This is a genomic window from Streptomyces sp. NPDC054786 (assembly GCF_053611685.1).
This window is the reverse complement of record NZ_JBSHAW010000043.1, coordinates 1-83,130: the sequence shown is the minus strand read 5'-3', so window position 1 is coordinate 83,130 and position 83,130 is coordinate 1. Positions and strand designations below refer to the sequence as shown.

The following is an 83,130-nucleotide window of genomic DNA, read 5'->3' as shown; positions in this document are numbered from 1 at the left end:
AGTTCCCCTCCGCCGGCCGGCCCCGGTCGTTTGTGTGGGTGTGTGCCGGTGCCGGCCCGGCGGCTCGGAACGGCCGCCGGCCGGGCGGGGTGCCCTGGCGCGGCGTGGGCGTCGGCCGCTTGCGCGACGGCCTCGGGGAGCTGCCGTGCCCGGTCCCCGTCGGACTCCCGGTCCGTCTCAAGGGCGGGAGCCGGCCGCGGTGTTGCGCTGGGGGGCCGGTGCGGCGGCTGCGGTGGTTTCGGGCATCTCGGGTTCGTGCAGGGTACGCAGCAGCAGCCATCCCAGGGCGGGCAGCGCGATGAGCGGGGTGAGTGCGGTCTGCAGGGACGTGGCGTCGGCGGCGGCGCCGATGAGAGGGCTCGCGAGGCCGCCGACGCTGACGGTCAGGCCCAGGGTGACGCCGCTGGCGGTGCCGACGCGCCGGGGGAGGTAGTCCTGGCCGAGGGTGACGTGCAGGGAGAAGGGCACGTACAGGCCGGCCGAGGTCAGGGCGGTGAACAGGTACAGGAGTGGGCCGGGGGTCAGGACGATGCCGGCGACGGCGGGGACTGTCAGGGCGTAGGACCAGCGGACCACCTTGATGCGGCCGTAGCGGGTGGCGAGCCGGCCGCCGGCGACGGTGCCGATCGCGCCGCCGAGGTAGAGCACGAACAGGGCCGCGGTGCCCGCGAATTCTCCGCCTCCGGTGCGCTGGCGTGCGTACAGGGAGATGAAGGCGCTCAGGCCGACGAAGACGATCGAGCGGCATACGATGGCGCCGGACATCTTGAGGAAGGCCGGCCAGTCGTCCTTGCCCGCCGGGCGGGCCGCAGCGGATGCGGTGCCGGCGGCCGTGGCGGGAGGAGTGAGGGTCCGCAGTGCGGCCACGCACAGGGCGGCGCCTGCCAGGGCCGGGACGACCAGCAAGGGGGAGGCGTGCAGTCCGCCGGTGGCCATGACGGCGGAGACCATGAGTGGAGCGGCCGCGAAGCCGACGTTGCCGCCGAGGGAGAACAGGCCCATCGCGGTGTGGCTGCCGCGGCTCGCGATACGGGCGATACGGGCGGATTCGGGGTGGTAGGCCGCCACCCCGATCCCGGCGACGGCGACGACGGCGAGGGTCACTGCGTAGGAACCGCTGATGCCGCTGAGCGCGACGCCGACGCCCCCTGTCAGGGTGCTCACCGGCAGCAGCCAGGGCAACGCCCATTTGTCGGTCAGCGCGCCGAACAGCGGCTGTGCCACCGAGGAGAGCAGGGAGGCGGCCAGGACGATGCCGGAGGCCGCGGCGTAGGAATAGGCCCGCTCGGAGAGGAAGAACGGTACGAGTGCGGCCACGGCGCCCTGGTAGATGTCCACGCAGGCGTGCCCCAGGGACAGCAGTCCGATGGATTTTTTGGCGGACCGGGCCGGTGATGGGTTGGTTGACACCCCTCGATCGTCACCGTCGCCCAGGTGTCACGCTTCCGATAAAATGCCAAGGTATGTCGAATATCCGCCACACGCCTGCCGCGCCGACCCACACGCTGGCGCTGGCAGCCGGCGAACGCATCGACGCCCACCGTCATGACAACCACCAGATCGTCTACGCGGGCTCCGGCGTCCTGGCCGTCACCACCGACGCCGGCACGTGGTTCGCCCCCGGTACCCGCGCCATCTGGGTCCCGGCCGGAACCGTCCACGCCCATCGCGCCTACGGCCATCTCGACCTGCACACCCTCGGCCTGCCGGTCGGCGACAACCCCCTGCGGCTGGACGCGCCCACCGTCCTGGCCGTCAGCCCCCTCCTGCGCGAGCTGATCCTCGCCTACACCCGCGACCCCACCGACACCGGGCCCGAACGCGACCGCCTGCGCGCCGTCCTCCTCGATCAGCTCCGCGCCTCCCCCCAGCAGCCCGTACAGCTCCCCTCGCCCGCCGATCCGCGGCTGGCCGCCGCCTGCGCCCTCCTGCACCACGACCCCGCCGACCCCCGCACCCTCGCGGAGCTCGGTGCCCACACGCATACCGGGGAGCGCACCCTCAGCCGCCTCTTCCGCTCCGAACTCGGGATGACCTTTCCCCAGTGGCGGACCCAACTGCGCCTCTACCACGCCCTGAAGATGCTGGCCGACGACACCCCCGTGACCGCCGTGGCCCACCGCTGCGGATGGTCCTCCACCAGCGCCTTCATCGACGTCTTCCGCCGCGCCTACGGATACACCCCGGGCACCCATAACCGCCGCGGGTAGGGGGGCGGTTGTCCCGGCCGCCCCTGCACGACGCAAAGCCGCCCCCGTCCTCGTCGCACACCCCGACGCCGTTCCGACAGGGCGCGTCAGCCCCCGGGAGGCACCGTCACTCAACTCCCGGTTAAGCCGGGCGGTCGCTACTGTCCGTAAGTGGACTGGTGCGCCGTGTTCTCCCCGTGGCAGGATGAGGGCGGCGATGACGGTGCCTTAACTGTTCGTTGGGGTCGATCGATGGGGGACGGTGGGCATGAGCGTGGGGGGCGACGGCCGGTCCGACGAGGCGGGCAGCACGCTCGCGGAGCGGCTGAATCACCTCTTCGCGAATATGCATCCGCCGGGGGCGCCGTACACCAACGCCTATGTGGCTGACGAAATCAGCGGTGGGGACGAGGAGTACGGCGAGGTCAAGGTCACCGAGCAGTATCTGTCGATGCTGCGCAACGGCAGGCGTGCGAATCCGAGCCCGGAGCTGCTGCGCGCGCTGGCCAAGTTCTTTGCCGTACCGGTCGGTTATCTGCTGGGGGACCTCTCGCAGCCGCAGGCCGCGCGGGTGGAGGAAGAGGTCCGCTTCCTCGCCGCCATGCGGGACCAGCGGGTGCGCGCCATCGCGCTGCGCTCCGTGGGGCTGCCGCCGGAGGTGCAGGACAGTCTGACGACGATCATCTCCCAGTTCCGGCAGCAGATGAATCTGCCGGCCGATCCGCCGGAGCGGGGCGGTGACCGGCGCGGTGAGTGAGCTGACGCGGACCGCTGAGCGCGGCCAGATTTTCGCTTCCTGGCAGCGGGCCGGACACGAGGACGGGACGAGCATGCGAGTGGGGCAGATACGCAGGCGGTGCAAGCGGCTCATCAAGGAGCTGGCACTGCCCGCCACGACCGATCTGCGCGGGATGTGCGACATCGTCGCCGCGCGTGTGGCGCGGCCCGTCCATCTGGTGCCGATGAGCCTGGGCGGGGTGGTCTCGGGGATGACGGCCGTCACCGACGACGACTACTGGGTCTTCTACGAGCTCAAGACCTCACCCTGGCACCAGGCCCACATCGTGCTGCACGAACTGAGCCATCTCCTTCTGGGGCACGGCCAGGATCCGGCGGTCACCGAGGATGCGCTGAAGCTGTGGACGCCCTCGGTCGATGTGGCGACGGCCATGCGGCGCATGGGCCTGACCATGGGCTTCGCCCGGCACCACGGCTATGACAACCTCGCCGAGCGGGAGACCGAAGTGCTCGGCACGCTGCTCATGGAACGGGTGGCGCCGTCCGCGGGCGAGCGTGAACTCCCCCTGGAGGGACAGGCGGCCGAGCTGGCGGCGGCGCTCGGGCCCGCGCTCCAGCACCTCCGGCGACGCCAGGAGACGCCGTCCGGCGGCGAGGGTTCCGACGGCGTCGGTGCGGGCGCGGCGGGGGACGGGGGCCCGCGTGTTTGACGTCATCTATCTGTCGTTCGGCGTGGCCGCCTGGGCGATCGTCGGGTACAAGTCCCTTGCCTGGTTCCGCGACCGCAGCAATGCGGACCTGGGGCTGGCCTGTGTGATGACCGGTGGTGTGGCCACGGTCTTCCTCTTCTCCGCGCCGAGCGTCTACCGCGCCTTCGACCGGCTGACGGGCGTGGCCAACCTCGCCATGGTCTTCCTCTACTCCTCCGTCGTGGTGTTCGCCGCGGGCGCGTTGGTGCTGCTGCTGCGCTGGACGGCGGGCGAGGGCGCGGCCGCGCGGGCCCGTGCGCGGGTCAGGGCGCGGGGCGCCGTCGGGAGTGTGGCCGCGCTGTGGGCGGTGGCGATCACCGGGTTCGTGCTCGGCAGGCCGGACGCGGTCGAGCACCCCCGCGACTTCAGCACCGCGTACACGGACTCGCCCGGAGTCATGCTCTTCCTGGTGCTGTATCTGGCCATCTTCGGAATGAGCTCCGCGGCCCTGGGGACGCTGTGCCCGCGGCTCGCCGCCCGGCTCGGCAGGACGTATCTGGCGCGCGGTCTGCGGCTGCTGGCCGCGGGCTGCTGGCTCGGCCTGGGCTACTGCGGCTGCAAGGTCATCGGCTTCGTCCTGTCCTGGGCGGGCCACCCGGCGCCCTGGCTCTCCAACGGTGTGGCGCCGCTGAGCGCCTCGGTCGCGGCGCTCATGGTCCTCGCCGGATTCGCGCTGCCGGCGGCCGGTCCCCGGGTCGCCGCCTGGCGCCGGCTGCGCCGTCTCTCCCCGCTCTGGCGGACCGTCACCGCCCACTCCCCGGAGGTCACGATGGAGGCCTCGGCGTGGTCCGTACGGTGGCCGTTCGCGGATCTGGAGTGGCGGGCCAACCGGCAGATGGCCGAGATCCGTGACATACAGCGCGGCATCCGCCGCCATGTCGAGTCCGACGCCGTCGACATCGCCCGTGAGCGGGCCCGCGCGGTCGCCCTGGACGACCGGCAGTTGGCGGCCGTCGCGGAGGCCGCCGCACTCCGCCGTGGTCTGGAGAACCGTGCGGTGGGCCATGTCCCCGCCCACGGGGCCGACAGCGTGGTGGTCTCCAGCGGCACGGCGGCCGAACTCGGCGCGGAGTACGAGCACTTGGCGCTGGTCGCGGATGTCTACCACTCGCCGTTGATCGCGACCGTGCTCACCGAGCTGCGCCAGCGAAGCTCGGTGGTGCGCGGCTGAGGAACAACCACAGAGACGGGGTGGCCCGGCACGGGGGTCCGGGCCGCCCGACCCCACAGGCGGCACCGGTCCGACGGACCGGTGCCGCCGTCGTCAGATGGCGTGCGAGGGCCGGGAGTCGGGCGGGCGGGCCCCGGCCGGCCCTAAGGTCGGGATCATGCAGAACACCGCCGATACCGGCTCCGACGCCCCCATCGACGTGACGCCCCTCCTCGACGATCCGTACACCGCCTACGCCGCGCTGCGCGAAGCCGGCCCGGTGCACCGGATCACCGGCGCCGACGGCCACCCCGCCTGGCTCGTCACCCGCTACGACGACGTCCGTCGCGCCCTCGCCGACCCCCGGCTCTCGCTGGACAAGCGCCATGCCGCGCCCGGCGGCTACCGCGGGTTCTCGCTGCCGCCCGCGCTGGACGCCAATCTGCTGAACATGGATCCACCGGACCACACACGGATCCGCCGCCTGGTGGCCAAGGCCTTCACCCCGGGCCGGGTCGAGGCGCTGCGGGCGCCCGTACGGCAGGTCGCCGACGAGCTGCTGGACGCGATGGCGGAGCGCGGCCGTGCGGATCTGATGGCCGACTACGCGGGTCCGCTGCCGATCACCGTGATCTACGATCTGCTCGGCATCCCGCACAGCGACCGCCGCGACTTCCTGGCCTGGTCGAACGCGCTCATCACACCGGATCCGAGCCGGCCGGAGCTGATGAAGGAGGCGATCGGGGCGATGCTGGAGTTCTTCACCGGCCTGATCGCGGCCAAGCGTGCGGAGCCGGGCGATGATCTGTTCTCGGACCTGATCGCGGTACGCGACGACCAGGCCGGTGGCGAGGGCGACGGGGAGGGCGGCGGGCGGCTCACCGAGGACGAACTGACCTCGCTCGCCTTCCTCCTCCTCTTCGCCGGGTACGAGAACAGCGTCCACCTCATCGGCAATGCCGTGCTCGCCCTGCTCGACCATCCTGACCAGCTCCGCCAGTTGCAGCGGAATCCGGCCGAACTGCCCACCGCTGTGGAGGAGTTCCTCCGCTACGACGGCCCCTCCCCGGTGGCTATCCGTCGCTTCCCCAAGCAGGACCTGGAGATCGGTGGCGTACGGATCGCGGCCGGGGAGAGCGTGCTGCTGTCGATAGCGTCCGCGAACCGCGACCCGGCGCGCTTTGCCGATCCGGACACTTTCGACCGCGGCCGGGACCTCTCGGGGCACCTCGCACTGGGGCACGGCATCCACTACTGCCTCGGTGCCCCGCTGGCCCGTATGGAGGCCGTCATCGCGCTGGATGCGCTCCTCAGCCGCTTCCCGGGGCTGCGGCTGGACGTCCCGCGTGGTGAATTGCGGCACCGTCGGGCGCTGCGGGCACGTGGCCTGATTTCGCTCCCCGTCGCCTGGTAGACGGCAAACGAACAAGTTTTTGAGGCATAACTGTTCGCTCATGCGGTAGAAAGGTCTCTGAGACCCGCCCGGTGTGCATCCCCCGTCGCACCGGGCGGGTCCTTCTTTGCACCGGTTGCAGTTGCGACACGCCGGGTGCGCGGCAACCCTCATGGTCCGTCTGGCTCAACTGCGCTGCGGGTAGCGGCACCGCTTCTTAGCGTGACGGCATGGCAATTGACGCGCGTGTGTCCAAGAAGGCAGCGGCGATGACGCTGATCGCCGTCGCCGGTGTGTCGCTGACGTCCATACCGGCCGCGGCCGGCGGCTCGACGGCCCGTCAGCCCGCCGCAGCCCGTGCCGGTGTGCAGGTCCCCGCCGCCCCCGGCATACCGAGGCTGCCCGGCGGTCTGTCCGCCCTGTCCTGGATAGTGGCCGACGCGGACACCGGCAGCGTGCTGGCCGCGAAGAACCCGCACCGCAGGCTCGCCCCGGCCAGCACCCTCAAAACGCTGTTCGCGGTCACCGTCCTGCCGAAGTTCTCGGCGGGCACCGTGCGCCGGGTCAGCTCGACGGATCTCGCGGGCGTCGGGGCCGGCAGCAGCGTCGTCGGGGTCCGGCAGGGCGGCCGTTACACCGTCGCCGACCTGTGGCGCGGGGTCTTCCTCCGTTCCGGCAACGATGCCGTGCATGTGCTGGCCGCGATGAACGGCGGCTGGCGGAACACCGCGCAGGAGATGCAGGAGACCGCCCGCAAACTCGGAGCGCGCAACACCACCGTCAAGTCCCCGGACGGTTATGACGCGCCCGGCCAGGTGTCCTCCGCGTACGACCTGACCGTCTTCGCCCGTGCCGGACTCGCCAACGACGACTTCGCCCGCTACTGCGCCACCGCCCGCGCCGCGTTCCCCGGCACCGGCGGCACCACCCAGATCGAGAACACCAACCGCCTGCTGGTGGGCTCGCACGGGCTGTCCCGCTACCCCGGCATCATCGGCGTCAAGAACGGCTACACGACCAAGGCGGGCAACACCCTGATCGCCGCCGCCCGGCGGAACGGCCGCACCCTGATCGTCACCGTGCTGAACCCGCAGTCGAACGAGAACAACGCCGTCTACAAGGAAGCCGGTTCGCTGCTGGACTGGGGCTTCGACACCGACGGCAGTGCCCAGCCGGTGGGCACGCTGCACGCCGTCCGCACCTCCTATCACGGCGGTACCGCGTTCCGCCCGGTGGCCGCCCACGTCACCGAGGCCGAAGCACGCGGCGGTTCCCCCTGGCGCTCCACCCTCGTCCTGGGGGCGGGCGGCGCCGGCGTCGCGGCGATCGGGCTGGGCGCCCTGCTCGCCCGGTGGCGGCAGGCACGCGGGCGCGGCGGGCACGGGGGAGGCACGGCGTAGCCCCGGGGGCCGGTGGCTGAGGGCCCGGTTGGCCCGTGGCCTACGGCAGAGAGGCGGCGGCTCCGCTCGTCCCGGCGGAGCCCGGCGTCATCCGCCGGCCCTGGGGCGGTCGCCGGTCCCGTCCCCGATGGGCCGGTCGCCGGTCCCGTCCCCGGTGGCCCGCAGCCGGGGCGCGGTCTCCGCCGCCGGTACGGCCCCGGTGCCGGTGAGACGCCCGGTCAGCTCCCCGGCCCAGGACATCAGTCCCGCGATATCGATCCCGTGGGGGGCGCCATCCGCATACGGCGCGATGGCCGCCGTACCCCGTTCGAGCAGCGCCGTACCGCCCACGGTATTGCCGCGCGCCGCATGGGTGAGTCCCACCGCGAGCTGGGCGAGCCCGCGCCACAGCTCCCGCTCCGCCTCCGGCGCGGCCTTCCAGGCGTCCTCCAGCACCTCATGGGCGTGGAACGGCATCCCGTCGTCGAGCAGCCGCTGCGCCTCGGCCAGCGACTGTGCAGGCGTACGGGGCACCCCCTCCGGCTGCCGTGCCACCCCCGGGGAGCCGTACGGCAGCGGACGGCCGAGACCGTCGCGCGGACGGGCGTTGCGGGCCCGGCCCTCCTCGTCGCGGTCCCGGCGTGCGGCCCGCCGGCCGTCGGCCGATGCTGGTGCCCCGCTCGGCTCCTCCCCCGCGGTCGTCTCCTCCGGCCCGGCGCCGCAGTGCTCGCAGACCGCGCCGCGGGGCCGCTCCCGGATCCGGCCGCAGGCCGCACACACCTGGTCCAGCCAGCAGGCCGGGTCGCCGCCCTCGTCGCGCGCGGGAGGCACGCCGGGCTCGCGGGAGGTGCCGGGCTCGTCCTGGGGTCGCTCCGCGTCGTTCACCCTTCGATTGTGCGCTGTGCGGGTGCCTCGCGTCGGAGGAGGGGGTGCACGCCCCTACGGCGGGGCAACGTGCCCAGCCCGTGACTCCGCGGCCCGCTGTTCCCGGGGCCTGGGCGGCCGTCGCTCCCCGGTCAGTCAGTCCGGGTCGACCTCGTAGAAGCAGAAGTGGTCCTTGATCTGCGCCACCTCGGGATGCGGCTCGGGGTAGGCCCACGTGATGTCCTCCGGCCCGCCGGGAAGCGACCAGTAGGAGGCGGTGCCCTTGAAGGGGCAGACGGTGTGTGTCTCGGACGGCGTCAGCAGCTCGGTGCGGACGTCCTCGGGCGGGAGGTAGTAGCGCACGGGGTAGCCGGTCTCGTGGAGGAGGAGCGGGCGGTGGGTGTCGGCCAGCAGCCGCCCGTCGATCGTGACGCGGACGTGGTCGGTGCCCTGCTTGACCTCGATGTGATGGCCCTTGGTGGCGGTCATGGTCGCTTCCCCTCGGTGAGTGGTGAAGATCCTCGCTCCTTCCAGGATGGCACCGGGACCACGCGGACGGCCCGGCCGATGGGCGGCATGGCCGACGGGAGGCACGGCCGGGTCCGGAGCGACGCCCCGGCCGCGCCTGCGGTCCTCACCGGTGCGGCTGCACCTCCCGGATCCCGTTGCCCGCCCACGGGGGTGCCGGGGCAAGGAGCCCCGCGAAGTACTCCCGGCTCGCTTCGGGCAGTGGTGCCGCGCGCCCGGAGGCCTGGTCGACGTGCAGGGTGAACAGCTCCTCGGTGGCCACCGGGGAGCCGGACGGTGTGCCGGCGAACATCTCGTGGAGGACGCGCAGTTTCTTGCGGTCGACGCCCAACACGGTCGTACGGACGGTGAGTTCGCTGTCGCGGGCGACCTCGTGGAGATAGCGGACGTGGGCCTCGACCGTGTACAGGGAGCACCCGGTGCCCTCGCGGTAGGCCGCGTCGAGTCCGGCCGCGTCCATCAGGGCGTCGGTGGCGAAGCCGAAGATCAGGACGTAGTAGGCCTCGCTGAGGTGGCCGTTGTAGTCGATCCAGTCGTCCTGGACGGTCTGGTGGAAGAGGGGGAGCCCGCTCGGCGGGTGGCCGGTCATCGCGTGTTCCCCAGCCGGCCCGTGGCGCGGAGGACGTCGATGACGCCCTGGTCGCGTTCGGCGACCAGGTCCGCGTACGTACGGTCGCCCGCCGCGTCAGCGCAGCCGTCGACCATGGCATCGCGCAGCTCGCGGTCGAGTTCGGGCGCCGCCAGCCGGGTCCACGGCGACTTCAGGGACGGGCCGAAATGGTCGAGCATATGGGCCATACCGCCCTCGCCGCCGGCCAGCGCGAAGGTCAGGCAGGGGCCCATGAACGCCCAGCGCAGCCCCGGGCCTTCGGTGATCGAGGCGTCGATGTCCTCGACCGAGGCCTCGCCGTTGGCGACCATGTGCAGTGCCTCGCGCCAGAGGGCCTCCTGGAGGCGGTTGGCGATGAAGCCGGGCAGCTCGCGGTCCATGGTGATCACGGACTTGCCCGCCACGTCGTAGAAGCGCGCGGCCCAGGTGACGGCCTCGCGGTCGGTCTTCTCGCCGCCGACGACCTCGACCAGCGGGATGAGGTACGGCGGGTTGAAGGGGTGGCCGACGACCAGGCGGCCGGCGTCCTCGGCCGCCGTCTGCATATCGGTCATCGGGTAGCCGGAGGTGGAGGAGGCGATGACCACGCCCGGACGGGTCGCGGCGGCGAGCTCGGCGAGCAGGGCGCGCTTCAACTCCAGCTTCTCGGGGGCGCTTTCCTGGACGAAGTCGGCGTCGGCGACCGCCTCGGCGAGGGTGGGGGCGATCGTCAGCCGGTCCTGCGAGGCGCCGTCGGCCAGGCCTATCTGTTCCAGCGCGGGCCAGGCGGCACCTACCAGGCGGCGGAGCTTCTCCTCGGCGTCGGCGGCCGGGTCCCAGGCGGTGACGTCGTAGCCGCGGGCGAGGAAGTGGGCGACCCAGCCGCCGCCGATCACTCCGGCGCCGATACAGGCGATACGGCGTACGTCCTCAGGGGCACAGGGGGCAGGGGTGGTTTCAGGCATGGGGGAGCGGCTCCTGGTGGAGAGGAGGGAAGGAGAGCGAGGAGGTGGTCAGGCGCGCGGCTTCAGGCCCAGCCGGGCACGTGCCTGGTCGGGGGTGGCGACCGTGGCGCCGAGCAACTCGGTGATCCGGACGGCGCGTTCGACGAGCTGGCCGTTGGTGGCCTTGACGCCCTTGCCGAGGTAGAGGTTGTCCTCCAGGCCGACCCGTACATTGCCGCCGAGGAGGATCGACTGGGCGACCCACGGCATCTGCATGCGGCCGAGCGCGAAGCTCGCCCACTCGGCGCCCTCGGGCAGCATGTTCACCATCGACTGCAGGACGCCCGGGTCGGCCGGCGCGCCCCACGGGATGCCCATGCACAGCTGGAAGATCGTCGGGTCGTCCAGCAGCCCCTCGGCCAGCAGCTGCTTGGCGAACCACAGCTGACCGGTGTCGAAGATCTCCAGCTCGGGCCGTACCCCGAGCTCCTGGATGCGCCGGGCGCCCACCCGCAGCATGTCGGGGGTGGAGACATAGAGGTTGGAGCCGTCACCGAAGTTGAGGGAGCCGCAGTCCAGGGTGCAGATGTCGGGCAGCAGTTCCTCGACGTGCGGCAGCCGCTCCAGGCCGCTCACCAGGTCCGTACCGGGCAGCTGCCGGAGCGGCTGCTCGGGGTCGATCACCAGGTCGCCGCCCATGCCCGCGGTGAGGTTGATGACGACGTCGGTGCCGGTCTCCTTGATCCGCTCGACGACCTCGGCGTACAGCCGCGGGTCGCGCGACGGGTCGCCGGTCTCCGGGTCGCGTACGTGGATGTGCACCACCGCGGCGCCCGCGGACGCCGCCTCGACGGCCGACGTGGCGATCTGCTCGGGCGTCACGGGGACGTGCGGCGAGCGTCGGACGGTGTCGCCGGCGCCGGTGAGCGCGCAGGTGATGATGACCTCGTTGTTCACGGGGGATCCCTTCGGTGGGTGTCGTGCCTCGGGGCGGGGGAGCGGTGGGGGAGCGGCGGCCTCAGCCGGCGGAGGCGGTGAGTTCGCTGTCCACGAAGGCCAGCAGCGCGGAGTGCATCGTGTCGGGGCCGGTGCTGTCCGGGGCGGTGGCCAGCACCTGTGTGGCCAGGCCGTCGATCAGGGCGGTCAGCCGCAGAGCGGCGAACTCCGGATCGACGGCGCGGAAGACGCCCTGGTCGACGCCGCGGCGTACGACCTCGGCGACGGTGGTGCGCCACTGCCGGTAGTAGTGCTCGTGCAGCCGCCCCACGGCGGTGGAGCGGGCGGCCTGGGCCCATAGATCGAGCCAGACCAGCCACTGCCGGCGCTGCTGCTCGGTGCGCGGCGTCTGCAGCGCGATCAGATGCAGCAGCTCGCCGCGGGCGTCGGGGGCCGCGGCCAGGCCGGCGGCGCGGCGTTCGGTGTCCTCGTCCATGCACCAGCGCACGGCCGCTTCCAGCAGCTCGTCGCGGCCGGGGAAGTGGTAGTGCACGGCGGCCGGGCTGGTGCCGCAGGCGGCCGCGATATCGGCGACGCGTACGCCGTGGAAGCCGTGCTCGGCGATCAGCCGGACGGTTTCCCGCACGATCTGCAGTGGCCGGCCGCCCTCGGGCACGGCCACCGGCTCGCGGCCGGGCGGCGCCGCTGGCCGCTCGGGGGCGCCGAGCAGCCAGCCCGTGTCGACCTCGCCGATATCGGCGACACGGACGATCTCGGCCAGGGTGAAACGCCGGGTGCCCCCCAGTGACCTGGACAGTTTCGAGGGGTCCATCACGATCCGGCGGGCGAATTCGCGGTGGCTGCAGCCGAGCCGGTCGATCACCTGACGGACACGTTCCGTGACATCTCCGGCGTCTTCGGCGATCCGGGCTTCGGGGGCGTCCTTCATGGTCCGGGACCGTAACAGCGTGTTGAGAACATCGCAACGGTCGGGCGGTGGTGAAGTCGCCTATATGCCTGTTCTGATGGGTTTTGTGGGAGGGCGTTGCGGGGTGACTGATGCATGAGTCAGTGTTATGGCCGGTGATGTCGAGGAGAAGGCGGGGGAGGGGGCTGGACACGCCGCAATCCGGGTGAATGTGGCAAAGTGACGACATGGCTGACCGGGGAGCGAAGCGGCCCACCGTGTCGGTGCCGGACGACTGGCCCGCCCACCCGGACCTGACCCTGGCCCTCAACCGCATGGGCGGCTTCGACTGGGACCTCGACAGCGGGCTGATGCACATGGACCCGCCCGCCCTCGAGGTGTTCGACATGCTTCCGGCGGAGTACGACGACCGTCCGGCCACGCTCGGCTGTCGCGTCCCGGCCCATGAGGCGGCCCGGCTGGACGCGCTGGTCGCGCGGGCACTCAAGGACGGCAGCGATTCCTACGGCGCCTACTTCCGGGTGCGGCTGCGCGACGGCGAGCTGCGCTGGACCCACAGCCAGGGCAGCATCCGCCGGGACGGCACCGGCAGGCCCCGCCGCATCATCGGGGTGGTCCGCGACGCCAGCCACGAATACACCCACGCGGCGGAGCGGCTCGCGGTCGATGAGGAGCGCCGCCGGCACACCAGCGTCGTCGAGCGCACCACCGCAGCCCTGGCACACGCCCGCACGGTCGGCGAAGTGATCGCGGTGCTCGCCGATGAGCAGGGGCTGAGCCGGCTGGGTGCGGAGAACGTGATCCTGGGGCTGGTCGAGGCGGGACGTATCCGGCTGATCTCCGAGGGCAAGGCGGGCAGCTATGTACCCGACCTGGAGTACACACGGGTGGGCGACGAATTCCCGATGAGCGAAGTGGTCCGCACCCTCACTCCCCGTTACGTGCGCAGCCGCGCGGAATTCAAGCGCGATTACCCCCGGCTGTGGCCGGCCATCGAACCGCTGAACGTCCACTCCGCCGCCTATCTGCCGCTGATCGCGCAGGGCCGCCCGATCGCCGTGATCGGCCTCTTCTTCGAGCGGGAGAGCGAGTTCCGCGACCAGGAGCGCAACGTCCTGGTGGCGCTCGGCAGCAGCATCGCGCAGAGCCTGGCCCGCGCCATGCTCTACGACCAGGAACACGATCTCGCCGCGGGCCTCCAGCAGGCCATGCTGCCGCGCCGGATCCCCGGCGTCGCCGGTGCGCAGATCGCCGTCCGCTACCGCTCCGCCCGGATGGGCCGGGACATCGGCGGCGACTGGTACGACGTGATTCCGCTGCCCGACGGCCGGGTCGCCGCCGTCATCGGCGACGTCCAGGGCCATGACACCCAGGCCGCGGCGCTCATGGGCCAGCTGCGGATCGTGCTGCGCGCCTACGCCGCGGAAGGGCACGCCCCGGCCACCGTCATGGCCCGCGCCTCCGCCTTCCTCAACGAGCTCGACACCGACCGCTTCGCGACCTGCATCTACGTCGACGCCGATCTGAGCACCGGCGCGGCCCGGATCGTCCGGGCCGGCCATATCGACCCGCTGCTGCGGCACGTCGAGGGCATCTGCCGCAGGCTGCCGGTGGCCGGCGGGCTGCCGCTCGGTATCTCCTCCGAATTCCGGCGGCTCGACTACCCGGTCACCACCGTCCTGCTCGCCCCCGGCGACACCCTGCTGCTGTGCACCGACGGCATCGTCGAACAGCCCGGCACCGACCTCGACGACGGGATGCGCCAGTTGGCCCGGGAGGTACGCCAGGGCCCCCAGGACGTCCAGCAACTCGCCGACCGCCTCTGCGAGTCGGCGGACGAGCGGACCGGCGAGGACGATATGGCGCTGCTCCTGATGCGCCGCCTCGGCGCGCCCGAGCACGACACCGTCGGACGGTTCCGCCAGCACATCGCGCCCGCCGACCCCGAGGGCCTGTCCGCCGCCCGGCACATGATCCGGGCCGCGGTACGCGCCTGGGGCGCCGCGGAGCGTGCCGAGGAGATCGAGCTGGTCGCCGACGAGCTGATCACCAATGCGCTGCTGCACACCGACGGCGAGGCCGTGGTCAACATCCGGATGCCGCACAGCGTCGGGCGGCTGCTGCGACTGGAGGTCGAGGACCACTCCAGCAGTCTGCCGCGGCGCCGCGAGCCGGGTGAGGCCGGTGTCTCCGGCCGCGGTCTGCTGCTCGTGGACCGCCTGGCCGACGTGTGGGGTGTGGAACCGCGGGGCAGCGGAAAGTGCGTATGGTGCGAGTTCAATTGCTCCTGACCGGGGAGGCATCGAGCCGCACCGGCACGGGCAGACAGCGGGAACGGGCGCCGAGGCATCGGCACGGTCAGTGAGGACGGTTGTATGGGATCGCGGGCTGCGGAACAGCGCCAGGAAGCCCGCCAGTTGGCGGCACGCCTGTCGGCGGAAGGCGTCCGGAATGTGGCGCTGACCTGGGTGGACAATGCGGGTGTCACCCGCGCCAAGACCGTTCCGGCCGAACGGCTCGCGGCCGCGGCGGAACGCGGCATCGGGATGTCGCCCGTCTTCGACGTGTTCACCTCCGACGACGCCATCACCGCATCCGAGCACCTCGGCGGGCCCGACGGGGACCTGCGGCTCTTTCCCGACCTCGACCGGGTCACCACGCTCGCCGCACAGCCCGGCTGGGCCTGGGCGCCGGCGGACCGCTACGACCAGCTCGGCCTGCCGCACCCCGCCTGTCAGCGGCAGTTCGCCCGGCGGATGACGGAACGGGCGGCCGCGGCCGGCCTGGAACTGCGGATGGGCTTCGAAACCGAGTGGGTGGTCACCCGCGCCCCGGCGGGGCACCCGGCCGTCACCGACGCGGACGAGCCGCTCGACTACCCCTGCGCAGGCCCCGCGTACGGCATGACCCGGGTCGTCGAACTCTCCGACTACCTCCGCGATGTCACCGAGGCGCTGAGCGTCCAGGGCCTGGACGTCCTCCAGCTCCACCCCGAGTACGCCCCGGGCCAGTTCGAGGTCACCACCGCCCCGGGCGATCCGGTCCGCGCCGCCGACGATGTGGTGCTGGTGCGCGAGACCATCCGCGCCCTCTCCGCCCGGCACGGGCTGCGCGCCTCCTTCGCCCCGTCGGTCGTCGCCGGAGAGGTCGGCAACGGCTGCCACCTGCACCTCAGCCTGTCCCGCGACGGCACGAGCCTGCACCGCACTCCCGACGCCCCATGGGGCCTGGCGCCGGACGCGGCGGCCTTCCTCGGCGGCATCCTCGGCGCCCTGCCCGCGCTGCTCGCCATCGGCTGCCCCTCACCGGCCAGTTATCTGCGGCTGCAGCCCTCCCACTGGGCCGGCGTCTATCAGTGCTGGGGCGTGGAGAACCGGGAGGCGGCGCTCCGTCTGATCACCGGCGCACCCGACGACCCGGACGGCGGCCACGCCGAGGTCAAGACCTTCGACGCCGCCGCCAATCCCTACCTCGCGGTCGGCGCGGTCCTCGCCGCCGGACTGCACGGCATCGAGTCCGCGACCCAGCTGCCGGAACCGCAGACCGGCGACCCGGGCGTGCTCGGCGTCCGCGAGCGCGCCCGGCGCGGCATCGTCCGGCTGCCCGCCACCCTCACCGAGGCGGCCGACCGGCTGGAGAAGTCGGCACCGCTGTACGAGGCGATGGGCGAGGTGCTGCACGGCGCGGTGCTTGCCGTCCGCCGTGCGGAGGAGGCCCACTTCGCCGAGAGCGAGGACGACGCGATCGCCGCCGCCACCCGCTGGCGCTGGTGATGCCCGCGGACGTCCCGGGAAGCGTCCCCGGCGCCGGCGACGGCCTGCCGCCGCTGGTGGACCACCACTGCCACGGAGTGCTCCGGCGCCTACCGGACCCCGGGACGTTCGCCGGGTATCTCACCGAATCGGACCGGCCGCCCGCGGCGGGCACCACCTTCTTCGACACCCAGGCCGGCTTCGCGGTACGCCGCTGGTGCCCGCCGCTGCTCGACCTGCCGGCGCACTGCCCGCCCGACCGCTATCTGGCCCGCCGCGGCGAACTGGGCCCGGACGAGACCCGGCGCCGTCTGCTGCGTGCCACCGGCATCGGCGCCTACCTCCTGGACACCGGGCTGCCCGGCGACCTGACGGGCCCGGCCGAGACCGCCCAGGACGGTGGCGGCGCCGGGTTCGAGGTCGTACGCCTGGAGCGGCTGGCCGAGCTGACCGCGGCGGCCGTGGGCGACGCCGAGGAGTTCACCGACGCCGTCGCCCGCGCGGTCCGGGACGCCGCGCGCACCGCCGTCGCCTTCAAATCGGTCGCCGCCTATCGCCACGGCCTCGCCCTGGATCCCGCGCCGCCCGCCCCCGGCGCGGTGCACACCGCCGCCCGCTCCTGGCTGGCCGCGGGCGCGCCCCGGCTCACCGACCCGGTCCTGCTGCGCCATCTCATCGAGCTGGCCGTGGCCACCGGACGCCCCCTCCAGCTCCACACCGGCTTCGGCGACCCCGACCTCCGGCTCGACCACGCCGACCCGGCGCTGCTGACCGACCTGGTCCGGGCCACCGCCGACACCGGCACGGACCTCGTGCTGCTGCACTGCTACCCGTACCACCGCCAGGCCGCCTACCTGGCGAGCGCCTTCCCGCACGTCTACGCCGACATCGGGCTGACGCTCACCCACACCGGCCCGCGCGCCGCGGCGGTGCTCGCCGAATTCCTGGAGCTGGCGCCGTTCGGCAAACTGCTCTTCTCCACCGATGCCTACGGCCTTCCGGAGCTGTATGTCGTCGGCAGCGCACTCTTCCGGACCGCGTTGGCGACCGTCCTCGGCGACTGGACGGCCTCCGGGGCATGGTCGGCCGAGGACGCCCGGCGGGTCGGCGCGATGATCGCCGCGGACAATGCCCGCAGGGTCTACGGCCTTCCGGACAGCTGACCGGTCCCGCGGGGAGCGGACGCGCCCACTACGGCCGTACGTACCGAACGCCCGCACGTAAGGGGCGATCGGCCCGAGCACCGCTTCCCGCCCTGCCGTCCGGCGCGCCCCCGCAGCGTGCTTTACTGCGGCGCGTGGCCCCTACAACGACCCCCGAGAAGAGCGAAATACCGCCGCGTTCCCGGATATTCGCCGATCTGACCCCGCTGCGCCTCTCCCCGGACTACCGCCGCCTGTGGTGCGGCAACACCATCTCCTGGATGGGCCAGCAGATGACCGCGCTCGCGGTCTCCCTGCAGGTCTACACCCTCACCCACTCCACCTTCGCGGTCGGCCTGGTGGGCCTGTGCTCGCTGGTCCCCCTGGTCGTCTTCGGGCTGTACGGCGGCGCCATCGCCGATACCGTCGACCGCCGCAAACTGGGCCTCTACAGCGCCGCGGGTGCCACCGCGATGTCCCTCACGCTGGCCACCGCCGCGGTGGCCGGATACCACCGGGTCTGGCTGCTCTACACCGTCGTCGCCTTCCAGGCCGTGTGCTTTGCGATGAACTCACCGGCCCGCTCGTCGATGATCCCGCGGCTGCTGCCCACCGAACAGTTGCCGGCGGCCAACGCCCTCAACTCTCTGACCGGCAATCTCGGTCTGATGGGCGGGCCGATGCTGGGCGGTGTCATCGTCGGTCTGTGGGGCTACCAGGCCGCGTATCTGATCGATGTGGCGGCCTTCAGCGGCTCGTTGTACGCAATGTGGCGGCTGCCGTCCATGCGCCCCGACCAGGGGGAGGGGCCGCGGCGCCGGGCCTCCGTACTGGACGGCCTGCGTTTCCTCGCCACCCGGCCGAATCTGCGGATGACGTTCTTCTCGGACCTGGCGGCGATGGTGCTCGCCCAGCCGCGCGCACTGTTCCCCGCGGTCGCGGTGCTCTGGTTCGGCGGTGACGCCAAGACCGTGGGCCTGCTGGTCGCCGCGCCCGCGGTGGGCGCCGTCCTGGGCGGGCTGTTCTCCGGCTGGCTCGGCGGGATCCGCCGGCACGGCCTTGCCATCCTGATCGCGGTGGCCGCCTGGGGCGCGGCCATCGCCTGCTTCGGACTCTCCCGGCAGCTGTGGCTCGGCCTCTTCTTCCTGGCCGTGGCCGGCTGTGCGGACACCGTCTCGATGGTGTTCCGCAGCACCATGCTGCAGGCCGCGACGCCGGACGCGATGCGCGGCCGGCTCCAGGGCGTCTTCATCGTCGTGGTCGCCGGCGGCCCGCGGCTGGGCGACTTCCTCGCCGGCTCGGCGGCCGACCTGACCTCCCCGGCGACCGCGGTGATCGGCGGCGGCCTGGCCTGCGTTCTGGTGGTGACCGGACTGGGCCTCGGCCGCCGCGCCTTCGCCCGCTACGACGCGCGGGATCCGCAGCCCTAGGAGGAGACACCCCTGGGGCGCGTATCGGGTCGTGATCAATGAGCGGGTTCTCCCCTCGTGCTGATCTTCGGCCCGGTGGATCGTCTTGCGTGACGCGTGCGCAGCTGACCGATGTGGAGTGGGAGTTCATCGAGCGGTACCTGCCGACCGGCGAGTACGGCTCGTACCCCGAGCGGTTGCGCCAGCAGTTCGAGGGCGTGGACAGCCGCCGTGTCATACGTCGATCTGCTCGAAGATGTGCGGGTACGACACGATGTCGTCGGGGAACTCGGCCGCCATGCGCTGGAACTCCGGGCTGCCGAACGCCGTGGCAAGCGCCTCGGTCGACTCCCAGACCGCGACGTTCATCAGAAGCTGACTGTCCGCCGTTCCCTTGTGCATCTGCAGGGAGACGAATCCCGGCTGAGCCTTCATGAACTCGGCCTGCCTGCGAAAGAGGGCCAGGAACGATTCAGTCCTCTCCTTCGGGACGAAGAAGGTGTTGGCCAGGACGATGGGCCCGGTCTTCTCCTTGAACTGCGCGAACATCGGCGTGTGCGGGTCGAGACTCTGCAGCTTGGCCATTTTCGGTACTTCCTCTCGCTATCGGTCAGTGGGTGTCGCTGGAGCCGCGTCCTGCGGATACCAGCGGAGTTCGAGGGTGTTGGTGTCCGGTCCTGGACGTAGACGGAGGTGGCGGTGCCGCGGGCACCGAAGCGCTGGACAGGGCCCTCCAGGACGGTGAAGGTGCCCGACTTGATGACCTCGTCCCAGTCGACCGGGTGCACGGCTGGAGCCTGCGGCGGTGGAGGCTTTCCTGACGCCTGCCGAGGAACTGCACTTCGGGCGCACGGCCGAGCGGTTGCGGCTGACGACCGGCGGGTGAGCCCGCGGGTTCAGGTGAGGGCGGCGACCAGCAGGGCGAAGGCGGCGATGATGACGGCGACGCGGACGTAGTGGAAGCGGTCCCAGCGGTTCATCTGCTGCTTCCAGTCGGCGGGCCGGTTGTCAGGGGTCCAGGTCTTGCCCCGGTTGTTGATCGGGACGAGCAGCAGAATCGACATGATCACGCTGAAGATCAGCAGCGCGCCGGCGGTGACGACGAGCCCGGTGCCGTGGTGGTGCCATCCGGCGATCGCCCAGACCGCGACGAGAACGAGAGAGCCGATGTACCAGACCGGCATCACGGCGCCGAGCATCCGGCCCCCGTGGGCGCGGCCGAGTTGGCCACTGTCGTCGGGGAGTGCGTTGAGGATCGGGTTGATGACGAAGGCGACGGAGAACTCCACCCCCACCATCACGCCGACGACCACCGTGGTGACGACCTCGAGTGCGTTGAGCATGATGACCCTCTCCGGAATCTAGTGTTGCTAGCCGATGAGGCAACGCTAGTACTTCTGCCGCTCGGTTGTCTAGCGGTGCTAGGATCGAATCATGTCGGTACAGGAACGCAAGGAGCGTGAACGGGCGGGCCGCGAACGTCTCATCGTGGCGACGGCCCGCGAACTCGCCGAGCAGCAGGGCTGGGACGCGGTCACCACCCGTCGGCTCGCCGAGCGCATCGAATACAGCCAGCCCGTCCTCTACAGCCACTTCCGCGGGAAGCGGGAGATCATCGGCGCCGTCGCCCTCGAGGGCGCCGCCGAGATGGCCGTGGCGGTGCGTGCCTCGGCCTCCAGCGCGAACAGCCCGCGCGAGCGGGTCGCCGCCCTCGCCCGCGCCTACCTCGACTTCGCCGAACGCAACCCGGCGGTCTACGACGCCATGTTCCAGCTCGACGGCGGCCTGGCGTTCGCGGACGAGGACACCCCGGAACCTCTCAAGGACGCCTTCGCCGCGCTGCTGGAGAGCCTGGGCGAGGTCGCCGGGGACGGCGTCCATCCGGGGCTGTTCACCGAGGTGTTCTGGGCGTCCCTGCACGGGCTGGCGACCCTGACCCGGGCGGGACGGCTGCCGCCGGAGGACACCGAGCCGAGGGTGGAGCTGCTGGTGGACCGGCTCGCCATGGTCTGACTGCATGCCCCGTCAGGGCGCTCCTTGCGAATGATCGGTGTAGCTCCTCCTGGAGCCCGCGCGGACAGGCGGCGTGGAAAGCCTCAGCGTCACGTGGCTCGGCGAACCGCACACGGATGACGAAGGGCCAACAAGGTGAACCTGGTCAACCGGAAGGCAGGAAAAGCACCGGACAACGCAGAGGGGAGGTCTGATGGTGCGCGATCCCATCTGACGGTCGGTTCGGAACAGATCTGCCCTGATGCTGCCGAAAGGCCGTCCCGCCTCCGCACCGGCACAACATCCGAGGAGCAGGAACGACGATGGCACCCGATCCGACAATCGCCCAGGTGACCATGACCCTGGCTGCTTTTGCAGCCACCGGGGCCACCCCGCGTCCGTCCGGGGAAACCCTGGAGCAACAGACCGCACGAATCATCACCGGCATCGACGCGCAACTGAACGATCCCAGCCTGGCGACGCAGGGCGCGTGGAAGCTGGTGTGGCTCGCCCTGAGCGAGGCCAACGCCAATATGGCCTACATCGCACAGAGCACCGACGGCTCGAACGAGTTCGCCGTGGTCGCTCGCGGAACGGACGCCGATCTGACCGACGTCCTCGAGGACCTCGACGTCGGCACAGTCGTCCCGTTCCCCGAAAGCGGATCGCCGAAGCCCGTCGCCGTTTCCAAGGGGGCGATGGATGCGTTCAACCGGGTTGTCAACGCCCGTTCGATCGCCTCACCCTCCCCGAATGTCACGCTCGTTCAGGCGCTCGCTGCCGCGATCAAGTCGGCGCCCTCCTCGCCGCAGCCGACCGTCTATCTGACCGGTCACAGCCTGGGCGGTTGCATCGCCACCATGCTCGCGCCGTACCTGCAGGCACAGACCTGGCCGAAGCAGCCGAAGTTCGCGGTGATCACCTATGCCGCTCCCACCGCCGGCGTGCAGAGCTTCGTCGACTACTTCGACTCCGTGCCGTGGGTCATCGACGAGCGCCAGAACAACGCCTACGACCTGGTACCGCACGCGTGGGCCGATCTCGACACCACCGCCGGCTGGTACCCGAGCCCGGGGCCGCAGGCGACCGAAGAAGTGAAGGTGCTCATCGGGGCGATCTCCAAGCGCACCAAGGGCAACGTCTATGTCCAGCCCGGCACGCTCTGCCTGATGAACACCGGATACACGAGCCTTGCCAAGAACCTGGTCAACAAGACCACCCAGGACTTTCTCGGCCAGGTCGCCTTCCAGCACGCCAACTCCACCTACCTGGACCTGGTGGGGGCGCCTGCCGTCCCTCCCGGGCCGGTGGTGACCGACGTGACCCCCACGTTCGGCGCATCAGGCGCCACGGTGACCATCAACGGCACCGGTTTCAGTCAGGACAGCATGGTCGACTTCGGCCAGTTCGCCTGCACCGAGCGCAAAGTCGACCCCTCCGGCATGAGGATCACCGCTCAGGTCCCCAACGGAACCGGCGTCGTCCACGTCCGGGTCACCAACACCCTCGGCACCTCCCCGGCCGTCGCGATGGGGCAGTTCGCCTATGGCGGACCGGCACCTGTGGTGGTCGGTGCGGTCAGCCCGACCAGCGGAAACGTCGGCACCCCGGTCACCATCAGCGGCTCGGGCTTCGCCAATGGCGCCACCGTGCACTTCAAGGACAAGGCGTCCGATTCGGTCAAGTTCGTCTCCACCGGCCAGATCATCGCCACCGCGCCCGGTCAGCTCGACGACCACCAGACGGTGAACATCACCGTGACGGTCGGCAAGGCCACCTCTCCCACCAGCCCGGCCGACGAGTTCACCTACACCGGACGGTAGCGTCCGCACGCCCCGTTCCCGGGGTGGCCCTTCGAGGGGCCCGGACCCTTGCCGCCGACCGGTCGAACCGTGCCCGGGCGGCCAGCGTTCGGCGGGACGTTGCGGCCCACTCGTCAGAGCAACGCCGGGGTCAGGTCCGGCTCCTCGAACCCCTCGTCGTCGAAGGGGTAGAGGGGGCGTTGCACCTTGTGGTGCCCGAGCCGGAGCAGATCCTGGTCCACCCCACCCGGGGTGAGCGCGAGCAGCCAGTCCGCCGCCATTGCGTGGAGTTCGGGCTCAAGATAGCCGATCTTGACGACCACCAGGTCGTAGGCCAGCGGGTCCAGCGCCCCGAAGTCCGCACGGGTGTGGAACGGCCGGCGGCGCTCGGTCAGCACCACCGTCACCCCGCCGCGGGTGACGGCCGCGGACCGGCTGCCCCCGTCGTAGGCCGGATTCCCCCGTGGCCCGCCGGATCCGGGGGCGGACCCGTCCTCCAGGGCGGTGACCGTGCCGGTCAGCTCGTAGGGCTCCGCATGGGGACCGGTACCCGCGCTGAACCGGCCGCCCACAGCGAGCGTGACCTCGCCGCCCACCCCGACACCGAAGCAGACGGCGACGGCCTCCGGGTCGGTGATGCCCGGGTGCAGTGCGGTGACCCGGCCACTCGCCAACTCCTCGTCGGCCAGCAGCCGGCCGAGCATGTACGCGAGGTCGCCGGCTCCGCCCGCGGTGGGGTTGTCGCCGGAGTCGCTGATCAGGAACGGGCGGGCCGAGGAGGCGACGGCGCGGGCGATACAGCTGTCCGCGTCGCCCGTCGGGCCGACGAAGACGAAGTCCCGGCGCACGTTCCAGTACGCGCGGGCCAGTGCCCCGGCCTGCGCCACGGCGAGTTCCGGATCGTCCGCGGTGACCACCACCGCGGCCCGGCAGCGCTCCTCGTCGGCCCAGGCATACCCCACCCAGATGGCCGCGTCCACGACCCTGTCGAGGGCCTCGACCGAGGCCAGCCGGCCGTAGAGCGACCTGGCCGGCTCCAGCCGGGTGCTGGTCTTCTCGCCGGGGAGGAGGACCGGAATCTGCACCCAGGCCCGGTGCGGGCGGCCCGTCCCGTGGACCAGTCGTTCCACGAGCTTGCGGGCGGCCCGCTCCCGGGTCTCCCAGGCGTCCTCGTGCGGGGCCATACGGTGCGCGGTGAGCAGATCGAGCTGCGCGGCGAAGCGCCGCGAGACATTGCCGTGCAGATCCATGGCGGCCGAAATCAGGGTGCCGGGGCCGGTCGCGGCCCGTACCGCGTCCGTCAGATCGGCCTCCGCGTCGTCCAGTCCGACCACGCTCATGGCGCCGTGGATGTCGTACACCAGCCCGTCCAGTGGCCCCGACTCCCGGATTCTTTCGGTCAGTTCACCCTTGATGCGCTCGTAGGTGGCGTGCTCGACCGGCCCGCCGGGCACCGCGACGGCATGCACCAGCGGCACCCACTCGACCAGCTCGCCCAGTGCGTCGTCCGGCCGGGTCCAGGTGTAGCGGTCCAGCAGGGCGCGCCCCCGGGTGACGCGGAAGTCGTCGTAGGCCGAGCGATGCGGGCAGAACTGGCTGGACTCGATGGCCATGCCGCCGATGCCGATGCGGAAACGGCGGCTGATGGGTGAGGGCATGGGGCGCACCTTCCGTGGGGCGATCCTGAGGCGGGGTGTGCGAGCGGCGGTCAGCCGCGCCCGGCGGCCGGCGAGGGTGCTCCGTCCGCAGCGGCGGGCGAGGGCGGTCCGTTCGCAGCGGCCGGCCGGCGCAGCACGGCATGACCGGCGCCCAGCAGCCCCGCGTCCGGGCCGCAGACGGCGGCGGTGATGGTGAGTTCGCTGGTGGCCATCGGCAGACAGCGCTCGTAGAGCGTGCCGCGTACGGCCGCCACCAGTGGCTGGGCGCCGGAGAGCGCGCCGCCGAGGATCACCGCCTCGGGGTTGAAGAAGTTCACGACGACGGCGAGCACCGCGCCGATGTCCCGGCCGGCCTGGCGCACCAGTGTGGTGGCCTGCGGTTCGCCGTTCTCGACCAGCCGGAGAATGTCGGTCGCCGAGTCGACGGCGAGGCCCTTGCCGCGCAGCGCGGCGGCGATCGCGGCGCCGCTCGCCACGGTCTCCAGACACCCGATGTTGCCGCAGGAACAGGGGAGTTGGGTGCTCCCGTCCACCCGGACATGGCTGATGTCACCGGCCGAGCCACGCGCCCCGCGGTGCAGCCGGCCGTCGCTGATGACACCCGAACCGATCCCGCGGCCCGCCTTGACGACGACCAGATGGCGCCGGGTGGGGTGGGCGGCGCGATGTTCGCCCAGCGCCATCATGTTGGCGTCGTTGTCGAGCAGCACCGGCAGGCCGAGGCGGTCCGCCAGCCGGTCGCGCAGCGGGAACAGATGCCAGCCGGGCATCCGGGACGGGGCGATGATCCGAGCGCCGTCCGCATCGACCGGGCCGGGGAAGCCGACCCCGACCCCACGCACCGTACGGCCGGCCGCACGCTGCCGCTCGGCCAGCGCCGCCAGCTGCCCGGCCAGCGCGTCCAGGGCGGGTTCGGGCCCGGCGGTCAGATCGACGGCATGCTCGTCGAGATCGCGTGCGTCGCCGGTCAGCCCCACCGCGCCGGTGCGGATGTGATGGCTGCCCAGGTCGGCGGCGAGCGCGACGGCTCCCTGGTCCGCGACCCGGAGCAGTCGTGGGCGCCGGCCGCCGCGCGAGGCGCCCTCGCCGGATTCGGCCAGCAGCCCGGCCTCGACGAGTTCCTGGACGCGGAGGGAGACGGTGGACGCGGCGAGCCCGAGTTCGCGTACCAGGTCCGCGCGGGAGGCGGCGGAGCCGTTCGCGACGAGTTCGAGGACATGCGCGGCGGAGCCGGGCTGCTCCTCGGAGGCGGTCATGGGGGCACCTTTCCCGGTGCGGGCGACGGGCGGGACGGGGAGATGGGCGGCGGCGCGGGTGGGACGCGCCGGGGTGAGGGAGGCGGTCCCTCGGGACAACTTGGTTCGCTGATCGAAGGAAGTCGGGTGGTCAACTCGCCGACAGTAGACCGCAGTCGGTGTTGTTTCGCCAAGGTCTTGACTTCTTTTCCCGGCCCTCCGTACTTTGCTCGCACTCTTCGACCGGCGATATCCCGGAGGCGGCATGGGTCTGCGCAGTACACGCATCCGCGGGCCCCTGGGGCGGGCGGTCGCTGCCGTCCTGCTCGGTGTCTTCGCGCTCGTCGGCTGTGACCCGACTGGCAACGTTGTCACCGACCTTGGCGCCACCGGCGGTACGCCCGTCGACGGCGGCACCGCCACCATGGCCCTGCCGCCCGCGGCCACCCCCAACTGGATCTTTCCCATCGGCGCCCCCGGCTATCTGGCCACGTACAACAGCGCCATCCAGAACCTGCTGTTCCTGCCGCTGTTCGCACCCGAGCGGAAGGGCGATGCGCTGACCATGGACTCGCCCCGCGGCCTCGCGGAACCGCCCCGCTACAGCGACCGGAACACCACCGTCACCATCACGCTGAAGAAGGGCTACGAGTGGTCCGACGGACAGCCCGTCACCACCCGCGATGTGAAGTTCTGGTTCGATCTGATCCGGCACAACAAGCAGGACTGGGCGGGGTATTCGCCGAAGCTGATGCCGGACGACGTCAAGGCCTTCGAGACCGTCGACGACCGCACCTTCCGCCTCCGGCTGGACCGCGCCTACAACCCGGCGTGGTTCACCGCCAACGAACTCCAGGACTTCGTCGCCCTCCCCGTGCACGCCTGGAACCCGGGTCACCAGAGCCCCGAGCGGGCCTTCGCCCGGCTGATGCGGCATGCCAGGCAGTTCTCGCAGTTCGCCACGGATCCGCTCTGGAAGACCGTCAACGGGCCCTGGCGCATCGCGCAATGGACCACGGCGGGACAGGTCTCCCTGGTCCCCAACCGGTCGTACCGCGGGCCCGACCGGCCCCGTCTCGACCGCGTGGTCCTCAAGCCCTTCACAACCGCCGACTCCGAATTCAATGTGCTGCGCGCCGGCGGCATCGACTACGGCTACATCCCGCCCGCCGTCATGGCGCAGTCCGCGAAATTCAGGGAGCGGGGCTATCGCATCGACCCGTGGGAAGGCTGGGCGGTCACCTATATCGTCCTCAACTTCCAGCACCCCACGGCCGGACCACTGCTGCGCCAGACGTATCTGCGCCAGGCGCTCCAGCACCTGATCGACCAGAAGTCGATCTCCCGGGTGATCTGGCACGGCAGCGCCGCCCCCACCCTCGGCCCGGTCCCCGCAGGCCTCCTCGACCGCGACCCGTACCCGTACGACCCGCTGCGGGCGAAGGCGCTGCTTGCCGGGCACGGCTGGGCCGACCGGGACGGCACGCTGCGCTGCACCCGGCCGGGACACGGCCCGGGGGAGTGCGGGGCGGGCATCGAGGGCGGCCGGGAACTGCGGCTCACGCTGCTCTCCCAGTCCGGCTCGACCGAGACCTCCAACACCATGCAGGCCGTCAAGTCCGAATTCGGCAAGGCCGGCATCGCCCTCGACGTCCGGCAGCAGCCGCTGAACACCGTCCTGGGCACCACCGTCCCCTGCCGGAAGACCGAGCCGCTCTGCGCACAGTGGCAGCTCGGCTTCTTCGGTACCCAGGGCAGCTGGTACTTCCCGCCGGACCCCAGCGGCGAAAAGCTCTTCGCCACCGGCGCCCCCTCCAACATGGGCAACTGGTCCGATCCGCGCACCGACCGGCTCATCCGGGCCACCGAGTACTCCGATGCCCCGGCCGCGATGCGCACCTACGGACGTGAGGTGGCCCGGCAGCTCCCGGTCCTGTGGACCCCCAACCCCGCCTACCAGGTCTCCGTCATCCGCAACGATCTGCGGGGCGTCGACCAGAACCCGACCCTCTCCCTCGCACCGCAGAACTGGTACTTCGTGAAGAAGGGCGGGGCCGGCCGATGATCCGCTTCCTGGCCAAGCGCCTTGCGCAGGCCCTCGTCGTGCTGCTGCTGGTCTCCGTCATCGTCTTCGTCCTCCTGCACCTGCTCCCCGGCGGACCGGGCCGCGCCATCCTCGGCATCCAGGCCACGCCGGAGTCCCTCGCCCACTTCAACCATCAGCAGGGGTACGACCGTTCCCTGCCCGAGCAGTACGTCCGGTACCTGGGGCGGCTGCTCACCGGCGACCTCGGCGAGTCCTACAAACTCAACCGGAGCGTCGCCGCCCTGCTCGCCGAGCGACTGCCCAAGACCGCCCTGCTGGCCGGCCTCGCCGTCGGGCTCGCCGCGCTGCTGGCCGTCCCGCTCGGCATCCTGCAGGCCGTGCACCGGGGAAAGGCGGCCGACCACGTCCTGACCGGTGCGGCCTTCCTCGCCTACGCCACCCCGGTGTTCTTCCTCGGCCTGGTGCTCCTCCTCGTCTTCAGCCAGCAGCTGCCCCTGCTGCCCGCCGAGGCGCCGCAGGCCGACACGGTCGGCGGCGTCCTCGCCGACCCGCCGGCGCTCGTCCTTCCCGTCGTGACCGCCGCACTCGGCATCATCGCCGCCTTCAGCCGCTATATGCGCTCCGCCGTCCTCGACAACCTCGGCGAGGACTACGTACGCACCGCACGCGCCAAGGGCCAGTCGGACGCCCGCATCATGGCCCGGCACGTCCTGCGCAACGCTCTCATCCCGCTGGCCACCCTCCTCGGCCTCTACCTCCCCACCCTCTTCAGCGGCACCCTCGTCATCGAGTCGATGTTCAACTACCCGGGGATGGGGCTGCTGTTCTGGAACGCCGCCCAGAGCTCGGACTTCCCCGTCCTGCTCGGCGTCACCCTCGTCGTCGGCGTCGCCACCGTCCTCGGCTCCCTGATCACCGACCTCGCCTATGCCGTCCTCGACCCGCGCATCAGGAGCGTGACGTGACGACCACCGCCCTCGACGCCACGCAGCCCGACGCGGCCCTGGCCACCCCCGGCCTGGCCCGCCGCACGCTCGCCGTCTTCGCCCGCAACAAGCTCGCCCTCGCCGGCGCCCTGGTGCTGCTGGCCCTGTTCGCCTTCTGCTTCCTCGGGCCGCTGGTCCACCCCACCGACCAGATCCACACCGATCTCTCCCAGGCCAACCGCGCCCCCGGTCCAGGCCACCTGCTGGGCACCACCGACCTCGGCTACGACCTGTTCGGCCGGCTGATGTACGGCGGCCGGACCTCCCTCGAAGTCGGGCTGGCCGCCGGGCTGTTGGCAACCCTCTTCGGGACGGTCTACGGCTCGGTCGCCGGCTACTTCGGCGGATGGGCGGACGCCGTGATGATGCGGATCACCGACGCCGCGCTCGCCATCCCCGCGCTCTTCCTGCTCGTCGTGGTCGCCACCATCGTCACCCCCAGCAAGCCCGTGCTCATCCTGGTCATCGCCTCCGTCGCCTGGCTCTCCCCGGCCAGGCTCATCCGGGGCGAGGCACTGGCGCTGCGCAGCCGCGACTACATCCATGCGATGCGGCTGATGGGCGGCGGCGGAGGGCGGGCCGTCTTCCGGCACATCGTCCCCAACGCCGTCGGCACCGTCATCGTCAACGCCACCTTCCAGGTGGCCGACGCCATCCTGTACGTCGCCTATCTGTCCTTCCTGGGCCTGTCCATCCCGCCGCCCGCCGCCGACTGGGGCTCCCTGCTCTCCGCCGGCATCACCTACACCCAGGTCGGCTACTGGTGGCTGATCTTCCCGCCGGGCCTGGCGATCGTGCTGGTCGTCGCCGCCCTCCACTGCATCGGGGACGGTCTGCGGGACGCCTTCGACGTACGGCTGCAGAAGAACTGACGCGGTTTCGGAAGAAGCGAGGACCCACACCATGACCGACTCGCTCCTGCGGATCGAGGATCTGCATGTCGAGATCGCCGGCCGCGGCCGCACCGTCCATGCCCTTGACGGCATCGACCTCGCCGTCGCCCCTGGTGAAGCGCTCGGCATCGTCGGCGAATCAGGCTGCGGCAAGACCATGACCGCGCTGTCCGTCCTCGGCCTGCTGCCGCCCGGCGGGAAGATCACCGGCGGCCGGATCCTGTTCGAGGGCACCGACCTCGCCGCCGCCCGGGAACCCGTACTGCGGGATGTCCGCGGGAACACCGTCGGAATGGTCTTCCAGGACCCGCTGAGCTCCCTCAACCCCACCCTCACCATCGGCGCTCAGGTCGCCGAACCCCTGCTGCTGCACCGGCGGATGACCAGGGCCGAGGCCTGGGCCAAGGCCGAGGAGACCCTGCGGCTGGTCGGCATGCCGCGCCCCGCCGAGCGGCTGAAGAGCTACCCCCACCAGCTCAGCGGCGGGATGCGGCAGCGCGTGGCGATCGCCATGGCGCTGGTCTGCGAGCCCCGGCTGCTGATCGCCGACGAACCGACCACCGCCCTCGACGTCACCACCCAGCACCAGATCCTCGAACTCATCGACGAGCTGCGCGCCCGCCTCGGCATGGCGATGATCCTGGTCACCCACGACCTCGGCGTGATCGCCCGCCGGGTCGACCGGGTCGCGGTGATGTACGGCGGCCGGATCGCCGAACGGGCCGCGGTCCGCCCGCTGTTCGCCGCCCCACGGCATCGCTACACCCAGGCGCTGTTCGCGGCTCTCCCCGAACTCCCCCGGCGGCCGGCCGACGGGGGGACCGGCGACGGCCGGGGGAGTGCCCCCCTCGCCGGCGACGCCCGGCAGCCGCTGGCCACCCTCCCCGGCCTGCCGCCGTCCCTCGTCACCCGCCCCGTCGGTTGCCGCTTCGCCCCACGCTGCGGCTTCGCCACCGACATCTGCCGGGCCGCCGAGCCGGATCTCACCGACGGCCTCGACGGCACCACGCCCGCCACCACGGCCCATGCCTTCGCCTGCTTCCACCCCGCCGGCCCGGCCCCCGGTGCCGACCCGGCCGCCGAGCTGCGCCCGCCGGTGCCCACCGCGCCCCCGGTACGGACGGCGGAACCGCTGCTGAGGCTCGCCGACGTCAGCAAGACCTACCCGCTGCACGGCGGGCTCTTCGGCCACCGCACACCGGGCCGCAAGGGCGCCGCCGAGGTCAGCGCGGTGGCCGGCATCTCGCTCACCGTCCGGCGCGGCGAGACCTTCGGCATCGTGGGGGAGTCCGGCTGCGGCAAGTCCACGCTCGGCCGGCTGGCCGTCGGCCTGGAGACGCCGACCGCCGGCACCGTCCACTTCGCCGGCCGCGACATCAGCACGCTGAACAAGCGCGAGCTGCGTGCCCACCGGCGCCACGTCCAGCTGATGTTCCAGGACTCCTACGCGTCCATGGACCCGCGGATGCGGGTGGGCGCCGTACTGCGCGAACCGCTGGTCATCCAGGGCATCGGCGACGGGGCCGAGCAGCGGCGGCGGATCGCCGGTCTGCTGGACGACGTCGGGCTGCCGCGCGGCGCGGTGGACCGTTATCCGCACGAATTCTCCGGCGGCCAGCGCCAGCGCCTCGGTCTGGCCCGCGCCCTGGCCCTGGCCCCGTCCCTGGTCGTCGCCGATGAGCCGGTCTCCGCGCTCGATGTCTCCGTCCAGGCGCAGATCCTCAACCTCATGCGCGCGCTGCAGCGCGACAAGGGGATCGGCTATCTCTTCATCTCGCACGACCTGGCGGTGGTGCGGCATCTCGCGGACTCGGTCGGTGTGATGTACCTCGGCAAGCTCGTGGAGACCGGCCCCGCCGACCAGGTCCTCGCCCGCCCCCTGCACCCCTATACCCGGGGGCTGCTGGACACCGTCAACGCCCCCGACCCGGACGCCGCCCCGGCCGGCACCCCGCTCGGCGGCGAGACCCCGTCGGCCGCCGCTCCGCCCTCCGGCTGCCGCTTCCGCACCCGCTGCCCCGTCGCGACCGGTCTCTGCGCGACCACGGAGCCGCCGCCGGCCGAGCCGGAGACCGCGGGACACCGGGTGGCCTGCCACTTCCCGCTCACCGGGGAAGCCGTCAGTAACGGGTGAGGGCGGTCGGGCCGTACGCCGTGCCGATGGCGATATGCGGATGCGCGGACGGCCGGACCCAGGACAGGATCCGGGCCATCGCCGCGGCCGGTACGGAGACACAGCCGGCCGTGGCGCCCTTCCCGTTGATGTGGAGGAAGATCCCGGCGCCGCGGCCGTGCACCGGACGGTGGGTGTTGAAGCCGATGACCAGGGCCCGGGCGTACTGCGTGGGATGGTCCGCCAGCCGTTCGGACTCGCCGGCCGCGCAGTCCGGCGGCAGTGGCGCCACCCAGCGGTTGTAGGAGGCGGAGGCGTTGTCCTCGCACCACCAGGAGTCCGCGCCGACCCGGCGGTAGGGGACGGTGGTGCCGGGTGGTGGCGGGGCGGTCCCGAAGGCGAACGGCAGGTCGTAGAGCCCGGTCGGGGTGGTCGAGGTGCCCTGCACCCGGGTGCTGCCCTCGGTCAGCCCGCCGGCTCCGAAGCGGGCCGGCGCCCAACCGGCCTGCCGCCAGCGGCCGTTGTGCCGCTGCCACCACCTCACGGTCCCGGTGGTGGCGCCCGTCGTGGCCGCACGGGCGGTGAGGAGCTGATCGCCGCCGCCGGTGTCGGCCATGAGGACGGGAAGGGGGACGCGGTCGACGGGAGGGACGGCGGGCGCCGCGGTCGCGGGGGCGGGCCCGGCGAGCACGAGCGGCGCCACGGCGACCGCCGACAGCAGCGCCGCGCCCCGGACCCGGAGCCGGGCAGCGACCCGGACCCGGGCCGGGACCCGGAGCCGGGCCGCCCGGACCGTGCTCCCGGCCGCGGCCGTGGTCCCGGCAGTGGCCGGGCGCGTCGCCCCTGTACGCATCATCGGCATGACCGCAATGTAGAGCGCGACCGGCTCACCCGGCGTCGTCCGATCAGGTCACATACGACGCTCCCGGCCCGTGCGCAACCCGTCCGCGGCAATCCACCGTGCGCCGGGGCCATGGACGGGCGAAACTCGGGTACGGGGGCTCATGTGCCACTAGCCGTCTCATTCTGGAGGCCCGCAGTGCAGCGGCAACCGCATACGCGCAGTGAGCGCACGCTCGACCGCGATCCGCAGCCCACACCTCCGGATCCGGGAGGCCCTCCGCCCGCCCCGGACCCGCTTCCCGGCCCGCCGAGCCCGCCTGGGCAACCGGATCCCATACCGCCGGAACCGTCGCCGATACCCCGTCCGCCCGGACCCGATCCCGACCCGGTCCCGGAGCCGTCCCCGGCTCCCTCGCCGCTCTCCTAGGAGCCGCCCGGACCTTTCGCCCCGCATGCCAGGGGCACCCCCGCTCCCGCACGACCAAGGAGGTGACGATCATGGCGATCGCCACGGTCAACCCGGCCACCGGCGAGACCCTGAAGACCTTCGACGCCCTCAACCCGGGCGAGATCGAAGATCACCTGGTCCGGGCGGACCAGGCCTTCCAGGAGCACCGCACCACCAGCTTCGGCTACCGCAAGGAGCGGATGCTCGCGGCCGCCGACCTGCTCGATGCGGACCAGGACGGCATCGCCCGCACCATGACCACCGAGATGGGCAAACCGCTGGCCCAGGCGCGCGCGGAGGCGGCGAAGTGCGCCAAGACCATGCGGTGGTACGCGCACCACGCCGAGGCACTGCTCGCCGACGAGCACCCGGACCCGGCCGATGTCAGCGACTCCGGCGCGATCCGTGCCGTGGTGCGCTACCGCCCCCTCGGCACCGTCCTCGCGGTGATGCCCTGGAACTTCCCGCTCTGGCAGGTCGTACGGTTCGCCGCGCCCGCGCTGATGGCGGGGAACACCGGGCTGCTCAAGCACGCCTCGAACGTGCCGCAGACCGCGCTCTACCTGGAGGAGCTCTTCCGCCGCGCCGGTTTCCCCGAAGGCTGTTTCCAGACCCTGCTGGTGGGGTCCCGTGCGGTCGAGGACATCCTGCGTGACCCGAGGGTGGTCGCCGCCACGCTCACCGGCAGCGAGCCGGCCGGCCGCGCGGTGGCGTCGACGGCCGGTGACGAGGTCAAGAAGACCGTCCTCGAACTCGGCGGCAGCGACCCCTTCATCGTCCTGCCCTCCGCCGACCTGGACAAGGCGGTCCGTGTCGGGGTCACCGCACGCGTCCAGAACAACGGACAGTCGTGTATCGCGGCCAAGCGGTTCCTCGTGCACCAGGACATCTACGACGCCTTCGCCGAGCGGTTCACCGACCGCATGGCCGCGCTGACCGTCGGCGACCCGATGGACGAGCACACCGATGTCGGGCCGCTCTCCAGCGAACAGGGCCGCTCCGACCTGGAGGAGCTCGTCGACGACGCGGTCCACCAGGGCGCCACCGCACTGTGCGGCGGCCGGCGGCCACCGCAGCACTCCACGGGCTGGTTCTACGAGCCGACCGTGCTGTCCGGCATCACCCCCGGGATGCGGATCCACCAGGAGGAGGCGTTCGGCCCGGTCGCCACGCTCTACCGCGTCGCCGACCTCGACGAGGCGGTGCGCCTCGCCAACGACACACCGTTCGGGCTCAGTTCCAACGCCTGGACCCGGGACCCGGAGGAGCAGCAGCGCCTCGCCCGCGATGTGCAGGCCGGCGGTGTCTTCTTCAACGGAATGACCGCCTCCCATCCGGGCCTCCCCTTCGGAGGCGTCAAGCGCTCCGGCTACGGGCGGGAGCTCTCCGGGCACGGCATCCGCGAGTTCTGCAATATGACGACGCTGTGGTTCGGACCGGAGGACTGAACCGACCCGCCGGGGCCGGCCGCCCCTCGGTGGGCGCATGCGCCGGAGCGGTTTGCGTCATGGACGTGAAGGTGTACGTTCCGGTCAGGTCGAGTCGGCCAACGGCCAGGTTGGTCGGCTCGGCCACTGCCGGTCCTCGGGAACCAGTGCGCATTTCCCGCCCCCGGCAGCTGAATTGACGCGGACTCACCACCCCTGGACGGCCCAGGTGTTCAATGCACCGCTTCCTGCCCGTCCGGCACCGCGAACTCGCACCACAGCGCCTTGCCCGCGCCGCGCGGCTCGGCGCCCCATTCGTCCGCGAGCGCCTCGACCAGCATCAGCCCGCGCCCGGAGGTGGCGGTCTCGCCGGGGCTGCGCCGCCGGGGCCACCGGCTGGAGCGGTCCTCGACCTCCAGCCGGATCCGGCGCGGGGTGCCCGGCAGCAGCTCCATGGAGACCAGGGCGCCGCTCTCGGTGTGCGTCAGCGCGTTGGCGATCAGCTCGGAGGCGGCGACCTCGATGTTGTGCATGACGGTGCCCGCCCGCCACTGGTCCAGCGTGCGGCGTACCGCGGAGCGGACCTCCGCGGTACCCGAGGGGTCGGCCTGATGGACATGCAGCCGCAGCCGCGGGGTGGCGGCGGCCCCGGAGCCGGGCAGCCGGTGCAGCAGCAGGAGGGCCATATCGTCCTCCGAGCCGGGGTCGGCCCACAGATGGTCCGAGAGCCGGTCGGCGAGCGCCTCCAGTTCCGTGGGCCCGGTGCGGACCGCAGCGGACAGCGCGTCGATGCCGGAAGAGATGTCCTGGCCGGGTTGTTCGACCAGGCCGTCGGTGCACAGCAGCAGCGTCGACCCGGGCTCCAGGAACAGCTGGGTCTCCGGGAAGTGGTCGTGCCCGAAGAGCGTGGCCAGACCGAGGGGCAGCCCACCGCGGACCTCGGGCCAGTCGATGTGCCGGGAGCTGTTGCTGATCAGCGGGCCGAGATGGCCGGCCCGTGCGATGTGCAGCGCCCCGGATTCCATATCGGCCTGGATATAGGTGCAGGTCGCGAAGCGTTCGGTGTCCAGCTCCGCCAGAAAGCGGGACGCCCGTACCAGCACGGTCTCCGGCGCGTGCCCCTCGCTGGCGTAGGCGCGCAGGGCGATCCGCAGCTGGCCCATCACGGCGGCCGCATGGGTGTCATGGCCCTGTACGTCGCCCACCACGAGCCCGATCCGCCCCTGGGGCAGTGCGATCACGTCGTACCAGTCGCCGCCGATGTCCCGGCCGACGCTCGCCGGGTGGTAGCGGACGGTGACCGCGCCGCCCTCGATCGGCGGGAGCCGGCGCGGCAGCATCGTCGCCTGCAGCCCCGTCGCGAACTCCCGCTCCTGGTCGAAGAGGGTCGCCCGCTGTACCGACTGCGCGACGACACCGGCCAGCGCCAGCGCCAGGTTCCTGGCCTCCGGCGACTGCACCGCGGGCTCGGCGTTGAACAGCCCCAGCGCGCCGATGACGGTGTCCTGCGCCACCAGCGGCAGGAACGCCGCGCTGCCCGCCGGCAGCACCTCGTTGTACGGGCGCAGCCGCGGATAGCGGGCGATCAGCTCGCCGCGGGTGCTGAGGAAGATGGGCCGCCGCGAGCGTGCCGCGTCCGCCAGCGGCAGGGTGTCGTCCAGCCGTGAGGTCATCATGTCGTCGGGCACCTCTCCGTCCAGCCCGGCGGTGGCGATGACCTCGAACCGGTCGTTCTCGACCAGGCCGAGGACCAGCCCGTCCGCGCCGAACCGCCGGGCGCCGCCGGTTCCGGTGAGCACCCGGGTCACGTCCTTGACGGACAGCGCACGGCCCAGCGCGGCGGTGGTCTGCTGCACCATCACGGTCTGCCGCTGCCGCTCCTGCTGGAGCGAGCGCAGCAGCGCGGAGTCCGCCAGCTCGCTGGTCGCCTCCCGGACGATGCCGATGACCCGGTACGGCACCCCGTCCGCGGTGTGCAGAATCCGCCCCTGGGAGTGTGTCCAGCGTTGGGTTCCGTCGCGGCACTGGACCCGGAAGTAGGCGCCGTAGGACGAGTGACCGTCCCGCAGGGCCTGGGAGAGTGCCTCGTCCAGCCGACGGCCCTCCTCCGGCGGTACCCGCTTGACCAGGGACACCGGCGTGCCGTCGTACTCCCCCGGGCGCAGATCGAAGACGTCCATGGCACCGGAGTCCAGGTTCATCGAGCCGCGGTCCAGGTCCCAGTCGAAGGTGCCCATCCGGTTGAGCGAGAGCCGCTCGCGCAGGGCGATGGGCTCGCGGTGCGACACCCCGGGCGCGTCCTCCTCGACGAGGCGCCAGTCCCGGTCGGCCCGCGGGTCGTAGTCGTGGTCGAACGGATCAAGGGGCACGTCGGTCATGGCGTGCCACGCCTTGCGGCCACACGGCGCGGGATGTGCACACGCAGGCGCCGACGGCAGCGGTGCATCGCGGCAGCGCCCGGGGACCCCGGGCCGAGCACGCCTCGTGCCCACGGTCGCGGGCCGTTGACCGGGGCCGATATCCACCGGAACGCGGCCATGCGCTCACCCTAGGCGCGGGCCGGAAGACCCGCATTTCCGGTGCCCCGGATGCCCTCCAGGGGTGCGGAGGACGGGTGACGGTGCCCACGGGGCCACTGCGTCACCCGTCCGGCGCTGTCGGCCGCGGCCGGGGCACCGGCCCGCGGAGGGTGATCCCGGGCCGGGCGTTACGCCCCGGTAACTCGCCCGTCGCGCAGGGCTCCTGACGCGGTACGTTCAAGGTCCGAGCCAACGGGCCGAACCGCCGGCCGCACCCCACAGGCCGGCAGCATCAGCAGGGCCGTGACCTCACCGGCTCGCCGGGCGGACCCCCGGCGAGCGCGTCGGCCCGCCCTCGCTACCGGAAGGCACCCCCACCATGAGATCCCGAACAGTCCGGCGTGCCCTGACCGGCGCGGCCGGGGCGGCCGCGGCCCTCCTCGTAGCGTTGTGGGTGGCCGCCCCGTACCCCGCCGCCCCGGAGCGGATGCAGGTCTACCTCACCACCACCTCCGACCCCGGCGGCCGCCAGGTCGTCAAGGGACTGGAGAAGCAGGCCCCTGTCCCCTTCACCCCGGGTGCCGCGGGCGGCATCACCGTCGACGAGTCGAGGACCTACCAGCGGTTCGAGGGCGGCGGGGCGTCCTTCACCGACACCGCCGCCTGGCTGCTGAAGAGCAGCGGCACGCTGAGCAAGGCCACCCGCGACGCCACGCTGACAAAGCTCTTCGACCCCGTCGAGGGCATCGGCCTCGGCTTCGTCCGCAACCCCATGGGCACCTCCGACCTCGCCCGCTTCGGCTACACCTATGACGACATGCCCGCCGGGCGGACCGACCCGGACCTCAGGAACTTCTCCGTCGCACACGACCTCGCCGGCGTACTGCCGCTGACCGCCCGGGCCCGCACCCTCAACCCGGCCGTCAAGGTGATGGCCTCGCCCTGGAGCGCACCCGCCTGGATGAAGGACAACGGGAAGCTGGAGCAGGGGCGGCTGCGCGCGAGGTACTACGCCACCTACGCCCGGTACTTCGTGAGGTACCTCCAGGCGTACCGGGACCGAGGGGTGCCGGTCGACTATGTCTCCATCCAGAACGAGCCCAACTGCTGCTCCGGCTATCCGTCCATGCGGTGGAACGCCTCCGGGCTGGCCTACTTCACCAAGAACGACCTGCTCCCCGCCCTGCGGCAGGCCGGACTGTCCACCAAGGTCCTCGCACTGGACTGGAACTGGGACCGCTACGACGAGTTCGCGCGGGCCACCGTCGACGACCCGGCCATCCGCCACCACCCCAACTTCGGCGGGGTCGCCTGGCACGGCTACGGCGGCGACGTCGCACAGCAGACCCGGATGCACGACCGCTATCCCGGCCTGCGGGCATACGACACCGAGCACTCCGGCGGACGGTGGATCGACAACCAGCAGCGGGAGGACATGCACAACCTCATCGACTACACCCGCAACTGGGGCCGCAGCTGGGTCAAGTGGTCGCTCGCCGTGGACCAGAACGGCGGCCCGCACCATGGGGGTTGCGGCAACTGCACCGGGCTGGTCACCGTGCATCACGGCGACGGACGGCGGCACGGCACGGTCGACTACACCGTCGAGTACTACACGATGGGCCACCTCACCAAGTTCGTGAAGCCCGGCGCCCGCCGCGTCGGCTCCACCGCCTCGGCCACCGTCCCCAACGTCGCCTGGCGCAACCCCGACGGATCCCGGGCGCTGATCGCCTACAACGCCACCGGCAGTACCCGGCGGACCGCCGTCAACTGGGGCGGCCGGCACATCACCTACGATCTGCCGGCCGGCGCCGCGGCCACCTTCACCTGGTAGGCCCGGCAGCGCCGCTTTGCCCCACCCGGAGAGCCGTCCCGGGCGAGCGGCACTCCGGGACGGCTCCCGCCGTCAGGCGTGCGCCGGCGCCGCCGCGACCGGCCGGGTCTGGCGGGCCCGGTGCCGCAGAGTGGCCTGCCGCGTCGGCACGTCGACGGTGTACGCATCGATGGTCAGCCGCGCGCCGGACACCTTCAGCACCATGAAGCCGTGGTCGGAGAAGTTCTGCCAGGCCGCCGCGTGCCCGAAGTGCGCCTTGCCGTCCTCCGTCTTGGCCGAGGCACCGCACACCACCTGCCGGGTGCCGCCCGTACGGGCCGTCGGCTCCAGGATCTGCAGTGTGTGATCGTGACCGGACAGAATCAGATCGGCCCGTCCGCACACCACCTTCTCGTACATGTCCTTGAGATGGACACCACTGGTGTAGTTCCCGATCTCGAAACCGTCATAGGAACCGGCGCTGCCGTGCTTGCCGTTGTTGAGGTACGGGTGGTGTCCGATCACCACCTTCCAGCGGGCCCGCGAGGCGCGCAGCGCACCCTCCAGCCAGCTCCGCTGCTCGCGCATGTACGGCCCGTCCCACCGGTAGTACGGGTCGAGCTGGGCGACATACGACGACCAGGGAATGGTGTCGATGGCGAAGAACTCCACCAGCGGATCGGCGGTCGGCAGCGGCACGCTGTAGTAGCGGCCCGGCATGTACCAGCGCCGTGACGTGGTGGCATAGGCGACCTCGCGGTCACCGCGCGAGGGGTCTCCGCCGCTGCCGGGGATCAGCCCCGAGCAGTCGTGATTGCCCAGCACCATCAGCCACGGCACATCGATGCCGCTGTTCGGCTTCTCGAACTTGTCCCGGAACTCCTCGTCATGAGCGGACTCGGGGCCGTTCTCGTAAATATTGTCGCCGAGCCCCACCGCAAGGCCGATGCCCTCGGCCTTGCAGATATCCCGCGCGGCGGCCGCCACCGCGTACTGCGCTTCGTCCCCCGTCCCCGCGTCACCGGTGACCAGAACCGCGAACTCGCCCTTGCCATCGGGGTGTTCGGGGAACGGAAAGGCCCCGGGGCCGCCGAGGCGGGGCTCGGCGGACGCGGGGGACTGGGCCGGCGAAGGCAGCACCGCGAGCGCCGCACCGGCCATCGCGCCGCCCAGCAGCGTCCGCCGGTTCACCCACTGCGGAACGCGTCCCGTCGTACGCATCGGCGGCCCCCCGGCCGTCGTGGCCGAGCCGGCCCGCAGCCACTCCTGCTCGGTCATGTCCGCCTGCGGCGGGATCAGTTCGTCTTCACACATGCCTGGTTTCTTTCACGATCGGCAGAGGTGCTGGTGACGAAATGATGAAGCCGAGGTGGACGTATGGCGATCGTGAGCCGCATCGCTACGCGTCGGTAACAAAGCGTATTTCAGGGGCCATCAGGGGGTGAGCGGAGCGCCGAACCAGGCGGTGAGAGCGTGCTGGAGACAGCTTTGCTGTCGCCCGGCCGCGTCCGGCGAGGCGGCCGCTTCCGGCGCCGCCCACGGCCCTTGCGATAGGTCTCGGCCAGCCGGGTGTGACGGCCGGACAGCCGCCGCGGCAGATGCGGTCCGGGCGTGGCGGGCGCGGCGAGCGGGATCTCGGCGCCGTACACCCGGTGCAGTCCGTCCCGTAGCTCCCCGATCGACATCGGGGAGTCAGCGGGGGCCGGCGAGGCGGCGCAGCGTCCGGCCGAGGTGGCGGGCGTACCGGCGCTGGAACACGGGGACCAGCGGGCCGGCGAGCCGGGTGACCGGCCGGTCCGGGCGGCTGAAAGCGGTCACGGTGAACCACACCCAGCCGTCGTCGCGCAGCTCGGCGACGAACGCCTCCTCGCCGGACTCGGGATGCCCCTTCCTGGCCCCGTACCCGAAGCCGATGCGGTCCTCCTCATCGACCGTCCACACCACGGTGCACGGTGCGCGCAGCCGCAGCGGGCCGATGCCCAGCGAGACCTCGACGTCCACTCCCGGCGCGGCCCGCGGGGCGTCGGACCGGATGCGGGCGCCGGCCGCGCGATGCATCCGGAAGGTGGTGATCGCCTCGCCCGCCGCGGCCAGCACCGCCCGGCCGTGACCGACCGGTAGCTCCTCATGGAGGTGGTGGTAGCCGGGTGGCAGCGGGGTGCGCCGAGTGCCGCCCTCCTCGGGGTAGTTCAGATCGCTCACGGGTGTACTCCTTGAGGGACGGGCCGGGCCGGGCGGGGGAGGGTGACGGTACGCGGAGAATGTCAGGCGTTCAATGACGCCCGCCCCTCTGCGGCGGCCGCTCCGACGGCACCGCACACGGCCGTGACCAGGACGGAAGCAGGGCGGAACGGGAACGGCCCCGGAATGGTCCCGGGGCCGTTCCCGACCGGGGCGCACCCGGCGCGGACGGATGCCGACCGGCGCCCTGACCGGGTGATCACGCGGGGCGGCGCGCCGAAGCCGGACTTCCACAGGGCACGCCCTAGCTGTGTTGTTCCCCCTGGCCCCCGTCCGGGACCCCGTGCCGTCCCGCCCCCGCGGCGAACCGCGCCGCACCCTCCATCGACTCGGCCAACACGGCCTGGCCGTAACGGAGTTCAGCGGCCATCGCCGACTGCTCGTCCCGACCCTCCTGGTCCAGCAGGGAGGCGCGGTCGCTGCGCAGACACGCCTGCGGGAAGCGGGCGATCTCCGCCGCCAGCAGTTCCGCCTCCGCGCGTGCCGTCCCGGCCGGCACCATACGATGGACGAGACCGATGTCCAGCGCCTCGGCGGCCGGAACCGGACGCCCCGTCAGGACCAGGTCCATCGCCCGGCTCGCACCGATCAGCCGCGGCAGCCGCACCGTACCGCCGTCGATCAGCGGCACCCCCCAGCGCCGGCAGAACACCCCGAAGACGGCGTCCTCCTCCGCCACCCGGAGATCGCACCAGAGCGCCAGCTCCAGACCGCCGGCCACCGCATGGCCGGCCACCGCCGCGATCACCGGCTTGCCGAGCCGCATCCGGGTGGGCCCCATCGGCCCGTCCCCGTCCGGGGTCACGCGATTGCCGCGCTCGGTGCCGATCGCCTTGAGGTCGGCACCGGAGCAGAACGTCCCGCCCTCACCCCACAGCACCGCGACCCGTGCGCCGTCGTCGTCGTCGAACTCCCGGAACGCGGCGGCGAGTTGCCCGGCCGTCGCACCGTCCACGGCATTACGGGACGCCGGCCGGGACAACACCACCGTCGTCACCGGCCCGGCACGCTCCACCCGTACGGACATCAGACCCCGCTCCCGGCCGTCGCATCCGGCGTCCCCGGCCGGGTGCGCTCCAGGATCGAGGCCAGGTCGGCGGCGGCCGGCAGGGTGCCGAAGGCATTGCCCCACTCCCCGTCGAGTCGTGAGGCACAGAACGCATCGGCGACCGCAGGGTGGCTGTACCGCACCAGCAGCGAGCCCTGCAGTACCAGCGTCATCCGCTCCGCCAGCGACCGGGCCATCAGCTGCGCCCGCTCCGGATCGCCGAGCCCGCCGAGCATCTTGCGGACGCCGGCCACCGCCGCATCCAGCCGGCGGTCGGCACCCGCCGCGGTCTCCACCTCCGCGAAGAATGCGTCCAGCGCGGCCGGTTCCTTGCCCAGCGCACGCAGCACATCGAGCGCGGCGACATTCCCCGAGCCCTCCCAGATGGACAACAGCGGCGCCTCCCGGTAGATCCGCGGCATGCCGGAATCCTCGACATAGCCGTTGCCGCCCAGGCACTCCAGCGCCTCCGCCGCATGAGTGCTGCCCCGCTTGCACACCCAGTACTTCCCGGCCGCCAGTGCCAGCCGACGCAGCGCCGTCTCCCCGGCGTCCCCGGCCTGCGACCGGTCCACCGCCGTCGCCAGCCGCAACCCCAGCACCGTCGCCGCCTCCGACTCGACCGCCAGGTCGGCGAGCACCGAGCGCATCAGCGGCTGCCGGCCCAACTCCCGCCCGAAGGCCTGCCGGTGCGCCGTGTGGTGCAGCGCCTGCCGCAGCCCCGCCCGCATCCCGGCCGCCGACCCCAGCACACAGTCAAGCCGGGTCACGTTCACCATCTCGACGATGGTCCGCACCCCACGGCCCGGCTCCCCGACCGGCCAGGCCACCGCCTCGTCGTACTCGATCTCGGAGGAGGCATTGGAGCGGTTGCCCAGCTTGTCCTTGAGCCGCATCAGCCGCATGCCGTTGAGCGTGCCGTCCGGCAGCACTCTGGGCACCAGGAAGCAGCTGAGCCCCTCCTCGGTCTGCGCCAGCGCCAGAAAGACATCGCTCATCGGTGCCGAGGTGAACCACTTGTGGCCGGTGAGACGGTAGGTGCCGTCGCCGGCCGGGGCCGCGCGGGTGGTGTTGGCCCGTACGTCGGAGCCGCCCTGCTTCTCCGTCATCGACATGCCCGCGATCAGGCCCGACTTGGTCAGCGGCGCCCGCAGCCCGAAGTCGTAGCTGCGGGCGGCGAGCAACGGCTCGTACTGTGCGGCGAGTTCCGGCGCGGCGCGCAGCGCGGGGACAGCGGCGTACGTCATCGAGACCGGGCAGCCGTGCCCCGCCTCGGCCTGCGACCAGACATAGAACTTCGCGGCACGCACCAGATGCGCCCCGGGGCGGTCGTCGGCCCAGGGCGCGGCGTGCAGACCGTGCTCCACCGCGACGGTCATCAGCTGATGCCAGGCCGGGTGGAAGGCGACCTCGTCGATGCGGTGTCCGAACCGGTCGTGGGTGTGCAGCCGGGGCGGCTGCTCCTCCGCCCAGCGCGCCTGGTCCTGCACCGCAGCGGAACCGGCCAGCGCGCCGAGCTCGGTCACTTCCCGGCTGCCCCACTCGGCGCCGTCCCGGAGCAGCGCCTCCAGCAGGGCCGGCTCGTCCGCCGTACTGAACCCGGTCAGCGGCGGAGCCTGATTCACGACTTCATGAGTGACGGTCATACCGTTGACGTTACAGAATCAGAACACCCGTGGGAAGTGTGTAATGCGGACGTCCGGCGTCGCTAGAATTTCGTGCACACATGAACGACGACACCGGCACTCCCGACGACACCGAGGCCGCCGCCCGCGCGCTGCGGCCGCTCACCGCACGCTCCATCGTGCTGAGCACCCTCCTCGGCCATCACCCACCGCGGCTGCCCGCGCGCGCCCTGGTGCGGGTCGGCGAGCTGTTCGGCATCGCCGAGGGCACCGTCCGGGTAGCGCTCTCCCGCATGGTGGCCGCCGGCGATCTGCGGCAGGCCGACGGCGCGTACGCCCTCACCACCCGCCTCCTGGCGCGCCAGGCCCGGCAGGACGAGAGCCGCTCACCGAGGACACGGCCCTGGAGCGGGGACTGGGAGATCGCCGTGGTCGCCACGGCGGAACGCCGGCCGCCGGCCGAGCGCACCGCACTGCGCCAGGCCATGGCGGCACTGCGGCTGGCCGAACTCCGCGAGGGCAGCTGGCTGCGCCCCGCCAACCTCGACCGGCCCCGCCCCGCCGTCGTCACCGAGCAGTGCACCTGGCTCACCGGCACCCCGGACGACGACCCCGCCGCGCTCGCCGCCCGGCTGTGGGACCTGACCGGCTGGGCGCGCCGCGCCCGCGCCCTGGCCTCCGCACTGGACCGCGCCGACACCCTCGCCGACCGCTTCACCATCGCGGCGGCCGCCCTCCGTCATCTCCTCTCCGACCCCCTGCTCCCCGCAGAGCTCCTGCCCGAGGACTGGCCCGGCGGCCAACTCCGCCTGAAGTACGCCGGGTTCGAGACCGAACTGCGCGATCTGCTGCGGCAGTACCTGGCCTACTAGGAGCTGTCCGGCGGCCGGGTGACTCTTTCGGCCGGCCGGCCATTACATGACGCCGCTGTCCCGTCCCGTCGGCCGAGCTGCACGCAGATGACGCATGACGACGTCCTCACGGCAGCTCGGCCCTTTCACGCCGGGAGCCGCCGCCGACACTTCGGCCGCCGCCACTGCCTCTTCGAGGAGCGTCGGCTGCGGTTTCTCGGGGGCAAAGGGGAACGCCGTGATCTATCAGTGGGGTCCGGGCCATCCCACCGGCGGCAAGAAGAAACTCAAGCTGAGCGTACGAGACCGGAAGGCCGACGGGCGGCAGGTGGGTATCCGCCCCGGACCCGTAGCCGCCCCGGACCCGTATCCGACCCGGAGCCGCACCGCCGCTTCAGGCGCGGCGCGCGCCGGATGCGTCCGAGCCGGCCCCGGCCTCCACCGCGCCGGAATCCTCCGGCCGCGGCGTGCCGGCCGGTCCCTTCCTGCGGCGCAGCTCGTACGCGGCCAGCACCACGGCCACCGTCAGCAGACTCAGCCAGAACTGCGACCGGCTGTCCGGCAAGAACGCCATCGCCGCGATCACCGACGCCATCAGCGCAATGGTCACCCAGCTCAGCCACGGGAACAGCCACATCTTCAGCGTCAGCCGCTCCGGCTCCGTGTGCTCCAGCTTCCGCCGCATCCGCACCTGCGCGACCGCGATCGCCAGATAGACGAACAGGGCGATGGCACCGTAGGAGTTGATCAGGAACGAGAAGACGACACCGGGCGAGATCCAGGCCGCGATCACCGACAGATAGCCGACCGAGGTTCCGGCCAGCAGTGCCCGGCGCGGTACCCCGCTTGCGCTGACCTTGGTGAATGCGCGGGGCGCATCCCCGTGACGGGTGAGCGCGAACAGCATCCGGGAGGACGTGTAGAGAGCGGAGTTCAGGCAGGACAGCACGGCGATCAGCACCAGTGCGTTCATGACCGTGCCGGCCGCGGGCACCGCAAGGCGGTCCAGCACCGCCGCGTACGGGCTCACCTCGATCGCCTGCGACGTCCAGGGCACCACCGTGACGACCAGGAAGATCGACAGTACGTAGAAGGCCACCACCCGCAGCACGATCGAACGGATCGCGTCCGCCACCGCCCGCTCCGGTTCGACCGACTCGGCGGCCGCGATCGTGACGATCTCCGCGCCGGTGAAGAACCCGATGCAGGGCACGACGGCGTCGAGCACCGCGCCGGCGCCCTCGGGCGCGAAGCCGCCGTGCGCGGTCAGATTGCCCAGCCCGCCGGGGGCGTCCGGCCACAGCCCCAGCACGAACAGTGTGCCGAGGAAGAGAAACACCACGATCGCCAGGACCTTCACCGACGAGAACCAGTACTCGAACTCGCCGTAGGAGCGCGCCGAGACCATATTGGTCGCGGTCAGCAGCGCCATCAGCACCAGGCTGACGGCCCACAACGGGGTGCCGGGAAGCCACAGTTGGACGATCCGTCCGCCGGCCACCGCCTCGACGGCGACCACGATCACAAAGAAGTACCAGTACAGCCAGCCGACCGTGAACCCCGCACGCAGCCCCAGGGTCTCGCGGACATGGGCGTAGAAGGACCCCAGTGCCGGGCGGGCGACGGTCATCTCGGCCAGCATCCGCATGATCAGTACGGTGAGCACCCCGGCCGCCAGGAAGGACAGCACGGCGGCCGGACCGGTGGACCGTACGACCACCCCGCTGCCCACGAACAGCCCGGCCCCGATCACCCCGCCCAACGCGATCAGCTGCATATGGCGGCGCTTGAGTCCCTGCTGCAGACCGCCCGGTGCCGTCGGCGCCCCGGTCTCCGTCGCGCTGTCGTCCCGTACCGTTCCCGTGCTCATGGAGACCGACGCTAATCGGCCAACCATGCAGGAATGTTGCCGCAGTATGTCAGTGGCCCGGGTGCCGCGGGGGGCCGTGCTCCGCGCTCACAGCGGCAGGACGCATACCGGGACCGGAGCCGCGAACGGCTCACCCGTGGGTTGGAGCGCCCCCGTCCGGGCGTCCACCGAGAACACCGTCACCGAAGCCGACTTCTGGTTCGCCGCGAACAGCCATCGCTGATCCGGGGAGAAGGCGATCTGCCGGGGGAAGTCGCCGCCCACCGGCACGGTGTCCAGCAGCCGCAGCCGTGCCCCGTCCGCCTCCACGGCGTAGCGGGTGAGGCTGTTGTGACCGCGGTTGGCGAGATAGGCGAAGCGGCCGTTCCCGGTGACCAGGATCTGCGCCGGGTAGCTGGTACCCGGACCGGTGCCCGTGGACTGCGGTGCACCGGGCGTCAGCCGCCCGCTTCCGCGGTCGTAGCGGCAGACCACGACCGTGTTGTCGACCTCGTTCGCCAGATAGGCGAAGGCGCCCGAGGGGTGGAAGGTCAGATGCCGGGGACCGGCGCCGGGCCGCAGTGCCGCGGACGACACCTGGGTGAGTTTTCCGGCCGCCTCGTCCAGCCGGTAGGTGTAGACGGTGTCATTGCCGAGGTCGACGGCCAGCACATGCCGGCCGTCCGGGGCGGTGATGATGTGGTGGGCATGCGGCCCGTCCTGGCCGGGGCCGGGCGGCGGGCTGGAGTGGGTGACCAGGTCCGTGCGTTCGCCCAGGGCGCCGGTGGCGCGGTCGACCGGATGCACGGCGACGCTGCCGGAGAGGTAGTTGGCGCTGAGCAGCCAGTGGCCGCCCGGATGCACCGACAGATGACAGGGACCGGCGCCGCCGGTGGGCCGGGTGCCCAGCACCGTGGGCGGGCCGTCCGGCGTCAGCGCGATCGCGGTCACCCCGCCCTGCTGCTGCTCGTCGACCGCGTAGAGGGTACGGCCGGACGGTGCCAGGGCGAGGTAGGAGGGGTCGGCGACCCCTGCCACGACCCCGGTGGCGGTGATCCGGCCGGTCGCGGTGTCGTACGTACCGAGTCCGACACCGGTCCCGCCGCCCGGGGCCGAGGTGTAGGTCCCCAGGAAGAGCGGACGGGCGCCGCGCGGGTGGTGCCCGGCGGTGGCGTGCGCGGGTGCCGAATCCCGCACCGTCAGCAGTCCCGCCCCGCCCGCCGCGGCCAGCCCCGCCGCGACGGTGCCGAGGAACCGTCGACGGTCGATCCCTGTGCCGGCCTGCGTTCCCGTACGTGCTGCGCTCATGCCACACCTCGGTGCTCGGCGATCCGTGATCGGGTGGTCGTGGCAGCAGGGTGGCGCCTCCGGCCCGCTCAGGCAAGTGATGCAACCCGAATTGCATGGTGTGCAACGCAACGGCGGTACCCGAACCGGCCGGGTGACCCTGACGTTCCCCTACATCCCCATGATGACCACCACCCCCCGGCGTAGCACTGAAGTCGTACAACACAACACATACGCGGACTGATTCGCCGCACCCCCCACCACTCGTAGTTTCTTGATCAAGGCATGAAGATGATCGAGAGGCCACGGATATATGTACGGCAAGGCATTCGCCCCGGAATATCAGGGCGAGTTGGGCACGGCACTGGGCGTGAACTCCTCCTACGAGGAGGTGCTGGCGACGGCGAGCCGCGCGCACACCGAGGCGGGCACGACACTGGAGCGGTCCCGGGCCGCGCTCGCGGTCGCCGAGGCCAACCGGCGGCTCGGCCGGGTGGAGCAGGCGGGTGACGCCTGGCGGGAGAGCTACCGCAGTGCCCGCACCGCCGGCGACCCGGGCGCCATGGCCTGGGCGCTGTGGAGCGGCGGCACCCTGGCCCGCCAGTGCGGGACCCTGCCGCTCGCCCGCCGGCTGCTCACCCACGCGGTCGCGCTGGCCGCCGACAGCGGCGACCGTCTCGCCCACGGCTACTCGCTCGCGGGCCTCGCCGAGACCGGCCGCATCCAGGGCGATTACGCCGCGGTCGCCGAGCTCCACGAGCAGCTGCTCGCACAGGGCCGGGAGCACGGTGAGGCCCGGCACATGGTCTGGGCGATGTCCGGCATAGCCCAGATGCACCGCAACACCGGCGGCTACGACAAGGCCCTGGAGCTGTTCGAGGAATCCGCCCGCATCGCCGCCGAGGCCGACGACTTCCGCGGGCGCGCCTGGTCGCTGCGCGGCGTCGCCGATGTCCTCTCCGTACAGGGCGAGACGGACCGGGCACTGACGCTGCTGTCCGAGGCCGAGGCCATCTGCCGCACCATGGACCTCGCGAGCGCGCTCGCGTACAACCACAAGATGCGCGCCAACGTGCTCTACCGGGCAGGCCGTTACGAGTCGGCGCGCGAGACCTACACCCTCTCGCTGCAGGAGTTCCGCGAGATGCAGGAGCCCCGTGGGGTGGCGCTCTCCCGGCTCGGCCTCGTCAAGGCCCGTGCCCGTCTCGGCCGCGACCGGGACGAGACCCTGGCCGAACTCGACTCCCTGGAAGCGGACTTCCTACGCATCGGACTGCGCCACGCCCGCGATATGGTCATCGCCTTCCGTGCAGAGCTGATCGCCCGATCGGCGCCAGGAACTCCTGCTCCTCGGTGCGATGCCACCACGCTCGGGTCTCCCGCAGTTCCCGCCAGGTCGTGAAGCGGTAGCGGAAGACCCGGGCCCTGATCCGGGCCGGCGGCAGATCGGGGAACGGGTTGCTGTGCAGCAGCCGCAGTGTGTCCCGGTCGTTCTCCAGCAGCCGCGCGACGAACGGTACGAACCACGACCGCGCATAGGCCGGTGACAGCGCGGCGAACCACATCAGCCAGTCCAGCCGCAGGTGGTACGGCGCATACTGCCGCGGCAGCCGCCGTACATCGCCCGGCTTGCCACGGAATTCGTACGGAAGCCAGGTCGTTTCCGGCCCGGTCACCGCGTCCGCCGTCCCCTCCACGATGATCTCCCGGCGCACTCGCGTGATACTGCCGAATGCCCCGTACGAATTGACCAGATGCAGCGACTCGTAGGACGTGTTCATCATCTGCTGCCGGGCCAGCAGATTGCGCGCCGGCCGATAGCTGAGCACGAGGACCCCGGCCGTGGCGATGAGGACCAGGACCGCGAACCACAACGGAGGCGGCGGGAGCGGCGTGGACGGTTCCCCCAATAGCGGGGCGGCGGCCGACATGGCCAGCGCGATGGTCACCCAGTTCAGCCAGGCGAAATTGCCGGACAGCACCAGCCACAGCTGAGTGAGGACCATCGCGACCGCGGCCCACCCGGCGATCGGCTGAGGCGTGAACAGGAGTACGGGAACGCCGAGTTGGGCGACATGATTGGCGGCCACCTCGACCCGGTGGAGGGGCTTGGGCAGATGGTGGAAGAACCAGCTCAACGGGCCGGGCATCGGCTGGGTCTCATGGTGGTAGTACAGGCAGGTCAGATCCCGCCAGCAGCGGTCGCCGCGCATCTTGATCAGCCCGGCCCCGAACTCCACCCGGAACAGCAGCCAGCGCAGCAGCCACATGACCGGCACCGGGGGAGCGGTCTCGTCATTCCCGAGGAATACCGCGAGCGAGCCGGCCTCCAGCAGCAGCGACTCCCAGCCGAAGCCGTACCAGGTCTGTCCGACGTTCACGATGGACAGATACATCGCCCACAGCGCGGCCCACAGCACCATCGCCGCCCACAACGGCACGGCATCCGCGGCCCCCGCCGCCACGGCCGCGGCCAGCAAGGCCCCGCCCCACGACCAGAGGGCGAAGAAACGGTCCGAATAGTGCCGGTGAAAGACCGAGGGCGCCGCGCGGAACGGCACCCGCGCCACGAAAGCGGGCACCGGGAGCATGCCGCGCGCCCCGATGAGCGCACGGAACTGCCGGGCCGCCGCGATGAACGCGACGACGTAGAGGACGGCCAGCATGCGCTGGAAGACCAGCCGCCCGAGCCAGTAACCGGAATCCGAGAACCATGCCACCCGCCCATGGGTAGCACTGCCGCCGTATGCACTGCGGCAGGACGCGCGGCGACGGAGACTGGATACCTCACTCACTCTTCAGCGTAGGGATCGGGGCGAATGCAGCAACCGCAGGGCCATTGGAGTGAGTGATGTGCATCACATAATCCACCTCTTTTCCCCGCCGCTTATGGGGGCCGTATCCGCATCTTCCGATGACGTGCCTTCGCCGCCGGAAAACGTCGAGCGCGCGGAGTGCGGCGTCGTTACTCTGAGGGGCGACGGACGACCTTTCTGGGAGACGCCAACACCATTGGCCCGTCGCGGGAACGCCACAAACCTTGGCTGACCTCCCGGTTTGTGAACAAGGCGCCACCGCGTCGGACCAATACCTCGAAGAAGGAGTGCGTGGTGGCATTGCACAAGGCTCAACACAAGCGGCCCCGTTTGAAGCAGGGCGAGCGGCCTGGTCGGATCAAGGAAGTCCGCAATCTGGAAGTCTGGGACCGCTGCGCCCCGGTGCGCCTCGCCGGCTGCGATGACGATCCCGCCGAGCCACATATCTTCCGCGGCATCGACTGAATCACTGAATCGCTCGGGCGTCGGCCCTGACCCGTGGGCCTCATCCTCGGGGTCAGGGCCGGCGTCCGAGCAGACACAGCAGCCGGGTGAGAGCGTCGGCGTCGGCCGGCGGCTCCACCGCGGGAGCGAACAGCGCCGAGGCGGCGAGCCCGGAGGCGTACGGCTCCACTTCGCGCAGCGCCGCCTGCGCAAGATGACCCGGCAGCCGCTCATCGGCGCCGATCGCACGGGACAGGTCCCAGGCGTGCACCACCGCATCGGCCATCATCTGCGTGCAGTAGGCGTCGGCCGGACCGGATCCGTACGAGAGCTGGACGGTGCGACTCAGCGCACCGCGCTCCGAGAACGCCGCCACGGCGGCCACCGCCGCGCGGTCCCAGACCCCGGCCGGATCCTCCCCGAGCAGATCGCCGTCATACTCCGACCCCACATCGGCGATCGTCGCGCCGTCCCGCACCAGGCGGGGCACCCACAACTGCTCGGCGGTGAGGTGGTTCACCAGATCGCGCACCGACCATTGCGCGCAGGGCGTCGGGGCGTCCCACTGGTCGTCGCGGACGGCATGCACCCGGGTGCCGAAGAGCGCGATGGCCTCGCCGTGGGTCCGCAGGATCTCGTCGTCGTTCATGCTCCCCGAGAATAGGAGCGGGCACTGACAACGGCGCCCCGGCGCACGGCGCCCACCCGGCGTCCCCGGGGGGGATCGGACTCACCCGACCGGCCCAACCGGAGGCGGGAGCTTTCCCGCCCGCCGGTCGGCACCGCGGGTACGGCCGCGGGCAGCCCGTACGGGCCGTGGTCAGTCGGCGTAGAGCTGTCGTTGCGGCACGATCTGCTGGGACTGACTCGGGCTGGACCACAGCAGCTTCAGATGGGCCTCTCCGGTCTGCTCCGTGTAGTCGATCCGGATGCTGTGCCGGTGACCGGCCTGCAGGGTGACGGTCCCCTTGTCGACCTTCGGGCCGTGCGGGGTGGTGCTCTCGATCACCGGTTTGCCGTCGATCCACAGCCGCACGGTGTCGTCGGAGACGGTGGTGAAGGTGTAGGTCTCGTCGAAGCGCGGCTGAATGCTGCCGGTCCAGCGGGTGCTGAAGTGATCGGCGGGGATCGCCGGGTCCGGTGATCCGTCGAAGCGGTAGGACTTGTTCACCGTCGGATCGACGGTGGTCACCGCGGGCGGACCGGAGAAGGAGTCGTTCGCCCAGCTCTGTGCCGTCAGCCCCGTGCCGGTTCCTGCGGGTGCCGCGGCCGGCGGCTTGATCGTGAGCCGGATGACGCTCGCGAGCGGACCGGTACCGGTGCCGGACGGAGTGAGGTCGAAGCCGTCACCGGCCGGGGCGACCTTCACCTGCTGCGAACTGCCCAGGACCCGGGCCGCGGTGATCTGGAACCGGCCCTTGGCGGTGAGGTGGAGGGACGCGCCGGCGGCCGGCCAGGAGGTGACCGAGGCGTACAGCTCGTTGGCCCGGCGGGAGACCGTGCCCCAGGACGGGTCCGCCACCAGCCCGGTGTGCCCGGCCCCGTGGACCGCATCGCCCTGGCCGTGCGCGCTCAGCCACCGGCCGGTCTCGCGGAGCCGGTCGAGGGACGGCTGCGGGATGCGCCCGAGCCTGTCCGGGCCTACGTTGAGCAGATAGTTGCCGCCGCGGCTCGCCACATCCAGCAGGTTGCGCACCACCGTTGCCGTCGACTTCCAGTTGGTGTCGTACGAGGCGAAGCCCCAGTGGTCGTTGAGCGTCATACAGCTCTCCCACAGCTGCCCGTCGACCGGCTCCGCGGGGATCTCCTGCTCCGGCGTGCCGAAGTCGCCGTCGACCACATCGCGCTTGCCGACGCGGTTGTTGACGATCAGGTGGGGGTTGAGGCCGTGCAGATACGCCTGGAGGTCGGCGCCGTCCTGACGTGACCAGCGGTTGGTGGGGTTGTCCGCGTCCCATTCGCCGTCGAACCACAAGAGTGCCGGGTCGTAGTGGTCGACCAGCTCCTTGAGCTGGCCGTACATCCGCTTCTTGTACCGCGGGAAGGTCGCCGGATCGGCGAAGTCCGGGTCGTGCCAGTCCCAGATCGAGTAGTAGAAGCCGAGTTTGATCCCGGCGGCGTCGGCGGCCTTCTTCAGCTCGGCGAGGATGTCGCGGTGCGGGTCGAAGGCGGAGTGGTCGCGCAGATTCCAGGTGTTCTGCTTCGTCGGCCACATCGCATAGCCGTCGTGGTGCTTGGACGTGATGACGATATAGCGCTGGCCCGCGTCCTTGGCCGCCCGGACGATCGCCTTGGCGTCGAAGGCGGACGGGTTGAAGGTGGCGGCCTGCTTCTCGTACGCCTCGTCCGGGATCCGGCACTCGCGCTTGATCCACTCCGCGTTGCGGCACACCGTGCCGTCGGGCCGGGTGTACTCGCCCTCCAGATTCGAGTACGCGCCGAAGTGGATGAACATCCCGAAGCGGTCCTGGCGCCACCACGAGGTGCGCGACGAGGTGAAGGGGTCGTCGGTCGCGTGGTTGGTTCCGGGGCCGGCGGCGGGCCGCGGCGGGGGCTTCGCGGCGGCCACGGGGCTGCCGACGGCCAGCAGCAGGGCGCCCAGCACCCCCATGAGCCCCAGCAGACGGAACGGTCTTGTGCGGCTGTGCATCGCTCGCTCCTTGGGTCAGTTGGTCACGTACGTGCCTCCTGTGCCATCCCGCATGGTGCAGCGCCGGCACCTGGACCGGAAGACCCCGGACGCGACAAACATCGGAGCATCTTGACGAAAGCGGGCGGCAGTTGGGGTCGCGGGAGGGCAGGGAGGCATCAGACCTCGGATCTAAGGCGGGCGTCGGAAAGTGGCCGAGAGAGGTGCAGCCGATGGCCGGGGGAGTGCTGACCTGAAGTCAGCGCTCTGGCGAACCACCGGACTTGTCGGTTCAATGGGCGATCAGGTCGCACTCATTGGAGGCACCATGGAAGCCGTCGCCCCACCCGCCGCCGGCGCCCCGGCCATCCGCTGCGCGGGTCATGAACGCGACTATCCGTCCTTCCTCGACCGTGCGGCGCGGATCGCCACCGCGCTGCGTGCGGCGGGAGTTGAGCCCGGCGACCGGATCGCCGTCGTCCTGCGCAACGAGCCCGCCCATCTGGAGATCACCGCCGGGGCCGCCCTGCTGGGCGCCTCCGCGGTGCCCGTCAACTGGCATTTCCGGCACGACGACCTGCGGCATGTGCTCACCGACAGCGGCAGCAAGGTGGTCTTTGCGCACAGCGACATGCTGGACGCGGTGACCGACGTGCTTCCCGACGGTGTACGGATCGTCGAGGCCCCGGTTCCCGCCGGTGTCGCGGCAGCCTGCGGGATCGCCGTACCGCCCGCCACCGGCGAACACCCACTGCTCGACCGGTGGCTGGAAAGCCATGCGCCGCTGGACCGGGCCGCCGCCGGGGAACGCCCGCCCACCGTCATCTACAGCTCGGGAACCACCGGGCTCCCCAAGGGGGTGCTGCGCGAACCCGTCGCCGCGGACCAGCTCGAAGAGGGGGTGCGGTTGTTCCTGGAGCACTTCGCCGTCGCCCCCGGCGGACGGACGCTCATCCCGGCCCCGCTCTACCACGCCTCGCCCAGCCAGCACGCCGTCCTCGCCCTCGCGGCCGGCCTGGACATCACCCTCATGCCCCGCTTCGACGCCGAGGAATTCCTGCGGCTGATCGCGCACCACCGCATCGAGCAGGTGCAGGTCGTGCCCACGATGTTCGTACGGCTGCTGCGACTGCCCAAGGACGTACGGGAGCGCTACGACCTGTCCTCGCTCACCTCCGTCGTGCACGCCGCGGCGCCCTGCCCGCCGCATATCAAACACGCCATGATCGACTGGCTGGGACCCGTACTGCGGGAGTACTACGGCGGCAGCGAGACCGGCGCCGTGACCTGGTGCGACAGCGCGGAGTGGCTGACTCACCCCGGCACCGTCGGACGGGCCACCGGAACCTGCGGAGTCGCGGTCATCGGCCCCGACGGAAAGCCGCTGCCGACCGGTGCCACCGGCGACATCTATCTGAAACCCGGCGACGGCTGGCCCCGGTTCACCTACCTCGGCGACCCGGACCGGCGCGCCGCCATGGAAGCGCCGGGCCTGCCCGGATACGTCACCATCGGCGACATCGGCCACCTCGACGAGGACGGCTATCTCTACCTCAGCGACCGCCGGAACGACATGGTCATCTCCGGCGGCGTCAACATCTACCCGGCGGAGATCGAAGGCTGTCTGCTCGCCCTCGACGGGGTCCGTGACGTGGCGGTCTTCGGTATCCCCGACGAGGAGTTCGGCGAGGTCCTCGCCGCCCATCTGCAGACCGAACCCGGCGTGCTGCTCAGCGCCGAGGAGGTGCGCGCCCATGTCGGTGAGCGGCTCGCCGGGTACAAGGTCCCCCGGGCCGTGGTCTTCGAGGAGCTGCTGCCGCGCGACGAGTCGGGAAAGCTCTTCAAGAGGCGGCTGCGGGACCCGTACTGGGCGGAGCACGACGGCGCGATCTGAGCCTCGTGCCCCGCCCGCTGCTGCCCCGCCTCAGCAGGCCGGACCGTCGAGAACGGGGATCAACTGCTCCTCCTCGTACGCCAGATGCTTTTCCACCTCCTCCGTGAGGCGCTCGACCTCGGAGAGCACCGACCGGGGGTCCGCACCTTCGGTGGAAATGACCTTTTGCAGCGCGGCGAGGAGGACCGCGAGTTTCTCGTGTTCCTGGTGCATTCGCTCCAGCGCCGGGGCGAGTTCGGGATGGTGCCGGCCGAGCATCGGGAACATGCCGGCGTCCTCACCGGTGTGATGGTTGTGCAGCCCCTGGCAGAGGGTCAGACAATTCACCCGGAGCTGGGCGCCCAGACCGGGGCCCGATTCGGCGATTTCCTTGCGGATGAGGGCGAGTTCCCGCCGGAATCCGTCGTGCACGGCCTTGAGTGCGGCGCCCGCCGAGGCGGCGCTGATATGCGGCGGACCGGCGGGGATTTCCTCCAGGGCCACCACTGGAAGTACGCGCTCCGTTTTGGCCTGGTACTCCGACCATCCGGGATCGGCCGCTGCCGCGCGGGCGAAGGCACGGTCACGTTCGGCGCCCTCCAGGACAAGTGCCTGCGCCTCGTAGGTGAAGACACCGGCCTCGACCGTGACCCGAGGATGGACCACGAGATTGTGGAACCAGGCCGGGTGTTTCGGTGCGCCGGCGGCCGAGGCGATGACCAGGACACGCCCGCCGCCGTCGGGGAGATAGCCGAGCGGGGTGGTGTGCGGGGCGCCGGACCGCGCGCCGAGGGTGGTCAGCAGAAGCAGGCGGCCGCCCTCGAAGGGGCCGCCGACGCGACCGCCGTTGGCGCGGAACTCCTCGATGATCTGTCGGTTGAAATCGATCGGCATCTTCGGTGTTTTCTCCAGGAGTGGTAAGTGCGATGGATGAGCGTGGATGAGCCCCCGGATGTGTGGGGCATGGCGGAAAACCCCGGTCGGTGAGACGGGGAACCGCGCTTCGGGCAGGGCGCATCGACCGCGGTCGGCAGGAACTCGACCGTGGTGCGGAAAGGTGGAACGGCGGAAAGGCCGAAAGGGAGGGGGAGTTGTGCGCGCAGGCGGACGCTGCGGACAAGCGCGTTATGCGCAGGCCGGCGAAATCTGCGGGCAGACAGGAGGCGTCTACGGAGGAAATCGCCGTACGGGCGAAATGCGTCAGCAGACGAAAGGCGCGGAACGCGCAAACAGTGGAGGAGAGGAGGGGCGGGCCTCTGATGGCCCGCCTGGCGGTCACGTGGTGACCGGGTACCTCACTCGCTCGTGGCACATGGCCGACCCGGTAGTCACGGGTCAAAGGTAATGCCGTAAAGGCGTCGAGGCAACGCCGGACGGTTATTTCGTGCGTCTCGTATCCCGGCCGGTCCGGGGCGCCAAGGCTCCGGCGGGACGGCGCCGTGTGCGGCACGCCGTCCGGATGCCGCCCGCGGTGGTGCGCCCTGGAGGCGTCCCGAACCCCCCTTCCGCAACCGGGAGTTGGCTGTCACCATGTCCCTCGCTGCACATCACATGAAAGAACGCTGTTCGCGTACATGAATGATGCGGGCAGGTGCCTGCAGGGACATGGCGGTGGTCAGCCGCATGCCTGAACGTCCGTACCGGAGGGGTCTGTTCATGGAACGTCGGCAATTCCTCGCCACCGGCGCCGCGCTGACGGCCGGCGCCGCACTGTCCGCCCGACCGGCCGCCGCCGCGCCGGGCCGCCGCCCCGCCGACCGGCTGCCGGCCCGTGCCGAGACCGTCGCCGTACTGCGCCGGGTCGCCGACCACTGGATCGGCGCGCACGCCGACCCGGGCGACAACCAGTGGGCCCGCGCCACCTTCTTCAGCGGGCTGCTGGCCCTGCACCGCCTCACCCGGGAGCCTCGCTACCTCGCCCATGCACGCGGCTGGGCGGAGCATCATGCGTACGGGCTGCACAACGGCGTCACCACCCGGCACGCGGACGACCACTGCGCAGGTCAGGCCTACCTCGATCTCTATGCGCTGGACGCCGCGCCGGACCCGGCCAAGATCGCTGCCATCGAGGACTCCCTGCACCGCATGGTCGTCACCTCGGCCGAGCGGCACGACGACTGGTGGTGGGACGACGCGCTGCACATGGCAATGCCGCCGTTCGCCCGGCTCGGCGCGCTGCGCGCCGACCCCGCCTACTGGGACGCGATGCACGCGCTCTACACCCACACCAAGAGCGCCGAGGGCGGCCCCGGGCTCCACGACCCCCACAGCGGCCTGTGGTACCGCGACAAGCGATTCCTGCCCGGCGGCATCTCCTCCCCGAGCGGCAGGCCCGTCCTGTGGTCGCGCGGCAACGGCTGGGTCGCCGGGGCCCATGCCAAGGTGCTCGCCGTCCTTCCCGACACCTTCGCCCCGGTCCGCGCGTACCGGGCCACCCTGGTCGGGGAACTGGCCGCGCTCCAGGCCGTCCAGCGGTCCGACGGGTTCTGGAATGTGAACCTCGCCGATCCCACGCAGCTGCCCGGTCCGGAGACCAGCGGCACCGCGTTCTTCACGTACGGGACGGCCTATGCGCTGCGGGCCGGGCTGGTCCCGCGCGACCGCTACCGTCCGATGGCCGCCAGGGCGTGGAACGCGATGGTGGAGACCGCGGTACACCCCGACGGCTTCCTCGGCTACGTCCAGAACGTCGGCGACCGGCCGGAATCCAGCCAGCCGGTCACCTACGACTCCACCGCCGACTTCGGCGTCGGTGCTTTCCTGCTGGCGGGTACGGAGGTGGCGGCGCTGGGCTAGGGCATGTCCGCCACGTCCCGTCGTTCGCCCGCGGGCCGGGCGGGACTTGGCGGACACGCCCCGGGCCCTGGCGCCCTGGCGGGCGGTCCCCGCCGGGGCCGCCCGCCAGGTCCGCGGTGGACGCCTTCGCCGAGGTCAGGCGAGCGGCCCGCGCGGGACGATCTGCAACTTGCGGCCGGAGCCCTGCTGGAAGGTGTCCAGGGCCGTGGCGTACTCGTCGAGCCCGAAGCGGTGCGTGATCATGGTGTCGGAGTCGATGAAGCCCTTGCCCAGCAGGTCCAGGGCGCGGCCGTAGCTGTGCAGAATCGCCATGCTGCCGACGATCCGGATCTCGTCGTTGTAGATACGGAACGGGGAGAAGCGCGCCTCCTCCTGGTCGGGCGCGCAGCCGAACTGCTGGAAGGTACCGCCCCGGACGGGCCGCGTCAGCCCGTCCTCGATGGCCTGGATGTTGCCGGTGCAGTCCGTGACCACCTCCCAGCCGCGCGGGTGGGCGGCGGTCAGCGCGTCCGCGCTGGTGGCGACGGCGTCGGCGCCGAGCTTGCGAGCCACCGCCAGCCGGTCCTCGTTGAGGTCGACGACCGATACGGAGGCGGCGCCGGCCCGCTGGGCGACCTGGAGATAGAGCAGTCCCATGGTGCCGGCGCCGTAGATCAGGAAGTTGTCGCCGAGCTTGGGATGCACGAGGTCGAAGCCGCGCACGATGGTCGACAGCGGTTCGATCAGCGGGGCATGGGCGAGCGGGACGGTCTCCGGCAGCCGGTAGCAGTTGCCAGCGGGCACCTTGACGTACTCGGCGCAGGCGCCGTCGACGGTGATGCCGATGGTGCCCCACTGCTCGCAGAGATTGCCGCGGCCGATGGCGCAGAAGTGACAGGAGCCGCAGTAGATCGCCGGGTCGGCGGCGATCGCGTCGCCCTCGGCGAACTCCGTGACCTCTGCGCCCACCGCGACGATCTCGCCGGAGAACTCATGGCCGGGGATCACCGGATAGCGCGTCGGCCCGAACTCCCCCGCCAGCATGTGCACATCGGTGCCGCACAGACCGGCCGCGGTGACCTTGACGACGACCTCGCCGGGGCCTGGCGTGGGGTCCGCGACGGTGCTGACGGAGAGCTGGTTCGGTTCCTCGAGGACAACTGCACGCATGGGCGTTACCGCCTTTCGGAAGTGGAGACGAGTGAGGACGGGAGCTGACGGGAGCTGACGGGAGCGGCGGAGAGGGGGAAAGGGGGAGAGGACGGGGACGGGACGGGGGGCCGAGGGCGGGCGGGGAACCGCGGGCCGGTCCCGCGCGCTCCGGACGGAGTCGGGGCGGCGGACTCAGGCCGCGCGCAGATTACGCGATTCGACCTGCTTGATCTTCTCGACCTTGGGCGCGGATCCCCCGCCGGCGAAGTCGGAGACCAGCCAGTGCTGCAGGCACACCAGCGCGGCCTCCACGCCCATGGTGCGACTGCCGAAGCAGGCGATCTGCGCGTCGTTGGACTTCCGGGCGCGCTCGGCGCTGTAGCTGTCGGGGATCTGGGCGGCGCGGATGCCGGGAACCTTGTTGGCGGCGATGGCCATGCCGATGCCGGTGCCGCAGATCAGTACGGCGCGTGCGTGCTCGCCGCGGGCGACGCTCCGGGCAACGCGTTCGGCGACGTCCGGGTAGTCCTCGGTGGCGGTGGCACTCATATCGATGACCGGGTAGCCGTGTCCGGTGAGGTAGGCGACCATCGCCTCCTTCATGACGATCCCGGCGTCGTCGGCGCCGATCGCGATGCGGTAGGTGTCCTGCACGATGGTCTCCTTCGGGGCTGGTGCTGAGGCGGGGCGGGCGGTGGACTGCGGTGCGGTGCGGTGCGGTGCGGTGTGGTGCGGTGCCGTGTGGCGGTGCCGGTCGTCAGCCGCCGGGGATCGTCGCTCCCGGGACCTCCGCTCCGGCGATCTCTTCGAGGACCTTGCGCAGGCCCTCGGTGTCATGGGCCAGCCGGCCCAGGAACAATCCGTCGACGGCGCCCGCCAGTTCGCCGTACGTACCGGGGCCTGCCGTGCCGCCGTAGATCAGGCGCCCGCGTACCCCGTGATCGCGCAGCACGCCGCGGATGGCTCCGGCCACCGTGCGGACATGCCGGGCGGGGGCCGGTTCACGGGCGCCGATCGCCCAGACCGGCTCATAGGCGATGACGACCTCGCTGCCCGGTGCGGCGCCCGCCAGCGCGGCCCGTACCTGGGACAGCGTTTCGCCGACGGCCGTGTCGAGTTCCTCGGCACGCCGCTCACCGGCGCAGATCACCGGGATCAGCCCGGCACGGGTGGCCGCGCGCGTTTTGGCGGCGACCGCCTCGTCCGTCTCGCCGAAGTACCGGCGGCGCTCGGCATGGCCGACCTCGACATAGCGGGCGCCCGCCTCGGCGAGCATCCCGGCGGAGACCTCGCCCGTGAACGCACCGGTGTCGGCCCAGTGCACATTCTGGGCGCCGAAGGCGATGCGGGTGGCGCCGAGCAGTTCGCGGGCGTCCGCGAGGGCCGGGAAGGAGGGCAGCACGAAGAGGTCGACGGGGCGGGGGAGGGCGGCCAGTGTCGCGTCGAGCGCCGCCACCTCCGCGAGCCAGGTCCGGGTACGCGCCAGGCCGAAGTAGAGCTTCAGCGAGACGCCGATCACCGGGCGAGGGCTCACGGCGGATGGCGAGTTCTCAGGGATCACGTCGTTCATGATGCTTCAAACAAAATCACATGTGAAGTTCTCAAATCAAGACGTGAACTTCACGGGACGCCTGTGATTTTTCTGCCCGCCGGGAACCGCCGCCGACACGCCCCCACCGCGACTCATCTCCGCGCGCCCCACTCATCTCCGCCCCCCACCTCCGTACGCCCCCTCACCTCCGTACGGCCTCCAGCAGCACCAGCCGCTCCGGGAACAGCGTCGGCGCCTGCACCCCCACCTCGGCCAGCACCCGGCCCGGCAGCGTCACTCCCGTCTCCCACCAGGGCAGCGCCGAGGTGAACGGCCCCTCCGGGCGGTCACCCGGCGCCAGCGGCGACAAGTGGTAATCCGCATCCGGATCCAGCCCCGGCAGCCGCACCCGTCCGGCCGGAGCCTGCACACTCGTCGCCATCTGCACCAGCGCGAACACCGCCCGCCCGCCGTCCCCGCCCACCACGCCATGCACCCACAGCGCCGGATCGGGATGGTCGCCGTGCACCACCGTCCCGCTGTGCAGCAGCGGCCGCAGCTCCCGGTACAGCGCCACCCACTCGGCCAGCCGCGCCCGCTCCGCCGCGCTCGCCGCCGTCAGATCCCACTCGATCCCGACGTGGCAGAACAGCGCCGTCCCCGCCCGGAAGTCCAGGGTGTGCATGCGTCCCGTCGTATGGGCGACCGGCGCCCCGACATGCGCGCCGAGCAGCTCCGGCGGGAGCAGCAGACCGGTCCAGCGCTGGATCCGCTGGCGCTCCAGCGCATCGATGCAGTCACTGGTCCACACCCGGTCGGTGCGCTCCAGCACCCCCAGATCCACCCGGGCGCCGCCGGATGAACAGGACTCGATCTCCAACCGGGGGTGCCGTGCGCGCAGTTCGTCCATCAGCCGGTAGGCGGCCGTCGTCTGGTGGTGCGCGGCCGCGTCCACGAGATCGCGGTTGTGGTCCCACTTGAGGTAGTCGATGCGGTGCTCGCGCAGCAGGGTGTCCAGCCGCTGGAGGATGCAGGCGTACGCCTCGGGGCGCGCCAGATCGAGGACTTGCTGGTGACGTGAGGCCGGCGGCTGCCGTGCCGGGGAGGCGGCCAGGATCCAGTCGGGGTGCGCACGGGCCAGATCGGAGTCCGGGTTGATCATCTCCGGTTCGACCCACAGCCCGAACCGCAGCCCCAGACCGTGCACGGTGTCGATCAGCGGATGCAGTCCGTCCGGCCAGACCTCCGCATCCACATACCAGTCACCGAGCCCGGCACGATCGTCCCGCCGCCCCCGGAACCACCCGTCGTCCAGCACGAATCGCTCCGCCCCGACCTCGGCCGCCGCTTGCGCCAGCCGAGTCAGCGTGGCCAGGTCCTGGTCGAAGTAGACCGCCTCCCAGGTGTTGAGGGTGACCGGCCGCGGGGACGAGGGATGCCCGTCGCGGGTGCGCAGCTCGCGGTGGAAGCGGCCGGCCAGTTCGTCCAGGCCGTGGCGCCCGTAGGAGCCGTAGATCCATGGGGAGCGGTAGGTGTCGCCGGGCGCCAGCCGGATCTCGCCGGGCAGCAGCAGTTCGCCGCCGGCGAGTACGGCCTGCCCGGCCGGGGTGCGCTCGGCGAGCGAGCGGTGGTTGCCGCTCCATGCCACATGCAGCCCCCACACCTCACCGGACCGGAAGCCGAAGCCCGCCTCCCCGGCGGTCTGCAGCAGCGTCGCATCGCTGCCGGTGCGCCCGCGCCGGTTCTCCCGCAGATGGGTGCCGAGGGTGAACGCATGCCGCTGCGGGGCACGTTCGCGCAGATGCCGGCCGGTGAGATCGAGGAGCTCGGTGGCCTGCGCGGGTACCGGCAGGGCGGGAGTGAGCTCGGTGAGGTGGTACGGGTCGCCGCCGGTGTTGGTGACGGCGGCACGCAGCCGCACGAGCCCGGCATCGGTCAGTCCCAACTCCAGCGTGAGCGCCAGCCCGCCGTCCGCGTCCGCCGCCTCGACGGTCAGCCGGCGGCCCTCCTCCCGTACGGACCTGCTGCGCACCGTGAACGCGGGCGCGGCGGCGGAGCTTTCGCGATGTCCACTCAGCCCCGGGGTGCCGAGCCAGCCCGCGGACTGCTGTGGCAGCACGCTCAACGGCACCGGCTCGTCCAGCGCATTGGCGACGGTCTGTGCGACATCGGCGGCAAGCAGCCCGGCGAGCCGGCCGGGGGTGAGCGTGCCGAGGTCGGCGCCCCAGTGCACGATGCGCGGCAGACCGGTACCGGACAGATCCAGCACCAGGCTGGCGCCGGCGGCCCGGAAGTGCAGGAGGTCGTCCATGGCGGGATCCCTTCGTTACGGACGGGATGGCGGGATGGTGCTGCCCGACGAGGTGCGGGGGCAGTGTTCCCTGTTCCCTGTTCCGACTTACTCAGGTCAGGCATCCAAGCCGGGTTCCGCGGCGGCGGGGCCCTCCGCTTCAAAGATGTTGTCCATCGCCTCGGCTCCCTCCGTGATGACGGGACGCAGCCGGCGAGAGTCGGCCTGTCGCGGCGTGCGCGGGGAGCGGGCAGTGCATGGTTGCGCGAGGACCGGCACACGCGGGTCGATCGATCCGTCAGTGGCCGTGGCCGCCGCTGTGACCCATTCCCGCCGACGGGTGTGCGGTTTCGGCTGGTTCCCCTCTTTTCCCGTTCGCACGGTGCCCCGCACTCCGCGTCCGCTTACTCCGGAGGTAATCGACCCGTACCGCGGCGGCTGGAAACGTGGCAGCCGACGCACCCGTTCACCCACCGGGAAGGGCACTCCCATGACCGCATACGCCATCGCTCACCTCCGCCCCGACGCCCCACACCCGGAGGTCTTCGACTACATCGAGAAGATCCAGCCGACCCTGGACCCGTTCGGTGGCCGATTCGTCGTCCACGGCGCCGAAGTGGAGGTCAAAGAGGGCACCTGGCCCGGATCCGTGGTCGTCATCGTCTTCCCCGACCTGGCACGGGCCCGGGGCTGGTACGACTCACCCGCCTATCAGGAGATCCTGCCGCTGCGCACCCGGCACATCGAGGGTGATGTGGTGCTGGTGCCCGGGGTGCCGGACGGTTATGACCCTGCCGTGACGGCGGCGAAGCTGCGGGCGGCGGCGGCCGGATGACGTGCGGGGCGGGTGCGCGGCGGTGGCTCGATGACGTCCGGCGCCGGGTCCCCGACCGTGGCCGGATGACGTCCGTGGCCGGTCCGCGACGGTGGCCGGCGCGCCTCGTGCGAAGCGGGCGAAATCTTCGTACCCGACCGTGACCGGCCGCTCGCTCCCCCGCTAAAGTCTCCCCAACAGCGCAGGTGAAACCGCTTCTACAGGGTTCCGGGGGCAGCCGCCCCGGGGGGAGGACACAGAGCGACATGAGCCGCCGTTCCCATGGATTAATGGCCGTCTGGGCCGAGGCGCAGCGTCAGCAGCAGCGCCAGCAGGAAGCCCAGCGCCGCGCGCAAGCACAGCAGCAGCGCGACCAGGAACGGCAGGCACGGGATGCCGAACGTGCCATGGCGCGGATGCACCGTGAGCGGCAGACGGCCTACCGGCAGCAACGCGAGGCGGACGCCCGCCGGCGGACCGAGGAACTGGACGCCCGCGTCGCCGCACTGACCGGCCTGCTCGTCGACGGCTGCCGCGCCCCCGCGTTCTCCGCCGCCGCGCTGCTGCACCCCGAACGGATAGCGGAGTTCGCGCCCGGCGCCCTCGCCAGCCCGGTACCGATGCCCGACCCGGTCCGCTACCAGGCGCCGACGGGCGGCTGGCACCTCGGCGCCCGCCGCGACCGTGTCCAGGAGGAGGCCCGCGCCCGCTACGAGCAGGACTGGTACACGGCGCAGGCCGCGGAGAGCCGGCGGCAGGCCCAACTCGCCGCCTACCGGCAGCAGTACGACCAGTGGGCCGCGGGCGCCCTGGCCGAGATCCGGCAGCACAACTCCGGCATCGAGGAGTTGCTCTCCGGCCTGCGCGCCGGTGACGCGGACGCGGCCGTCGAGTACTTCTCCGCCGCGCTGTACTCCTCCACGGCCTGGCCGGAGGGCTTCCCCCGGCAGATCGCGGCCGCCTATGACCCGACGGGCCGCCAGCTCGTCCTGGACTGGGAGCTCCCGGGCTACGACATCGTCCCGGAGACCAAGTCCGTCCGCTATATGCCCACCGCCGACCAGGAGAAGGAGACCGCCCGGCCGGCCGCGCAGCGCCGGGCGCTCTACCGCGAAGTGCTGGCCCAGAGCGTGCTGCTGGTGCTGCGCGACCTCTTCGCCGCCGACAGCCACGGCACGCTGGACTCGGTGGCGCTGAACGGTTTCGTGGACGATGTGGACCCGGTGACCGGCCGCCCGGCCCAGGTGTATCTCGCGACCGTCATGGCGCCCCGTAACTCCTTCGACTCCTTCCACCTCGCGCAGGTCAGCGCGGTGGAGTGTCTGACCGACGGGCTGCGCGGGCAGCTCGCCGCCCGCCCCGACCAGCGGACCGCGGTACGCCCGGTACGCCTTCCGGGCGAGGTCGGCGGCGGGGTCGTCTCGCACGGCACGGACAGCGAACCGGATCTGTACGAGATGGATCCGATCGCCTTCGAGAACCTGATCGCCGAGCTGTTCCGCGCCATGGGCATGCAGGCCGTGACCACGCAGCGGTCCGGCGACGGCGGGGTCGATGTGGACGCGCTGGACCCCGACCCGATCCGCGGCGGCAAGATCATTGTGCAGGTCAAGCGCTACCGGAACACCGTCCCGCCGACCGCCGTCCGCGATCTCTACGGCACCGTCCAGTCCGAAGGCGCCAACAAGGGGGTGCTGGTGACCACCTCCCGGTTCGGTCCCGGCGCCCACACCTTCGCCAACGGCAAGCCGCTCAGCCTCATCGCCGGCCCCGAACTCGTCGATCTGCTCGGCCGCTACGGGCTGCGCGGACGGCTCGGCGCGGACGCCCCGTCCGGCTCCGCCACCGCCGACGAGGCGCCGGACCACAACATCCTCGGTATGAACTGGTCCGGCGAGGTCGCCCTCGACGTCTGCGCCCTGGTGTGCAAGGGGACCAGCGTGCTCAGCGAAGATCACTTCGTCTTCTACAACAACCCGCGCAGCCCCGACGGTTCGGTGCGGATGCTGCCCGGCTTCGCCCCCGACCGGGCCGCGATGCAGGTGCGGTTCGAGGCGCTGCCGCCGGCCGCCGACCGGCTGGTCCTGGTCGCGGCGATCGACCCCCAGGTCAACCCCGACGCCGATCTCGCGGGCTTCACCGACGCCCGGGTCCGGCTGCTGGACGCGTCGGGGGAGGAGCTGGGCCGACTGGAGGTCTCGGACGGGCGGCGCGGCGAGACCGCGCTGGTGCTCGGCTCGTTCCGCCAACGGCCGGGTGGCGACTGGGACTTCGTGATCGGCGGCCGGGGCTTCCCCGGGGGCCTGGAAGCGCTGGTGCAGGAGTACGGCATCGAGGTCGCCTGATGGCCGGGTGCCGGGTTCCGGGCGGTTTCGTCAGCTCCCGGCCATGCGGGAACTCCTCGACCCGGCGGACCCACGACCCCGCCGACCCGGCGGATCTCCTCCAGCGGGTACGGAGTCTCCCGGCTCTCTTTCTGCGGCTTGCGGTCGCCATGAGCCCCCGGCACATTTACCTGTGTATTACGCAAGTAAGTTCACGGGCGTTAGGCGAATGTTCGGCTCATGGCGCACGCCCTGCCGGTGTGCGCGCACTCAGCGAGATGAGCGAGATGACACTTACCAGCGCCCCGGCGCCGCTGCCCGAGGAACCCCCGAGCGGCTGCGTCCTCGATCCTCCCCCACTGCCGAACCTGCCGGACCGGCCCCGCGCCGCATCCGGCACCGTCCGTCCGGCCGCCGTGAGCGAGGTCCACGCATGACCGGCCTGCCGATCGCCGTCGTCGGCGCCTCGGCGGCCGGTCTCGCCGCGGCCGAGGCGCTGCGCCGTTTCGGCTGGCGTGGCCCGCTCACCCTCATCGGTGCCGAGCCCCATCTCCCGTACGACCGGCCGCCGTTGTCCAAGCAGCTGCTGCACGGCGCCTGGGAGCCGGACCGGCTGCTGCTGCGCACCGCGGGCCAGCTCGCGCCGCTCGGCCTCGACCTGCGGCTCGGCACCCGGGCCACCGGTCTCGACGTGGCCGGCCGCACCCTCACCCTCGACGGCGGCGTGGGGGTCCCCCCGCACGAGCAAGGCCGAGAGCGGGGGAGGCTCCGCTGCGCCGGCGTGATCATCGCGACCGGTGTCGCCGCCCGCACTCTGCCCGGCGCCGAGGGCATCGCCGGAGTGCACACCCTGCGCACCCTCGACGACGCGCTGGCCCTGCGCAGCCGGCTGGCCAATGGGGGTACCCCCGGCAGTGGGGGCGTAGCCGCCGGGGGAGGCGTCCGCCGCCTGGTGATCGTCGGAAACGGCGTACTGGGCTGTGAAGCCGCCGCGGTGGCACGGGAGTTGGGGCACGAGGTCACCCTCGTCGGTATCGAGGCGACACCGATGGCCGCCGCCGTCGGCACCGAGGTCGGCGAGCTGCTCGCCGAGGAGCACCGCGCCCGCGGCGTCCGGCTGCTCACGGGGGCGGTGGCCGGCTTCGAGACGGCGCCCGCCGGCCCGGCCGGTGCCGACGGCCCGCAGGTCACCGCCGTCCGGCTGGCCGACGGCAGCCGGCTGCCGGCCGATCTCGTGCTGCTGGCGATCGGCTCCCGGCCCGCCGTCGGGTGGCTGGACGACCCGGCCCTGGACACCACCGACGGGCTGCGCTGCGATGCCTACTGCGCCGCCGCCCCCGGCATCTATGCCGCGGGAGATGTGGCCCGCTGGGACCATCCGGTCCACGGCCGCCCGCTGCGCTTCGAGCACCGGATGAACGCCACCGAACAGGGCATGGCCGCCGCCCGCAACCTCCTGGCCGAACTCGCCGCGGACGCCACCGCCGCCGGGGCCGCGGACGCCGCCCCCGCCCAGGAACGCCGCCCGTTCGCCCCCGTGCCGTACTTCTGGTCCGACCAGTACGGCGTCAAGATCCAGGCGTACGGGCTGACCACGGGCGCCGACCGGGTCGAGACCACCGTCCTGGACCGGGCGGAGCGCCGCGCCCTTGCGCTCTACGGCCTGGACGGCAGCGTCATCGGTGTGCTCGCGGCCGGGCTCCCGCCCCGCCAGGTCCGGGCGCTGCGCGCGGTCGTCGCCACTCCGCTGCCCTGGAAGGAGGCGCGCGAGCGGATCCATGCCGCCACGGCGACCGGCTGACCGTGCCCGGTCGCGGCGGCCGTGCCCAGTGGTGACCGTGCCCGATCATGGAGGGATGACCGACTCGTACGTACGGGTGCGCGGCGCCCGTGAGCACAACCTCCGCACCATCGATGTGGACATCCCGCGGGACGCGCTGGTCGCGTTCACCGGGGTGTCCGGGTCGGGCAAGTCCTCCCTCGCCTTCGGCACCATCTACGCCGAGGCGCAGCGCCGCTACTTCGAGTCGGTGGCCCCCTACGCCCGACGGCTGATCCACCAGGTCGGCGCGCCCAAGGTCGAGGACATCACCGGACTGCCGCCCGCCGTCGCCCTGGAACAGCGGCGCTCCGCGCCCACCTCCCGCTCCTCGGTCGGCACCGTCACCACCCTCTCCAACACCCTGCGCATGCTCTTCTCCCGCGCCGGCGACTACCCGGAGGGGGTGACGGAACGGCTCGATTCCGATGCCTTCTCGCCCAACACCGCGGCCGGCGCCTGCCCGGAATGCCACGGTCTGGGCACCGTCCACCGCGTCACCGAGGAGTCCCTCGTCCCCGACCCCTCGCTCTCCGTTCGCGAGGGCGCCATCGCCGCCTGGCCCGGGGCCTGGCAGGGCAAGAACCTCCGTGACATCGTCGCCGCCCTCGGGTACGACATCGACCGGCCCTGGCATGAGCTGCCGCGGGCCGACCGGGACTGGATCCTGTTCACCGACGAACAGCCCGTCGTCACCGTGCACCCCGTCCGCGAGGTCGGCCGCATCCAACGCCCCTACAAGGGCCAGTACATGAGCGCCAGACGCTATGTGCTGCACACCTTCGCCGACTCCAAGAGCGAGACCCTGCGCAGGCGCGTCCAGGGGTTCATGGTCGCCGAGCCCTGCCCGGTGTGCCACGGGCGGCGGCTGCGCCCCGAGGCGCTGGCCGTCACCTTCGAGGGCCACGACATCGCCACCCTCGCGGGCCGGCCGCTGAGCGCCCTCGCGGAGCTGCTGCGGCCCACCGCCGGCGGGACGGACGACGAGGTGGCGCCGGTGCTGGCCCGCGACCTGGTGGCCCGTATCGAGGTCCTCACCGAACTCGGCCTGGGCTATCTGAGCATGGACCGGCCCTCGCCCACCCTGTCCGCCGGCGAGCTCCAGCGGCTGCGGCTGGCCACCCAGCTGCGCTCCGGCCTCTTCGGCGTCGTCTACGTCCTGGACGAACCGTCCGCCGGCCTCCACCCCGCCGACACGGAGTCCCTGCTCACGGTGCTGGGCCGGCTCAAGGAAGCGGGCAACTCGCTGTTCGTCGTCGAGCACGACATGGACGTGGTGCGCCGCGCCGACTGGATCGTGGACGTCGGCCCGCACGCCGGGGAGCACGGCGGGCAGGTGCTGCACAGCGGCCCCGTCGCCGCGCTCGCGGACGCCCCCGCCTCCGCCACCCGCCGGTTCCTCTTCGACACCGCACCGCCCGCCGAGCGCACCGTGCGCAGCCCCTCGGGCACGCTGACGCTGCGCGGCGTCACCCTGCACAATCTCCGCGGCCTGGACGCGACCTTCCCGCTCGGCGTCTTCACCGCCGTCACCGGCGTCTCGGGATCGGGCAAATCGACGCTGGTCACCCGCGTTCTCGCGGAAGCCGTACGGGACCACCTCGGCGCGGGCGAGGAGCAGCAGGAGCCCGCCGACGGCGACGGCACCGGACCGATGGCACGGGCACAACTCACCGGCGCCGAGGGCCTGGAGGCGATCGACCGGCTGGTCCGCGTGGACCAGAAGCCGATCGGCCGGACCCCGCGCTCCAACCTCGCCACCTACACCGGGCTGTTCGACGCGGTACGCAAGGTCTTCGCCGCCACCGACGAGGCCCGCGCCCGCGGCTACACGGCGGGACGGTTCTCCTTCAACGTCGCGAGCGGCCGCTGCGAGACCTGCCAGGGCGAGGGTTTCGTCGCCGTCGAACTCCTCTTCCTGCCCGGTACGTACGCGCCCTGCACCGCCTGCCACGGCGCCCGCTACAACCCCGAAACCCTCCAGATCACCTACCGGGACCGGACCATCGCCGACGTCCTGGCGATGACCGTCGACGCCGCCGCCGCGTTCCTGGCCGATGTCCCCGCGGCGGCCCGCAGCCTGCGCACCCTCCAGGACGTCGGGCTCGGCTATCTGCGGCTCGGCCAGCCCGCGACCGAGCTGTCCGGCGGCGAGGCACAGCGGATCAAGCTCGCCACCGAACTCCAGCGGACCCGCCGCGGCCACACCCTCTACCTCCTCGACGAGCCCACCACCGGACTGCACCCCGCCGACACCGAGGTGCTGCTGCGCCAGCTGCACGGTCTGGTCGACGCCGGGCACTCCGTCGTGGTCGTCGAGCACGACATGGGCGTGGTCGCCGGCGCCGACCACGTCATCGACCTCGGCCCCGGCGGCGGTGCGGACGGCGGCCGGATCGTGGCGGCGGGAACCCCGGCCGAGGTGGCGGCGGCGCCGGAGAGCCGTACCGCGCCCTATCTGGCGCGGCGGAGGGCGCGGCCGGACGCCTCTTGACGGTCCGCTAATGTACGCAGGTCAGATCACCAGTCAACAGCACCGCGCAGCACTGCGCAGCACCACGAAGGGGGCACCTCTCATGGCAGACATGGAGAAGGCCAGGGCGGCGTTCGACCGGTTCGACGCGGACGGCGACGGCCAGGTAACGCCGGAGGAGTTCAAGCACGCGATGGCCGAGATGGGCGACCCGTTCGTCACCGGCCCGGTCGCCGAGGCGGTCATCAAGGCCAAGGACACCGACAGCGACGGCCGGATGTCCTTCGACGAGTTCTGGCAGGCCCTCCAGGACTGACGTCCGTACCCGGGCCTTCCTCAGGCCCCCTTCGCCTCCCGTTCGCCCGCGGCCGCGCGCAGCGCCGCCAGCCCGCGGGCGAACGGGGGCTGCCGCTCACTTCCGCGGGCGGACGGCCGCCACGAACCGCCAAAAACCGGCAGGGGCTCGCCGCGCAGCGGGACCCGGACGACCGGGTACTGCCGCGGCACCGGCGCCGGCCGCGGCACCAGACAGATCCCGACCGCGCTGCTCTCCGCCGTGCGTGGTGATCTCAGCGCTGGCGACCAGGCTGCTGCTGCGCGGATGAGGTGCCCACGGGCGGCGGTGCGGCATGGTCGCCGGTGCCCCAGCGGGAGGGCTTCGGGCCCACGGTGAAGGCGAGTTCACGGCCCGAACGCAGCTCATCGGTGGTGAGGTACGTCCGGTCATGTCCGGCGCCGTCCAGGCGTACCGACTGCACATAGCGGTCGGTGGTGGACGTACCGGGTGCGGTGACGGTGAAGTGCCCGGCCGGGTAGTAGCGCCGGTCCAGGGTCAGGTCCACCCGGTCGAAGACCGGCGTGCTCAGCCCCCAGCTGTCGGTGCCCGGCTGCACCGGGAACACCCCGATCGAGGAGAGCACCATCCACGCCGACATCGTCCCCAGATCGTCGTTCCCGGTCATCCCGGTGGGGGCGTCGGTGAACAGCGTCAGCGCCGCATGCACCACGTCCGTGGTCTTCCAGGGGCGGCCGGTGGAGAGATAGGTGTACGGAGCGATGAGATCGGGCTCGTTCTGCGGGTTGTACTTGTCCGCGTTGTAGTAGTCGTACGGCCCGTTGACCCATACCTCACGGGCCGTCTTCTCCGGGTCCTGCAGCAGCTTCGGGTAGGCGAAGAACGAGTCGAGACGCTCATCGGCCTTGTCCTTGCCGCCGATCAGCTTCAGCATCCCCGGCAGATCCTGCGGAACCAGCCACTGGTACTGCCAGGACGTGCCCTCGTGAAAGCCCTCGCTCTTGGCCGGATCGGCGGGCCCGGCGAAGGCGCCCTTCCCGTCGCGGGCCCGGAAGAAGCCGGTCGAACTGTCGAAGATCTTGCGGTAGTTCTGGGCGCGGGCCGCATACCGGTCGGCGTCCTCGCCGTGCCCCAGATCGCGTGCCATCTGTGCCAGCATCGCGTCCGACAGGGCGTATTCGAGGGTGGCCGAGGCGCCGTGGTCGAAGTCGGAGTCGCCGGGCTTGGCGTGCGGACGGCCCTTGAGGTACGGGGCGAAGCCGTCCTTCAGGTACTGCGCATTGGCCTCCCGTCCGACGGCCGGCGCATCGGCCGGCGGCACGCCGTCGGCGTTCTTCTTCAGCGCCGCGTACGCCTCCTCCTCATGGCCCCGCAACAGCCCCTGCTGATAGGCATTGGTGAGGAACGGAGTGACCGGATCGCCGGTCATGATGTTCGTTTCGACCGTTCCGTAGCCCCACTTGGGCAGCCAGCCGCTCTCCTTGTCGATCCGCAGGACCGACAGCGCCATATCGCGGGACTCCTGCGGCGCCAGCAGCGCCAGCAGCTGCGCCTGGGTGCGATAGGTGTCCCACAGCGACCAGTTCTGGTAGTAGGTGAAGCCCCTGGCGCGATGGGTCCGCTGGTCCCAGCCTGTGTAGCGGCCGTCCACGTCACTGCCGATGTTCGGCGCGAGGAAGGACCGGTAGAGGGAGGAGTAGAAGGTGCGGCGCAGCGTCTTGTCCCCGCCCTGGGCCTTCACCAGTCCGAGCCGCCGCTCCCATGCGGCATCGGCCGCTGCCTTCGTACGGTCGAAGGAACCGCCGCCCTCGGCCCGCAGATTGCGGGCCGCACCCGCCGCGTCCACATAGCTGAGCGCGGTGGTCGCCTCGACGGTGCGGTCCTTGCGGGTGTCGAAACGGGCATAGGCGCCGTGCCGGCCGGTGGCGGTGGAGTCCTTGGAGCCGGCCGTCACCTTGTCGCCGTCCCAGGTTCCGTACGACGCGAACGGCCGGTCGAAGCGGGTGATCGTGTAGACGGTGTACGGCTTGGTGTCCTGGCAGAAGCCGCGGCCGGTGATGGCGGTGCGGATGGTGCGGGAATCCAGCACCTCGACCCGCGTCGAGACCGTCTTGTGCAGCGACTGGCCCGCGTTGAGCAGCACATTGGCCTTGTCGGTGGCCGGGAAGGTGTAGCGCTGTCGGCCGGTGCGGGCGGTGGCGGTCAGCTCGGCGGTGATCCCGCCGTAGGACGTCAGGCCGACGCGGTAGTAGCCGGGCCGGGCCGACTCGTCGTCATGGCCGTAGCCGGCCGCGTACTTCGCATAGTCGGTCTCGGTGATGTCGCCCGTGGTGGGCAGCACCGGCAGATCACCGCCGAGCCCGCAGCCGACGCCGGAGATGTGCACCGAACTGAAGCCGCGGATGTGGTCGTCGTCGTAGCCGTAGCCGGTGGTGTGGCCGGTGTCGGGGGAGAGCTGCACCATGCCGAACGGGACGGCCGCGCCCGGGTAGGTGTTGCCGTCGTTCCGGCTGCCGATGAACGGGTTGACCAGGTCGGTGAGCGGGCCGCCGGGCGGCTCCGCCTGCGCGGCGGGGGCTGCGAGCGCGCTCCCGATGAGCGCGGCCGCCAGCACCGCGCCCGCGGTACGCAGCCGGGTGCGACTGAGCCATGGCATGGATCCGGACCTCCGGGATCGGGTCGCCGAGCGGCCCGTCGGGCGTGCGATGGCGCACACGGCCGCACGGTTCGACAACGTTGTCAGGGCGCGCTCATTCTTGGGGCCGGTCAGGTGCGCGTCAAGAGGTGGCGCGGCGGTAACTCCGGCACGTCCGGCCCCCGTCGCGGGCCGGGTGCGGGCCGTCGCGAGTGCGTGCGGGGGCCGGACGTGCCGGGTGTGCGGGAGCGCGACCGGGCGAAGCGCTCAGCGGCTTCCGCGCTCCGTCACGGGGTGCCGCAGGACATCGAGGCGGGATCGGACGCATCCGAGATCAGCGCGCGGTGCGCCGCCGCCAGCCGCCCCACATCGGGCTTGATCACCTTGCGGTCATAGGTCATCAGACCGTTCAACTCGCCCTCCACATCGCTGATCTGGGTGTAGACGGCGCCATTGCCGCCCTGGCAGGCGAGCTTGCGGACGTGGGCCAGCTCGGCCAGATAGTCGTCCGTGTACTCGGCCTGGTCCACGCCGACATAGGTGTGCTGCACCGGCCAGGCGTGGCCTGGTACCGCCAGTCCCAGCCCGCCGTACTCCCCGCTGACCAGCGCGCGGGTGCCGTCCGCCGCGGGCAGCTGCGGGCTCGGATAGCCGTGGGCGTCGGCCACATCGCCGTTGCCGCCGTCGTGCGCGCCACAGCAGTTGAGCCCGCTCATGTTGTTCACCAGCCGGGTCGGGTCCCAGGACTTCGCCTGGGTGGCGATGCGGGCCTGGTCGTACTGTCCCCAGCCCTCGTTGAAGGTGACCCACATGATGACCGAGGGACTGCTGCTGTGCTGGTCGATCATCTGCTTCATCTCGTGCTCGTACTCCGTGCGGGCCGGCCGGTCCGGCTCGACGGTGTTCATGGCCGGCATGTCCTGCCACACCATCAGGCCCAGCTTGTCCGCCCAGTAGAACCAGCGGTCCGGCTCCACCTTGATGTGCTTGCGCACCGCGTTGAAGCCCATCGCCTTGTGCATCTTCAGGTCGTACGCGAGCGCCTCGTCGGTCGGTGCGGTGTACAGCCCGTCCGGCCAGAAGCCCTGGTCGAGGGTGGCCATCGAGAAGACCGGCTTGCCGTTGAGGACCGTACGCGGCGTGCCGTCGATCTTCTTGACGCCGATCTCGCGCATCCCGAAGTAGCTGCCGGTCCGGTCCGCGCCCGCGCCGGAGCCGATGGTCACCTTGACCGTGTACAGGTGCGGGTCGTCCGGGGACCACAGGTGCGCCTTCGGCACCGGGACCGTGAGCGGTGTACCGGTGCGGCCGCTCGCCCGGCCGACCTCGCGCTTGCCGTCGTAGGCGACGGCGGTCGCCGGGACCCCGGCGCGCACCCCGCGTGCCTCGACCGACACCGTGCCGCCGGGAACGTCGGGGGTGAGCTTGAGGCTGTCCGTGTGGTCGTCGGCGACCGGTTCCATCCACACCGTCTGCCAGATGCCGGAGGAGGCGGTGTACCAGATGCCGCTGGGATCCAGCCGCTGCTTGCCGACGGGCGGGTTCTCGCCGTCCTTCGCGTCCGTCGGGTCGTAGACGCCGACGATCAGCTCCTGGGTGCGGCCGGGCTTCAGCGCGTCGGTGATGTCCACGGAGAAGTGGTCGTAGCCGCCCCGGTGTGCGGTGACCTTCCTGCCGTTGACGTACACCTCGGCCTGCCAGTCCACCGCACCGAAGTTGAGCGCGAGCCGCCGGGAGCGGCCGACCTGCCAGTCGGCGGGGACGGTGAAGGTCCGGCGGTACCACATCCGGTCCTCGTGCCGCTCGATCCCGGAGAGCTGCGACTCCACCGGGTAGGGCACCAGGATCTTCTCCTTGAGCCGCTTGCCGACGGGCGGTGCCGCGCCCTTGTCCGCCGCAGCGAACTCCCATTCCCCGTTGAGGTTGCGCCACTTGTCGCGGGTGAGCTGCGGGCGCGGGTACTCGGGGTGGGCGTTGCGGGGGCCGACCTCGTCGGCCCACTTGGTGCGCAGCTGATAGGTGGACTCGTTGGTGCCGGTGGCCCAGTACGCGGCGATGGCCGTGCCGTCCGTGGCGGACAGTCCGCCCTTGCCGTCGTAGTGCAGATCGGCCTGGCCCCCGTGCCCGACGACCGGTTCCTCCAGCGCGATCAGCAGCGTGGAAGGATCGGCGGGATCCACCGTCGCCCTGCCGAGCGGCCACTGCGCGCCGCCGATCACGGCGTCGAGGTGGTCGGTGAGGGAGGCCGGCGGGGTGACGAGGTCCTTGGCGAAGTCCAGCTTGAGCGTGCGGCCGTCGGGCTGGACGGCGGCGCTGGTGGGGCCGTCGTAGTCGAAGCCGTCGGGGAGGGTGAACGCGGACTGCGGGACCGGGGTCTTCGTGCCGCCGGGCGGGGTCCACTTCAGGTGCAGGTTAGAGCCGCCGTAGTGCTCGAAGTACTCGATCTTGATGTCGTAGGCGTGGCCGGCCCGGAGGTCGAGGGCGGGCGAGGTCTGCTCGGTGTCCCAGTCGTCGACCCAGTGGTCGATGGCGAGTTTGCCGTCGATCCAGAGCCGGAAGCCGTTGTCGCCGGTCATCGCGAAGGTGTGGGCGCCGCTGGTGTCGGGGGTGAGCTTGCCGGTCCAGCGGACGGTGTCGTCGTCGGCCCGGCCGGTGGCCTGCTGGAGCCTGGATTCCAGGGTCGCGAAGTCGATCAGGGGGTCGACCGCCGTCGCCTTCAGCTGGTGGAAGTCGAAGGCCCCCGGGGCGGATTGGGTGTAGTAGTCGCCCTTCAGGCCGTGGACCACGGGCGGGGCGTCGGCGGCAGCGGAGGCGCTGGAGCCGCCGGGGGCGAGGGTGAGCAGTGCCGCGGCGAGAGTGGCCGCGAGTGCTGCGCCCAGGGGTCTGCGGCCGCGTCGTCGACGGGAGCGGCCGGTCCGGTGGGACGGGAACGGAGAACGCACAGGACCTCCGAGGTCGGGTGTCTTCCGGCTCTGCCCCTTGCTTCCGGCATCTTGTATAACGTTGGAAACAAGGGCAGTTGGCATGACAGCACGCCGTCTGCACCCTGTCCAGGGTCATGACAACGACCGGTTCCGGGGCGCCGGACCGGTGCGGGAGGAAGTGCCGATGAGGGTCAGCCTCAAGGACGTGGCGCGGCGCGCGGGTGTCTCGATCAAGACCGTGTCGAACGTGGTGAACAACTATCAGCACGTCACGCCCGCCATGCGGACGCGGGTCCAGCAGGCCATCGACGAGCTGGGCTACCGGCCCAATCTCACCGCCCGCCACCTGCGCAAGGGCCGCACCGGCATCATCGCGCTGGCCCTGCCGGAGCTGGGCAACCCGTACTTCGCCGAGCTGGCCGGGGCCGTGATCGATGCGGCGGCCCGGCACGACTACACCGTCCTGCTCGACCACACCGGCGGGCTGCGCGAGCGGGAGATCCTGGTCAGCCAGGGCTTCAGCGCGCGGGTCATCGACGGGCTGATCCTCAGCCCCATCGAGCTGGAGACCGAGGATCTGCGGGCCCGCCGGGACGACGCCCCGCTGGTGCTGCTCGGCGAGCGTCGCTACGACCTCCCCTACGACCACATCGCGATCGACAACATCGCCGGCGCCCGCGCCGGGGTGCGCCATCTGCTCGACCTCGGACGGCGCAGGATTGCCTTCCTCGGCGCCCGCCGGGACCGTACGCACCAGCCCGCGCATCTGCGGCAGTTGGGCTGGCAGACGGAGCTGGCCGCCTCCGGCATCGCGGACGACACCGGCCTGATCGGCCACACCCACGGCTGGGGCCGTGCCGACGGGGCGGGGGCGATGGCGGCCCTGCTGGATTCCGGGCAGCGGCCGGACGCGGTGTTCGCGTACAACGACCTGATCGCGATCGGCGCGATGCGGGTGCTCTTCGAGCGGGGGCTGCGGGTGCCGGAGGATGTCGCGGTGGTCGGGTTCGACGACATCACCGAGGGGCGGTACGGCGCCGTCACGCTGACCACCGTCGCGCCGGACAAGCAGGCGATCGCCCGGCTCGCGGTGGAGTCGGTCATCGCCGGTCTGACCGGGGAGGGCGGCGGGCCGCGCCAACTCCAGCCGGAATTCACCCTGGTGGCACGGGAGAGCACGCTGGGACGGGGCTGAAGGCCGGCGGCGCATCCCCTGCACGCGGACTGTCCGAAGGGTTTACAGCGCCCCTTGCAACGTTATAAATATCGCTGCGGACAACGGACTTGACCGCCCGAGATGGGGTTCTGCCATGCAGCCGTACGCTCGTCGCCACCGTTCCGCACTGGTCACCGGGTTCGCCCTGTGCCTGGCCCTGACCGCCAGCTCCTGCGCCAAGTCCGAGGACGACGGCGCGGCGCCGGCCTCCTCCCAGGGCTCCGGTGGAGGGCAGGCCGTCCAGGGTCCGTCCGCCGGCAGCAAGGCCGGCTGCACCCTCGACGCCTACGGTGGCAAGAAACTCGACCTGAAGAGCGCCAAGGTCGGCTTCTCCCAGTCCGAGAAGGAGGCCAACCCCTTCCGGATCGCCGAGACCGCCTCGATCAAGGCCGAGGCCGAGCGGCGCGGCATCCAGCTGCTCACCGCCAACGCCCAGTCGCAGTTCTCCAGGCAGATCAGCGACGTACAGGACCTGCTGGCCAAGGGCGTGGACCTGCTGGTGATCGCCCCGCTGAACTCCGACGGCTGGGAGCCGGTGCTCCGTGCGGCGGCCGCCCGGCACGTCCCCCTCGTCACCATCGACCGCAAGATCAACGCCAAGGCCTGCAAGGACTATGTCAGCTTCATCGGCTCCGACTTCGTCGCCCAGGGCCGGCGCGCCGCCGACCGGATGATCGAGGCGACCGGCGGCAAGGGCGATATCGCGATTCTGCTCGGCGCGGCCGGCAACAACGTCACCACCGAACGCACCAAGGGCTTCGAGGACCGGATCAAGGCCAAGGCCCCCGGCCTGAAGGTGGTCTTCCGGCAGACCGGCGACTTCGCCCGCGAGAAGGGCCAGCAGGTCACCGAGCAGCTCATCCAGTCCAAGCCCGGCATCACCGGCATCTACGCGGAGAACGACGAGATGGGCCTGGGCGCCGTCAACGCGCTCAAGGGAGCGGGCAAGAAGGCCGGCGCAGCCAAGATCGTCACCGTGGACGGCACCCGGAACGCCGTGCAGGGGATCGTCGACGGATGGATCGACGGGGTCATCGAGTCCAACCCGCGCTTCGGGCCGCTCGCCTTCCGGACGCTGCAGGACTTCACCCAGGGCAAGAAGGTGTCCCAGGACATCGTCATCCGCGACCGCGCCTACACCGGCGACAACGCCAAGTCGGGCCTCGGCAAGGCGTTCTGACGATGCATCCACGTCAGCGGACGCCGCAGGACGAACGGCCCGGGGAGCGCCCCGAGGTGCTCGCCGTACGGGGTCTGACCAAGACCTTTCCCGGCGTACTGGCCCTGGACGGGGTGGACTTCGCCGTACGGGCCGGTGAGGTGCACGCCTTGGTGGGGGAGAACGGCGCGGGGAAGTCCACCCTCATCAAGGTGCTCACCGGCGTCCACCGGCCCGACCGCGGTGCCCTGTGCCACCGCGGCGCACCGGTCCGCTTCGCCACCCCGCTGCACGCCCAGAAGGCCGGGATCTCCACCATCTACCAGGAGGTCAATCTCATCCCCCTGATGAGCGTGGCCCGCAACCTCTTCCTGGGCCGCGAGCCGCGCACCCGCCTCGGACTGATCGACTTCGGCCGGATGCACCGCGCCGCCGGTGCCGCGCTCGACGAGCTGGGCGTCCACGTCAAGGTCCGAAAACCCCTGCACACACTGGGAGTCGGCGCCCAGCAAATGGTGGCCCTGGCGCGCGCCCGGGCGCTGGATGCACGGGTCGTCATCATGGACGAGCCCACCTCCTCCCTCGAACCGCGCGAGGTGGCGACCCTCTTCGGCGTCATCCGCACGCTGCGGGAACAAGGCGTCGCGGTGGTCTACGTCAGTCACCGCCTCGACGAGCTCTACGCCATCTGCGACTCCGTCACCGTGCTCCGCGACGGGCGCACCGTGCACACCGGGCCGCTGGCCGGCCTCGACCGGCTGCGCCTGGTCTCCCTGATGCTCGGCCGCGACATGGGAGAGGTGCGCACCGAGGGCGTCACCGAATTCAGCGGCACGAGCGCCATGACGGTCCGCGAACCCCTGCTCACCGCAACGGAGTTGACCGTCCCGCACCGCCTGCGCGGGGTCTCGCTCGCGGTCCGTCCCGGCGAGGTGGTGGGCCTGGGCGGCCTGCTCGGCTCCGGCCGGAGCGAGACCGTCAAGGCCATCGCCGGTGCGCTGCCGGCGTCCGGCCGGATCACCGTCGCCGGGCTCCCGGTCCGCACCGGCTCCACCGCAGCGGCCCTCCGCGCCGGCATCAGCTTGCTGCCCGAGGACCGCAAGGCCGAGGGCATCCTGCCGGGGCTCTCGGTACGCGAGAACATCGCGCTGGCCGCACTGCCCCGGCTGACCCGCTTCGGCCTGGTCTCCCGTCCCCGGCTCGACCGCGTCGTGGACACCTTCGTACAGCGGCTGAACATCAAGGCGTCCGGCCCGGACCAGAAGGTCGGCGAACTCTCCGGCGGCAACCAGCAGAAGGTCCTGCTCGCCCGGTGGCTCGCCATGCACCCCAGGGTTCTGCTGCTGGACGAACCCACCCGCGGGATCGACGTCGGCGCCAAGGCGGAGGTCCAGCGGCTGATCGACGAACTCGCCGCGGACGGCCTGGGCGTGCTGCTGATCTCCTCCGACGTGGAGGAGCTGATCGAGGGCGCCGACCGGGTCGTGGTCCTCAAGGACGGCGCGGTGGTGGGGGAACTGGCCGGCGACGAGGTCACCGAGGACCGCCTGATGCGCGCCATCGCCGAAGCGGCGGGCGACGCGCCCGCCACCACCGCACCGTCCGACCCGTCCGCCGAGGAGGCCGTCGACCATGGCTGATCTGGCGCTGCGCCGCCTGCCCACCGACCGCGCCGCTCTGCTGCGCGGGCTCCAGGAATACGGCGTCTACCTGGGCGTCGCCGTCCTGCTCCTGGTCAATATCGCCCTCACCCCGCACTTCCTGACCGGCGAGAACCTCCGTACCCAGGCCGTCCAGGTCGCTCCCGTCCTCATCGTCGCGCTCGGTATGGCGCTGGCCATCGGCAGCGAGGGCATCGACCTCTCCGTGGGCTCCGTGATGGCGCTCGCCACCTCCCTGGTCTCGCTCTATCTCGGCTACGGTCCGTGGATCGCGCTGCTCGTCGCCGTGGCCGGCGGGATCGCCGTCGGGCTGGCCAACGGCGCGCTGGTCGCCTTTGCCGGGGTACAGCCCATCGTCGCCACCCTCGCCCTGATGGTCGGCGGCCGCGGCCTGGCACTGGTGCTGCTGCCACAGCTCAAGGACGTCCGCGACCCCGGCATGGCCCGCCTGGGGTCGGGCTCGGTGGCCGGCGTCCCCTACCTCGTCCTGATCGCCGCGGCACTGGCCCTGCTGACCGGCTTCGTCGTACGGCGCACCGTCTTCGGTCGACGGCTGCTGGCCATCGGCGACAGCCGGCCGGCCGCGGCGCTGGCCGGACTCCCCGTCCGCCGGGTGCTGGTGCTGGTCTACGTCAGCTCCGGGGCACTCGCCGGGCTCGCGGGGGTGCTGGCGACCGCCCGCCTGACGGCCAGCGATCCCACCTCGCTCGGCACTCTCATGGAACTGTCCGCGATCACCGCGGTGGTGGTCGGCGGTACGCCACTCAGCGGCGGCCGGGTCCGGATCGGCGGTACGGTCGCCGGCGCCGTCCTCATCCAGCTGCTCACCGCCACCCTGATCAAGCACGATCTGCCGCCGTCCTGGACCCAGATCGCGCAGGCAATCGTCATCGTGCTCGCGGTGCACGCGGCACGGGAGCGGGGAAAACGATGATCTCTGTGCGCACCCCGGTACGCACCGGCAGGCCGGCCGCCGCGCCACCCCTCGTACCGCCCGCCGGCCGTCGCGCCGAACAGTTCAGCGACCTCACCCGGCAACACGGCGCGCTCGCCGCGCTCTTGCTCCTCGTCCTCATCGCCTCGCTCACCTTCGACACCTTCGCCACCACCGACAACCTCCAGAACATGGCGGTCTCCGCCGCCTTCTTGGCGGTGGTCGCGCTCGGCATGACCTTGGTGATCGTCACCGGTGGCATCGATCTGTCCGTCGGTTCCCTCTTCGCCCTCGGCGGTGTCCTGGCGGCCTGGGGCTCGCAGTACGGCACTGCTGTCGCGCTGGCCCTGCCGCTCGCCGTCTGCGGGTTGTTCGGGCTGGTGAACGGGGTGCTGATCGCCCGCTTGCGGCTGGCTCCGTTCATCGTCACGCTGGCCGCGATGCTCGCCGCCCGGGGCCTGCTGCTCGCCGTCACCGACGAGGGCGCCACCACGTACTTGGTCGCCAAGGGCTCGTTCTTCGCCCGCCTGGGCCAGGGCACGTTCCTGGGGCTGGGCATCCCGGCGTGGATCACCTGTGTGCTCTTCGCCGCGGGCGCGGTGCTGCTCCGCCGTACGCGCTTCGGCCAGCGGGTCTACGCCGTCGGTGGCAACGAGGACGCCGCCGCCCTGATGGGCACACCCGTGGCCCGCACCAAAGTGGTCGTCTACACCCTCTCCGGCGGGCTCGCGGGTCTGGCGGGTGCCCTGAACGCCGCCTGGCTCGCGTCCGGCGTCACCATCCTGGGCACCGGCATGGAACTGGAGGCGATCTCCGCCGTGGTCATCGGGGGCACCCTGCTGGCCGGCGGCTCGGGTTCGGTCAGCGGCGCACTGGCCGGCGTCCTGCTGCTGAAGGTCATCCAGAACGTCATCAACCAGATCGGCTCCCTGGACTCCGCCTACCAACAGGTGGTCAGTGGCGGATTCCTGGTCGTGGTGGTGGTCGTCCAGACCTGGCTGGGGCGGCGGTCGCGGCGTTCCTGAGGCCGGTCCGCAAAGTCCCGTCGTTCGTCCGCAGGCCGGTGGGACACACGGCCCGACGTTTCGGATATCTCGGCGAACAAGCCCTTGCGCTCGCGGAGTCGTTGGCGGCGCGTGCGGAGGCGGATCCAACGGACGTGGACGGGCGGGCACTCGACGGTCCTGGCGACATCCGGAGCTTCCTGCACCGAAGTGAGGCGGGGTAGCGCGGGGCCAGGCGACGTTTGCCGCGGTCCAGGGCGCCGACCGTCCATTGGCGCAGACACGTCAAAAATCATGAGGTGTCTGCCTTGCTCTCTTCAGGGGCGCGTGCCTCAATGGTCAGCGATTCAGGTCGCTGACCATCCGTCAGATCTGGACGGTGGCCGGCACGGGGCCCGACCGCGGGCCCCCACGTGGCCGCCAGTCGTTCCCTCGCATACCTCCCGGCGACCGGTGCCATGGGCCTGCACCCCCCTCAAGAAGGCGGTACCCCCATGAGACACCTCAGACCAGGCACGCTCGGATTTGGTTCGGCACTCGCCGTCGCCGTCGCCGCCGCGGGCACGCTCGCGATGGCGCCGGCCGCCACCGCGGTGACCCCCGACACCGCCACCCTCTCGTTCGACTGCGGTAGCTTCGGCTCCGGCACGGCGACGCTCACCGCCACCCAGGACGGCACGGCCGCGACCATCAGCCTGGCCACGTCGGCGATCACCTCACCGATAGACATCGGCGCGAACTCGGTCAGCTCCACGCTGACCCTCACCAAGAACGGCTCCGGGACCACGGAGTTCAGCGGCAGCTCCAACCCGGCGATCCCGGCCGGCAGCGAGGTCTCCACCGGTCCGCTCAGCGGCACGGTCGCCGCGGGCGACAGCCTGGAGGCCACGTCCCTGAAGGTCGTGGTGTTCGGCGTCACGGCCACCTGCAATGCCACGTCTCCGCAGTCCCCGGGACCGTTCGTCTTCTGACGCCGAGGGCAGGCGGGGACC

General features: G+C 71.7%; 63 protein-coding genes and 2 pseudogenes. 35 read left to right on the top strand and 30 right to left on the bottom strand.

The window, feature by feature from the left end; genetic code table 11:
- Positions 1–177: 177 nt before the first annotated feature.
- The gene (locus tag ACWGI6_RS30655; protein ID WP_453270520.1) at positions 178–1,410 is read right to left on the bottom strand and encodes an MFS transporter; all 1,233 of its coding nucleotides are present in this window, start codon (positions 1,408–1,410) and stop codon (positions 178–180) included.
- A 53-nt stretch (positions 1,411–1,463) separates the two neighbouring features.
- Between ACWGI6_RS30655 and ACWGI6_RS30650 the strand changes: the two genes are divergently transcribed.
- From ACWGI6_RS30650 to ACWGI6_RS30625, 6 genes are all read left to right on the top strand, one after another.
- Complete coding sequence (locus tag ACWGI6_RS30650; RefSeq protein ID WP_453270519.1) at positions 1,464–2,210, top strand: AraC family transcriptional regulator; 747 nt, start codon at positions 1,464–1,466, stop codon at positions 2,208–2,210.
- A 247-nt stretch (positions 2,211–2,457) separates the two neighbouring features.
- Complete coding sequence (locus tag ACWGI6_RS30645; RefSeq protein ID WP_393907878.1) at positions 2,458–2,946, top strand: helix-turn-helix domain-containing protein; 489 nt, start codon at positions 2,458–2,460, stop codon at positions 2,944–2,946.
- 79 nt (positions 2,947–3,025) lie between these two features.
- On the top strand, positions 3,026–3,637 hold the full coding sequence (locus ACWGI6_RS30640; protein WP_393907890.1) for a hypothetical protein: 612 nt from the start codon (positions 3,026–3,028) through the stop codon (positions 3,635–3,637).
- The gene (locus ACWGI6_RS30635; RefSeq protein WP_453270518.1) at positions 3,630–4,847 is read left to right on the top strand and encodes an MAB_1171c family putative transporter; all 1,218 of its coding nucleotides are present in this window, start codon (positions 3,630–3,632) and stop codon (positions 4,845–4,847) included. Before ACWGI6_RS30640 ends, ACWGI6_RS30635 begins: the two co-directional genes overlap by 8 nt.
- Before the next feature lie 157 nt (positions 4,848–5,004).
- Positions 5,005–6,240, top strand: coding sequence for a cytochrome P450 family protein (locus ACWGI6_RS30630; RefSeq protein WP_453270517.1), 1,236 nt, complete (start codon positions 5,005–5,007; stop codon positions 6,238–6,240).
- A gap of 209 nt (positions 6,241–6,449) precedes the next feature.
- Complete coding sequence (locus ACWGI6_RS30625) at positions 6,450–7,619, top strand: D-alanyl-D-alanine carboxypeptidase family protein (protein WP_453270516.1); 1,170 nt, start codon at positions 6,450–6,452, stop codon at positions 7,617–7,619.
- Between the two features lie 87 nt (positions 7,620–7,706).
- On the opposite strand, the gene ACWGI6_RS30620 is transcribed toward ACWGI6_RS30625, so the two are convergent.
- From ACWGI6_RS30620 to ACWGI6_RS30595, 6 genes are all read right to left on the bottom strand, one after another.
- Entirely contained in the window at positions 7,707–8,357 is a 651-nt protein-coding gene (locus ACWGI6_RS30620; protein ID WP_453270523.1) for a DUF309 domain-containing protein, read from the bottom strand.
- Between the two features lie 261 nt (positions 8,358–8,618).
- Positions 8,619–8,951 (bottom strand): DUF427 domain-containing protein, encoded by a 333-nt coding sequence (locus ACWGI6_RS30615; RefSeq protein WP_453270515.1) that lies wholly within the window; start codon positions 8,949–8,951, stop codon positions 8,619–8,621.
- Between the two features lie 145 nt (positions 8,952–9,096).
- Entirely contained in the window at positions 9,097–9,579 is a 483-nt protein-coding gene (locus tag ACWGI6_RS30610; RefSeq protein WP_453270514.1) for a thioesterase family protein, read from the bottom strand.
- Positions 9,576–10,544, bottom strand: coding sequence for a 3-hydroxyacyl-CoA dehydrogenase NAD-binding domain-containing protein (locus tag ACWGI6_RS30605; RefSeq protein ID WP_453270513.1), 969 nt, complete (start codon positions 10,542–10,544; stop codon positions 9,576–9,578). The genes ACWGI6_RS30610 and ACWGI6_RS30605 overlap by 4 nt, the downstream gene beginning before the upstream one ends.
- Before the next feature lie 48 nt (positions 10,545–10,592).
- Positions 10,593–11,480, bottom strand: coding sequence for a 3-keto-5-aminohexanoate cleavage protein (locus ACWGI6_RS30600; protein WP_453270512.1), 888 nt, complete (start codon positions 11,478–11,480; stop codon positions 10,593–10,595).
- Positions 11,481–11,541: 61 nt separating this feature from the next.
- On the bottom strand, positions 11,542–12,408 hold the full coding sequence (locus tag ACWGI6_RS30595) for a TetR family transcriptional regulator C-terminal domain-containing protein (protein WP_453270511.1): 867 nt from the start codon (positions 12,406–12,408) through the stop codon (positions 11,542–11,544).
- Positions 12,409–12,614: 206 nt separating this feature from the next.
- Between ACWGI6_RS30595 and ACWGI6_RS30590 the strand changes: the two genes are divergently transcribed.
- From ACWGI6_RS30590 to ACWGI6_RS30575, 4 genes are all read left to right on the top strand, one after another.
- Positions 12,615–14,678, top strand: coding sequence for a SpoIIE family protein phosphatase (locus tag ACWGI6_RS30590; RefSeq protein WP_453270510.1), 2,064 nt, complete (start codon positions 12,615–12,617; stop codon positions 14,676–14,678).
- Between the two features lie 84 nt (positions 14,679–14,762).
- Positions 14,763–16,160, top strand: a complete 1,398-nt coding sequence (locus tag ACWGI6_RS30585) for a glutamine synthetase family protein (protein ID WP_453270509.1) — start codon at positions 14,763–14,765, stop codon at positions 16,158–16,160.
- On the top strand, positions 16,160–17,302 hold the full coding sequence (locus ACWGI6_RS30580; protein WP_453270508.1) for an amidohydrolase family protein: 1,143 nt from the start codon (positions 16,160–16,162) through the stop codon (positions 17,300–17,302). The genes ACWGI6_RS30585 and ACWGI6_RS30580 overlap by 1 nt, the downstream gene beginning before the upstream one ends.
- Positions 17,303–17,436: 134 nt before the next feature.
- On the top strand, positions 17,437–18,711 hold the full coding sequence (locus tag ACWGI6_RS30575; protein ID WP_453270507.1) for an MFS transporter: 1,275 nt from the start codon (positions 17,437–17,439) through the stop codon (positions 18,709–18,711).
- 213 nt (positions 18,712–18,924) lie between these two features.
- Here ACWGI6_RS30575 and ACWGI6_RS30570 read toward each other — a convergent pair whose 3' ends face one another.
- From ACWGI6_RS30570 to ACWGI6_RS30560, 3 genes and pseudogenes are all read right to left on the bottom strand, one after another.
- Positions 18,925–19,275, bottom strand: a complete 351-nt coding sequence (locus ACWGI6_RS30570; protein ID WP_451816647.1) for an antibiotic biosynthesis monooxygenase family protein — start codon at positions 19,273–19,275, stop codon at positions 18,925–18,927.
- An 18-nt stretch (positions 19,276–19,293) separates the two neighbouring features.
- A pseudogene (locus ACWGI6_RS30565) lies at positions 19,294–19,478 on the bottom strand (hypothetical protein); the annotation flags it as partial.
- Between the two features lie 108 nt (positions 19,479–19,586).
- The gene (locus tag ACWGI6_RS30560; RefSeq protein ID WP_453270506.1) at positions 19,587–20,033 is read right to left on the bottom strand and encodes an anthrone oxygenase family protein; all 447 of its coding nucleotides are present in this window, start codon (positions 20,031–20,033) and stop codon (positions 19,587–19,589) included.
- A gap of 91 nt (positions 20,034–20,124) precedes the next feature.
- Here ACWGI6_RS30560 and ACWGI6_RS30555 point away from each other — a divergent pair, with 91 nt between their 5' ends.
- Together ACWGI6_RS30555 and ACWGI6_RS30550 are read left to right on the top strand one after the other, a co-directional pair.
- Positions 20,125–20,703, top strand: coding sequence for a TetR/AcrR family transcriptional regulator (locus tag ACWGI6_RS30555; protein ID WP_453270505.1), 579 nt, complete (start codon positions 20,125–20,127; stop codon positions 20,701–20,703).
- Positions 20,704–21,038: 335 nt separating this feature from the next.
- Positions 21,039–22,505 (top strand): IPT/TIG domain-containing protein, encoded by a 1,467-nt coding sequence (locus tag ACWGI6_RS30550; RefSeq protein ID WP_453270522.1) that lies wholly within the window; start codon positions 21,039–21,041, stop codon positions 22,503–22,505.
- A gap of 113 nt (positions 22,506–22,618) precedes the next feature.
- On the opposite strand, the gene ACWGI6_RS30545 is transcribed toward ACWGI6_RS30550, so the two are convergent.
- Both ACWGI6_RS30545 and ACWGI6_RS30540 read right to left on the bottom strand, forming a co-directional pair.
- A complete protein-coding gene (locus ACWGI6_RS30545) occupies positions 22,619–24,142 on the bottom strand; it encodes a M81 family metallopeptidase (RefSeq protein ID WP_453270504.1) in 1,524 nt (507 codons plus the stop codon).
- A gap of 50 nt (positions 24,143–24,192) precedes the next feature.
- Complete coding sequence (locus ACWGI6_RS30540; RefSeq protein ID WP_453270503.1) at positions 24,193–25,398, bottom strand: ROK family protein; 1,206 nt, start codon at positions 25,396–25,398, stop codon at positions 24,193–24,195.
- A gap of 244 nt (positions 25,399–25,642) precedes the next feature.
- Between ACWGI6_RS30540 and ACWGI6_RS30535 the strand changes: the two genes are divergently transcribed.
- The 4 genes from ACWGI6_RS30535 to ACWGI6_RS30520 are packed head-to-tail and all read left to right on the top strand — an operon-like array spanning position 25,643 to position 31,437.
- The gene (locus ACWGI6_RS30535; RefSeq protein ID WP_453270502.1) at positions 25,643–27,442 is read left to right on the top strand and encodes a peptide ABC transporter substrate-binding protein; all 1,800 of its coding nucleotides are present in this window, start codon (positions 25,643–25,645) and stop codon (positions 27,440–27,442) included.
- Complete coding sequence (locus ACWGI6_RS30530; protein ID WP_453270501.1) at positions 27,439–28,389, top strand: ABC transporter permease; 951 nt, start codon at positions 27,439–27,441, stop codon at positions 28,387–28,389. The genes ACWGI6_RS30535 and ACWGI6_RS30530 overlap by 4 nt, the downstream gene beginning before the upstream one ends.
- A complete protein-coding gene (locus tag ACWGI6_RS30525; protein ID WP_453270500.1) occupies positions 28,386–29,282 on the top strand; it encodes an ABC transporter permease in 897 nt (298 codons plus the stop codon). The genes ACWGI6_RS30530 and ACWGI6_RS30525 overlap by 4 nt, the downstream gene beginning before the upstream one ends.
- A gap of 31 nt (positions 29,283–29,313) precedes the next feature.
- Positions 29,314–31,437, top strand: a complete 2,124-nt coding sequence (locus tag ACWGI6_RS30520) for a dipeptide ABC transporter ATP-binding protein (RefSeq protein WP_453270499.1) — start codon at positions 29,314–29,316, stop codon at positions 31,435–31,437.
- Here the strand turns inward: ACWGI6_RS30520 and ACWGI6_RS30515 are convergent.
- Entirely contained in the window at positions 31,424–32,278 is an 855-nt protein-coding gene (locus tag ACWGI6_RS30515) for a L,D-transpeptidase family protein (protein WP_453270498.1), read from the bottom strand. The genes ACWGI6_RS30520 and ACWGI6_RS30515 overlap by 14 nt on opposite strands.
- Positions 32,279–32,757: 479 nt before the next feature.
- Between ACWGI6_RS30515 and ACWGI6_RS30510 the strand changes: the two genes are divergently transcribed.
- Positions 32,758–34,155, top strand: coding sequence for an NADP-dependent succinic semialdehyde dehydrogenase (locus ACWGI6_RS30510; RefSeq protein WP_453270497.1), 1,398 nt, complete (start codon positions 32,758–32,760; stop codon positions 34,153–34,155).
- 212 nt (positions 34,156–34,367) lie between these two features.
- Here ACWGI6_RS30510 and ACWGI6_RS30505 read toward each other — a convergent pair whose 3' ends face one another.
- Positions 34,368–36,512 (bottom strand): SpoIIE family protein phosphatase, encoded by a 2,145-nt coding sequence (locus ACWGI6_RS30505; RefSeq protein ID WP_453270496.1) that lies wholly within the window; start codon positions 36,510–36,512, stop codon positions 34,368–34,370.
- 520 nt (positions 36,513–37,032) lie between these two features.
- Here ACWGI6_RS30505 and ACWGI6_RS30500 point away from each other — a divergent pair.
- A pseudogene (locus ACWGI6_RS30500) lies at positions 37,033–38,487 on the top strand (glycoside hydrolase family 30 protein); the annotation flags it as partial.
- Positions 38,488–38,562: 75 nt separating this feature from the next.
- Here ACWGI6_RS30500 and ACWGI6_RS30495 read toward each other — a convergent pair.
- The 4 genes from ACWGI6_RS30495 to ACWGI6_RS30480 form a co-directional block, all read right to left on the bottom strand.
- Positions 38,563–39,783 carry a metallophosphoesterase gene (locus ACWGI6_RS30495; RefSeq protein ID WP_453270495.1) on the bottom strand — a complete coding sequence of 407 codons (1,221 nt, stop codon included), beginning with the start codon at positions 39,781–39,783 and terminating at the stop codon, positions 38,563–38,565.
- 378 nt (positions 39,784–40,161) lie between these two features.
- Positions 40,162–40,671, bottom strand: a complete 510-nt coding sequence (locus tag ACWGI6_RS30490) for a DUF1990 family protein (RefSeq protein WP_453270494.1) — start codon at positions 40,669–40,671, stop codon at positions 40,162–40,164.
- 283 nt (positions 40,672–40,954) lie between these two features.
- On the bottom strand, positions 40,955–41,737 hold the full coding sequence (locus ACWGI6_RS30485; RefSeq protein WP_453270493.1) for a crotonase/enoyl-CoA hydratase family protein: 783 nt from the start codon (positions 41,735–41,737) through the stop codon (positions 40,955–40,957).
- On the bottom strand, positions 41,737–43,404 hold the full coding sequence (locus tag ACWGI6_RS30480; protein WP_453270492.1) for an acyl-CoA dehydrogenase family protein: 1,668 nt from the start codon (positions 43,402–43,404) through the stop codon (positions 41,737–41,739). Before ACWGI6_RS30480 ends, ACWGI6_RS30485 begins: the two co-directional genes overlap by 1 nt.
- Before the next feature lie 80 nt (positions 43,405–43,484).
- Between ACWGI6_RS30480 and ACWGI6_RS30475 the strand changes: the two genes are divergently transcribed.
- Positions 43,485–44,255, top strand: coding sequence for a PaaX family transcriptional regulator C-terminal domain-containing protein (locus ACWGI6_RS30475; protein ID WP_453270491.1), 771 nt, complete (start codon positions 43,485–43,487; stop codon positions 44,253–44,255).
- Positions 44,256–44,628: 373 nt separating this feature from the next.
- On the opposite strand, the gene ACWGI6_RS30470 is transcribed toward ACWGI6_RS30475, so the two are convergent.
- Positions 44,629–46,104, bottom strand: a complete 1,476-nt coding sequence (locus tag ACWGI6_RS30470; RefSeq protein ID WP_453270490.1) for an amino acid permease — start codon at positions 46,102–46,104, stop codon at positions 44,629–44,631.
- Positions 46,105–46,191: 87 nt separating this feature from the next.
- Entirely contained in the window at positions 46,192–47,391 is a 1,200-nt protein-coding gene (locus tag ACWGI6_RS30465; RefSeq protein ID WP_453270489.1) for a lactonase family protein, read from the bottom strand.
- Positions 47,392–47,683: 292 nt separating this feature from the next.
- Between ACWGI6_RS30465 and ACWGI6_RS30460 the strand changes: the two genes are divergently transcribed.
- Positions 47,684–48,772 (top strand): tetratricopeptide repeat protein, encoded by a 1,089-nt coding sequence (locus tag ACWGI6_RS30460; RefSeq protein WP_453270488.1) that lies wholly within the window; start codon positions 47,684–47,686, stop codon positions 48,770–48,772.
- Here the strand turns inward: ACWGI6_RS30460 and ACWGI6_RS30455 are convergent.
- On the bottom strand, positions 48,666–50,090 hold the full coding sequence (locus tag ACWGI6_RS30455; RefSeq protein WP_453270487.1) for a lipase maturation factor family protein: 1,425 nt from the start codon (positions 50,088–50,090) through the stop codon (positions 48,666–48,668). The genes ACWGI6_RS30460 and ACWGI6_RS30455 overlap by 107 nt on opposite strands.
- 390 nt (positions 50,091–50,480) lie before the next feature.
- On the opposite strand from ACWGI6_RS30455, the gene ACWGI6_RS30450 reads away from it, so the two are divergent.
- Positions 50,481–50,651 (top strand): hypothetical protein, encoded by a 171-nt coding sequence (locus ACWGI6_RS30450; RefSeq protein ID WP_453270486.1) that lies wholly within the window; start codon positions 50,481–50,483, stop codon positions 50,649–50,651.
- 52 nt (positions 50,652–50,703) lie between these two features.
- Here ACWGI6_RS30450 and ACWGI6_RS30445 read toward each other — a convergent pair whose 3' ends face one another.
- Positions 50,704–51,279 (bottom strand): TIGR03086 family metal-binding protein, encoded by a 576-nt coding sequence (locus tag ACWGI6_RS30445; protein ID WP_453270485.1) that lies wholly within the window; start codon positions 51,277–51,279, stop codon positions 50,704–50,706.
- 171 nt (positions 51,280–51,450) lie between these two features.
- Positions 51,451–53,280: an alpha-L-fucosidase gene (locus tag ACWGI6_RS30440; protein WP_453270484.1), complete on the bottom strand. Its 1,830-nt coding sequence runs from the start codon at positions 53,278–53,280 to the stop codon at positions 51,451–51,453.
- Between the two features lie 307 nt (positions 53,281–53,587).
- On the opposite strand from ACWGI6_RS30440, the gene ACWGI6_RS30435 reads away from it, so the two are divergent.
- Positions 53,588–55,153, top strand: coding sequence for an AMP-binding protein (locus ACWGI6_RS30435; protein WP_453270483.1), 1,566 nt, complete (start codon positions 53,588–53,590; stop codon positions 55,151–55,153).
- Between the two features lie 30 nt (positions 55,154–55,183).
- Here ACWGI6_RS30435 and ACWGI6_RS30430 read toward each other — a convergent pair whose 3' ends face one another.
- Positions 55,184–56,026 carry a nitroreductase/quinone reductase family protein gene (locus ACWGI6_RS30430; RefSeq protein WP_453270482.1) on the bottom strand — a complete coding sequence of 281 codons (843 nt, stop codon included), beginning with the start codon at positions 56,024–56,026 and terminating at the stop codon, positions 55,184–55,186.
- 762 nt (positions 56,027–56,788) lie between these two features.
- On the opposite strand from ACWGI6_RS30430, the gene ACWGI6_RS30425 reads away from it, so the two are divergent.
- Positions 56,789–57,928, top strand: coding sequence for a glycoside hydrolase family 88 protein (locus ACWGI6_RS30425; protein WP_453270481.1), 1,140 nt, complete (start codon positions 56,789–56,791; stop codon positions 57,926–57,928).
- 135 nt (positions 57,929–58,063) lie between these two features.
- On the opposite strand, the gene ACWGI6_RS30420 is transcribed toward ACWGI6_RS30425, so the two are convergent.
- From ACWGI6_RS30420 to ACWGI6_RS30405, 4 genes are all read right to left on the bottom strand, one after another.
- Positions 58,064–59,077 carry a zinc-dependent alcohol dehydrogenase family protein gene (locus ACWGI6_RS30420; RefSeq protein WP_453270480.1) on the bottom strand — a complete coding sequence of 338 codons (1,014 nt, stop codon included), beginning with the start codon at positions 59,075–59,077 and terminating at the stop codon, positions 58,064–58,066.
- Positions 59,078–59,251: 174 nt separating this feature from the next.
- Positions 59,252–59,713: an RpiB/LacA/LacB family sugar-phosphate isomerase gene (locus tag ACWGI6_RS30415; RefSeq protein WP_453270479.1), complete on the bottom strand. Its 462-nt coding sequence runs from the start codon at positions 59,711–59,713 to the stop codon at positions 59,252–59,254.
- Between the two features lie 103 nt (positions 59,714–59,816).
- On the bottom strand, positions 59,817–60,620 hold the full coding sequence (locus tag ACWGI6_RS30410; protein ID WP_453270478.1) for a triose-phosphate isomerase family protein: 804 nt from the start codon (positions 60,618–60,620) through the stop codon (positions 59,817–59,819).
- A 172-nt stretch (positions 60,621–60,792) separates the two neighbouring features.
- Complete coding sequence (locus ACWGI6_RS30405) at positions 60,793–62,901, bottom strand: alpha-galactosidase (RefSeq protein WP_453270477.1); 2,109 nt, start codon at positions 62,899–62,901, stop codon at positions 60,793–60,795.
- Positions 62,902–63,370: 469 nt separating this feature from the next.
- Here ACWGI6_RS30405 and ACWGI6_RS30400 point away from each other — a divergent pair, with 469 nt between their 5' ends.
- The 6 genes from ACWGI6_RS30400 to ACWGI6_RS30375 all read left to right on the top strand — a co-directional run bounded on the left by ACWGI6_RS30400 (position 63,371) and on the right by ACWGI6_RS30375 (position 70,626).
- The gene (locus ACWGI6_RS30400; RefSeq protein ID WP_453270476.1) at positions 63,371–63,715 is read left to right on the top strand and encodes a DUF1330 domain-containing protein; all 345 of its coding nucleotides are present in this window, start codon (positions 63,371–63,373) and stop codon (positions 63,713–63,715) included.
- A 245-nt stretch (positions 63,716–63,960) separates the two neighbouring features.
- Complete coding sequence (locus ACWGI6_RS30395; RefSeq protein WP_453270475.1) at positions 63,961–66,039, top strand: restriction endonuclease; 2,079 nt, start codon at positions 63,961–63,963, stop codon at positions 66,037–66,039.
- Between the two features lie 257 nt (positions 66,040–66,296).
- Positions 66,297–66,455 carry a hypothetical protein gene (locus tag ACWGI6_RS30390; protein ID WP_453270474.1) on the top strand — a complete coding sequence of 53 codons (159 nt, stop codon included), beginning with the start codon at positions 66,297–66,299 and terminating at the stop codon, positions 66,453–66,455.
- The gene (locus ACWGI6_RS30385) at positions 66,452–67,819 is read left to right on the top strand and encodes an NAD(P)/FAD-dependent oxidoreductase (RefSeq protein WP_453270473.1); all 1,368 of its coding nucleotides are present in this window, start codon (positions 66,452–66,454) and stop codon (positions 67,817–67,819) included. The genes ACWGI6_RS30390 and ACWGI6_RS30385 overlap by 4 nt, the downstream gene beginning before the upstream one ends.
- Positions 67,820–67,874: 55 nt before the next feature.
- Positions 67,875–70,331: an excinuclease ABC subunit UvrA gene (gene uvrA / locus ACWGI6_RS30380; RefSeq protein ID WP_453270472.1), complete on the top strand. Its 2,457-nt coding sequence runs from the start codon at positions 67,875–67,877 to the stop codon at positions 70,329–70,331.
- A gap of 82 nt (positions 70,332–70,413) precedes the next feature.
- Entirely contained in the window at positions 70,414–70,626 is a 213-nt protein-coding gene (locus tag ACWGI6_RS30375) for an EF-hand domain-containing protein (RefSeq protein ID WP_453270471.1), read from the top strand.
- 253 nt (positions 70,627–70,879) lie between these two features.
- On the opposite strand, the gene ACWGI6_RS30370 is transcribed toward ACWGI6_RS30375, so the two are convergent.
- Positions 70,880–73,261 (bottom strand): GH92 family glycosyl hydrolase, encoded by a 2,382-nt coding sequence (locus tag ACWGI6_RS30370; protein ID WP_453270470.1) that lies wholly within the window; start codon positions 73,259–73,261, stop codon positions 70,880–70,882.
- Positions 73,262–73,527: 266 nt separating this feature from the next.
- Complete coding sequence (locus ACWGI6_RS30365) at positions 73,528–76,182, bottom strand: PA14 domain-containing protein (RefSeq protein ID WP_453270469.1); 2,655 nt, start codon at positions 76,180–76,182, stop codon at positions 73,528–73,530.
- Between the two features lie 166 nt (positions 76,183–76,348).
- Here ACWGI6_RS30365 and ACWGI6_RS30360 point away from each other — a divergent pair, with 166 nt between their 5' ends.
- The 6 genes from ACWGI6_RS30360 to ACWGI6_RS30335 all read left to right on the top strand — a co-directional run bounded on the left by ACWGI6_RS30360 (position 76,349) and on the right by ACWGI6_RS30335 (position 83,109).
- Positions 76,349–77,359 (top strand): LacI family DNA-binding transcriptional regulator, encoded by a 1,011-nt coding sequence (locus ACWGI6_RS30360; RefSeq protein ID WP_453270521.1) that lies wholly within the window; start codon positions 76,349–76,351, stop codon positions 77,357–77,359.
- Between the two features lie 115 nt (positions 77,360–77,474).
- Positions 77,475–78,560, top strand: a complete 1,086-nt coding sequence (locus tag ACWGI6_RS30355) for an ABC transporter substrate-binding protein (protein ID WP_453270468.1) — start codon at positions 77,475–77,477, stop codon at positions 78,558–78,560.
- 2 nt (positions 78,561–78,562) lie between these two features.
- Positions 78,563–80,179 (top strand): sugar ABC transporter ATP-binding protein, encoded by a 1,617-nt coding sequence (locus tag ACWGI6_RS30350; RefSeq protein ID WP_453270467.1) that lies wholly within the window; start codon positions 78,563–78,565, stop codon positions 80,177–80,179.
- Entirely contained in the window at positions 80,172–81,134 is a 963-nt protein-coding gene (locus ACWGI6_RS30345; protein ID WP_453270466.1) for an ABC transporter permease, read from the top strand. The genes ACWGI6_RS30350 and ACWGI6_RS30345 overlap by 8 nt, the downstream gene beginning before the upstream one ends.
- A complete protein-coding gene (locus ACWGI6_RS30340) occupies positions 81,131–82,159 on the top strand; it encodes an ABC transporter permease (RefSeq protein WP_453270465.1) in 1,029 nt (342 codons plus the stop codon). Before ACWGI6_RS30345 ends, ACWGI6_RS30340 begins: the two co-directional genes overlap by 4 nt.
- Positions 82,160–82,632: 473 nt before the next feature.
- Positions 82,633–83,109, top strand: coding sequence for a hypothetical protein (locus ACWGI6_RS30335; RefSeq protein WP_393905410.1), 477 nt, complete (start codon positions 82,633–82,635; stop codon positions 83,107–83,109).
- Positions 83,110–83,130: the final 21 nt, after the last annotated feature.

Bases quoted from the DNA above. Each gene is read 5' to 3' on its own strand.
- ACWGI6_RS30475 (WP_453270491.1), top strand. From the start codon at position 43,485: ATGAACGACGACACCGGCACTCCCGACGACACCGAGGCCGCCGCCCGC.
- ACWGI6_RS30435 (WP_453270483.1), top strand. From the start codon at position 53,588: ATGGAAGCCGTCGCCCCACCCGCCGCCGGCGCCCCGGCCATCCGCTGC.
- ACWGI6_RS30560 (WP_453270506.1), bottom strand. From the start codon at position 20,033: ATGCTCAACGCACTCGAGGTCGTCACCACGGTGGTCGTCGGCGTGATG.
- ACWGI6_RS30420 (WP_453270480.1), bottom strand. From the start codon at position 59,077: ATGCGTGCAGTTGTCCTCGAGGAACCGAACCAGCTCTCCGTCAGCACC.
- ACWGI6_RS30350 (WP_453270467.1), top strand. From the start codon at position 78,563: ATGCATCCACGTCAGCGGACGCCGCAGGACGAACGGCCCGGGGAGCGC.
- ACWGI6_RS30515 (WP_453270498.1), bottom strand. From the start codon at position 32,278: ATGCCGATGATGCGTACAGGGGCGACGCGCCCGGCCACTGCCGGGACC.
- ACWGI6_RS30625 (WP_453270516.1), top strand. From the start codon at position 6,450: ATGGCAATTGACGCGCGTGTGTCCAAGAAGGCAGCGGCGATGACGCTG.
- ACWGI6_RS30460 (WP_453270488.1), top strand. From the start codon at position 47,684: ATGTACGGCAAGGCATTCGCCCCGGAATATCAGGGCGAGTTGGGCACG.
- ACWGI6_RS30495 (WP_453270495.1), bottom strand. From the start codon at position 39,783: ATGTGTGAAGACGAACTGATCCCGCCGCAGGCGGACATGACCGAGCAG.
- ACWGI6_RS30470 (WP_453270490.1), bottom strand. From the start codon at position 46,104: ATGAGCACGGGAACGGTACGGGACGACAGCGCGACGGAGACCGGGGCG.
- ACWGI6_RS30360 (WP_453270521.1), top strand. From the start codon at position 76,349: ATGAGGGTCAGCCTCAAGGACGTGGCGCGGCGCGCGGGTGTCTCGATC.
- ACWGI6_RS30540 (WP_453270503.1), bottom strand. From the start codon at position 25,398: ATGACCGCCTCCGAGGAGCAGCCCGGCTCCGCCGCGCATGTCCTCGAA.
- ACWGI6_RS30400 (WP_453270476.1), top strand. From the start codon at position 63,371: ATGACCGCATACGCCATCGCTCACCTCCGCCCCGACGCCCCACACCCG.
- ACWGI6_RS30645 (WP_393907878.1), top strand. From the start codon at position 2,458: ATGAGCGTGGGGGGCGACGGCCGGTCCGACGAGGCGGGCAGCACGCTC.
- ACWGI6_RS30580 (WP_453270508.1), top strand. From the start codon at position 16,160: ATGCCCGCGGACGTCCCGGGAAGCGTCCCCGGCGCCGGCGACGGCCTG.
- ACWGI6_RS30370 (WP_453270470.1), bottom strand. From the start codon at position 73,261: ATGCCATGGCTCAGTCGCACCCGGCTGCGTACCGCGGGCGCGGTGCTG.
- ACWGI6_RS30555 (WP_453270505.1), top strand. From the start codon at position 20,125: ATGTCGGTACAGGAACGCAAGGAGCGTGAACGGGCGGGCCGCGAACGT.
- ACWGI6_RS30425 (WP_453270481.1), top strand. From the start codon at position 56,789: ATGGAACGTCGGCAATTCCTCGCCACCGGCGCCGCGCTGACGGCCGGC.
- ACWGI6_RS30550 (WP_453270522.1), top strand. From the start codon at position 21,039: ATGACCCTGGCTGCTTTTGCAGCCACCGGGGCCACCCCGCGTCCGTCC.
- ACWGI6_RS30650 (WP_453270519.1), top strand. From the start codon at position 1,464: ATGTCGAATATCCGCCACACGCCTGCCGCGCCGACCCACACGCTGGCG.
- ACWGI6_RS30510 (WP_453270497.1), top strand. From the start codon at position 32,758: ATGGCGATCGCCACGGTCAACCCGGCCACCGGCGAGACCCTGAAGACC.
- ACWGI6_RS30355 (WP_453270468.1), top strand. From the start codon at position 77,475: ATGCAGCCGTACGCTCGTCGCCACCGTTCCGCACTGGTCACCGGGTTC.
- ACWGI6_RS30445 (WP_453270485.1), bottom strand. From the start codon at position 51,279: ATGAACGACGACGAGATCCTGCGGACCCACGGCGAGGCCATCGCGCTC.
- ACWGI6_RS30590 (WP_453270510.1), top strand. From the start codon at position 12,615: ATGGCTGACCGGGGAGCGAAGCGGCCCACCGTGTCGGTGCCGGACGAC.
- ACWGI6_RS30545 (WP_453270504.1), bottom strand. From the start codon at position 24,142: ATGCCCTCACCCATCAGCCGCCGTTTCCGCATCGGCATCGGCGGCATG.
- ACWGI6_RS30385 (WP_453270473.1), top strand. From the start codon at position 66,452: ATGACCGGCCTGCCGATCGCCGTCGTCGGCGCCTCGGCGGCCGGTCTC.
- ACWGI6_RS30485 (WP_453270493.1), bottom strand. From the start codon at position 41,737: ATGTCCGTACGGGTGGAGCGTGCCGGGCCGGTGACGACGGTGGTGTTG.
- ACWGI6_RS30605 (WP_453270513.1), bottom strand. From the start codon at position 10,544: ATGCCTGAAACCACCCCTGCCCCCTGTGCCCCTGAGGACGTACGCCGT.
- ACWGI6_RS30345 (WP_453270466.1), top strand. From the start codon at position 80,172: ATGGCTGATCTGGCGCTGCGCCGCCTGCCCACCGACCGCGCCGCTCTG.
- ACWGI6_RS30440 (WP_453270484.1), bottom strand. From the start codon at position 53,280: ATGCACAGCCGCACAAGACCGTTCCGTCTGCTGGGGCTCATGGGGGTG.
- ACWGI6_RS30340 (WP_453270465.1), top strand. From the start codon at position 81,131: ATGATCTCTGTGCGCACCCCGGTACGCACCGGCAGGCCGGCCGCCGCG.
- ACWGI6_RS30335 (WP_393905410.1), top strand. From the start codon at position 82,633: ATGAGACACCTCAGACCAGGCACGCTCGGATTTGGTTCGGCACTCGCC.
- ACWGI6_RS30530 (WP_453270501.1), top strand. From the start codon at position 27,439: ATGATCCGCTTCCTGGCCAAGCGCCTTGCGCAGGCCCTCGTCGTGCTG.
- ACWGI6_RS30610 (WP_453270514.1), bottom strand. From the start codon at position 9,579: ATGACCGGCCACCCGCCGAGCGGGCTCCCCCTCTTCCACCAGACCGTC.
- ACWGI6_RS30465 (WP_453270489.1), bottom strand. From the start codon at position 47,391: ATGAGCGCAGCACGTACGGGAACGCAGGCCGGCACAGGGATCGACCGT.
- ACWGI6_RS30535 (WP_453270502.1), top strand. From the start codon at position 25,643: ATGGGTCTGCGCAGTACACGCATCCGCGGGCCCCTGGGGCGGGCGGTC.
- ACWGI6_RS30395 (WP_453270475.1), top strand. From the start codon at position 63,961: ATGAGCCGCCGTTCCCATGGATTAATGGCCGTCTGGGCCGAGGCGCAG.
- ACWGI6_RS30390 (WP_453270474.1), top strand. From the start codon at position 66,297: ATGAGCGAGATGACACTTACCAGCGCCCCGGCGCCGCTGCCCGAGGAA.
- ACWGI6_RS30520 (WP_453270499.1), top strand. From the start codon at position 29,314: ATGACCGACTCGCTCCTGCGGATCGAGGATCTGCATGTCGAGATCGCC.
- ACWGI6_RS30430 (WP_453270482.1), bottom strand. From the start codon at position 56,026: ATGCCGATCGATTTCAACCGACAGATCATCGAGGAGTTCCGCGCCAAC.
- ACWGI6_RS30405 (WP_453270477.1), bottom strand. From the start codon at position 62,901: ATGGACGACCTCCTGCACTTCCGGGCCGCCGGCGCCAGCCTGGTGCTG.
- ACWGI6_RS30630 (WP_453270517.1), top strand. From the start codon at position 5,005: ATGCAGAACACCGCCGATACCGGCTCCGACGCCCCCATCGACGTGACG.
- ACWGI6_RS30585 (WP_453270509.1), top strand. From the start codon at position 14,763: ATGGGATCGCGGGCTGCGGAACAGCGCCAGGAAGCCCGCCAGTTGGCG.
- ACWGI6_RS30595 (WP_453270511.1), bottom strand. From the start codon at position 12,408: ATGAAGGACGCCCCCGAAGCCCGGATCGCCGAAGACGCCGGAGATGTC.
- ACWGI6_RS30480 (WP_453270492.1), bottom strand. From the start codon at position 43,404: ATGACCGTCACTCATGAAGTCGTGAATCAGGCTCCGCCGCTGACCGGG.
- ACWGI6_RS30570 (WP_451816647.1), bottom strand. From the start codon at position 19,275: ATGGCCAAGCTGCAGAGTCTCGACCCGCACACGCCGATGTTCGCGCAG.
- ACWGI6_RS30505 (WP_453270496.1), bottom strand. From the start codon at position 36,512: ATGACCGACGTGCCCCTTGATCCGTTCGACCACGACTACGACCCGCGG.
- ACWGI6_RS30615 (WP_453270515.1), bottom strand. From the start codon at position 8,951: ATGACCGCCACCAAGGGCCATCACATCGAGGTCAAGCAGGGCACCGAC.
- ACWGI6_RS30375 (WP_453270471.1), top strand. From the start codon at position 70,414: ATGGCAGACATGGAGAAGGCCAGGGCGGCGTTCGACCGGTTCGACGCG.
- uvrA (WP_453270472.1), top strand. From the start codon at position 67,875: ATGACCGACTCGTACGTACGGGTGCGCGGCGCCCGTGAGCACAACCTC.